This window comes from Bradyrhizobium sp. USDA 376, assembly GCF_054063675.1.
Genome location: NZ_JBSSGN010000001.1, coordinates 1,688,167 through 1,800,685, shown reverse-complemented (window position 1 = coordinate 1,800,685; position 112,519 = coordinate 1,688,167). Strand labels below are relative to the sequence as shown.

Below are 112,519 nucleotides of genomic sequence, written 5' to 3'. Positions count from 1 at the left end.
GATGACGACGTCGCGCACCAGCGGCGCGCAGGCCGCGGTGAGGCGGGCGCGCAGGGGGCCGACGCTGACCCAGGTGCCGCTGGCGAGCTTGAAGTCCTCGCTGACGCGGCCGTCGAAATCGAAGCCGGCGTTGAAATCATCGGGATCGGCGGGCTTGAGCGCGTCGCCCATCTTGTAAAATCCTTCCTCGTCGAAGGATTTTGCGGTGATGTCGGGTTGGCGCCAGTAGCCGGGCATCACGTTCGGCCCCTTGGCGCGGACCTCCAGCTTGCCGTTGTTCGGCACCAGTTTTGCGTCATTGCCCGAGACGGGCAGGCCGACATGGCCGGAGCGGCTGGTGCGCGGATTGACCGACATGAAGAACGGCGCGGTCTCGGTGGCACCGAGGCCGGTCAGCATCGGCACGCGATAGCCCTTCTCCTTCACCGCGAGCTCGTCGAGGCTGTCCCAGACGAACGGCGACAGCGCCGCGCCCGAGAAGAACATCGCGTGCAGCCGGTCGAAGAACTTTGCGCGCAGGCCCTGGTCGTCGCGCAAATAGGGCAGCAGCGATTCATAGCCCTTCGGCACGTTGAAATAGACCGTCGGCGAAATCTCCTGGAGATTGCGCACAGTCTCCTCGATGCCTCCCGGCACCGGCTTGCCGGCGTCCAGATACATCGAGCCGCCATTGTAGAGCGTCAGCCCGATATTGTGGTTGCCGCCAAACGTGTGATTCCAGGGCAGCCAGTCGATGATGACGGGCGGCTCGTCCTTGAGGAAGGCGAGCGTCTCGCGCAGCATCACCTGGTTGGCGCAGATCATGCGCTGGGTGTTGATGACGGCCTTGGGGTTGCCGGTCGAGCCCGACGTCAGCAGGAATTTTGCGATCGTGTCGGGGCCGATCTTGCCGTGGACCTCGTCGAGATCGCCGCGGATCGGCGTTGCCATGAGATCGGCAAGCAGGGTGACGTCGCGGCCCGGCACGCTGCCCCAGGACGCGGCGATCTCGGTGCCGAGCGAGACATTGGTGGCGAGCGCGTCGGCGAACTTGTCGGCGTCCTCGGCGAAGACGAGGCCCGGCGTCAGCAGCTTCATCAGGTAGGACAGCTTGCCGTAATCCTTCGACACCAGCGAATAGGCCGGCGACACCGGGCAGAACGGAACGCCGGCGTAGAACGCGCCGAAGGCCAAGAGCGCGTGGTCGATCGAATTGCCGGAGAGGATCACGACCGGCCGCTCCGCGGACAACCCGCGCGCGATCAGGCTCGATGCAATGTGCCGGCTCGCGGTGAGCAGCTCGGCATAGGTGATCTTGCGCCAGCCGCGGCCGCCTTCGCGCTCGGCCATGAAGACGCGATCCGGCGTCGTCGTCGCCCAGTGATGCAGGCGGTCGGTGAAGCGGACGGGATAGTCGCCGAGCGGCTGCTTCGGCCGCAGGTAAATCGTGCCGTCGTCGCGGCGTTCGATGTTGACGACGGGATCGCCGAACGAAATGGGCCGCAGCAGAGAATTGCTCGCGCCGCGCTCCATGTTGGAAGAGGACGGCTGCGCGCTCATGACTTTACGCTCATGACTTGGGCTTCACCTTGGCGGTCTTGTGCTCGAGGAATTCGCGGATCCTGCGCTTGGCCTCCTTGTCGCTCTGCGCGACGGTGGCCATCAGCGATTCCATCAGAAGGCCGGTCTGCGGATTGGCTTCCGCGATCATCGGCAGCGCCTGGAGCACGGCGAAATTCGTCAGCGGCGCGTTGGAGGCGATCTTGGTCGCAAGCTCCAGCGCCTTGCCGAGCCCGTTGCCGGCCTCCGTCAGATATTGCGCGAAGCCATAGGAGGCGCCTTCGGTCGCGCTGTAGACGCGCCCCGTCAGCATCATGTCCATCATCCGGGCAACGCCGATCAGCCGCGGCAGCCGCACCGAACCACCGCCGCCGACGAAGATGCCGCGCTGCCCTTCCGGCAGCGCGAAATAGGTCGAGGGCTCGGCGACGCGGATATGCGCCGCGCAGGCAAGCTCCAGCCCGCCGCCGATCACCGCGCCCCTGAGCGCCGCGATCACGGGCACGCGGCTGTACTGGATGCGGTCGAACACCCGGTGCCACATTTGGGAGTGCAGCAGACCGCCGGTTGCGTCGTGCTCGGTCAGCTCGGAGAGGTCGAGGCCACTGGAGAAATGGTCGCCGATGCCGTGGATGACGACCGCGCCGATGTCCTCGGGCAGGGACGCGAAACACTCGCCGATTTCCAGGATGATGCCGTCATTGAGCGCATTGCGCTTGGCCGGCCGGTTCAGACCCACGGTCAGAACCCGGTCCGCCCTCTCGATCCGGAGCAGCCCGGAGGCACCCGCAGCAGCGGTCTCGGCGTTTCCCTGTGTCATTTGCGTCCTTATCAGAATAGTTATGTTGTATAACGAATTTCGGGGGAGTCAAGGAGGCAGTGTCCTCGCCGTCGCGCGGAAACGCCATCGGGCGCCGAACCGCGCAATGTGCGAAGGCGCCTCAGGCGGCGTCGGTGATCAGCTTCTTGGCGGCTTGCGCAAGCAGGCCCGATCGCGTGTAGCCGTGGGCCTCGGCGTATTTGTCGATTTGCTCGAGCACATCGCCGGGCAAGGTGACATTGACGCGGACGATCTTGGGCTGCTCGTCCTTCACCGATACCAGAATGGCGACGCCCGAGCGGTTCTCGGGATCCGACATGATCTCCTCGAGCGACGATGGCTCGGGAATGGCTTCTCCGTCTTCAGCCATGCCTTCGAGATGAAGCGCCAGCGCTTCTTCGGCCATGTCGCGCGCTTCGTCGAGCGTGGTCCCTGCGGTCACGACACCCGGCAGATCGGGAAACGACACGCCGAAATCGCTGTCGGCATCCTTATGGATCAGACCGATGTAATGACGCATAGCGCTCACCTCAGCTTCAGGCCGGACTGCCGCTCGATGCTCTTCAACGTGCCGAGCGGGATGTCCCGCTTCGGATGGGGGACGGTGACGCGGCCTGGTTTCGTCGGGTGCTTGAGTTGGACGTGGCTGCCTTTTTGAGCCACTGGACCCAGCCATCCCTTTGAAGGGCCGAGATGACGTCCCGGCTATTCACGGTGTGTATTTATACACATTGATCCTCATCCGTCAATGAACGGGTCACATCACCTGATGCACGTCGATCACCACACGATCCGCATGCCGCGCCGCGGAGCCGACGAAAATGTGCTCCATCAGCCAGCGATACGTCTCGTGCCCGGTCTCGAATTTCGGCACGGTGCGGAAATAGATCAGTTTTGGATCGACCGGCTCGCCGCGCTTGAGCTTTTGTAACAGCTCGACGGGACCGAAGCGCATGCCCTTGTTCTCGACATAGACGACGGCGCCGTCGTCGGTTTCGAAGGCGTACTTGGCTTCGAGATCGATGAGCTCGTTGGGACGGATGGTCTGGAAGTCGGCGCCGAATGGCAGCACTTTTCCGGTGATCGCGCCTGTCACCTCGCCGCCGATGATCGGGATGATCCGGCGCACGCCGATGCCCGTGTCACCGGCGGTGATGACATCGCCGATGCGTGCGGTGATGGTGAAGACGTATTTTGTTTCGAGGGTGGGGGTCATCGCTTCACCTCGTCAATGCGCCATCATCCGCGTCGGCAGCCACGTTGCCAGCAGCGGGAACGCGATCAAAATCACCAGCCGCACGAGGTCCGTCGCCACGAACGGGATCACGCCCTTGAAGATGGTGGAGAACGAGACGTCCTTCACCACGCTCTTGATGACGAAGACGTTCATGCCGACCGGCGGATGGATCAGGCCGAGCTCGACCGTCATCACGATGATGACGCCGAACCAGATCGGGTCGAAGCCGAGATGCGTGATGACGGGGAAGATGATCGGCACGGTGAGGATGATCATCGCCATGGCGTCCATCAGGCAGCCGAGCACGAGATACATCACCATGATCAGCGCCAGCACGCCGTAGGGCCCGAGGCCGAGGCCGGTCAAAAACTCCGTCACCTTCTGCGGCGTCTGCGTCACCGTGAGGAAATAGCCGAAGATCAGCGCGCCGATCAGCACGGTGAACACCGCGGCCGCGGTGCGCGTTGCCTGGAGCAGCGAGGCCAGGATCTTCTCGCGGTCAAGCCGGCGAGTGACGATGCCGATGATGAAGGCGCCCGCGGCGCCGACGCCGCCGGCTTCCGTCGGCGTGAAGCGCGGCAGGTAGGGCAGGCCGTAGAGGCCGCCGATCACGAACACGAACAGCAGCACCGGCGCCCAGATGTCCTTCAGGCCGGCAAAGCGCTCGCGCCAAGGCAGCACCTTGCCTCTGGGCAGGAAGTCCGGGCGGAAATAGCCGATCAGGAAGATCGTGATCATGTACATGGTCATCGCCAGCAGGCCCGGGATGATGCCGGCGATGAAGAGTTTTCCGATGTCCTGCTCGGTGATGATGCCGTAGACCGCGAGCACGGTGGAGGGCGGCAGCATCGCGCCCAGCGTGCCGCCGGCAGCGATCACGCCGGTGGCGAACGACTGCGGATAGCCGAAGCGGCGCATCTCCGGGTAGGCGACGGCGGAGAAGGTCGCCGCGGTCGCGACAGAGGAGCCGCAGATCGCGGCAAAGCCGCCGCAGGCGCCGACGGTGGCGATGCCGAGCCCGCCGCGCAAATGCCCGACGAAGCCGTTGGCGGCGCGGAACAGCTCGCGGCTCATGCCGGAATTGGATACGAACGAGCCCATCAGCAGGAACATCGGGATGACGCCGAAGGTGTAGTCGGTGACCGTCCGCATCGAGGTCTGGCCGACCAGTTTCAGCGCCGCCGTCCCGTTGACGAGATAGGCGAAGCCGGAGACCCCGACGAGGCCCATGGCCATGCCGACGGGCACGCGCAGCAGCATCAGGACAAACAGGGAAACGAAGCCGATAACGGCGACGGCATCGGTGCTCATGATTACTCCGTCGCCTTGATTTTGGGGTCGTGCATCTCTTCGGGGTGGAAGATCAGCCGGTAGGTGCGGATCGCGATCAGCAGCACGGCCGAGACGTCGCCGATCCAGGCGACCGCGAAGAACGGCCAGGTCGGCATGTGCATGTCGAAGGTCTGGACGTTGTCATTGTAGGTGCCGCGCACCTTGTCGAACAGCGTCCAGGTCTGCACCGTGACGACGAACAGCAGCACCAGTGTCGCGAACACGTCGATCCAGCGCTGATAGCGCGGCCCGACATTGCCCCAGACGAGGTCGACCGTGATGTGGGTCCCGCGATAGGACGTCGCCGCGATGCCCCAGAAGATGAGGATGCCGAGCAGCATGCGGCCGATGTCGAAGCTGTCGGGGATCGAATAGTTCAGCGTGTTGCGTAAGAGCACCGACAGGAAGATGTCGAGCGCGACGATGCCGACGAAGCCGGCCGCGATCCATTCGATCGTGTCGATGACGCGGTCCATCCAGGCGCGCTTCATGGGAGTTTCCTGTCGTGTGCTGTCATTATCTGCTCTCGACTTCGGCGGCGGCTCTTGCCTCTCCCCGCGTGCGGGGAGAGGCCGCATCGCATCGGAGATGCGATGCGGGTGAGGGGGACTCTCCGCGAGTCCAACTGTCACCTTCGCTGCGGAAACAGCCCCTCACCCCAACCCTCTCCCCGTAAGTACGGGGAGAGGGGGAGGAAAGACCGATCGCGTCGCGGCCTCACTCCGCCAGCGCGTTGTACTTCTTCAGCGACGCCTTCAGCTCGCTAAGCGCCGCGTCCGGATCGGCACCGGCCTTCTTGGCGCCGTCACCCCAGGTCTTGACCAGCGGCTCGGCGGCCTTCTTCCAGGCGGCGATCTGCTCGGGCGTGAGCTTGTAGACATCGTGGCCGGATTCCGCCTTGATCTTGTCGATGCCGGCGTCCTCGAACTTGCCCCAGTGCTCGCCGACCGCGCCGGCCATCTCGACCGTGCAGTTCTTGTCGATCGCGGCCTTCTGCTTGTCGGACATCGCGTTGTATTTGTCCTTGTTGATCACGAACACGAAGGTCGTGGTGTAAAGCGGCGCCTCCATGTCGTACTTCGTCACCTTGTCGATGCCGAACAGCACCAGGGAGCCCCAGGGGAAGGTGACGCCGTCGGCGACGCCGCGTTCGATGATGTCGCGCACTTCGGGCGCGGAGGACTGCACGTTGGTGCCGCCGAGCGACGTCACGAAGTTCGCCATGGTGGCGTGGGCGGGGCGGATCTTCAGGCCCTTCACGTCCTCCGGCGTCACGATCTTCTTGGTCTTGGAGTGGAAGGAGGAGGGCGAGTGGACGAAGGCGAGGCAGTATTTGACGTCCTTCATCTCCTTCTCGGCATATTTGCGGTACCAGGCATCGAGCCCCATCGAGCCGCCCTTGGCGTCCGAGATCAGGAACGGCAATTCGCCGGCGCCGATGATCGGGAAGCGGCCGGGCTGGTAGCCGGGGTTGACATAGGTGACGTCGGCGATGCCGTCGCGCGCCATGTCGTAATGATCGAAGGCCTTGCCGAGCTGCTGGGCCGGAAACACCTTGCCCGTGATAGTGCCGCCGGAATCCCTGTTCACCGCGGCCACCCAGTCTTCCAGCGATTTCTGCAGCGGGTGCGATGCTGGCACCCAGTGCGAGACCTTCAAATCGAAGGTCTTGTCCTGCGCCAGCGCAGGGCTCACGCTTGCTGCCAGCAGCAAAGCCAGACAGGCTTTTCTCATCACGCGTCTCTCCCTCTTTTCAAGGCCGGGCTTCGTTGGCCCGGGCTCATTATTTAACATGTTATATAATTGATCGGCACGTTCAAGCCGGAACTGGCGCGACATCTACGTCAGCCATGTTGCATGGATTTGTCGCGGTCAGCGCGACCCGCTCTCTCCTTCTGCCCAACAATTATATGATATAATTATCGTCTGCGGATCGGCGCGACAAGCGCGTCCGCGCCGCACCCTGCAGAATCGGGAGGAGCAAGTATTGCGGACAAAAGTCGCAATCATCGGGGCCGGGCCGGCTGGATTGTTGCTTGGGCAACTGCTGCATCGATACGGCATCGACAATTACATCCTGGAGCGGCAGAGCCCGGACTACGTGCTCGGCCGCATCCGCGCCGGCCTCCTGGAAGAGGGAACCGTCGCGCTGCTGGACCAGGTCGGCGCCGGCACGCGGGCGCATGCGGAGGGCCTGATACATGAAGGCATCGAGCTCGCTTTTTCCGGCAGCCGGCACCGCATCGACATGAAGGCTGCGACCGGCAAGACGGTCATGATCTACGGCCAGACCGAGGTCACGCTCGACCTGATGAATGCGCGCAAGGCCGCAGGCCTCGTCTCGGTTTACGAGGCCAGGGACGTGCAGCCGCATGATTTCGACGGCAGTCACCCGCGCGTAACCTATGTGAAGGACGGCGTCACCCATACGCTCGATTGCGATTTCATCGCCGGCTGCGACGGCTTCCACGGCGTCAGCCGCGCCAGCGTGCCGGCCTCGGCGATCGAGGAGTTCGAGCGGCTCTATCCGTTCGGCTGGCTCGGTATCCTCTCCGAGACGCCGCCGGTCAGCCACGAGCTGATCTACTCCAACCACGCGAGAGGCTTTGCGCTCTGCACCATGCGCTCGACGAAGCGCAGCCGGTACTACGTGCAGTGCTCGCTCGACGACCATGTCGACCAGTGGCCGGACGATCGCTTCTGGGACGAATTGAAACGGCGGCTCGACCAGGAGGCAGCCGACAGCCTCGTCACGGGACCATCGATCGAGAAGAGCATCGCCCCGTTGCGCAGCTTCGTCGCCGAGCCGATGCGGTTCGGCAGGATGTTCCTGTGCGGCGACGCCGCCCACATCGTGCCGCCGACCGGCGCCAAGGGGCTGAATCTCGCCGCCAGCGATGCGCATTATCTGTCGAGCGCGCTGCGCGAATTCTACGACGAGAAGTCCAGCGCCGGCATCGATGCTTACTCCACCAAGGCGCTGGCCCGGGTCTGGAAAGCGGTGCGCTTCTCCTGGTGGATGACCTCGATGCTGCACAAATTCCCCGACACCGGCACCATCGGCGCCCGCATCCAGCTCGCCGAGCTCGACTACGTGACGCACTCGCAAGCCGCGATGACGTCGTTGTCGGAGAATTATGTGGGGCTGCCGTTTTAGAGCCGCACCGTCGGTGCCGTAGGGTGGGCAAAGGCGCAAAGCGCCGTGCCCACCACTCCGGTCTGAATCGTGGAGAGACGCGTCGCGTCTTTGCCCACCCTACGGCACCTCCGTTTTGACAAAGACTGTCATGCCCCGCGAAGGCGGGGCATCCAGTACTCCGAGACAGTGCGGCTAGAACCGAGCCGCTGCGGCGTACTGGATCGCCCGCCTTCGCGGGCGATGACAGTTGTGATGAAGCGGCGCCGCCTCCCGTTTCAAACACCCGCGCAAATGTCGTTTAAAACTTTGTAGGCGGTGAAACCGTCATCCACATCGCGTTCAATGGCGGCAGCCACACACACGCGAGACAGCCATGACCTCCTCCGACATCCCCGTCGGCTTCGAGCCGCTCTTTCGCAAGAGCCCTCTCACCGAGCCCTGGGAGCCACTCTATGCGAAGAAGACCGACAAGGCCGTCATCATCGGCCTGCGGCTGGCGAAGCCACATACCAACGGCCGTGGCCTGATCCATGGCGGCCTCATCACCGCGCTCGCGGACAATGCCATGGGCTATAGCTGCGCGCAGGCGACGGGCTGGACCACGTCGTTCGTGACGGTCTCGCTCTCGGTCGATTTCGCCAGCTCTGCGGAGATCGGCCAGTGGTGTTCGATCGAGAGCGACGTGATCAAGACCGGCAAGACGATCTGTTTCGCGCAAGCCCTGATCAAGGCCGACGACGCCGTGATCGCGCGCGCCAGCGGGACGTTCCGGGTGGTGCCGAAGAAGGGGTGATGTTGTCGTTCCGGGGCGGTGCGAAGCACCGAACCCGGAACCTCGAGATTCCGGGTTCTCGCTCTGCGAGCCCCGGAATGACGATAGTCATCCAAACCTCCACTCCGCAGTCTCCACCACGAGATCGATGAACGCGCGCACCTTGGCCGAGAGCAGGCGCGAGGTGGGGTAGACGATGTGGATCGGCAGCGCCGGCTGCTCGTATTTCGCCAACACGATTTTCAGGCGCCCGCGCTTCAGCCCCTCGGCGGCCTGATAGGCCAGCACCCGCGTCACGCCGCCGCCGGCTTCGGCGTATTGCAGGGCGGCGTCGGCGCTGTTGCTGGTGAAGCGCGGGGTCGGCGTCACCTCGATGTTGTGGCCGTCCTGCACGAAGTGCCAGCTTGCGGTCGGGCCGAACTGGATGGTCTGGTGCGCGGGCAGCGCCTCCGGCGTCTTCGGCTCACCATGGCGCTTCAGATAGCCGGGCGCGGCCACCACGATCCGCCGCATCTCGCCGACCTGGCGCGCCACCAGCGAGGAATCGGCGAGATGGCCGATCCGCACCGCAGCATCGACGGCGTCTTCGACGAGATTGACGAGATGGTCCGATAGCCTGAGCTCGGCGGCGACCTCGGGATAGCGCTTGAGATAGGCGGTCATGACCGGCCCGACATGCAGCCGACCGAAGCCGAGCGGTGCCGACACCACCAGCCGTCCGCTCGGCCGGTTGCGCTCCTCCCGCGCCGAGCCGTCGGCCTCCTCGACATCGGCGAGGATGCGCCGCGCGCGCTCGAGGTAGCGCGTGCCGACGTCGGTCAATCTCACCTGTCGCGTGGTCCGCTGCAATAGCCGCGCGCCGAGATGCTCCTCCAGCGCCGCGATCAGCCGCGTCACCGCCGAGGGCGACAGGCGCAGTTTCCGCGCCGCCGGCGCAAAGCCGCGCAGATCGGCGACGGTGACGAAGACGTGCATGGCGTCGAGGCGGTCCATGGATATTATTGCATAAATCGCAATGATGAAGTGTCAAGCCGGTCGATTGTTTTAGGCGCCGAAGGGGCCATCTTAGATCGCGAAAGACGCAAGAATGCGCCGGAATTTCAGGAGATGTTCCGATGACTGCAGTCCAAACCTATGCCAGCGACGTGGCCTTCTCGCCCGCGGTGAAGGCGATCCAGGCCCGCAAGGGCTCGCGCGATGCCTATGCGCGCAGCGAGCAGCGCGGCTGGCGCACCGAGGTCGACGAGAACCTCGAAGCCTTCCTGGCTGACGCCAACAGTTTTTACTTCGCCACCGCCTCGGCGGACGGCCAGCCCTACATCCAGCACCGCGGCGGGCCCAAGGGCTTTCTGAAGGTGCTGGACAAGCAGACGCTCGCCTTCGCCGACTACGCCGGCAACCAGCAGTTCATCACCCAGGGCAATCTCTCGGAGAACCCCAAGGCCTATATCTTCGTGATGGACTACGCCCATCGCCGCCGGGTCAAGATCTGGGGCGAGGCCCGCGTCGTCGAGGACGACGGGGCGCTGACCACGTCGCTGATGCCGAAGGGCTACCGCGCGCGGCCGGAGCAGGTGATCCTGTTCAAGATCGCGGCGTGGGACACCAACTGCCCGCAGCACATCCCGCAGAAGTTCGACGCCCCGGATGTCGCGGCAGCGCTGGCGGCGAGGGATCAGCGGATCGCGGAGCTGGAAGCGGAGGTGGCAGCGTTGAGGGGGGAGAAGGTGGCTGGCTGACTTTGAAGTCGCGAGCCTGGTGCACCCTCTCTATCGTGGGAGAGGGTGGCGTGCCGCAAGGCGGCGAGACGGGTGCGCGTCGGCAGGGCGATCAATGTCATCAGCGCTTCGCGGTCATGGCAGAAGGCCTCAACCACTCGCTCTCCTGAATTCGACCAGGCTGAACGGGCCAATGCCGGTGGTCCCCGTGAAAGTGAAGCCTGCCGGGATGACCAGCCTGCGATACTCATCTTCGGTGCGCTCGCGGCCCCCGGGGCCGCGCAGCATGTTGAGGTCGCTCAAGACGCAGGAACGGTCCTCGGGATTCATCGTGGCAAGCTCCGGCATGATTCTCTCGATGACGATCAGCGTCCCGCCGGGCGGCAGCGCGTCCCGGCAGTTGCGCAGAATGACGGCACAGCGGTCGTCATTCCAGTTGTGAATGATGCTCTTCATCAGGATGGTGTCGGCGCCGCCCGGGACCTTCTCGAAGAAGGTGCCGGCGACGAACCGGCAGCGGCCGGCGATGCCGAGCCGATCGAAATGCGCGCGCGCATCCGCCTCGCAGCGCGCGAGATCGAAGGCGACGCCCTTAAGATGAGGGATGCGTTGGAGCACGCCGCCGATCAATTCTCCGGTGCCGCCGCCGACATCCATTACGACGCGCGAGGCCGCGAAATCATGGGCTGCAACGAGCTTTGGAACGATGGTCCGCGTGAGGTTGACCATCGCAGCGTTGAACCGGCGCGTCCATTCCGTCGCCAGGCCTGTCACGGCATACCGGTCGTCACCGTCACCGCGCAGCTGCGTTGCGGTTCTTCCGGTGCGAATCGATTCGACAAGTCCGCCCCAGGATTGCGCGAGCATCTCGCCCTCGAAGAGAACCCAGTCCTTGAAGGATGGCTCTGCCGCCGCGTGAAGTTGACGGCCGAGATCGGTCATGGCGAACCGGTCCCCACCAAGCTGCTTGCAGAGACCAAGCGTTGCCAGGCCAACGAGCAGTCTGCGCAGCGCACTTTCGTCGGCGGACACGAGTCGGGCGAGTTCGGCCACCGGTTTCTCGTCATCACCGATAGCCTCGGCGAGATCGAGCTTCGCGGCCGCATAGATCACTGCGGTAATGCGATGCGATTGCACGAGATCATGCACGGATGCTGGCCAGCTCATGTGTTTCCCTCTTCTCTGTGCCGAATTCAATCGGTGGGAACGAACCCCGTTTCCTGCACGATCGCCTTCCACCGGTCAGATTCGGATGCGATCAATTGGGCGAAATCTCCCATGGCAATCGCGTGGGGATCGACGGCCAGCTTTTCCATGCCGGCCCTGACCTCGTTGGTGGACAGCGCCGCCTGGATCGCGGCATTGAGCTTGGCGACGATCGAGGGCGGCGTCTTCGCTGGAACGAAGAAGCCCAGCCATGTGAGATCCTCGAGCGCCGGGTATCCGGCTTCCCTCACCGTCGGCACTGCCGGAACAAACTGGCTGCGGCGCGGCCCGGTCGTCGCCAGCGCACGGAGATCGCCGGATTGAACCAGCCCAAGCGAGCTGCCGATCGGCATCAGGGCGGCCGCGATCACGCCCTTGGCCAAATCGTGAATCGCTTCAACACCGTGATAGGGCACGTGAAGAAATTCGAAGCCGGCGCTGCGGCCCAGCATCATGCCGAGAAAATGCAGCGTGGTTCCGACGCCCGGCGTGCCATAGGTGGCGAGCTGCGGATTGGCCCGACACCAGACGATAAAGTCGGCAACCGTCCTGACCTCAGCGGGCACCTTCGGCCCCACGGTCAGAAAGGCAGGGGCCGAGGCTACCGTCGACACCGGCGTGAAATCGCGCGGCTGGTATCTCAGCGTCTTGTAGATGTGCGGTAACAACATCATGAAGCCGAGCGGCGCGAACAACATGACTGATCCGTCGGCGTCGGCGCTCTTCACCGCCTCTACCGCGATGCGGCCTGCTGCGCCGGGCCGGCTCTCGACCACGATGGTCGACGCATAGTCGCCCATCTTCTCAGCCAGGAGCCGGGCCAGCGCGTCGAGTAGCCCCGGCGTGGTGGTTGTCAGGATATGCACGGTTCTTGCGAGCGGCTGCGCGAGCGCCCGCGGCGCGCCATATGCGGCGGAGATTGCGATACCGGCCGACGCGGTCAATATGTCGCGGCGCGTGATCATCACCTGTCTCCTTGAGCGGATCCGCACTTCCGCGCGGTTCTACCTTCGGTTTTATCATGGCGGGGACGGACAGGCTTGGTCGCCGGCTTACTTTTTCCTTAGCGGCAGCTTATCCTCGGGTCGGCGGATTTCAACGATCGACCGCGCGTGCGGGGAAGTGACTTGCGCTATTTCTTCGACGATTATTCACTCGATACCGAACGACGCGAGCTATGCCGCGGGGCGGGGGTCGTTTCCATCGCGCCGCAGGTGTTCGACCTGATCGCCTATCTGATCTGCAATCGTGAGCGCGTCGTCACCAAGGACAATCTCGTTGACGTCATCTGGCAGGGCCGGGCCGTCTCGGACGTCGCCCTGACCACGTGCCTCAACGCGGCGCGGAAGGCGATCGGCGATTCCGGAGACGAGCAGCGCCTCATCAAGACGTTCCCGCGCAAGGGTGTTCGTTTCATCGCGGCGGTGCGCGAAGCGCCGATGACGGTCACCGTCACCGGCTCGTCCGGCCCCGCTTCAGGCAAGCCGTCGCTTGTCGTTCTGCCCTTTGCCAATCTGAGCCCCGACCCCGCGCAGGACTATTTCGTCGACGGCGTGACTGAGAGCCTGACCACCGATCTGTCGCGGCTGGCGGGTGTCTTCGTGATCGGCCGCAACACCGCCTTCGCTTACAGGGGACGGCATGTCGATCTGAAGCAGATCGGGCGCGAACTCGGCGTTCGTTACGTGCTCGAGGGCTCGGTGCAGCGGGTCGGAACGAGGATGCGCATCAACGCCCAGCTCATCGATGCCGAAACCGGCAACCATTTATGGGCAGAACGTTTCGACAAGCAGGTTGCCGACCTCTTCGACATGCAGGACGAGATTGGCGCCCGTCTCGCCAATCAACTCGGAACGGAGCTCGTCACGGCGGAGGCACGGCGCGCCGCGCGGGCGCCGCATCCGGATTCGATGGACCTATATTTCCAGGGCATGGGTTATCTCAATCGCGGAACGGACCCGGCAAGCCTGTCGCAGGCACGGCCGTTCTTCGAGCAGGCCCTCCGCCTGGATGCTGCAAACATCGAGGCCATGGTGGGCATGGCCGATGTCGATACCATGCGAGCGACGTCCATGCTGATAGACCGCAGAGCGCCTCTGCGGCTGGTCGAGGCATCCCTGGCCGGAATCATTGCCCGCACGCCCAGTCATGCGAGGGCCCATTGCCTGATGGGTGTCGTCCAGATATTCACAAAGCGGGCCGTCGAGGGCATTGCCGAATGTGAGCGAGCGCTGGCGCTGGATCGGAACCTCGCCACCGCCCATGCCTGGATCGGACTTGGCAAGTGCAACCTCGGCCGCGCCGAGGAGACTGAAGCCCACATTGCGGAAGCGTTCCGGCTCTCTCCGCGTGACCAAAAGGCCTCTTCCTGGTTGAATACGGCAGGCGTCGCGCAATCATATCTCGGTGCCGACGAAGCCGCCGTTCAGTGGTTCAGGCGATCGATCGAGACCAATCGGAATATCGCGCCGTTCGTCCATTTCTTTCTCGCTGCGGCGCTGGCCCATCTCGGGCGTATCGAGGCTGCACGGACATCCGTGCGGGCGGGGCTCGCCCTCCACCCGAATTTCAGCGTAGCTCAATTCCACCAGAGTTCGCCGACGGATCATCCAACGTGCCTGGTGCAGCGGGAGCGGATCGCCGACGGCTTGCGCAAGGCAGGACTTCCTCGCGAATAAAGGACGAGCCTCGCTTACCCTTCCCTGGAGGGGAGGGTACGAGAAAATCAGATCGCGCTCGCGCCTTCGTGCTGGAAGCCGAGATAGCTCGCTGCGACGCGCTCGTTCGCGGCGATGTCGCTGGCCTTGCCGCTGAGCACGAACTCGCCGAGCTCCATCACATAGGCCTGGTCCGCGATCTTCAGTGCGGCCTGTGCGTTCTGCTCGACCAGCAGCACGGAGACGCCGGCAGCGCGGAGCTCGGTGACGATGCGGAAGATGTCGGCGACGATGATCGGGGCGAGGCCGAGGCTCGGCTCGTCCAGCATCAGCAGCTTCGGCTCGCCCATCAGCGCGCGGCCCATCGCGAGCATCTGCTGCTCGCCGCCGGACAGCGTGCCGGCGAGCTGCTTGCGGCGCTCCTTCAGCCGCGGAAACAGCGTATAGACCCGCTCGATCGAGGACTTCGCCCGGCTCCGCTCGATGCGGAAGGCGCCGAGCTCGAGATTGTCCTCGACATTCATGGTCACGAACAATTCGCGGTGTTCTGGCACGAGGCCGAGCCCCATCGCGACGCGGTCCTCGATGTCGAGCCGGGCGAGATCCTGCCCGGCAAAGGCGACGCGGCCCTTCAGCGGCAGGATGCCCATGATGGCCGACAACAGCGTGGTCTTGCCGGCGCCGTTGGCGCCGACGATGGTGACGATCTGGTTGGCGCCGACCTCGAGCGAGACCGAGCGCACGGCCTCGACCTTGCCGTAGGCGACATGGGCGTCGGTGACGGACAACAGCGCGCTCATGCCGCCACTCCGAGATAGGCCTTGATCACTTCGGGATTGGTCTTGATCGTGGCAGGCGTGCCTTCCGCGATCTTGGTGCCGAAATCGAGCACCACGATGCGGTCGGCGAGGTTCATCACGAAGCCCATGTCGTGCTCGACCAAGAGGACGCTCATTCCGCCGTCGCGCAGCTCGCGGAGCAGCGTTGCGAGGCGCTGCTTCTCCATGTGGCGCAGGCCCGCGGCTGGCTCGTCGAGCAGCAGCAGCATCGGATCGACGCACAGCGCGCGGGCGATCTCGACGATGCGCTGCTGGCCGAGCGAGAGCGAGCCTGCGAGCTGGTGCATCTGCTCGGCGAGGCCGACGCGCTCGATCTGCCGTGCGGCTTCCGCCAGCAGCTTCGCCTCGTCGGCGCGGTCGAGCCGCAGCATCGAGGCGATCGGGCCGGAATGGCCGCGCAGATGCGCGCCGATCGCGACATTCTCCAGCACGGTCATGTCGGGGACCAGCTTGACGTGCTGGAAGGTCCTGCTGATGCCGAGCTTGACGATCTCCTGCGGCGGCGCCTTGTCGACCTTCTTGCCGAGCACCGAGATCGAGCCTGATGTGGCCGACAGCACGCCGGTGATCAGGTTGAAGGTGGTGCTCTTGCCGGCGCCGTTCGGCCCGATCAGCGCGACGATCTCCTTGGCCTGAACTTCGAAGGAGACGTTGTTGACCGCGACCACGCCGCCGAACTGTTTTCGCGCCTTTTCGACCTGGAGCAGGACGCCGGCCTCGGCGGGCGCGCGGCTGCGCTGCTCCAGCTTCAGCGAGGTGTCCGGCTTCCTGCCACTCGTGCGCTCGGGCAGGAACGACATCAGCCAGGGCCAGAGGCCGCCGGGGGCAAGCTGCAGCAGCGCCACCAGCATGATGCCGAACACGATGGTCTCGACCTGGCCGGAGCCGGGCAGGATCAGCGGCAGATAGCTTTGCAGCACCTCTTTCAGCACCACGACGATCGCCGCGCCCAGCACGCCGCCCCAGACGTAACCGGCGCCACCGACCACCGCGATGAAGAGATATTCGATGCCGGCCTGCGCGCCGAACGGAGTCGGGTTCACCGCGCGCTGGAGATGCGCGTAGAGCCACCCCGAAAGGCCGGCGAGCACCGCGGCATGGATGAACACCAAGAGCTTGGCCCGCGGCGTGTGCACGCCGAACGCCTCGGCGGCGACATGGCCACGCCGCAGCGCGCGGATGGCGCGGCCGGTGCGGGAGTCCAGGAGGTTCATCGTCAGCAGTGCCGAGAGGATCACGGCAACCCAGATCGCGTAATAGATCGAGCCGGGCGAGAGCATCTTGAACGTGCCGATCGACAGCGGCGGGATCGCCGAGATGCCGTCGTTGCGGCCCAGAAACTCCAGCTTGCTGAAGAGGTAGAACAGCCCCAGCCCCCAGGCGAGCGTGCCGAGCGGCAGATAGTGGCCGGAGAGGCGGACGGTGATCAGCCCGAGCAGCACCGCCAGCGATCCGCTGACCACCAGCGACAGCGGCAGCGTCAGCCAGGGCGACAGGCCGTAGGCCGTCGACAGCACGGCGGTCGTGTAGGCGCCGAAGCCGACGAAGGCCGCCTGCCCGAACGAGGTGAGGCCGCCGACGCCGGTCAGCAGCACGAGGCCCATCGCGACCAGGGCCGCGAGGCCGATATTGTCGAGCAGCACGATCCAGAACGGCGGCATGCCCGGAACGAACGGGATCGCCGCCATGACGAGCGCGAAGACGAGGATGGGAAGCCGGCTCTGCATGCGCGTCAGTCCTTCTCTTCCTCGACCGCGGGCGCGGCGAGCGAGCGCAGCAGCAGCACGGGGATCAGCAGCATGAAGACGATCACTTCCTTGTAGTTGGAGGCATAGAAGGACGAGAACGCCTCGACGATGCCGACGACCAGCGCCGCGACGGCGGTGAGGGGGTAGCTGACGAGCCCGCCGATGATCGCGGCAACAAAACCCTTCAGCCCGATCAGGAAGCCCGAGTCGTAGTAGAGCGTCGTGATCGGCACGATCATGATGCCCGACAGTGCGCCGATGACCGAGGCCAGCAGGAAGGCGATCTGCCCGGACAGCGTGGTGCGGATGCCGGCCAGCCGCGCGCCCAGCCGGTTCACGGCGGTCGCGCGCAGCGCCTTGCCGTACAGCGTCAGGCCGAAGAACAGCCAGAGCCCGACGATGAAGGCGATGGTGATGGCGTAGACGGTGATGCTCTGGCCGGTGAAGCGCAGCGCACCGGCGGTGAAGGCGCCGGACAGCACGGCAGGTCCGCGCTGGCCCTCGGCGCCGAAGAACAACAGGCCGAGGCCCTGCAGCGCGAGGTGCACGCCGACGGAGGCGATCAGCAGCACCAGCACGGAGGTGTGCGCCAGCGGCTGGAAGGCGATCCGGTAGAGATACAGGCCGATCATCGCCACGATCACCAGCGACAGCGCGATGCAGACCGCCACCGGCGGCTTCTGCGCGGCGAAGTAAATCGTCAGCGCCAGCACGATGGAAGGCAGCACGATGTTGGTGATGAAGCTGCGGACGACCAGCCGCCCATGCAGCGCCTTGCGGGCAACGAACAGGTCGAAGGCGAAGGCGCCGATGCCGAGCGCGAGCGCGAGCTTGGCCGTCCCCGGCATCTGGCCGGCGGCCAGCGAGGCGTAGGTCAGCGCGCCATAGGTGACGAATTCGCCCTGGGGAATGAGGATGACGCGGGTGACGGCGAACACCAGCACCAGTGCCAGGCCGAGCAGCGCGTAAATTGCGCCATTGGTGATGCCGTCCTGCACCAGGAACAGCATGATAGTGGTGTTCAAGACCGGACGCTCCCCCTCAAGATCGAGGACCGGCCCCCGCAATTGCGGTGGATGGTCCCCACACAGCCATTGAAATACGCTGACGATATTTGATATGGTCCATAACAATTATCAAATATAACTTCAAGGGTGGGGACGACCCGTCCTGAATTTAGCGGGATTACGAGCACGAGGCGATGACCGTTTCCAAAACCGCTGAAAAGTCTTCCGAAAAGCCCGCCGACGCGGCCAAGGGCCGTAAGGATACGGGCGAGCCGCAGGCGGAAGCCCTCCAGCTCGGCGAGCTTTCCGAGCAGCTCGGCTATGTCCTGAAGCGGGCACAGCTCAAGGTGTTCGAGAACTTTTTGCGCTGCATGGCCTCGCTGCAGCTGACGCCGGCGCAGTTCTCGGTGCTGCTGCTGGTCGAGAAGAACCCGGGCCGTAACCAGACCGAGATCGCCTCCACGCTGGGCATCCTCAGGCCGAACTTCGTGGCCATGCTCGACAATCTCGAGAGCCGCGACCTTTGCGCGCGGATCCGCTCCACCAACGACCGCCGTTCGCACATCCTGGTGCTGACCGACAAGGGCAAGGCGGTGCTGGCGCGGGCGAAAAAGCTCGTCGCCACCAAGCACGAAGCGCGGCTGAACGATCTGCTCGGCCAGGCCAACCGCGAAGCCCTGCTCGGGATGCTCGCGAAGATCGCGAACGAGTTTTGACTCTTACCCTCCCCTGGAGGGGGAGGGTCGACCGCGCGCAGCGCGGGCGGGGTGGGGTGATCTCTCCACTCGGGCAGTGTTGGACGTGGAGAGACCGTCACCCCACCCCGTCTCGCATCGCGCCTCGCTCGATTGCGAGCCGACCCTCCCCCTCCAGGGGAGGGTAAGAAGGCTCAATCCACCAGGATCACCCTGATATCGTTGACGTTGGTCAGCGTCGGGCCGGGCTGCAGCAGATCCCCCGTCGCCTCGAAGAACGTCGTCGCGTCGTTGTTGTCGAGATAGGCCTGCGGCCGCAGCCCTTGCGCCTTCATTTTCGCGAAGGTCGCAGCGTCGATCAGCGCGCCGGCGGGGTCGGTCGGGTGGCCGGCGCCGCCGTCGGCGCCGTCGGTGTCGCCGGCGAGCGCTGAAATGTTCGGCGTGTCCTTCAACAGCTCGGCCAGCGCCAGCGCGTATTCCTGGTTGGGACCACCGCGGCCATTGCCGCGCACGGTCACCGTGAGCTCGCCGCCGGAGAGGATTGCGACGCGCTTGCCTTGCGCGCGCGCTTGCAGCGCCAGCTTCACATGATCGGCGGCGACCTCGCGCGCCTCGCCCTCGAGATCGGCGCCGAGATCGATGGTCTCGTAGCCGGCCTCGCGCGCGAGCTTCACCGCGGCGTCCAGCGATTGCTTGGGCCGCGCGATCAATTCGAACGACGCGCGCGCGAAGGCGGCATCGCCGGGCTTGCAGCTTTCGTTATTGGGATCGTCGAGCGCGCGGCGCACGGCATCGTCGATGTCGAGCCTGTACTTCGCCACGGTCGCGCGCGCGTCCGCCAGCGTGGTCGGATCGGGCACGGTGGGGCCGGAGGCGATGGCGGAGGGATCGTCATGCGGCACGTCGGAGATCGCGAGCGTGACGATCTCGGCGGCGTTTCTGCCGGCGCGCGCGAGCCGCCCGCCCTTGATGCGCGAGAGGTGTTTCCTGACGACGTTCATCTCGCCGATCGGCGCGCCCGAGCGCAGCAGCGCCTTGTTGACCGCCTGCTTCTGCGCGAAGCTGATGCCGTCCACCGGCGCGATCCAGTTCGCGGAGCCGCCGCCGGTGAGCAGCACCAGCAGCAGGTCGTCGGGGCCAGCCTCGCCTGCGAGCGTGAGCGTGTCGGCCGCGCCCTTCAGGCCAGCCTCGTCGGGCACGGGATGACCGGCCTCGACCACGCGGATGCGGCGCGTCGGCAGGCCATAGCCGTGGCGCGTGGTGGCGATGCCGACCAGCCGCTCCGGCGCGAGTTTTAACGTATCGAGATAGTACCGCTCAGCGGCCGCCGCCATCGCGCCGGCCCCCTTGCCGGCGGCAAGGCAGATCACGCGTCCCTTGGCTCCCCTGGGCGCGGGGCGCAAGTGCGGCGCCAGAATCGTATTCGGATGGGCGGCGGCAACGGCGGCGTCGTAGAGCGCGCGGAGCAGGGGACGTCGGTCGGTCATGACGATGGCCTCAAGCAGACTCTTGGCGGCGGCGGAGCCGCCGGTCACATGCCTAGCGCATCGGGCGCGAAAGCGTAAGCAGGCTTTACCATCATTCGATTGTGCAATCGCGTGATCATAATCGGCGCGCAAGCAAAAGCCCCCTGCGGTCGTCTCGCAGGGGGGCTGATACGTCGTTGTTTATGTCGGCCTAACCGCTGACATCGCCGTTGATGACGTCCCCGAACCGCTCCCAGCTCTCACCCTTGAAGCGCATCAGCTGAAGTTGCGAGATCGGAGCGAAGTCGCTCGCACTGGTATTGACCTTGACTCCCGGCAACAGGCCGATGAGCTCGACCTCCTTCAGATTGGCCGCCTGTTTCATGACGTTCTGGCGCGTCAGGTCGTCACCGCAAGCCTTCAAGACGCGCACAAGCCCTTGCGATACGATGTAGGCGTACATCACGTTGAAGTCGGCGCGATTGGCCTCCGGATAGTATTTGTCGAGGAACCCGTTCCAGGCCTTGACCGCCGCATCGTCTTTCCATTGCGGATCAGTCGGGTCCTTGAGGTAGATGGACGAGATGATGTCTTGCGCGTTCTCGAAGCCGGCAGGCTTGATCACGCTTCCGATCTGGGCCGAGACGTTGTTGAGGAAGTGCAGCGGCTTCCAGCCGATCTCGGCATTCTTCTTGATCGCCTGCGCCGCGAATTTCGGCGTGCTGATGTTGAAGAACACGTCGGCGCCGGTCGCCTTGAGCTTGACGATGTGGGAGTCGATGGTCGGCTCCGAGACCTCATAGCTTTCCTCGACGAGGATCATCGAGGCGGCCTTGCTGCCGAGCCCGTCCTTGAAGCCTTTCAGATAGTCTTTGCCGTAATCGTCGTTCTGATAGAGCACGGCGATCTTGGCGTTGGGATGGTTCTTCAGGATGTATTTCGCGTAGATGATGGATTCGCTCTGGTAGTTGGGCTGCCAGCCCATGGTCCAGGGAAACTCCTTCGGATCATTCCACTTGGTGGCGCCGGTGGCGACGAACAGTTGCGGCACCTTCTTCGAATTCATGTACTTGTGGATCGCCGAATTCGGCGGCGTGCCGAGCGAGTTGAAGATCAGCAGCACCTCGTCGCTCTCGACCAGCTTGCGCGCCTGCTCCACCGTCTTCGGCGGCGAGTAGCCGTCGTCATAGGAGATGAAGTTGATCTTGCGGCCGTTGATGCCGCCTTCCGCATTGATCATGCGGAAATAGGCTTCCTCCGTCTTGCCGATCACGCCGTAGGCGGAAGCCGGTCCGCTGTAGGGCATGATGTTGCCGATCTTGATCTCGGTGTCGGTCGCGCCGGTATCGTACTTCTTCTGGGCCGATGCAGTGGAGGTCGAGGCCGCAATGAGCGCAAGCGCCAATGACGCGGCTGCAAGTTTGCCGGTGACAGCAGGCATTCCAATCTCCCTGATTTTCTTGATGAGTGTGCGTCATTTTCTTTTTGGGCTTCTTGGCGACGCGGCGGCGATTGAATACGATTTGCGTTGCGGCATCAAGGAAAAGCCCCTGCGAGGAGGTCGCAGGGGCTGCTTCTTTAGTAGCCACGGTCGGCCATGCCGGCCTTTCAGCCGCTGACGTCGCCACTGAGGACGTCACCGAACAGCTCCCAGCTTTCGCCCTTGAAGCGCATGAGCTGCACCTGGGACAGTGGAGCAAAGTCGGTGGGGCTGGTATTGGCCTTGATGCCCGGCAGCAGGCCGGCGGGTTCGAAGTTCTTGATGCTGGCTGCCTGCTTCATGACATTGGCGCGCGTCAGATCGTCGCCACATGCCTTCAAGACGTGCTCGAGGCCCTGGGCCACGATGTAGCCGTACATCACCGCCGAATCCGTTCGGTTGGCTTCGGGATAGTACTTGTCGAGGAACGCATTCCAGGCCTTCATCGCCGGATCGTCCTTCCATTGCGGATCGGTCGGATCCTTGTAGTAGTTCGAGGAGATGATGCCTTGCGAGGCCTCGAAGCCAGCCGGCTTCATGACGCTGCCGATGGAGACCGAGACGTTGTTGAGGAAGTGCATTGGCTTCCAGCCGATCTCGTGCATCTTCTTGATCGACTGAGCAGCAAATTTCGGCGTGGTGACGTTGAAGAATACGTCGGCATCCGTCGACTTCAGCTTGACGATGCTGGAGTCGATGGTTGGTTGCGCCACCTCGTAGCTTTCCTCGACGACGATCATCGACTCTGCCTTGGCGCCCAGGCCGTCCTTCAGGCCTTTGACATAATCTTTGCCGTAGTCGTCATTCTGATAGAGGATGGCTATCTTGGCGTTCGGCTTCTCCTTCAGAATGTACTTTGCGTAGATGCGGGCTTCGGTCTGGTAGTTCGGCTGCCAGCCCATAGTCCACGGGAAATTCTTGGGATCATCCCATTTGGTGGCGCCGGTGGCGACGAACAGTTGCGGCACCTTCTTCGAGTTCATGTATTTCTGGATCGCCGTGTTGGGCGGCGTGCCGAGCGATTGGAAGATCAGCAGCACCTCGTCGCTCTCGACCAGCTTGCGCGCCTGCTCCACCGTCTTCGGCGGGGAATAGGCGTCGTCATAGCTGATGAAGTTGATCTTGCGGCCGTTGATGCCGCCCTCGGCGTTGATCTTGCGGAAATAGGCCTCCTCGGTCTTGCCGATCACGCCGTAGGCGGAGGCTGGTCCGCTGTAGGGCATGATGTTGCCGATCTTGATTTCGGTGTCGGATGCGCCGGTGTCGAATTTCTTCTGCGCCATGGCTGCTGTGGAGAGCGTGGCAGCCAGCGCGAGGGTGGCCGTGAAGGTCCCCAATCGCACATGCATTGCAGGCATCTTGATCTCCCTGAATCCGGTTGAATGTGTCGTTTGTTGTTGATTGGGAGCGCCCGTTTCCCGTAGCTCCGGGCATATTGAATACCCATCTCGCTTCGCCAGCAAGAAAAACGCCCCCTGCGTGACTGTCGCAGGGGGCGCGATTTGATCGAAGCGAGGGGGAATATTCCGGCAAATGAGATGCTGCGCGGCGTTAACAAATTGAATTTGAGTTGCGTTGACGTGCGGTCAATTATTTTTGGTTGTGCGACTTGCGAGGCTCTCTAATGACCGAGCTCGCTGGAAATGACGTCGCCGAACAGCTCCCATTTCCTGCCCTTGAAGCGCATCATCTGGAGCTGCTCGATCGGGGCGAAATTGTCGGGTGCGGTGTTGATCTTGATGCCGGGCAGCAGCGTGTCGGGCGCGAAATCCGTGATGCTGGCGGCCTGTTTCATGACGTTCTCGCGGGTGAGATCGTCGCCGCACATCTGCAGCACCTTCACCATGGTCTGGGCTGCGGCATAGCCGAACACCACGCCGGCATCGAGCTTGTTGGCCTTGGGCTCGTACTGCACGAGGAAATTGTAGAACTTCTTCATGCCGTCGTCGGCATTCCATTGCGGGTCCGAGCCGTCCTTGGCGTAGGTGGCCGACAGGATGCCTTGCGAGACCTCGATGCCCGCTGGCTCCAGCACGCCGCCGACCGAGGCCGACACGTTGGAGATGATGTGCATCGGATGCCAGTTGATCTCCGCCGCCTTCTTGATCGCCTGCGCCGCAAACTTCGGGGTGGTGATGCTGATGAAGACGTCGGCGCCCGAGGCCTTCAGTTTCACGACGTGCTCGTCGATCGCGGGCTCCGAGGTGTCGTAGCTGTCTTCCATCACGATCATCGAGGCCTTGGGCCCGAGGCCCTCCTTCAGTCCCTTCAGATAGTCCTTGCCGAAATCGTCGTTCTGATAGAGCACGCCGATCTTGGCGTCCGGCTTCTCCTTCATGATGTATTTGGCGTAGATCCGCGCCTCGCTCGCGTAGCTCGGCTGCCAGCCCATGGTCCAGGGATATTGCTTCGGGTCGTTCCACTTCGAGGCGCCGCTCGCCACGAACAATTGCGGCACCTTCTTCTCGTTCATGTATTTGCGGATCGCGCCATTGGTGGAGGTGCCGAGCGAGCCGAAGATCAGGAGCACCCCGTCGCTCTCGACCAGCTTGCGCGCCTGCTCCACCGTCTTCGGCGGCGAATAGCCGTCGTCGTAGGAGATGAACTTGATCTTGCGGCCGTTGATGCCGCCCTCGGCATTGATCTTGTTGAAATAGGCTTCCTCGGTCCTGCCGATCGCGGCATAGGCGGAGGCCGGCCCGCTATAGGGCATGATGTTGCCTATTCTGATCTCGGTATCGGAAGCGCCGCTGTCGTATTTCTTTTGCGCCAGCACCGGGCCTGTCATCGCGGTGCACAATGCGAGGGCGGCCGAGGCGGCCACAACCTGAAAACGAACGGCAGTCATTGTTCTCCTACCCCGGGACTGGATCGGCTGCATTGAACAAGATTGACGCCCGGCGTCAACAAAAAGCCCCCGCGATCGCTCGCGGGGGCCTGTTGATGCCAGGACTATGACGTCAGCGTGTCACTCGGAGGCGACGTCGCCGCTGATGATGTCGCCGAACAGTTCCCACCTCTCGCCCTTGAAGCGCTGCATCTGGAGCTGTGCGATCGGGGCGAAGTCGGTGGCGCTGGTGTTGAGCTTGACGCCGGGCAGCATGGTGTCCGGTGCAAAGTCCTTCAGGCCCGCGGCCTGCTTCATGAGGTTGGCGCGGGTGAGATCGTCACCGCACATTTCCAGCACCTTGGCCAGCGTCGAGGCCGCGCCATAGCCGTAGACCATGCTGGTGTCGGACTTGTCCGCGCCCGGCATGTACTTGTCGACGAACTCGTTCCACTTCTTCATGCCGGGGTCGTTGGCCCATTGCGGATCGGTGGAGTCCTTGGCATAGGCCGCCGACAGCACGCCCTGCGCGTTCTCGAAGCCGGCAGGCTTCATCACGCTGCCGACCGAGATCGACACGTTGGTGAGGATCTGGAGCGGCTTCCAGGTGAGCTCGGCGGTCTTCTTGATGGTCTGGGCCGCGAATTTCGGCGTCGCGTAGATCAGCAGCACGTCGGGATTGGCGGCCTTGATCTTGACGATGTGGCCGTCGATCGACGGCTCCGACACCTCATAGCTCTCTTCCATGATGATCATGGAGGCGGCCTTGGCGCCGAGGCCGTCCTTGGTGCCCTTGAGGTAGTCTTTGCCGAAATCGTCGTTCTGGTAGAGGATCGCAACTTTCGCGTCCGGCTTCTCCTTCATCAGCCATTTCGCGTAGATCTGCGCTTCGCTCTGGTAGGAGGGCTGCCAGCCCATGGTCCAGGGGAAGTTCTTCGGGTCGTTCCACTTGGTGGCGCCGGTGGCGACGAACAGCTGCGGGATCTTCTTGGCGTTCAGGTATTTCTGGATCGCCGTGTTCGAGGGCGTGCCGAGCGGGTTGAACACGGTGAGCACCTCGTCGCTCTCGACCAGCTTGCGGACCTGCTCGACCGCCTTCGGCGGCGAATAGCCGTCGTCATAGGTGACGAAGTTGACCTTGCGGCCGTTGATGCCGCCCTTGTCGTTGATCATCTTGAAATAGGCTTCTTCGGTCTTGCCGATGATGCCATAGGCCGACGCCGGACCGCTGTACGGCATGATGTTGCCGATCTTGATCTCGGTATCGGAAGCGCCGGTATCATATTTCTTTTGGGCAAATGCCGCGCCGGAGTTGAAAGTGATGGCCGCCGTTGCCGTGACCAGCGCGGCGGCTCGCAGTGTTCTTCCAAAAGACAATTCGGGTCTCCTTTGTACGATGAATGGATTTCAGTTCTTTCTGAGCTTGCCGGCGAGTTGGTGGCCCAGGATCGCGACCTGCCTTGCGCCATGCGGCACGAGATAGATGACGAGGAACAGCAGCACGCCGAACACCGCACCGGAGAGGCCCTTGGAGATGCCTTCCGCGATGTTCGGCACGAAGATGATGAAGGCCGCGCCGACGATCGAGCCGGGCAGCCAGCCGACGCCGCCGACCACCATGCCGAGGAACAGCGAGATCGCGAGCGTGATGGTGTAGCTGTCGGGCGCGACGAACTGCACCGCGATGGCGCCGAGCGAGCCGGCGATGCCGGTGATGGCGGCAGAGACGCCGAAGGCCAGCGTCTTGTACAGCGCGACGTTGACGCCCATGGCGGATGCCGCGATTTCGTTGTCGCGGATCGCCATGAAGGCGCGGCCCGAACGGGAGCGCAACAGGTTCACCGCGAAGATGTAGATCGCGATCGTGACGACGAGCGTGAAGTAGTACAGCCACATGTCCTGCGACATCGACAGGCCGAACGGCGCGTCCGGCTTGGTGACGACGAGGCCCTGCACGCCGCCGGTCCAGTGCTCGAGGAAGTTCAGCTTGAGCAGCTGCGGCATGGCGGTCGCGAGCGCGAAGGTCGCGAGCGCCAGATAGACGCCCGAGAGCCGCAGCGCCGGCTGCCCGAACAGGAAGCCGAAGCCGAAGCAGATCACGCCGGCAACCGGCAGGGTCAGCGCGTAGTTGACGTTGAAGTGCTCCATCAGCACCGCGGTCGTGTAGGCGCCGACCGCGTAGAACGCGCTCTGGCCGAGCGAGAACTGGCCCGAGCCGCCGGTCAGGATGTTCAGCGCCAGCACCGCGAGCCCGTAGATCAGGAGCATCGTCATCTGGAAGATGATGAAGTTCTTGACGAAGACGGGTGCGATGAGCAGCGCAGCCAGGACCACCAGCGAGGTGCCGGTGCCCAGCGTCATGGCCCGCTTCGGAACCGCCTCGACCGCCTCGTGGCCTTCTGCGACGACTTCTTCTGCAGCGCTCATGATCAAACTCGCTTGACGATGTGCCGGCCGAACAGGCCAGCGGGTTTGACGACCAGGACGGAGATGATCAGCGCGAGCGCGATCGGGAGTTTCAGCTCGTTGCCGACGCCGGGGATGTAGGTGCCGGCGAGGTTCTCGAAGATGCCGACCAGGAAGCCGCCGACCACGGCGCCAAACGGGCTGCTCAGTCCGCCGAGCACCGCGGCGGCAAAGCCGTAGATCAGCACGCCGCCCATCATGTTGGGCTCGAGGAACACGACCGGCGCGATCAGCATGCCGGCGATCGAGCCGATTGCGGTCGCCATGCCCCAGCCGAGCGCAATCATCCAGCTCGTGTTGATGCCGACGAGACGGGCCGATTCAGGCACCGACGCGGCGGCGCGCATCGCAAGGCCGATGCGGGTGTACTGGAAGAAAAAGTACAGGCCGAGCAGCAGCAGCACGGTGACGCCGATCATGCCGGCCTGGTGGGTCGAGATCAGCTGGCTGCCCAGGAACGGTGCGGAGCCGAACGGGGTCGGATACTGCTTGATGGTGAAGTCCCAGATCAGGCCGGCCGAGGAGTTGATGATCGCGAACAGCGCGATGAAGCCGGCGACGTTGGTCAGCACCGGCGCCTTCGTAAGCGGCTTGAACAGGATGCGCTCGATCGCGATGCCGGCGATGAAGGAGAAGATCAGCGTGATCACGAAGGCGGCCCAATAGGGTACGCCCCATTGCATCAGCTGCCAGGAGATGAAGGTCGAGAACATCGCCATCTCGCCTTGCGCGAAGTTGAGATGGTCGATCGCCTGGTAGATCATGACCACGGCGAGCGCCATGCAGGCATAGATCGCGCCCGTGGCGATGCCGGCCAGGACCTGGTTGGTGAACAGCTCCATTGTCCCGGCTCCCTCAGTAACCCAGATAGGATTTGCGGATTTCTTCGTTGTTCGCGATATCCTTGGCATTACCCGACATCACGATGCGGCCGGTCTCGATCACATAGGCCTGGTCGGCGAGTTCGAGCGCGAGCTGGGCGTTCTGCTCGACCACCAGGATCGACACCTTGTCCTCGCGGTTGATCTTGCCGAGGATGCCGAACAGGTCGCGTACCACCAACGGCGCGAGGCCGAAGGAGGGCTCGTCCAGCAGCATCAGGCGCGGCCGCAGCATCAGGGCGCGGGCGACCGCGAGCATCTGCTGCTCGCCGCCGGACAGCGTGCCGGCCTGCTGGGTGTGCCGCTGTTTCAGCACCGGGAAATGCGCATACATGCGCTCGATGTCGGAGACGATGCCGGCACTGTCCTTGCGGGTGATGGCGCCGAGCTGGAGGTTTTCCTCCACCGTCATGGTGGTGAAGGTGCCGCGGCCCTGCGGCACATGGGCGATGCCGAACCGCACGATGTTCTCGGTCGAGCGGTTGTTGAGCGGCTTGCCGTCGAACTCGATCGCGCCGGTGGAGCGCACCATGTTGCAGATCGCGCGCAGCGTGGTGGTCTTGCCGGCGCCGTTGGCACCCAGCAGCGTCGTCAGCGAGCCCTCGTTGAGCGAGAAGGACAGGCCGTGGAGCGCCTGGACCTGGCCGTAATAGGCGCGCAGGTCCTTGACGTTGAGCAGTGTCGTCATTGGTCCTTGCTCCCGAGATAGGCCTTGATGACGTCGGGATCCGCCTGCACCTGGGCGGGCGTGCCTTCCGCGAGCTTCTTGCCGAAATTCAGCGCGACGACGTGATCGGCGATCGACATCACGAGCCCCATGTGATGCTCGACCAGCAGCACCGTCATGTGGCGCTCGTCACGGATTTTCCGGATGAGGTCGCCGAGCACATGGACTTCCTCGTGGTTGAGGCCGCCGGCGGGCTCGTCGAGCAGCAGGATCTTCGGATCGGCAGCGAGCGCGCGCGCCAGCTCGACGCGCTTCTGCGTGCCGAAGGGCAGGCCTGATACCACGGTGTGGGCGACGTCCTCGAGATCGAGATAGGCCAGGATCTCATGGACCTTTTTGTTGACGCTGGTCTCGCTGCGCCGGACCCACGCCAGTCTCAGCGAGTCGCTGACGATGTCGCTGGAGGTCTTCGAATGCGCGCCGACGCGGACATTGTCCATCACCGACAAATTCGGAAACAACGCCACGTTCTGGAAGGTGCGACCGATGCCGATCTCGGCGATCCGGTGCGGCGGCCGCGACAGGATGCTCACGCCTTCCATCAGGATGTCGCCGGACGACGGCTGGTAGAGCCGCGAGAGGCAGTTGAAGAGCGTGGTCTTGCCGGCGCCGTTGGGGCCGATCAATCCGAGGATCTGGCCCTTGTGCATGTTAAAGGACACGCCGTTGAGCGCGATGATGCCGCCGAACACGACGCTGACGTCGCGAACCGCGAGCAGGGGCGATGTACCCTGCGCGAGCTGTGCCTGCGTCATCTCGTCTCGCCCACGATGTTCAGTGGGCGAAGGGGCGATGCGATCCGCTCCCTGTGATGACAAAGGCTATCTGAATCCCTCGGCCACACGCGCAACTTTTCCTCCTGATTTCAGCTTTTTGCTGACTTCTTTTTTGGATTGCGGCATCAGACCCCCGAGTGCCGCTTCGATGTTCCTTACCATCGCAAGCAGACGCGGTCCAATGTCGTTGATCAAACGCTCTTCCGTGAAGCGGAATGCGGGCGCACCGCAATTGAATGCGTAAGGTCCGGTTCCGTCGTTGAGCTTGAGCGCGACGCCGGCGGCGCCGATGTCGTCGTGCCAATCGCCGACGGAAATCGCAAAGCCGTATTTCGCGACGGTCTCGCCGGAGCGTTCGAGGCCATCGCGCATCTTGGGCCAGCGGCTGCCGTAATGTTCGCGCAGGATGCGCGACACCTCGGCGCGATTGTCTTCGTCGAGCGCCCAGAAATAGGCGCGGCCCATCGCGCTGGTTGCAATCGGCACGCGCGAGCCGACGTCAAGTTGAACGCCGACCGTCTCGCTGCCGCGGCTCTGCCCGAAATAGATCATGCTGTGACGGTCGCGGCCGCCGACCGCGACGGCGCCGCCGGTGGCGCGCATCACCTCCTCGCGAAACGGCTCGGACAAATGCCGAACACCGAGATTGGCGAGCGCGGCGTAGCCGAGCGACATCGCGGCGGGTGCGAGCTGGTACTTCTCGAAGCGGGGAACCGGCGTCAGATAGCCGAGCTTTGTCAGCGTATAGGTCAGCCGCGATACGGTCGGCTTCGGCAGATTGGTCCGGGCCGCGATCTCCTGATTGCCGAGCAGGCCGTCATTGGGTTGGAATGCGCGCAATACGTCCAGTCCGCGGGAAAGCGCGACGACGAAATTCCGATCGGTCGCAGTCTTCTTTCCTGTACGCTTCATCCCTGATCTGCTTCTTGCGCGGAGTCGTTGACAACGTCCGTGCTTCAAAATAACCCTGCCGTCAAGATGCGGAATTAAATTCCGCACCGCGAAATCGAACAAAAGTAAATCCCCACCAAGGAGGGAAACCGTGAGCGAAGTGGTCAAGCTTGAGCGTCATGACGAAGTCGGGATCGTCACGGTCAATAGCCCTCCGGTCAATGCGCTGAGTGCCGCGGTCCGCGGAGGCATCCTGGAATGCATCAAGGAAGCGGTCGCTGATCCCGCCATCAAGGGCATCGTGCTGACCTGCGCCGGCCGCACCTTCATTGCCGGTGCCGACATCACCGAATTCGGCAAGCCGCCGAAGCCGCCCGCCCTCAACGACGTCCTCGCCGAGATCGAGAATTCGCCCAAGCCGGTCGTTGCCGCGATCCACGGCACCGCGCTCGGCGGCGGTCTCGAGGTCGCGCTGGCCTGCCATTTCCGCGTCGCGGTCAAGGAAGCCAAGCTCGGCCTGCCCGAGGTCAAGCTGGGCCTCTTGCCCGGCGCCGGCGGAACCCAGCGCCTGCCGCGCGCGGTCGGACCTGAGCTCGCGGTCAAGATGATCGTCGGCGGCGACCCGATCGGGGCTGCGGAAGCGCTCAAGAACGGCCTGATCGAGGAGATCATCGAGGGGCCGGCGTCGGGCGGCGAGGCCTTCGTCCGCAAGCTCATCGCCGAGAAGCGTCCGCTGCGCCGCCTGCGCGACGACGATTCCAAGATCGCGGCCGCCAAGGCCGACCGCTCGATCTTCACCAATGCGGTCGCCGCCATGACCAAGAAGTCGCGCGGCCTGGAAGCGCCGTTCGCGGCGGCCGACGCCGTCGGCTACGCCATCGACCTGCCGTTCGACGAAGGTCTGAAGAAGGAGCGCGAGGGCTTCCTCAAGCTCGTCGCCAGCGACCAGTCCAAGGCGCAGCGCTATGCCTTCTTCGCCGAGCGCGAAGCGGCCAAGATCGCGGGCGTCCCTGATGGCACCAAGTCGCGGCCCGTCAACCGTGTCGCCATTCTCGGCGCCGGCACCATGGGCGGCGGCATCGCGATGTCCTTTGCCAATGCCGGCGTGCCCGTCACGCTGATCGAGACCGGCGAGGAGCAGCTCAAGCGCGGCATGGGCATCATGCAGAAGAACTGGGAAGCGACCGCCGCGCGCGGCGGCATCCCGGCCGATGCGCCCGCCAAGCGCATGGCGCTGATCAACGGCGTCGTAGGCATCGAGAATGTCGGCGATGCCGACCTCGTCATCGAGGCCGTGTTCGAGACCATGGCGGTGAAGAAGGAGGTGTTCGGCAAGCTCGACCAATACGTCAAGCCGGGCGCGGTGCTCGCCTCCAACACCTCGTATCTCAACATCGACGAGATCGCGAAATCGACCAAGCGTCCGCAGGACGTGCTCGGCATGCACTTCTTCTCGCCGGCCAACGTCATGAAGCTGTGCGAGATCGTGCGCGCCGACAAGACCGCGCCGGACGCTCTCGTGACGGCTGTCACGATCGCGCGCAAAATTGCAAAAGTGCCGGCCGTGGTCGGCGTCTGCGACGGCTTTGTCGGCAATCGCATGCTGGCCCAGCGCGGCAAGCAGTCGGAGAAGCTGCTGTTCGAAGGCGCGCTGCCGCAGCAGGTCGACGCCGTGGTTACAAAATTCGGCATGCCGATGGGGCCGTTCGCGATGGGCGACCTCGCCGGCCTCGACATCGGCTGGCGCTCGCGGAAGGACCGCGGCATCAAGTCGGAGATTGCGGATGCGCTGTGCGAAGCTGGCCGCTTCGGCCAGAAGACCGGCAAGGGCTATTACAAGTACGAAGCCGGCTCCCGCGCGCCGCTGCCCGACCCCGAGGTCGAGAAGCTGATCGACGAGACGCTGCTGCGTCTCGGCCGCAAGAAGCGCGTCGTCAGCGACGAGGAGATCCTCGAGCGCATGATGTACCCGATGATCAACGAGGGCGCGAAGATCCTCGAAGAGGGCATCGCGGCGCGTCCCTCCGACATCGACGTGGTCTGGCTCTACGGCTATGGCTGGCCGATCTATCGCGGCGGCCCGATGTTCTGGGCCGACAGCGTCGGCCTCAAGCACATCGCCGATCGCCTGTCGTTCTACGCCAAGGAGACCAACGATCCGAGCCTCGAGCCGGCGCCGCTGCTGAAGAAGCTCGCGGCCGAGGGCAAGACGTTCGCCTCGCTGGCCGCGGCGTCGAAAGCGGCGTGATGGAGCTTCGCGCTCCAACTCTCAGTCATTCCGGGGCGCCCGCAGGGCGAACCCGGAATCTCGAGATTCCGGGTTCGGCTCTTCGAGCCGCCCCGGAATGACGGTTTGTGCGGTTTAAGGAATCCATGACCCATCCCGGCGAACAGTTTTATCCCGAGGGCGTGCGGTGGGACGACACCATCGGCCAGGGTTCGCTCCCCGACCTGCTGTCGAAAGCCGCCGCCGATTACGGCCCGCGCACCGCGCTGGAATTCCGCGACCGTCCGATCACCTATACCGAGCTCGCCGCGATGGCCGAGCGTGCGGCGGCGGCGTTCCTGCGCGAAGGCATCGGCAAGAACAGCTCCGTCGCGCTGTTCCTCGGCAACACGCCGGACCATCCCGTCAACTTCTTCGGCGCGCTGAAGGCAGGCGCCCGCGTCGCGCATCTGTCGCCGCTCGACGGCGAGATCGCGCTGACGCACAAGGTCTCCGACTCCGGCTCGCGTCTGCTGGTGACTTCGAATCTCGCCGCACTGCTGCCGACCGCGCTGAAATTCCTCGAGAAGGGCCTGATCGACCGCCTCGTCGTCTGTGAGGACGACAATTGGGGCAGGGTCGGCACGCCGCAGGCGGCGATCCCCAGCGATCCCCGCATCGTCACCTTCAAGGCCTTCGTCGAAGGCGCCACCGCGCCGGCGCAATGGCCGTCCGTGACGGCCGATGACGTCGCGCTGCTGCAATATACCGGCGGCACCACCGGCCTGCCCAAGGGCGCGATGCTGACCCACGGCAACCTCACCTCGGCGGTGTCGATCTACGACGTCTGGGGCAAGCCGGCCCGCGCCGCGCGCGGCGACGTGGTCGAGCGCGTGATCTGCGTGCTGCCGCTGTTCCACATCTACGCGCTCACCGTCGTGCTGCTGTCCTCGCTCAGCCGCGGCAACCTGATCTCGCTGCATCAGCGCTTCGACGTCGAAGCCGTGATGCGCGACATCGAAGTGAAACGCGCGACCTATTTCCCGGGCGTGCCGACGATGTGGATCGCGATCGCTGCGCTCCCCGATCTCGACAAGCGCGACTTCTCCTCGCTGGCGACGATCGGCTCCGGCGGCGCGCCGCTGCCGGTGGAGATCGCGAACTTCTTCGAGCGCAAGGTCGGCAAGAAGCTCAGGAGCGGCTGGGGCATGACCGAGACCTGCTCGCCCGGCACCGGCCATCCGCCCACGGGGCCGGACAAGCCGGGCTCGATCGGCCTGATGCTGCCGGGCGTCGAGCTCGACGTCGTCGCGCTCGACGATCCCAAGCGCGTGCTGCCATCAGGCGAAGTCGGCGAGATCCGCATCAAGGGCCCGAACGTCACCAGGGGCTACTGGAACAAGCCGGAGGGATCCGCGGATGCCTTCGTCGACGGCTGCTTCCTCACCGGCGATATCGGCTATGTCGACACCGACGGCTACTTCTTCCTGGTCGACCGCAAGAAGGACATGATCATCTCCGGCGGCTTCAACGTCTATCCGCAGATGATCGAGCAGGCGATCTACACCCTACCAGGCGTGCACGAGGTGATCGTGCTCGGCATCCCCGACCAGTATCGGGGCGAGGCCGCAAAAGCCTTCATCAAGCTCAAGCCGGACGCAAAGCCGTTCACGCTCGACGAGCTGCGCACGCAACTCGCCGGCAAGCTCGGCAAGCACGAGCTGCCGGCCGAGGTCGAGTTTGTCGCCGACCTGCCGCGCACGACGGTCGGAAAATTGTCGCGCCACGAATTGCGCCAGCAGCAGAAACCGTCACAATCCACTTCGCAAGCATCAGGAGGTCGCTCTTGACCGACGCCGTCATCGTTTCCACCGCCCGCACCCCGATCGGCAAGGCCTATCGCGGCATGCTCAACGCCACCGAGGGCGCCACGCTGCTCGGCCACGCCATCGGCGAAGCCGTCGCACGCGCCAAGGTTGACCCGAAGGAAATCGAAGACGTCGTGATGGGCGCAGCGCTGCAGCAGGGCGCGACCGGTGGCAACATCGCCCGCAAGGCGCTGCTCCGCGCCGGTCTGCCCGTCACCGTCGCCGGCACCACCATCGACCGGCAGTGCGCCTCGGGCCTGCAGGCGATCGCGCTTGCCGCGCGCTCGGTGATCTTCGACGGCGTCGAGATCGCGGTCGGCGGCGGCGGCGAGTCGATCTCGCTGGTGCAGAACGACAAGATGAACGGCTTCCACGCCCAGGATCCGGCACTGCTCAAGATCAAGGGCGAGGTCTACATGCCCATGATCGACACGGCGGAAGTCGTCGCCAAGCGCTACGGCATCTCGCGCGAGAAGCAGGACGAATATTCGCTGGAGAGCCAGCGCCGCACCGCCGCTGCCCAGCAGGGCGGCAAGTTCAAGGACGAGCTCGCCCCGATCACGACGCAGATGGCGGTCACCGACAAGGCGACCGGCGCCGTGTCGATGAAAGAGGTCACGCTCTCGCAGGACGAGGGCCCGCGCCCCGAGACCACTGCTGAAGGCCTCGCCGGCCTCAAGCCCGTGCGCGGAGGGTTTCACCGTCACCGCCGGCAACGCCAGCCAGCTCTCCGACGGCGCCAGCGCCTCTGTGATCATGAGCGACAAGGAAGCATCCAAGCGCGGCCTTGCGCCGCTCGGCATCTTCCGCGGCTTCGTCTCGGCCGGCTGCGAGCCGGACGAGATGGGCATCGGCCCGGTCTTCGCCGTGCCGCGCCTCTTGAAGCGCCACGGCCTCACCGTCGACGACATTGGCCTCTGGGAGCTGAACGAAGCCTTCGCGGTGCAGGTGCTCTATTGCCGCGACAAGCTCGGCATCGACCCCGAGAAGATCAACGTCAACGGCGGCGCGATTGCGGTCGGCCATCCCTACGGCATGTCGGGCGCGCGCCTCACCGGCCACGCTTTGATCGAAGGCCGCCGCCGCAAGGCGAAATACGCGGTCGTCACCATGTGCGTCGGCGGCGGCATGGGCGCGGCGGGATTGTTCGAGGTGTTGCAGTAACTCACCGTCGTCCTGGCGAAAGCCAGGACCCATACTCCGCGGCTGGGGTAAGGGGCACAGACGGCAATTGCCTTCGCAAAACGAAGGCCGGTGGTAATGGGTCCTGGCTTTCGCCAGGACGACGAGGAAACAGGAGGATCCGATGGATCTCGCATTCACGAAAGAAGAGCAGGCGTTTCGCGAGGAAGTGCGGTCGTTCTTCCGCGACAACGTGCCGCCGGATACGCGGCGCAAGCTGGTCGAGGGCCGCCACCTCTCGAAGGACGAGATGGTGACGTGGTGGCGCATCCTCAACAAGAAGGGCTGGGGCGTCAGCCACTGGCCGACGCAGTATGGCGGAACCGGCTGGACCTCGGTGCAGCACTACATCTTCAACGAGGAGCTGCAGTCCTACCCGGCGCCGCAGCCGCTCGCCTTCGGCGTCAGCATGGTCGGCCCCGTCATCTACACCTTCGGCAACGAAGAGCAGAAGAAGAAGTACCTGCCGCGCATCGCCAATGTCGACGACTGGTGGTGCCAGGGTTTTTCGGAGCCCGGCTCGGGATCTGACCTTGCCTCGCTGAAGACGAAAGCCGAGCGCAAGGGCGACAAGTGGATCATCAACGGCCAGAAGACCTGGACCACGCTAGCCCAGCACGCCGACATGATCTTCTGCCTCTGCCGCACCGACAACAATGCCAAGAAGCAGATGGGCATCTCCTTCATCGTGTTCTCGATGAAGTCGAAGGGCGTGACGGTGCGTCCGATCCAGACCATCGACGGCGGCGTCGAGGTCAACGAGGTCTTCTTCGACGACGTCGAGGTGCCCTACGAGAACCTGATCGGCGAGGAGAACAAGGGCTGGGATTACGCAAAGTTCCTGCTCGGCAATGAGCGCACCGGCATCGCCCGGGTCGGCGTCTCCAAGGAGCGGCTCCGCCGCATCCGCGATCTCGCCGGCAAGGTCGAATCCGGCGGCAAGCCGATCATCCAGGACGCCGCCTTCCGCGAGAAGCTGGCGGCGTGCGAGATCGAGCTGAAGGCGCTCGAGCTGACCCAGCTGCGCGTCGTCGCCGACGAGGGCAAGCACGGCAAGGGCAAGCCCAATCCGGCCTCGTCCGTGCTGAAGATCAAGGGCTCCGAGATCCAGCAGACCACCACCGAGCTCTTGATGGAAGTGATCGGCCCGTTCGCCGCGCCGTTCGACGTGCACGGCGACGACGGCTCGAACGAAGCCATGGACTGGACCGCCCAGATCGCGCCGAGCTACTTCAACAACCGCAAGGTCTCGATCTACGGCGGCTCCAACGAGATCCAGCGCAACATCATCGCCAAGGCGGTGCTGGGGCTCTAGACGTCATTCCGGGGCGCGCGCCAGCGCGAACCCGGAATCTCGCGCCACAACCTCTGGATTCCGGGTCCCCGCGCTATCGCGCGTGTCCCGGAATGACGAAGCAAAAATTCCGGGTACGAGGAACCAAAGAACATGGATTTTGACCTGAACGAGGAGCAGCGGCTTCTCAAGGAAAGCATCGACGGCCTGCTGACCGATTCCTATGATTTCGAGCAGCGCAAGAAGTACATGAAGGAGAAGGGCGGCTGGAGCAAAGCGGTCTGGCTCAAGCTCGCCGAGCAGGGCCTGCTCGGCCTGCCCTTCAGCGAAGCTGATGGTGGCTTCGGCGGCGGCGGCGTCGAGACCATGATCGTGATGGAGGCCCTCGGCAAGGCGCTGGTGCTGGAGCCGTATCTCGCCACGGTCGTGATCGGCGGCGGCTTCCTGCGCCATGCCGGCACCGATGCGCAGAAGGCCGCGCACGTGCCCGGGATCATCGACGGCAGCAAGACGCTCGCCTTTGCCCAGCTCGAGAAGAACTCGCGCTATGATCTCTTCGACGTCTCGACGACAGCGAAGAAGAAGGGTGACGGCTGGATCATCGATGGCGAAAAATTCGTCGTGCTCAACGGCGAGAACGCGGACACGCTTCTCGTCACCGCGCGCACCAAGGGCGACCGCCGCGACAAGACCGGCATCGGCGTCTTCCTGGTCCCCGCGAATGCCAAGGGCGTCACGAAGAAGTCCTACCCGACCCAGGACGGCCTGCACGCCGCCGACATCACCCTCACCGGCGTCGAGGTTGGCGCCGATGCCGTGATCGGCAACCCCGAGGACTCGCTCGCGCTGATCGAGCGCGTGGTCGACGAGGCCCGCGTCGCGCTCTGCGCCGAAGCGGTCGGCCTGATGGACGAGTCGCTCAAGACCACGGTCGAGTACATCAAGACCCGAAAACAGTTCGGCGTCGCGATCGGCTCGTTCCAGTCGCTCCAGCACCGCGCCTCCGACATGTTCGTCGCGGCCGAGCAGGCGCGCTCGATGTCGATGTTCGCCACCATGGCGAACGATTTCGAGAACGCCAAGGAGCGCTCCAACGCGATCGCCGCGGCCAAGGTGCAGATCGGCAAGTCGCTGAAATTCGTCGGCCAGCAGTCGATCCAGCTCCACGGCGGCATCGGCATGACCATGGAGGCGAAGATCGGCCACTACTTCAAGCGCCTGACCATGATCGAGAACAGCTTCGGCGACACCGACTATCACCAGCGCCGCGTCGCCGACGCCGGCGGATTGGTCTAGCCGCACGGCAACTGTCATCCCCGCGAAAGCGGGAAGACACAAAGCAAAAGCCCCGGAGACACCCTCCGGGGCTTTCGTCGTTTAGTCTTGCCCGTTCCACCACACCCACTGCTGTCATGCCCCGGCTTGACCGGGGCATCCAGTACGCCGCGGCGGATGTGGCGAGAGCGTGCTCTCCAACGTCGGCCTCTGGGATACTGGATCGCCCGGTCGAGCCGGGCGATGACAGCTTCAGTGTGGTTCGACCTATCGACTCACTACCTCACGTGCGCGTGCGCATCCGCATCATGAAGCTGTCGTAGCTGAGCTCGGCGACCTGCATCCAGGCCAGCGATTCATTCCGGAAGGCCGACAGGCTCGTATACATCTTCTTGAAGTGCGGGTTGGTCTTGCTGAGATCGGCGTAGATCTCGTTCGCGGCATTGTAGCAGGCCTCGAGCACCTCCTGCGGGAACGGCTTGAGGATCGCGCCGGCCACCAGCAGGCGCTTCAGCGCCGACGGGTTGACGTAGTCGTATTTGCCGGTGACCCATGTGAAGGTGTCGCGCGAGGCCATCTCGATCGCGGCCTGGTAGTGCTTGGGCAGCGCGTTCCACTTGTCGAGATTCATGACGTTGTGGCCCTGGCCGGTGCCTTCCCACCAACCCGGATAGTAGTAGTACTTCGCGACCTTCACGAAGCCGAGCTTCTCGTCGTCATAGGGCCGACCCATTCGGCCGCGTCGATCGTGCCCTTCTCCAGCGCCGGATAGATGTCGCCGCCCGCGATCTGCTGCGGCACGCCGCCGACCTTGGCGATGATCGTGCCGGCGAAGCCGCCGATGCGGAATTTCAATCCCTTGAAATCCTCCATCGACTTGACTTCCTTCCGGAACCAGCCGCCCATCTGGGCGCCGGTCGAGCCGGTCGGCATGCCGATCGCGTTGTATTCCTTCAGGAGGTCGTTGAGCATGTCCTGTCCGCCGCCGAACAGCAGCCAGGAAATATGGGCGCGCGTGTTCAGGCCGAACGGCAGCGACGTGCCGAAGGTGAAGGCGGGGTTCTTGCCCCAGTAGTAGTAGAGTGCGGTGTTGCCCATCTCGACGGTGCCGTTCGACACGGCATCCAGCACCTGCAGGCCCGGGACGATCTCACCGGCCGCGAACGGCTGGATCTGGAATTTGTTGTCGGTGACCTCGGCGACGCGCTTGCAGAAATATTCGCAGCCGCCATAGAGCGTATCGAGCGCCTTGGGCCAGCTCGCGGCGAGCCGCCATCTCGTCTCCGGCGAGCCTTGCGCGATCGCCGGTGCGGCAATCGCTGTGCTTGCCGCCAGCCCGGCACCTGTCACTTTCAGGAATTCACGACGTTTCATGCGTACCCTCCGTTGCGCCGATTTCCTCGACCAAGGGAACGATCTTGGTGTCGTCTTGGCTTCGCCGGTAACCGACGTGGTGTTGTGACGATTGTTTTTGGCGTTTCCGAAGGCCCTTCAGGGCTCTTTGTGGATCCCGCACGTCGCGGTTCCGGCATCAGGATGGCCGTTCGCCTTGCGATAATCAAGCGCCGTCGGGACCGCTCGCAGTTGCGAAGGGGAGTAGTCGCGACCTCTCGCCGAACTCCGCAGCCATAGGGTGGGCAAAGGCGCCATAGCGCCGTGCCCACCATCTTCTTCTCTCGGGCAAATTGGTGGGCACGCTTCCGCCTTCGCTCTGCGAGCTACGGCGGACAAGTCGCTTTGCCCACCCTGTACCCTTTTGGGGTTCGCATCCAGTCGAAGGTGTAGACTGGAACACGGGCCGATCCGCCGGGAGCAGCCTTGCCCACCTGTGTCTTGAACACCGACGTAGGAGCCGCGCCCCGGCAGAGCGGCCGCGGTCGAGATCCAGTAGGAGGTTCGCGCCGAGAGCGCCAGTACAGGGATCGATCAGGATCGCGGTGGCCCGCTTTTTGAGAGCAAGGAGGTCCCAACAATGCTCGAAGATGTACGCTGGTTCGTCGGGATCGATTGGGCAACGCAGAGCCATAGCGTTTGCCTGCTGGATACCGAAGGAAGACAGGTTGCTCACTGCGAGTTCGCCCATGAGGGTGCGGGCCTGACGGAGTTGCGCGACTGGCTGCTGCAGAAGACCAACGCCGCACCGGGGCAGATCGCCGTGGCGATCGAGATGCCGCACGGCCCGGTGGTGGAGGTGTTGCTCGAACACGGGTTTGCGGTGTTCGCGATCAATCCCAAGCAGCTTGACCGCTTCCGTGATCGCTTCACGGTGGCTGGTGCCAAGGATGACCGCCGCGATGCCCATGTGCTCGGAGCTTCGCTCCGCACGGATCGCGCGGCGTTCCGTCGGCTTGTGGTCGACGATCCCACGATGATCGAGCTGCGCGAGTGGTCGCGCTTGGCCGACGAACTGCAGCAGGAGCGCACACGTCTTGCCAACCGGCTGCGCAAGCAGTTGTGGCGATATTATCCGCAGGCCACCAAGCTGACCGACGATGTCGCTGACGAATGGTTCCTGGCGCTTTGGCAGATGGTGCCGACGCCGGCCCGTGCGGCCAAGGCCAGCGAGAAGGCAATTGCACGCGTTCTGAAAGCCCATCGCATCCGCCGCCTTGATGCGGCGGGGGTGCTTGAAACTTTACGCGAGGCCCCGCTGTTCGTGGCACCCGGCACCACCGAGGCCGCCTGCGCACACATCCGCAGCTTGGCGGCACGACTGCACCTGGTCAATCAGCAGATCAAGGAGGCGCATCAGAACCTGGACCGTCTGTGCGTCGCAATCGAAGGCGAGGAGAAGGCCTCGGGGCAGAGCTCGGAGCAGTGCGACGTGACGATCCTTCGCTCCTGGCCAGGAATCGGCAGGATCCATCTCGCCACACTGCTCGCCGAGGCCGCAGAGCCTCTGCGCAGGCGAGATTATCATGCTCTGCGCGCCTTGGCAGGGGCCGCGCCGGTGACGCGGCAAAGCGGCAAGCAACGCTTCGTGATCCGTCGCCTCGCCTGCAACAGGCGGCTACAGAGCGCCGTCCATCACTGGTCGCGGGTCGCCATCCAACACGATGAGGCCAGCAGGCGACGCTATGATGCCTTGCGACAGCGAGGACATGGCCACGCGCGTGCTCTGCGCACTGTAGGGGATCGCTTGCTCTTTGCCTTGTGCACGACGCTCAAGCGACACACCCCATACGAGGCGGACTATAGCGCAAGGACCTCCACTAAAGCCTGAGCCTCATTCCTTTGTTCGGCCGGTGTGACCATTCCTTCGTCCCGACCTGCCGATCGCCACAGCGCCGCGCGCAGACGCTGTCCAGGAGGCCGTCGGCACCGGCAACGCCGGCGCGAAGCGTCCTGGACGGCGGCGAGCACGGCGCTATGCTCGCCCATCAAGGACGTCTACCTCTTGACCACGGGTAGGAGGTCCTACGAGAGCTATGCAAAAACCCCGGAGATGTTGCCATCTCCGGGGCTTCTCATTCTTTAGTCGCGTGCGCCGCTCAGCGCCTCACGACTTCGTCCGCATCCGCATCATGAAGCTGTCGAAGCTCAGCTCGGCGACCTGGAACCAGGGCAGGGCCTCGCCGCGATAGGCGGTCAGGCTCGCATACATCTTGCCGAAATGCGGATTGGACTTGGAGAGATCGGCGTAGATCTCGTTGGCGGCACCGTAGCAGGCCTCGAGCACCTCCTGCGGGAAGGCCTTCAGGACCGCGCCCGACACCAGGAGCCGCTTCAGTGCCGGCGCGTTCAATGCGTCGTACTTGCCGGTGATCCAGGTAAACGTGTCGCGCGAGGCGGAATCGATCGCGGCCTGATAGTGCTTCGGCAGCGCATTCCACTTGTCGAGATTCATGATGTTGTGGCCCTGGCTCGTGCCCTCCCACCAGCCGGGGTAATAGTAGTATTTGGCAACCTTGACGAAGCCGAGCTTCTCGTCGTCGTAAGGGCCGACCCACTCGGCGGCGTCGATCGTGCCTTTTTCCAGCGCCGGATAGATGTCGCCGCCGGCGATCTGCTGCGGCACCGCGCCGAGCTTGGACATGATGGTGCCGGCAAAGCCGCCGATGCGCATTTTGAGGCCCTTGATGTCGTCGAGCGACTTGATCTCCTTCCGGAACCAGCCGCCCATCTGCGCGCCGGTGGAGCCGGTCGGAATGCCGTAGCAATTGTGCTCCTTCAGCAGGTCGTTCACGAGCTCCTGCCCGCCGCCCCACAGCAGCCAGGAGATCTGCTGGCGCGTGTTTAGCCCGAATGGCAGCGCGGTGGCGAAGGTGAAGGCGGGATTCTTGCCCCAGTAATAATAGAGCGCGGTGTTGCCCATCTCGACGGTGCCGTTCGAGACTGCATCCAGCACCTGCAGGCCCGGGACGATTTCGCCCGCCGCGAACGGCTGGATCTGGAATTTGTTGTCGGTGATCTCGGCGACTTTCTTGCTGAAATACTCGCAGCCGCCATAGAGCGTATCGAGCGACTTCGGCCAGCTCGTGGCGTAACGCCACCTGACCTCGGGCGAACCTTGCGCGATAGCCGGCGCAGCAACAGCGCTCGCGGCCAGGCCCAATCCGCCTGCCGTCAGGAATTTACGACGTTCCATGCACTTCCTCCGTTATGCCGATGCTTCGACGTCAGGGAGCGATTTTGGGTCGTCTTGTCTTGGTCGAGATCGACGTTGTTTTGTTGAGACTTGTGAGGCGTTTCCGAAGGCCCTGGCGGGCTCTTGTTATTGGAATTCCGATCATTGCGGTTCCGTCAGCAAGGATGACCTGTCAGCCAGCGACAATCAAGCCTCACGCCGCGCTCGGGGGCTGCGAATGCGGGACAAACGAAAGTCGGGGATTGGCGAACTGCTGCATGATTGGGCAGCAGCAGGAAGCTCCGAGGCCGATGCGCTTGCTCCCCGTCTGCGGGCAGGGGAATCGCATATGGCATTCTGGACGGCCTGAGCGCGCGCCTCGTCCTTCGAGACGACCGCTTCCAGCGGTCTCCTCAGGATGAGGCTCATCAGCATCGGTGCCCGCTGAAACGACGGCCGCGCACTCCCGTCCTCATCCTGAGGAGCCCGCCCAAAGCGGGCGTCTCGAAGGATGGCCGCAGGGACGCCGCTTCCATATGCCAAGGCTTCGGCGGACACGCGCGTGAGAGACGATGAGCCCGCAGCGCGCGCTACCCCACCTTCGCGAACGCCGCCTCCATCGCCTTCCTTGTCCTGATCGTCTCGTTGTCCGCATCGAACTCGACGTCGCTCCAGCGCACGATCTCGCCATGGGCGACGTCGTGCTTCAGCTTGAGGCGGTGCGCGAGGCCGATCGGCAGGGCGCTCGTTTTCAGGCTCGCGGCTGCCGGCACCAGCTTGCCCCATACGGTGTAGCCGCCTTCGCCGTCCAGCATCTCGCCGGCGCGCAAGTTGCGCTTGGCCACGGCGGCGACGTCGCCGCGGAAGCCGAAAGCCTGGCCGGTTGCCTCGCCCCGCAGCGCGGCCGACAGGATCGAGATGTTCAGCTCCAGCCCGATCAGATGATAGGGCTTGTACATCGCGGCGAAGCGCCCGCTGGCGTCGGTCTTCAGGCCGTATTGCTTGAAGCAGTCGGCGGCGTAGTCGTTCGGCGCCTCCAGCACGACATAGACGCCCCAGCGCAGGTCGCGAAACACCGGCCTTCCGTCGCGCTCCAGCGAGGACACGACTTCCACGACGCCGGACCGCTCCAGCACGCCGCCGCGCGAGCGCGGCCGCATGATGTGCGGCAGATCGTCGACGCCGCAGGGCGGAAACAGCAATCCCTCCGCGGGCACGTCGAGGCTGCAGGCGTTGGCGATGGCGGCCATCTCGATCGCTGATTTGGTGCCGTCGAGGAAGGAGTTGAACATCTGCGGGTTCATGCCGGCCGACTGCGCTTCGCCCGCGGTCAGGCCGTAATGCTGCCAGACGCCGTCGGGCGTCACGTCGTGATAGGCCGGCAGGTATTTTGTGCCCTTGCCGGCGGCGACGACGCGAAAGCCGGTGGCGCGGGCCCAGTCGACCATCTCTGCGGTCAGTGCCGGCTGGTCGCCATAGGCGAGCGAATAGACAACGCCCGCTTTCCGCGCTTCCTCGGCGAGCAGCGGGCCCGCCAGCACGTCGGCCTCGACATTGACCATCACGATATGCTTGCCCGCCGCGATCGCGGCGCGCGCATGGCGGATGCCGACGGAGGGATTGCCGGTCGCCTCCACCACCACGTCCATTGCGCCGCCGGCAATCGCGCGAGCGCCGTCATCGGTGAAGACGGTGGCGGCGATCCGCTCGGCGCTCCAGCCCACGGTGCGGCACGCCTCGCGCGCGCGCTCGCGGTCGATGTCGACGATGATCGGCGCCTCGAGTCCCGGCGTGTGCGGCACCTGCGCCAGAAACATCGAGCCGAATTTGCCCGCGCCGATCAGTGCGACGCGAACGGGTTTGCCGGCGGACGCGCGGGCCTGGAGGAGGCGGAAGAGGTTCATGTTGCTACCCGATCAAGTGTCGTGTCCCGGACGCGGTGCAGCGCCATCAGCGCGTTTACGCGCGTCTTCGACGCGCTATGGCGCTGCTCCGCAGAGCCGGGACCCAGAGAAAAACGATCCGCTTGGCATGGGCCCCGGCTCTGCAGCGCACCGCTGAAGAAGCGCTGCGCTGCGTCCGGGGCAGAGACCTGTTTACTCCGCCGCCTGCCTTGGCGCACGGGCAAGCCGCACCAGCGCATCATCATCCACCGTCTTGATCGGCGCAAAGTCGCGGTGCGCGATGTACTCCGGCCGCGTCGGTGTGCGGATGTAGTTCGAGACCGCGTTCAGCGTCAGGTACACGATCTTGCGCGGATAGGGCGTGATGTTGCCGCTCGAGCCATGCACGAGATTGCCGTGGAACATCAGCATGCCGCCGGGCTTGCCCGTGGGCGCGACGATGCCGCCCTGCTTGACGAGGCGCGTCACCGTGTCCTCGTCCAGCGTCCACAGGGGATAGGACGTGGTGGCGAGGTCATGCGAGGCTTCGAGATCGCCGGCGTTCTGGCTGCGCGGCACCAGCATCAGGGGGCCGTTGATCGGCATCACCTCGTCGAGGAAGATCGCGATGTTCATCGCGCGCGGCTCCGGCATGCCGTCGTCGCGCTTCCAGGTGCCGTAATCCTGGTGCCACTGCCAGACGTCGCCGGTGAAGGCCGATTTCGCGTTGATCTTGAACTGGTGCATGTAGACGGGCTCGCCGAACAGCTGCTCGACCGGCTCGATCATGCGCGGATGCGCGCCGAGGATGCCGAACGCCTCGTTGTAGAGATGCGCGGCAAAGGCCGTGCGCGGCGCGCCGCTCTTCTCGCGCCAGACCTCGGGCCGGTCGGCGTCATAAATGCCGACCGCCTCGCGCGCGAGCAGGTCGACCTCCTCCGGGCTGAACAGTTCGGGCAGAAACAGCCAGCCCTCGCGGTGGAAGAACTCCAATTGCTCCTGGGACAGTCTCATGGGTCGTCCTCCTTGGTTTTGTTTTTGTCATTCCGGGGCACGCGAAGCGTGAACCCGGAATCTCGAGATTCCGGGTCTGGTCCTTCGGACCATCCCGGAATGACGGCGTAGATCGCTACGCCGCCGCCTCTTCGCCGGCCCTCAATCTCTCCTCAGTCATCCGCCCCGCCGTCTGCGCATGCGCGAGTGCAGCGCGTTCGGCCGCCTTCGCATCGCCGCTGAAAATGTGTCCGGCAATATCGGCATGCTCCGCCCAGGCGCTGCCGCGATAGTCGAGCTCCGACAGCACGACCGCCATCGAGCGGCGCATATGCGGCCATTGCGGCGCGATGGTCGCCTCGATCACGGGATTGCCGGCGAGCTGATAGATCGCGCGGTGAAATTCGACGTCGAGCGCAATGAGCTCGCCGAGCGACGTGTTGCGGTCGATGCCGCGCCCGGCGGCGAACGCCGTCTCCAGCCTTGTGCGTCCCGCCGCATCGCTCGCTGCGCGCGCGGCGGCGAGCCGGGCGGCCAGCGCGTCGATGGCACCGCGCACCTCATAGAGCTGGCGAATGCGAGCAGGATCGAGCTGGGTGACTTCAAAACCGCGCCGGCCACTCTCGGCGACGAGGCCCTGACGATGCAACAGATGCAGCGCGTGCGACACCGGCTGGCGCGAGACGCCGAGCTTGTCTGCGAGCTCGTTCTGGCGGATGCGCTGGCCGGGCTGCAGCGTGCGGTCGGAGATCGCCTCCAGGATCCGTTCATAGACCTGGTCGATCAGATTCGGGAGCGGGTCGAGAGGGATCACGCCGGCAGCTCCAAAATGGAATACGGAATTCTGTATTCGAATATAGAGCCGGAGGGGCCCTGGCGTCAAGGCAGGTCGCGAACCCCCACAGGCCGTCCCTTGGGTCTCGCTAAGTCATTGATATCGCTGGGTCCGTCTACTGTGCATGGGGTTGTTTTCGAACAAGTATCGGACGCAGCGCAGCGCTCCTTCAGCGATGCGCTGCAGAGCCGGGGCCCAACAAGCCGCTGTATTGTGCTGTGTCGCCATCTGGGTCCCGGCTCAGCGCCGCAACGCCAGAGCGTTGCAGCGCGTCCGGGACACGAGAGACGTGTTTCGCGCAGCAATGCGCCTATTTCTTCTTACCCTGCTCGATCAGCATCCGGCTCATCAGGTAGAGCCGCGGCACGATCGAGTTGGTGTCGATGAACTCGTCGCGGGCGTGATAGCCGAAGCCGGCGAGGCCAAAGCTCTCGACCACCACGGCCTTGCCGCTGCGGTTGGCATAGCCGGCGTCGGTGGCGCCACCGGTCATCTCGGTGATGTCGAGCTTGCGGTCGATCTCGGCATAGATCGCCTGTCCCACCGCGGCCAGCGCGCGGCCGCGGTCGCTGGCGACGAAGGGCGGGCGTCCAGCGACGATCTTCACGGTCGTCTCGGTGTCCGGCACGAGGCGATTCTTGGTCTTCTCGTCCAGCGCCGCCTGGAGCCTGGCGATGCCATCGGGAATGGTGAGGCGGATGTCGGCGCCGGCCTCGGCATCTTCCGGAATCTGATTGCGCACCGTGCCGGCCTTCGCCGTCGTCCAATTGAGCTGGGTGCCCGGGATCGACTTGGCGACGTCCTGCGTCTGGAGCAGTTGATGCGAGAGCTCGATCAGCGCGTTGCGGCCGAGATCGGGCGCGGCGCCGGCATGTGAGGCGCGGCCCTTCACCTTCATGACGCCCGTCGCGGTGCCGCTGGCACCCAATAGAAGGGAGTCGTTCTTCGCCGGTGGCGAGGCCGCTGTCGGCTCGCAGGACAGCACGACGTCGTGCTGATCGGCGAGTTCGGCGATGATCTCGCCGGATCCGATCGAGCCGACCTCCTCGTCCGGATTGAACGAGACGGTGAGCGTGGCGTAGTCGTTCCAGCCGGCGTCCTTGAGGATCTTGAGCGCGTGCAGCACCACGGCGATGCCGCCCTTGTCGTCGGCGATGCCGGGGCCATAGATGCGGTTGCCGTCGACACGGTATGGCTCGCTTGCGAGGACGCCGCGCTGATAGACCGTGTCCATATGCGCGATCAACATCAGCTTCCGGGTGCCCGAGCCCTTGAACGTTGCGATCACCATGTCGGCGCCGGCGCCCGCCGTGGTCTTGCGCCGCTCGGTGGCGGCGCCGAGCGCCTTCAGGCGGGCTTCGGTGAAGTCGGCCATCTTCTTCAGGCCCTCGACGTCGCTGCTGCCGCTCTCGATCATCACCATGTCGCGCAAGGTCTCGATCAGCGGCGCCTTCTCCTGCTCGGCCGCGGCCTTCAGCTTCTCGTCAGTGGCCGCGAGCGCGGACGTGGCACCGGCGGCAAGGCCGAGCAGCGACAAAGCGAGCAGGGGCGTGAAGCGGATGATCATGACTTGCGTCCTTTTGCATCTTGCGCGCGGGCACCGCGCGATCGAGCGGAAAGCCTAGCACCCGCAACCGCACGATGCCACGCCGGCCTAGCGCTCCAGCACCTCCACATCCATCGCGGCGATCTCGTCTGCGTCGGCCACCGCCTCGATCACCGCGATCCGGTCGCCGCTGAAGCCCACGCGCAGTGCGATGCGCAGATGACCGCCGAGGATGACGGCCACACCCATCTCGCCATCGACCAGCGCCGTGCGTGCGGCCTGGGCGCGGCCCTTGTAGAGCTGCGCGACGGCGTCCGCGCCGCGGATCTCCGGCAGCGTGCCGAGCCGTACCGCGGCCTGGTCGGCGCGAAACACCACGTCGGGATCGAGCACGGCGAGCAGGCCCTCGAAATCGCCTTCCCGCGATGCCTTGAGGAATGCATCGACGATCTTGCGTTGATGCGACAGATCCGTCTCCGGCACCGGCGCGCCCTGCACGCGCCGCCGCGCGCGGCTCGCCAGTTGCCGCGAGGCATCGACCGAGCGGCCGACGATCGGCGCGATCTCCTCGAACGGCACGGCGAACATGTCGTGCAGCACGAAGGCCAGCCGCTCGGCCGGCTGCAATGTCTCCAGCACCACCAGCAGCGCCGCGCCGACGGAATCGGCCATCTCCGCCTCGTGCTGCCGCGACTCGTCGACCGGCTCCGGCACGTGCGGGCCCATCGGATCTTCCCGGCGCGATTTCCGCGCGCGCAGCATGTCGAGGCAGATGCGTGCGACCACGGTGGTCAGCCAGCCGCGCAAATTCGCAACATCCGACGTGTCGTAGCGGCTGATCCGCAGCCAGGCCTCCTGCACGGCATCGTCGACCTCGGCGCGGGATCCCAGCATCCGGTAGGCGACCGCGCGCAAATGGTCCCTGCTGGCCTCGAACTGGCGCGCCAGAAATTTTTCTTCTGTCATCGGTCACATTCCCTCATCGCGATCCGTCATGCCCATGACGAAGCCGATCCGGCCGATGTGACCGGAACCTTCGAAATTTGTGAGATGGAGACGAAAATGATGCACGCCCGCATGAATCACCCTGTCATGGTCCTCCCCGAGGCCATGAATGTCCTGCAGTCCCTCGGTAACCTCACCAAGCAGGGTCTGCCGGAAAAGCTCCTGGAACTGGTGCACCTGCGCGCCAGCCAGATCAATGGCTGCAGCGTCTGTGTCGACATGCATCCCAAGATCGCCCGCAAGCTGGGCGAGACCGACGAGCGCCTGTTCGCCGTGTCGGCCTGGCGCGATGCGCCCTATTTCACCGAAGCCGAGCGCGCCGCGCTGGCACTGACCGAAGCCGTCACGCGCATCGCCGATCGCGAGGATCCGGTGCCGGATGCGATCTGGAACGAGGCCGCCAAGCATTTCGACGAGCGCGAGCTGGCAACGCTGATCCTCTCGATCGCGACCATCAATGTCTGGAACCGGCTGAATGCGACGATCAAGATGCCGGTCGGTGTTTGGAAGGTGTGAGTTTCCTCGCCTCTCCCCACGTGCGGGGAGAGGCCAGAATTTGCATCGCAAATTCCGGGTGAGGGGGAGTCTCCGCGAAACTCACTCTCACCGACTTCGCGGAGGCTCCCCCTCACCCCACCCTCTCCCCGCAAGCGGGGCGAGGGAGATCACCGGCGCTGCCCGCCTCACATGCGCTCACTCCGCCAGAAACCCGCTCACCACCTCGCCGAACTCCAGCGGTGCCTGCTCGAACATCCAGTGGCCGGCATTGGCGATCACCGCCGTCTTGGCGCCTGCGATATGCGCAGCCAGCACGCGCCACATCACCGACAGGCTTCCCGTGGTTGCGCCCCCGCCGATCAGCAGCGTCGGCGTCGTGATCGCTTGCGCGTCGGCGAACGTGTAGGGCCGGCGCTGCTCGTTGATCTGGCCGAGGAAGGTCAGCGCGTTGTCGCGCAGTTGCTGCTTCGCTGCCGCCGGCACCCGCCGCCAGGAGCCGTCGCCTTCGATGCCTTCGTAGAAATTCTGCAACGCGCCCTCGAGGTCGCCGGCGCGGATCATCTCGACCGAGCGCGCCGTGCGCGCGGCGAGCGGCGGATGCGCGGGCGTGCCTTCGGGCAGCGGCAGGCTGGCGTCGAGATCGCCGCCGGGCTCGGCCAGCACCAGCTTGCGCAGCAGATCAGGCCGCGCCTGCGCTACGCGAAACGCGATGTGGCCGCCGCGCGAATGTCCCATCAGGTCGACCGGGCCGGGCTTCACCTGCTCGATGAAAGCGATCACGTCGGCGACATGCTGGGCCATCTTGTAGTCGTCGCTGACGGCGTCCCAATGCTCGGGAAAGAAATGCCGCAGGCTGACCGAGATCACCCGATGGCTCTTCGACAGCGGGCCGAGCACCGAATACCAGGTGCGGAAGTCGCCGAGCGTGCCGTGCACGCAGACCAGCGGCAGGCCCTCTCCGACTTCGAGATAGGCCATGTCGTAACCGTTGACGCGAAAGCTCTGCATGGTCAGCTCGCCAGAAAATCCAGGACCACTTCGGAGTATTTCTGCGGCGCCTGCTCGAACATCGGATGTGTCGCGTTCGGGATGATCGCTGTCTTGGAGTAGGGCACATGCGCGGCGAGCGCATGCAGCACTTTCGGCAAGAGGCCCTTGGTCCGCGCGCCCAGGATGAAGAGCGTCGGCATCTTGATGGACTCTGCATCCGTCTTCGAGAACGGCGGACGGTTGTCGCGGACCTGGCCGATCAGTGTGTAGGCGTTATCGCGCAGATTCTGCTTCACCATCGCCGGCAGCCGCGGCCAGGTACCGGCGCCTTCCAGCGTGTCGACGAACACGGCGAGACCGCCGTCGACATCGCCCGCCGCGATCTTCTCGGCCGAGGCCGTGAAGCGCGCCAGCAGCGGCGAGGGGCCGCCGACGTAATCGGGATCGAGGCTCGCATCGAGCTCGCCGCCGGGCTCGGCCAGTACAAGCCGCCGGAGCAGATCCGGCCGTCGCTGCGCGACGCGAAAGCAGATGTGCCCGCCGCGGGAATGGCCCATCAGGTCGACCGGGCCGAGGTCGAGCTTCTCGATGAAGGCGATGACGTCGTCGACGTGCTGGGCGATCGAATAGGTGTCGCCCACACCGTCCCAGCGGTCCGGAAAGAAGTGCCTCAGGCTGACAGCGATCACCCGGTGTCGCTGCGTCAGTGGCCCCAGCACGCAGCCCCAGATGCGGAAGTCCGAGAGCGAGCCGTGCACGCAGACCAGCGGCGGGCGGCCCTTGTCTTCGCCCACGTCGAGATAGGGCATGTCGTAACCGTTGACGTGGAGGCTTTGCATTCGGGGCTCGCGGGAAGGGGCTGGAACTCCTGTGCAAGATTCCCGGAAACCGGGTGGATCGCAACTATTTCCAAGCCTAGATTTAGGCCGAGATCACATTGGGGGCATGCGACAAGGAACGCAAGCTCAGGAACCAAGCCATGACCGACCAGCATTTTGCCCTGTTCGACACCAGGATCGGCCTCTGCGCCATCGTCTGGGGCCCGCGCGGCATCACCGGCACGCAATTGCCGATGGGCGGCGAGCAGAAGATCCGCACCCGCATCAGCCAGCGCCATGCCGACGCCACCGAAGCCGAGCCGACGGCCGAGGTGCAGCGGGCGATCGATCGCATCGTCAAGCTGCTTGTTGGCGAGCCTGACGATCTCACCGACATTCCGCTCGACCTCGACGGCGTGCCCGAGTTCAACCGCGGCGTCTACGAGATCGCCCGTAGCATTCCGCCGGGCAAGACCATCACCTATGGCGACATCGCAAAACAGCTCGGCGGCGTCCAGCTGTCGCGCGACGTCGGCCAGGCGCTCGGCCGCAACCCATGCCCGATCGTCGTGCCCTGCCACCGCGTGCTGGCGGCCGGCAACAAGCCCGGCGGCTTCTCGGCGAATGGCGGCGTGGTGACGAAGCTGAAGATGCTGGAGATCGAAGGCGCGCTGGTGAACCACACGCCGAGCTTGTTCGATTGAGGCGGCGGGCGCCGACATCGTAGGGTGGGCAAAGCGAAGCGTGCCCACCAAACCGATCGTAACATGGACAGGTGGTGGGCACGGCGCTTTGCGCCTTTGCCCACCCTACGAGATCCCACCTAGTTCTTCGCCGCCGTCTTCGGCCAATACTTGTCGCGCAGATGCCGCTTTACCAGCTTGCCCGTCGGCGTGCGCGGCAGCTCGGCTTCGAAATCGATCGAGCGCGGGCATTTGATCGCGGAGAGACGCGTCTTGCAGAACGCGATCAGCTCGGCCTCGAGCGCCTTGCCGGCGCGCGTCATGTCGTGCGGCTGCACCACTGCCTTGACCTCCTCGCCCATCTCCTCGTTCGGTACGCCGAACACCGCGACGTCGGCGACCTCGGGATGCGTGATCAGCACGTCCTCGGTCTCCTGCGGATAGATGTTCACCCCGCCCGAGATGATCATGTAGGACTTGCGGTCGGTGAGGAAGAGGAAGCCGTCCTCGTCGAGATAGCCGACGTCGCCGAGCGTCGACCAGCCCTTGGCGTTGTAGGCCTTCTTCGTCTTCTCGGGATCGTTGTGATAGGTGAAGGCGGGCGCATCGGCGAAATAGACCGTGCCGATCTCGCCTGTCGGCTGCTCCTCGTCGTTCTCGTCCAGGATCTTGATCTTGCCGACCACGGCGCGGCCGACGCTGCCGCGATGCTCCAGCCATTGTTGCGAGTTGCAGACGGTGACGCCGTTGCCTTCCGAGCCGGCGTAATACTCGATCAGGATCGGGCCCCACCACTCGATCATCTTCGCTTTCACGTCGATCGGGCAGGGCGCCGCGGCGTGGATGGCGCCCTTCAGCGTCGAGACGTTGTATCGGTTGCGGACCTCGTCCGGCAATTTCAGCATGCGCACGAACATGGTCGGCACCAGCTGCGACTGGGTGACCTTGTACTTTTCAACCAGCTTCAAGAATTCCTCGGCGTCAAAGTGCTCCATGATGATGGAGGTGCCGCCGAGCACGATCGCCATCATGTTGAAGCGCAGGGGCGCCGCGTGATAGAGCGGCGCCGGCGACAGATAGGTGCTTTCGGCGTTCATTCCGCACATGTCGGCGCAGAGCACGCGCAGGAATGCGTTCGGCACGTCGACCCTGTTGCCCTCGAACGCCTTCTTGATGCCCTTGGGACGGCCGGTGGTGCCGGACGAATACAGCATGTCGTAGCCGGCGACCTCGTCCGCGATCGGTGTGGTCGGCTGTGCCGCAGCTTCCTTGTCGTAGGAACGGAAGCCGGGCAGCGGCTCGTCCATCATGTAGAAGACCGGCTCGCCGGGTGCGCCCTTGATCAGGGCCTTGATCTGGTCGGCGCATTTCGGCGTGGTGATCACGACCTTGGCGCCGCAATCGGCGATGATGTAGTCAATCTCGTCCTGCTTCAGATAGCGGCTGATCGCGGTGTAATAGAGCCCGCTGCGCTGTGCTGCCCAGCAGAGCTCCATGAAAGCGAGGCGGTTCTCCATCAAGAGCGCGATGTGATCGCCGGCCTTCAGCCCGAGCGAGCGGAAGAGATGCGCGCCCTGGTTCGAGAGCTCGTCGAGCTCGCGATAGGTGATCGCCTTGCCGGTGCCTGCCATCTGGTAGGCGATCTTGTCGGGCGTGGCGCGGGCATGGATGGAGGGGTGGGTCATCGCGAAGGTCTCACAACAAAAAAGGCGTCATCCCGGCGAAAGCCGGGATCCATAACCACCAATCCAGATTGTTGAAGCGCGATGTCGCCCCAGCTCGCCCTAACCACAAACATTTGTGGTTATGGGTCCCGGCTTTCGCCGGGACGACATCGTAAGTGTTGCGACGACTCGGCTTACAGCCTCTCCACGATCGTCACATTCGCCATGCCGCCGCCTTCGCACATGGTCTGCAGGCCGTAGCGCTTGCCGCGCTGGTGCAGGGCGTGGACCAGCGTCGTCATCAGCTTGGTGCCGGAGCCGCCGAGCGGGTGGCCGAGCGCGATCGCGCCGCCGTTGACGTTGAGGCTGTCAGGGTCGGCGCCGGTGGTCTTCAGCCACGCGGTCGGCACCGAGGCGAAGGCCTCGTTGACCTCGAACAGGTCGATGTCGCCGATCTTCATGCCGGCCTTCTCCAGCGCACGCTTGGTGGCGTGCAGGGGCGCATCGAGCATGATGACGGGATCGCCGCCCATCATGGTCATGTGGTGGATGCGCGCCAGCGGCTTGAAGCCGAGCTGCTTCAGGCCCTTCTCGTTCACCACCATGACGCCGGAGGCGCCGTCGCAGATCTGGCTGGCGCTGGCCGCCGTGAGCTTACCGTTTTCGGCGATCAGCTTGACGCCCTTGATGCCTTCGATCGTGGCGTCGAAGCGAATGCCTTCGTCGATGTGGTGGGTGTCCTTGCTGCCGTCGGCGCGGGTGATCTCGAGCGGCACGATCTCCTTCTTGAAGTGACCGGCTTGCGTCGCTGCGATCGCGCGCTGATGGCTGCCGAAGGAGTATTCGTCGAGCTCGTCCTTGGAGAGGCCGTACCGCTCCGCCATCATCTCAGCGCCGGTGAACTGGCTGAACACGATGTTCGGATACTTCGCCTCGATGCCCGGGCTCTTGTAATTGCCAAAGCCGTTCTTGGCCGGAAGCTGCGATGACAGGCCCATCGGCACCCGCGTCATGGATTCCACGCCGGCGGCGATCACGACGTCCATCGCGCCGGACATCACCGCCTGCGCCGCAAAGTGCAGCGCCTGCTGCGAGGAGCCGCACTGGCGGTCGATCGAGGTGCCCGGCACGCTCTCCGGCAGCTTCGAGGCCATGATCGCGTTGCGCGCGACGTTGTTGGACTGCTCGCCGACCTGCATGACGCAGCCCATGATCACGTCCTCGACCTGGGCCGGGTCGACCTTGCTGCGATCGACCAGCTCGTCCAGCACCTTTGCGGCGAGATCGGCCGGATGCCAGCCGGCGAGGCGGCCCCCCTTGCGCCCGCCGGCGGTACGCGCAGCGGCGACGATGTAAGCCTCGGCCATGTCGGTTTCTCCCTGAATTTCTTCTGGATGGTTGGTTGTCGGGGGCGGATTAAACGGGCGCGAGATCATTTAGTCAATCGATCAATTAACTCTTGTGATGAGGCGCTGCTTGCGCTTATCTGCGCCCCGCTTCCAGCGGCCAAACAGGGATCTCCGTGGCTACCAGCGTACCGAACAAGCTCCCCGGCGGAAAAAATTCCACGGCAGAGAAATTGCTCGTGGCCGCCAGCGAGCTGATGATCGAACGCTCCTCGATCGAGATCTCGCTCTCCGACATCGCGCAGAAGTCCGGCGCCAACGCCGCGCTGGTCAAATATCACTTCGGCAACAAGGATGGCCTGCTGCTCGCGCTGCTCGAGCGCAATGCCGCGACCGAGCTATCCAATCTCGAATATCTTCTGGCGCAGCCGATCACGGCAACGGCGAAGCTGAAGCTGCATATCGGCGGCATCATTCGTGCCTACTACCGGTTCCCCTACATGAACCGGCTGATCCATTATCTCCTGCACGAAACCAGTGCGGGGTCGGCCGACGAAGTCTCGAAGTTCTTCGTCGCACCGCTGCTCGATTTTCACCGCCGTCTGCTCGCCGAAGGCGAGAGCAGCGGCGAATTCCGCAAGACCGATCCGGTGCTGTTCTACACCAGCCTGATCGGCGCCTGCGACCACCTGTTCTTCGGCCGGCACGCGATGTCCCGCGCGACCGGTGTCGGCCCGGTCACCGACGAAGTCTGCCGGCAATACATCAAGCACATGGAAACGCTGATCTGCGGCGGCATCCTCACGCAAGCCGGGGAAGCTGCCGCTGCCGGATAGTCCGGCTGAACTCTTCAAGTCTAGAGAAGAAACGTCCAAGGAAAAGGTAGAGGAAAGGTACCAACGATGCAGCTGAAAGACGTAGCCGTTCTCATCACCGGCGGTGGTTCGGGCCTTGGCGCCGCGACCGCCCGCGCCATGGCCGCCAAGGGCGCCAAGATCGGCGTGATCGACCAGAGCAAGGAGAACGCCGAGACGGTCGCCGCTGAGGTGAAGGGCGTCGCGCTGCATGCCGACGTCACCAGCGAGGAGCAGATCAAGGCTGCGATCGCGAAAGCAGAAGCCTCGCACGGCGTCGCCCGTGTGCTGATGAACTGTGCCGGCATCGGCGGTTCGCAGCGCATCGTCGGCCGCGACGGCGTCTATCCGCTCGAAAAGTTCGCGCGCATCATCAACGTCAACCTGATCGGCACGTTCAACTGCCTGCGGCTGTTCGCAGAACGCCTCGTCACCATCGAGCCGGTCGGCGAGGAGCGCGGCGTCATCATCAACACCGCCTCGGTTGCCGCCTATGAAGGCCAGATCGGCCAGATCGCCTATTCGGCCTCGAAGGGCGGCGTCGTCGGCCTCACGCTGCCTGCCGCGCGCGACCTGGCCAGCCAGAAGATCCGCGTCAACACCATCGCGCCCGGCCTGTTCTTCACGCCGCTCTTGATGGGCCTCAATGAAGAAGCGCGTAAGAGCCTCGGCGCCCAGGTGCCGCATCCCTCTCGTCTTGGTGATGCCAACGAATACGGCATGCTCGCGGTGCACATCGTCGAGAACCCGATGCTGAACGGCGAGACCATCCGTCTCGACGGCGCCATCCGCATGGCGCCGCGGTAACTCCGCCGTCGTCCTGGCGAAAGCCAGGACCCATTACCACCGGCGTGAGTGGCAGCACGAGCTGGGCCAACGCCGGTGATCTAACAACTCAGGCCTGTGGTTATGGGTCCTGGATCAGCGCTCGCTATTGGACAACGCTGCGCGTTGCCAAGCGCTCGCTTGTCCAGGACGACGATGGGGAGATTGCGCATGTCCCAACCGCTGCTGATCGAACATCACGACGGCGTCGACCGGGTGACGCTCAATCGTCCTGACAGCCTCAACGCGCTCGATCCTCCGCTGATCGACGCGCTCAACGCCTACTTCCAGGGCCTGCAGCGCAACCGCGACACGCGCGTGGTGGTGCTGAAGGGCGCCGGCAAAAACTTTTGCGCGGGCCTTGATCTGAAGGCGGCGATGGCGCGCCGCGCGGGGCAGCAGGAGCCGCCCGGGGTCACGGAGTCGCTGGACTCGCAGCGTCGCATTGCCGATATCGTGATGCTGATGCGGCACTGCCCGCAGCCGATCCTGGCGCTGGTGCAGGGCGCGGCGGCCGGCGGCGGCTTTGCGCTGGCGCTGGCGTCCGACATCCGCATTGCCGCGACGTCGGCGCGCATGAACTGCGCCTTCATCAAGCTCGGTCTCGGCGGCTGCGACATCGGCACCAGCTATTTTCTGCCGCGCCTCGTCGGTGTCTCCGTCGCGTCCGAGCTGATCCTCACCGGGCGCTTCATCGGTGCCGAGCGCGCGCTCGCGGTCGGCCTCGTCTCGGAGGTCGTGGACGGGGACAAGCTTGACGAAGCGGCCGAACCTTATGTCGACGCGATGATGACGGCCTCGCCGGTGGGCCTGCGCCTGTCGAAAGAATGTCTCAACATGAGCGTCGACGCCGGATCGCTGGAGGCGGCGATCGCGATGGAAGACCGCAACCAGGTCCTGTGCAGCCGCTCCGAGGAATTTTCGGAAGGCATCAGGGCCTTCCTTGAGAAGCGAAAGCCTGTCTATATCAGGCGCTGAACCACGAAGATCCGCAAAGGACAGTAATTCCGGGAGACGCAAAATGAGTGGAAGCGCGGCGGCGGTGATGACGAAGCCCGCCTTTCGCAAGGTCGAGTGGCTCGCGCGCGACATCGACGTCGAGCGGCGCGCCGACGGCACGGTGGTGCTGAAGTCGCGCATTCCGCTGCAGGCCTACGAGCCGCATATCCCGGCGTCGCTGGCGAAATGGGCGAAGGAAGCGCCGGAGCGCATCTGGCTCGCGCAGCGCGGCGGCCCCAATCGTGAATGGCGCAAAGTTTCCTATGGCGAAGCCAAGCGCACGGTCGATGCGCTGACGCAAGGCTTGCTCAATCTCAAGTTGGAGGGACGTCCGGTCACGATCCTCTCCGGTAACTCGATCGAGCATGCGCTGATGACGCAGGCGGCGATGCAGGCGCGCGTTCCGGCGGCGCCGGTGTCGCCGGCCTACTCGCTGATGAGCCACGATCACGTCAAGCTGAAATACCTTTTTGACCTGATCAAGCCGGCCGTGGTGATGGTGCAGGACGGCCCGACCTTCGAGAAGGCGCTGAGAGCGCTCGACCTCACCGGTGTCACCGTGGTTCACGTCGTGCGGCCCTGCGACGGCATCAAGAGCGTCAGCTTCGCCGAGCTCGCGGCAACGCCCGTGACCAGGGACGTCGAGGAATCGATCGCAAAAATCACGCCGCAGACCGTCGGCAAGCTGCTGTTCACGTCGGGCTCGACCGGCATGCCCAAGGCCGTCATCAACACGCAGGAGATGATGTGCGCCAATGCGGCGATGATGATGCAGGTGCGGCCGCGCACACCTGATGGTCCAATCTCGACCATGCTGGACTGGATGCCATGGAACCACACGATGGGCGGCAACGCGGCGTTCCATCCCGTCCTGGTCGACGGCGGCACGCTCTATATCGATGACGGCCGGCCGATGCCGGGCCAGTTCGAGGAGACGCTGCGCAATCTGCGCGAGATCTCGCCGACCTATTACGCCAACGTTCCTGCCGGCTATGCCGCGCTTGCGGCGGCGATGGAGAAGGACGACGCGCTCTGTCGCTCCTTCTTCAAGAACCTTTCGATCATGGCCTATGGCGGTGCGCGGCTGCCTGATGATCTCTACGACCGCATGCAGGCGCTGGCGGTGAAGACCACCGGCGAGCGCATCGTGTTCTACACCGGCTGGGGCTCGACCGAGACCGCGCCGACCTCGACCGGTACCTATTGGGACACCGAGCGCGTCGGCCTGATCGGCCTGCCGTTTCCCGGCGTCGAATTGAAGATGGTGCCATGCGGCTCGAAATACGAGCTGCGGCTGCGCGGCGTCAACGTCACGCCCGGCTATTTCGGTCAGCCCGAGCTGACGAAGAAGATGTTCGACGAGGAGGGCTTCTACTGCATCGGCGATGCCGGCATCTTCGTCGACGATGCCGATCCGGTGAAGGGCATCATCTTTGCGGGCCGCGTCGTCGAGGACTTCAAGCTCACGACAGGCACCTTCGTCCATGTCGGCTCGCTCCGCACCGACACGATCGCGGCGGCGACGCCCGTCGTGCATGATGCGCTGGTCGCGGGACAGGATCGCGCCTTCATCGGCCTGCTGGCCTGGCCGAACCTGCATGCCTGCCGTCAGCTCGTCGGCAATCCCGATCTGAGCTTTGCGGATGCGGTGAAGCACCCTGACGTGCTCGCCTGCTTCCGGCGCGGGCTGGAAGCTCACAACCGGGAATGCGAAGGCGCCAGCAGCCGCATCATCGCGCGCGCCATGCTGATGGTCGAGCCACCCTCGATCGACGGCAACGAGCTCACCGACAAGGGCTACATCAACCAGCGCGCCGGCCTCGAACGCCGCGCGGCGCTGGCGGAGCGGCTCTATGCGGACAGGCCGGATGAGGATGTGATCGTGCTGCGATGAAGACGTTTGAATTCGTCATTCCGGGGCGCGCGTAGCGCGAACCCGGAATCTCGAGATGAGTGAGTGACCTCTAGATTCCGGGTTCGCGACCGCGTCGCGCCCCGGAATGACAGCAAGAAAAAGGTAAGCCGCCATGAACTTTGATTTCTCCGACGACCAAAAACAGCTCCGCGACCAGGCGCGCAAATTCCTCGCTGAAAAGTGCTCGCCGAAGGCGGTGCGCGTCGTGCTCGACGGCAAGGCGCCCTACGACAAGGAGCTGTGGAAGGGGCTTGCCGAGATGGGCTTTCTTGGCGTTGCGATTCCCGAGGAATTCGGCGGCGCCGGTGCCGGCCATCTCGAGCTCTGTGTGATCGCAGAGGAGATGGGCCGGGCCAATGCGCCGGTGCCGTTTTCCTCGACGGTGTATCTTGCCGCCGAAGCGTTGCTGATCGCCGGCAGCGACGCGCAGAAGAAGAAATGGTTGCCTGCGATCGCTTCGGGTGAGGCGATCGGAACGCTGGCACTGTTCGAGGGCAAGGGCAATCCGGCGCCGAAGAACGTCAAGCTCACGGCCGCGAACGGAGTGCTCAACGGTGTCAAGAAGCCGGTCGCCGACGGCGCGATCGCCGACTTCGCCGTGGTCGCCGCGCGCACGGGATCGAGCGGGCGCGAGAACGACATCTCGCTGTTCCTGGTCGATCTCAAGGCCGGCGGCGTCGGGGTCAAAAGCCTCACCAATCTCGATCCGACCCGCGGGCAGGCCGAGATTTCGTTCAAGGACTGCAAGGCCGAGCCGCTCGGGGCTGCCGGTGAAGGCTGGAGCATTTTGACTGAGGTGCTCGACCGCGCCGCGGTCCTGTGCGCCTTCGAGCAGGTCGGCGGCTCCGACCGCGCGCTGGAGATGGGCCGCGACTACGCGCTCGACCGCATCGCCTTCGGCCGTCAGATCGGCTCGTTCCAGGCGGTCAAGCACATGCTGGCCGACATGTATGTCTCGGCGACGCTGGCGCGCTCCAACAGCTATTACGGCGCCTGGGCGCTCTCGACCAATGCGGCCGAATTGCCGGAAGCGGCAGCTGCTGCGCGCATCAGCGCGACGCAGGCCTTCCAGCACTGCGCCAAGAACAACATCCAGGTTCATGGCGGCATGGGTTTCACCTGGGAGTTCGATTGCCACATGTACTACCGCCGCGCCAACGCCATGGCGCTCGGGCTCGGCAGCCTGTCCTACTGGGAGGATCAGCTGATCGACCGCATGCGGAAGAAGAACGCGGCGTGACGACAGGTGCGTAGGGTGGGTTAGCCCTGCGGATGCGCGAAGCGCAGTCCGCTCGGCGTAACCCACCTCTTCTGTCGACGAGGAAACCAAAGAGGTGGGTTACGCCTTCGGCTAACCCACCCTACGAAATACGAGAGAAACTGCCATGAACTTCGACGACACCCCGCAGGAAGCCGAGTTCCGCGCCACCGCACGCGCCTGGATCGGTGCCAACGCGCCCAAGCAATACGAAGAAGAGCTGCGCAAATCCTCGCTTGGCCGCACCGTGCTCAAGAACGCGAACATTCTTGAGGTCGCAAAAGCCTGGCAGAAGAAGAAGGCCGATGCCGGCTGGGCCTGCCTGCACTGGCCGAAGGAATATGGCGGTCGGGGCTCGTCGCCGATCGAGCGCGTGATCTGGCAGCAGGAAGAGGGGCCGTTCGGCCAGCTGTCCCGCATGTTCATCATCGGCCACGGCATGTGCGGGCCGACCATGATGGCGTTCGCGCGCGAGGAGCATAAGCGCACCTATTTGCCGCCGCTCGCCTCCGGCGAAAAGATCTGGTGCCAGCTGTTCTCCGAGCCGGCCGGCGGCTCGGATGTCGCGGGTCTGCGCACCCGCGCCGAGAAGGACGGCGACGACTGGATCATCAACGGCCAGAAGATCTGGACCTCGGGCGCACATTATTCCGACTACGGCATCCTCCTGACCCGCACCGATCCGACCGTGCCCAAGCACAAGGGCCTCACCATGTTCTTCCTGGACATGAAGAGCCCCGGCGTCGAGGTGCGGCCGATCAAGCAGGCGAGCGGCGCCTCCGACTTCAACGAGGTTTATTTCACCAACGTTCGCATTCCCGACCATCAGCGCCTCGGCGAGGTCGGCGACGGCTGGAACGTCTCGCTGACCACGCTGATGAACGAGCGCAGCGCGATCGGCGCGGCCGTCTCGACCGGTTTTCCGGAGCTGTTCGAGTACTGCTCCAGCCTGATGCTCGACGACGGCCCGGCGATCGAGGATCGTGCCGTGCGCTCGAAGCTGGCGAACTGGGCGGTGAAGGCAAGCGGGCTGAAATACACCAGCATGCGCGCGATCTCGGCGCTGTCGAAGGGCGAGCGGCCGGGGCCGGAAAACTCCATCGGCAAGCTGGTCGCGGGCTCGATGATCCAGGATGTCGCGACCTATGCGCTGGACTTGCAGGGTGCGAGCGGCGTCGTCAGCGGTGAGGATGCCGAACTCGCCGGCCGTTTCCAGGCCATGCTGCTGCGTGCGCCGGGCACGCGCGTCGAAGGCGGCACCGACGAGATCATGCGCAACATCATCGCCGAGCGGGTGCTGGGCCTCCCCGGTGATATCCGGGTCGACAAGGACGTGCCGTTCAACAAGATCCCGACGAAGGGAAGAAATTAGCCGTCATTCCGGGGCGGCTCGAAGAGCCGAACCCGGAATCTCGATATCTATAGGTAACCTCTGGATTCCGGGTTCGCGCGTTGCGCGCCCCGGAATGACAATAAAAGGGAAGCGCCATGAATTTCGACGACACCCCGCAGGAAGCCGCATTCCGCGAGACCGCGCGCAAATGGGTCGAGGCCAATGCGCCGAAGGAGCTCGAGGCCGAGCTGTCGAAATCCTCGCTCGGCCGCATTCGCCTTGCCAAGCACGACATCGTCGATGTCGGCAAGGCCTGGCAGAAGAAGAAGTTCGAGGGCAACTGGGCCTGCCTGCACTGGCCGAAGGAATATGGCGGCCGCGGCGCCACGCCGATCGAGCGTGTGATCTGGCAGCAGGAGGAGGGCGTCTACGGCAAGCTGACGCAGCCGTTCCAGATCGGCGAGGGCATGTGCGGCCCGACCGTGATGGCCTTCGGCAGTGAGGTCGCCAAGCGCCGCTATCTGCCGAAGCTCGCCTCGGGCGAGGAGATCTGGTGCCAACTGTTCTCCGAACCGTCGGCCGGCTCCGACGTCGCCGGCCTGCGCACCCGCGCGGAGAAGAAGGGCGACAATTGGGTCGTCAACGGCCAGAAGATCTGGACCTCGGGCGCGCATTATTCCGACTACGGCCTCTTGATCGCGCGCACCGATCCCAACGTGCCCAAGCACAAGGGCCTCACCATGTTTTTCCTGGACATGAAGAGTCCGGGTGTCGAGGTGCGGCCGATCAAGCAGGCCAATGGCATGCAGGAGTTCAACGAGGTCTATTTCACCGACGTCGTGATTCCCGACAGCCAGCGGCTTGGTGCCGTCGGCGAAGGCTGGAGCGTGTCGCTGACCACGCTGATGAACGAGCGCATGTCGATCGGTGCGCGGCTTGCGACAGGCGTGCCTGAAATGTTCGAGTTCTGCTCCAATTTGATGCTGGAGGACGGGCTCGCGATCGACGATCCCGCCGTGCGCCCGAAGCTGGCGAGCTGGGCGGCGAAGTCGAGCGGGCTGAAATATACCAGCTACCGCACGATCTCGGCGCTGTCGAAGGGCGAGCGGCCGGGTCCGGAGAACTCGATCGGCAAGCTGGTGTCGGGCATGATGCTGCAGGACATCGCGACCTACGCCATGGACCTGCAGGGCGCGGCCGGTGTTCTCACCGGCAGCGACGAGGAGACGGCGCAGGGCCAGTTCCAGCAGATGCTGCTGTCCTCGCCCTCGATGCGCATCGCCGGCGGCACCGACGAGATCCTGCGCAACATCATCGCCGAGCGCGTGCTGGGCCTGCCGGGTGATATTCGTGTCGACAAGGATGTGCCGTATAACAAGATCCCGACCAAGGGGCGGTGATATGGCATTGTAGGGTGGGTTAGCCCGGCGGATTGCGCGAAGCGCGAACCGCTGGGCGTAACCCACCACTTCTGCCGACGCGGAAACAAAAGAGGTGGGTTACGCTAGCGGACTGTGCTGCGCACAGCCGCGAGCTAACCCACCCTACGAAGAATGCGAGCTGATCCATGGACGCACAAGTGAAACAAAATGACCGCATCGGCGTGCTCGAAGAGCTCCTCAACGAGCGCTACTCGGTTCGCGCCTTCCTTCCAAAGGAAGTCGACCGCGCCACCATCGAGCACGTGCTGACCACCGCGCAGCGCACCGCGTCCTGGTGCAACAGCCAGCCCTGGCAGGTCATCATCGCCAGCGGCGAGGCCAAGGAGCGTTTTCGCAAGGCGATCTATGCGGAGGCCTCAAAAGGCCTCGGCGACGATTACGATTTCACTCCGCCGCGCGAATATGTCGGTGTCTATCTCGAGCGCCGCCGCGAGAGCGGCTTTCAGCTCTACAACACGCTCGGCATCGTTCGCGGCGACAAGGCCGCCTACGCCAAACAGGCGCTGGAGAACTACAATTTCTTCGGCGCGTCGCATATCGCTGTCATCCACACCAACGAGCCGCTCGGCATCTACGGTGCGATCGATTGCGGTGCCTATGTCTCGAATTTCATGCTGGCGGCGCAGGCGCTTGGGCTCGGCACGATTCCGCAGGCGGCCCTGGCGCGCCATTCCGGCCTGATCCGCCGCCATTTCAATCTGCCGGACGACCGCCGCGTCGTCTGCGGCATCTCGTTCGGCTATGCCGACCACGCCCACACGGTCAACAGCTACCGCACCTCGCGCGCGAGCGTGCCTGATACGGTGACGTTCGTGGAGGAATGATGACATGCTTGAAGGCGGCCGCGCGAACGGCCGCCTTCACACGTCTGCTGTGGACCCGTTGACTCGCTATCCGCCGCTGCCGCCGATCACGGCGCGCACGGTCTCGTCCGGTCCGAAGTCTTCGGCGCCGTCGACATAGAGCAGTGCGGCGAGCTTTGAGCGCGCGCGATTGACGCGGCTCTTGATCGTGCCGACCGCGCAGCCGCAGATCGAGGCCGCGTCCTCATAGGAGAAGCCAGAGGCGCCGACCAGGATCAAGGCCTCGCGCTGGTCCTGCGGAAGCTTCTCGAGCGCGCCGCGAAACTCCTCGAACTCGAGATGCGCGTTCTGCGAAGGCTGCGTCTTCAGCGTCTTCGCATAATTGCCCTCGGCATCCTCGACCTCGCGCCGCCGCTTGCGATAGTCGGAGCGAAACAGGTTGCGCAGGATCGTGAACAGCCAGGCCGGCAGGTTGGAGCCGGGCTGGAAGGAGTCGATGTTGGCGAGCGCGCGCAACAGCGTTTCCTGAACCAGATCGTCGGCGCGGTCGGCGTTGCCGCTGAGCGAGATCGCGAACGCGCGCAGACTTGGCACGGCCGCAAGGATGTCGTTACGCAGGGATTCCGTGAGAGGCATTAATCCCTCCCATTGTTGTTGTCGTTGGAGCCCCCATCCGTTTCCACTTGGTGTGCACCTCCCGGCGCATCAAGTTTCTTGATCAGTTCCGCGAACCGGTCCGGAACCCCTTGCCGCACGACGTCGTCGTACATGGCGCGCAGTTGATGGCCTATCCGGGATTGGATCTCCGGAGTGAGGCCTCCCTTGCCGGGGGTCGTGCTTTTGCTGGCTTGAGACTTGAGATCTTTCATGACCTGTTCCACGTTTCCCCGAGTTAAGTTACTGTAAAATCGAGAAGTTTTCTCAACCGGGAGCCGTTCCCTGAATAGGCACAATTCCAGGTTCGACAAAAAGTTCCCCCTCTCGCGGAACTTTTCTTGTCCTGAGGCGTAGTCTGCCCTGCAGGGGAACCCGGGCCTCCCCGCATTGTTCCTGTTCTCTGAGGTCGGCCCGAAGATGAATGGAGTGGGGATGTCCCGTTCACAGCTTGTTGCTGAACACTTGCCGTTGCTGCGCCGGTATGCTCGTGCCCTGACGGGCAGCCAGGCCTCCGGCGACGCCTATGTCGCAGCCATGTTGGAAGCCATGCTGGGAGATCCGTCGGTGCTCGACGAGAGCCACGGGCCGCGTGCGGGCCTGTTCCGGCTGTTCACCCAGATCTGGAATTCGGTGTCCGTCAACGACGATGCCGAGGTAACCACCCTGCCGATGCCGCCCGAGCGCCGGCTGTCGAACATCACGCCGCTGCCGCGGCAGGCCTTCCTGCTGCTGTCGCTGGAGGGATTTTCGGAAGAGGAAGTCGCCTTCATCCTCAGCACCGACGTTGCCGAGACGCGGCGTCTGGCGGACGCCGCAGGGCGCGAGATGGCGGCCGAGATCGCCACCGACGTGCTGATCATCGAGGACGAGACTTTCATCGCCATGGACCTCGAGAGCCTGGTGAAGAATCTCGGCCACAATGTCGTCGGCGTCGCGCGCACCCATGCCGACGCGGTGGCGCTCGCCAAGAACAAGCGGCCCGGCCTGATCCTTGCCGACATCCAGCTCGCCGACGGCTCGTCGGGGCTCGATGCCGTCAACGAATTGCTGCGCACCTTCGAGGTGCCGGTGGTGTTCATCACCGCCTATCCGGAGCGCTTCCTCACCGGCGAACGCCCGGAGCCGGCGTTCCTGATCTCAAAACCGTTCCAGCCGGCGATGGTGTCGGCGGTCGCGAGCCAGGCGCTGTTCTTCCAGCGCAACTCGCGCAACCGCGCGCCGAAGGTGCCGGCGGCGTAAGGAAGCTTGCATCGGACAAGAAAACGGCGCGTCGCAAGACGCGCCGTTTTTGTTGTGTGCCGAGTATGAGCGACAGCTTGGAGGTGGAAGTCCTCTATCCAGCCTGATGGCGGCGAAGGATTAGCGAAGCGCAAGGGCGTCATCGTGAGGTGGGGTCTGAAGAAAGCGTGGAGCAAAGCCGCGGCCCGATGGACAAACACCGGATAACGAGGCCTACCCGGCCGGACGAGCGAGCAATTGATCGCGAAGTCCAAGGTCATCAAAGGTCGGGGTGGTAAATTCGGCGGGCGTGCGGTGAAGGCGGTCGGTCTTACCTCGGGAGGTCTGCGCTGTGTCTCGGCAACGAGACTGAGACCGTCGCAAGACGGCCTGACCGCAGCGCAGAAGTCAGCCGAGGGCGTAGTAGGCGGCAGCGCGCCGCTGAAGGCCTGAACGGTGGAAGTGGTCAGTAGAGCGGCGATCTCGTGCGAGCCATGCGGCAGAAGAATCAGGTCGAGCTGAACTTGAGCCCCGGAGCGGAGGGTGAAGCCCGAAGCGCCGGCGCCCGAGAGCCTGAAGCGCGTGCGGCGGAAGTCTGTCTCGAACGCCCGGCGGTCGCAGGACCGTCGATGGAAGACGTTGTCGAGAGTGAGAATCTGAAGGCAGCGTTGGCGCAAGTAAAGCGCAACAAGGGCGCGGCGGGCGTCGACGGGATGACCGTCGGCGAGCTGTCAGCCCACCTGAAGGAGCACTGGCCTGCGATCCGAGCCCAGTTGCTTGACGGCACCTACAAGCCACAGCCGGTGCGGCGGGTGGAGATACCGAAGGCGTCGGGCGGCCTGCGGCCGCTCGGCATTCCGACGGTGCTCGACCGCTTGATCCAGCAGGCGGTGATGCAGGTGCTGCAGGCGGATTGGGATAGGACGTTCGCCGAGACGAGCTTCGGCTTTCGGCCGGGGCGCTCGGCACATCGGGCGGTGGAACGGGCGCAGGCGTACATTGCGGCCGGCCACAGCATCGTGGTGGACATCGACCTGGAGAAGTTCTTTGACCGGGTCAACCACGACATCCTGATGGGACTGGTTGCCAAGCGGGTTGCTGACAAGCGCATCCTGAAGCTCATCCGCGCCTTCCTGAATGCGGGTGTGTTGGAAGGAGGGCTGGTCAGTCCGACGGAAGAGGGCACGCCGCAGGGCGGTCCGCTCTCGCCGCTGTTGTCGAACCTGATGCTGGATGTGCTGGACAAGGAACTGGAGAAGCGCGGCCACCGCTTCGTGCGTTACGCCGACGACTGCAACATCTACGTGCGCAGTCAGCGGGCGGGCGAACGGGTGCTGGCTGGCGTCGAGAGGTTCCTCGAAAAGCGCCTCAAGCTCAAGATCAACAAAGCGAAGAGCGCGGTTGCCAAACCGAGTGTTCGCAAGTTCCTGGGCTTCAGCTTCACCGGCGGGCAAGAACCGCGGCGGCGCATCGCGCCGCAGGCACTCGCCCGCTTCAAGGCGAAGGTTCGGGAGCTCACGCGACGCACGCGTGGTCGATGCCTCGTGCAGATCGCCAAAGAACTGTCGACCTACCTGATTGGGTGGCACGGCTACTTCGGCTTCTGTCAAACCCCGTCGGTGTTGCGCGTGCTTGACCAGTGGATCAGGCGACGGTTGCGCGCCGTTGCCTGGAAGCAATGGAAGTATGGACCCGCTCGCTTTGCCGAGTTGCGACGCCGCGGCGTCGGCCGGGATCTGGCGGCGCAAACCGCCGGCAGCCCACGTGGCCCTTGGCGGCTCGCGAACAGCCCCGCGCTCACCATTGCTCTGCCAAACGGCTTCTTTGCCTCACTCGGCTTGGCTTCCGTCGCGGCACGGCGACCCGCATAATCCGCTGAACCGCCGGATACGGACCCGTATGTCCGGTGGTGTGGGAGGGGCGGAGCCGCGAGGCTTCCCCCTATCCCGATTGCCTACCCTTTTCAGCAGCCCCGGCAGATGCTGCGCATCTTGGCATCGACCTTGGCTTGTTCTGCGGCCGACTCTGCCGGCGGCAGGCTGCCCGACCACAGGAGCGTCGTTTTCGCCCTGAAGACGATGGGCGCCGTGAGGTGAAGACTGTCCTCCTCAATCTCGGCGGGCGGCTCGGGAAATGGCGCTGCCGCTCCCACCATAGCCAAGGCCGCCGCGTCGAGTTCGCTGGAGCCCGTGCTTTCGACCAGCGCGCTCGAAATCAAATTGCCCGTCCGATCGAGAACAAGCAGGACTTTCGCCGTACCGCCTTCGGCAGGCGAATTGCGCGGATAGATCCTCTTGCTGACCAACCGATTGGAAACTTGCCTCTTCCAGGCGTTGATAGAGCTCTCTTGGGTGTCTGGCGCCTCAGTCTGCGCATATGCGGGGAAAGCCGCGAGCAATCCGAGAAACGCGGCCAGCAAGGGGAATTTCATCTGCATCGCTGCGGATACTAATCGCGGTCCGGTTGATTGCAAGGCTCGCTGCTCGTATCGCGTTTCTCTCGCTGTGGGCAATTCGAACGGCTGCCAAGCATCGGGCGCTTGACGGCAACCCGATTGCCCCGTTGATACGTCGGGCCGATGACATTCATCGCAGCCTCAAGCCGCCGGGAGAGACGTACCATGGACCAGCAACTCCTCGATCGCCTCGCCATCCGTGACCTCGTCGAGAACTGGGCGGTCTGGCGCGACGCCGGTGATTGGGAGCGCTTTGCCACGGTCTGGCACGAGGAGGGCTGGATGTCCGCCACCTGGTTTCAGGGGCCGGCGCGGGATTTCATGCGCGTCAGCCAGGAGGGGTTCGCCAAGGGCGTGCGCATCCTGCATTTCCTCGGCGGCACCAGCATCGATCTGTCCGGCGAGCGCGCCATCGCCCAGACCAAGATGACGATCTCGCAACGCGCGCTCGTGCACGACGTGCTCTGCGACGTCGTCTGCACCGGCCGCTTCTACGATTTCCTGGAGAAGCGGCAGGGGAAATGGGGCATCGTCCGCCGCCAGCCGATCTATGAGAAGGACCGCATCGACCCGGTCGATCCCGCCGCGACGCTCCGCCTCGACCAGCAGGCGCTCGCCGCACTTCCCGAAGGCTATCGCCACCTCGCCTACATGCAGGAGCTGATCGGCTACAAGGTCAAGCGCGACATGCCGGGCCTCACCGGTGCTGAAGTCGAGAAGCTCTATGGCGAGGGGCGCGACTGGCTGGCGGGGAAAGCGAAGTAAGCCCCAGACAAAAGTAAGGCGCGACTGGCATCACCACAGTCGCGCCCTACGTCGCCGGCTTATGGGGCAGGGGGGAATAGCCGGCTGCAGAGACGACTCCCGACTGCCGGAGTCGTTCCAGGGCTCCTGAAATATTTTTCGTGGCGCGACTTTTTTCGCACACGGTTAAGTGATCGTGACTGTCGAGAACCCCCAGTCCTCCGCTCGCGTTGTTCCCTCGATCGCCATGGGGCGAGGGATTGACAGCCATGTCACAGATTCAAAAGGTATTTTTGGGCGCCGCCGCGATTGCCGCAACGCTTGGCGCCGTGCAACTGGCCTCCGGCCACGATCTGGCCGACCGCTGGCAGGCGGTCGCCGACAAGTCTGACAAGCCGGGCCACAACGTCAACCGGGCCGGCAAGACCGACCGGCTGGCCGAGATCAAGCAGGCAGCAGGTCCCACCCGCACCGTGTCGATGCGGCTGAACGACCTCGCCGATACTTCGGTGCTGCTGCGGGTCCCCGCGGTGATCGAGACCGGCAACGCCAAGCCGCCGGTGCTGCTCCAGAACCAGAAGAAGCAGCAGGGGCGCAGCAACAAGCCGACGATCGCCTGCGAGCCGATGGTCAGCTCCCTGACCGAGGTTGCCAAGCTGCTCCAGCCCGGCCGTTGCGTGACCTGATCGCCATCGTCCAAGGGCAGGATCGCCTCCGGCGCAGGCAGGGGCTAACCGCTTCACGTCCTCTTGATCCGCCCTCTCATCGCGTTATATCCGGGCTTTCTCTTTGATTTGACCGGGTAAACGCATGACGACGTCAGACACGGCTGTGCATACGCAGCCCTTCCAGGCCGAGGTTTCCGAGCTTCTGCACCTCATGGTGCATTCCGTCTATTCGGAAACCGAAATCTTCCTGCGCGAGCTCGTCTCCAACGCCTCGGATGCCTGCGACAAGCTGCGCTACGAGGCGATCGCCAGCCCGGACCTGCTGGGCGAGGGCGATGCGCTCAAGATCCGTATCATCCCGAACAAGACAGCCGGGACGCTCACGATCGCCGACAATGGCATCGGCATGGAGCGGCAGGAGTTGATCGACCATCTCGGCACCATCGCCCGCTCCGGCACCAAGGCGTTCGTGTCCAAGCTGAAGGAAGCCAAGGACGGCCTCGGCCTGATCGGCCAGTTCGGCGTCGGCTTCTATTCCGCCTTCATGGTCGCTGACAGGATCGTCGTCATCAGCCGCCGCGCCGGCGAGAGCGACGTCTGGACCTGGACGTCCTCCGGCGGCTCCGGCTTCGAGATCGCGCATGCCGGCGATGAGGATTTGGCGCGCGTGACCCGCGGGACCGAGATCGTCCTGCACCTCAAGGACGATGCCAAGAAATATCTCGAGACCTACGAGATCGAGCGCATCGTCAGTGCCTATTCCGACAACATCCTGTTCCCCATCGAGCTCGTGCCGGAAGAGGGCGAGCCGCGCCAGATCAACTCGGCAAGCGCGCTATGGCAGCGCTCGAAATCCGAGCTGACGCCGGAAGACTACAAGAAGGCCTATCAGCAGATCGCCTCGGCCTTCGACGATCCCGCGATGACCCTGCACTACCGCGCCGAGGGCCGCTACTCCTACGCCGTGCTGCTGTTCGCGCCGTCAACGAAACCGTTCGACCTGTTCGAGCCGAACCGCAAGGGCCGGGTCAAGCTCTACGTCCGTCGCGTCTTCATCACCGACGACGCCGATCTGCTGCCGGGCTATCTGCGGTTCATCCGCGGCGTCGTCGACAGCGAGGATCTTCCGCTCAACATCTCGCGCGAGATGCTCCAGAACAATCCGCAGCTGGCGCAGATCCGGAAGGCCGTGGCAACCCGTGTCGTGTCCGAGCTCGAAAGCCTCGCCGACAAGGATGCCGAGAACTTTGCCAGGATCTGGGACGCCTTCGGTGCGGTCCTGAAGGAAGGCATCTACGAGGATTTCGAGCGGCGCGAGAAGCTGCTGGCGCTGTCGCGCTTCACCACCACCACGGGCGAGAAGCGGTCGCTGAAAGAGGTCGTCGCCGATTTCAAGCCGAACCAGACCGAAATCTACTATCTCGTCGGCGACAGCATCGAGCGGCTGAAGTCCAACCCGCGGCTGGAAGCTGCGACCGCGCGCGGCATCGAGGTGCTGCTGCTGTCCGATCCGGTCGATGCCTTCTGGACCTCGATGCCGACGGAGTTCGAGGGCAAGCCGCTGAAGTCGCTGAGCCAGGGCGATCTCAATCTCGACCTGATCCCGCGCCTCGACGACAAGGACGAGGCGAAGAAGGACGAGCCCGTCGCCGATGAAGCGACCACCATCGCCGTAATCAAGGCTGCGCTCGGCGAGCGCGTCAGCGACGTCAAGGCCTCGACGCGTCTCACCAGCTCGGCCTCCTGCCTCGTCGCGGACAGCCAGGGCCCGAGCCGCGAGCTCGAGCGCATCCTGTCACAGCAGAACCGCGGCATGCGCACCAAGCCGGTGCTCGAGATCAATCTGCGCCATCCGATGGTGGGGGCGATCACCAGGGCCCAGGCCGGCTCCGGGGACGTCGACGATCTCAGCCTGCTCCTGCTCGAGCAGGCGCAGATCCTGGATGGCGAGTTGCCGGAAGACCCCGCGGCGTTTGCGGCGAGGTTGAACCGGCTGGTGCTTCAGGGGCTGGGCTAGCTTCGCACGGCTTCGTCGGTCGTCATGCCCGGGTCAAGCACGGCCATGACGACCGCGTTGCGACAAGCCCGCCTCACCTTGCCGTCATATGTCCCTGGGAACAGTCGCCTCCGCGGCGGTGTTATGCCATAGGAGGGCGTCGGCATCAGAGCTGCCGACGCCACCGATTCGAGGATGTCTCCATGCGTTTGCCGATCCTGACCCTCACCGCGATTGTCACGTTGTTTGCTGTGGCGGATGCGCGCGCCCAGACCTATGATCCGCGCTATCCGGTGTGCATGCACGTCTACATGCCGGGCGGCTTCGGCGGTGGCGGCGGCGACTATTACGACTGCTCCTTCACCTCGCTGCCGCAGTGCCGCGCCACGGCTTCGGGCCGCTCCGCGACATGCGACCTCAATCCCTATTACGCCTTCGACGAACCGCCGCCGCCTCCGCGCAAGCGACACAAGAAGGTGTATTGAGCAATCCGGAGCGCAGGAGGATTCTTCATGCGTTTCTCGTTCAGCCACGTCGTGATCCTCAGTGCGCTGCTCGCAGCCGCGCCAACGCATGCGCAGACCTTCGATCCACGCTATCCCGTCTGCATGCACGTCTATTCCGGCGCGAATGGCGGCGGCGGAGAGTGGTACGACTGCTCCTTCACGTCTCTGCCGCAGTGCCGCGCCACCGCTTCAGGCCGCGCCGCGACCTGCGATCTCAATCCCTACTATCCGGTCAACGCACCGTCGCTGCGTCTGCGCCACGGGAGAAGCGGCTAGCGCTCCCTTTTCCGGATCATGCTTTAGGTGCCGTGAGACACCTTGTTGGTCGCGGTGGCGATCGCGTCGGCCAATTGCCAGGTCATCTTTTCCGTGGTCCAGTCGCTGACATGCAGCCTGCTATCATCGCCCGGGTCCACCAGGCGGTCGAACGAGATCTTCGCGACCTCGTGCCAGCCCTTCATCAGCGCGAAGCGGCCGAAGACGTTGACGCGCTTCTCGTGCGCGATCTGACCGATCGCCTCGACCATGGCTTCCGCCTTCTTGCGCTTGGCCGGTGTCAGCACTGCCGGCACATATTGAAGGTCCATCAGGATCACGTCGATCCGCCGGGCGCCGAGCAGTTGGTCAACACCTTCACGGATCGCCTTCGTGGTGTCCGCGAACGAGGGGCCATCGGCTTGCCACACCGAATTGGTGCCGATCTGCCAGATGACGAGATCGGGATTCAGGTCGAAGACGTCGTGGTCGAACCGCTTCAGCTCCAAAGGCGCGTCTTCGCCGCCGACGCCCCGGTTGAGCACTTCGATCGCGACATTTGGAAATTTGATCCGAAGATCCGCCAGCAACCGCTGCGGATAGGGGGCGATACCTCCCTCGCCCGCCGTGGTCGACGAGCCGATCGCGACCACCCTGGCCTGCCCACCTTTCACGCGGCCGGCGAAATTCGTCAGTGGCTGCTCGAACGGCGCGGCCTGGACAGGAAACTCTGAGGGATCGAGAGCCACGGGTCGCCTCCCATATAAACCAAGACAACGCAGGGTAGAAAAGAATAGCCGGTTTACCCGGCACCGCCTAGTCGCGGCGAGGCGGATCGCTATTCCTTCCCCGCTTGCGGGGAGAGGGGACATGTGCGGCGCCCCCGAATGACTGGATTTGCTATCGCAAGAATCGCCGCACGCCGTTCCCGCCGGCTTGGTAAAGGATGACTGGAGTTAATCGCGCACTAACCGGCTTTTACCTTGTCTCTTAACACCTGGGCAGGGCGCGCCAGCTAAGCTGCCGAAACCAGCAGACATGTTCCGAAAGAATGAACGGCATGACCACCGGCGTCATCGAGCAACCGAAAGCCGCGCGTGCGCCGTCGGCATCAAAGATCTGGCTGAAGGCCATCGAACTCACGGCGCGGATCGAGACGCTGCCGGGCCGGTTGTTCGCCGACGTCGTCGATGATTGGGCGCGGCGCCAGCCAGACCGCATCGCGCTGGTCACGGATGATGCAACGCTCGACTATGAAGGTTTGTCGAAGCGCATCAATTGCTATGCGCGCTGGGCGCACTCGGTCGGCGTGGCCAAGGGCGATACCGTTGCGCTCATCATGCCGAACGGCATCGACTATGTCGCCGCGTGGCTCGGCATCAGCCGGATCGGCGGTGTGGTCGCGCTGATCAACACCAAGCTCGTCGGACAGTCGCTGGCGCATTGCCTCGATGTCGCAAGGCCCCTGCACATCATCGTCGCGCACGATCTGGCGGAGACGCTGGAGAGCGCCAAGCCGCATCTGAAAGCAGAGACGAAGATCTGGACCCACGGCGATGCCCGCAGCGAGCGCGCCATCGATGTCGCGCTTGCCGCGCTCGACGACGGTCCGCTCCTGGCGGAGGAGCATGGCGACGTCACCATCGACGACCGCGCGCTGCTGATCTACACCTCTGGCACCACCGGCCTGCCCAAGGCGGCCAGCATCAGCCATCGCCGCATCCTCAATTGGGGCTTCTGGTTCGCCGGCCTCACCGGCGCGACGCCGCAGGACCGGCTCTACGACTGCCTGCCGCTGTTCCACTCGGTCGGCGGCATCGTCGCGCCCTGCAGCATGCTTGCTGCCGGCGGCTCGGTGGTGATCGCCGAAAAATTCTCGGCGTCGCAGTTCTGGCCCGACATCGTGCGGCACGACTGCACGCTGTTCCAGTACATCGGCGAGCTCTGCCGTTACCTGCTCAAGGCGCCGCCGTCGGAATACGAGAACCGGCACCGGCTGCGGCTGGTCTGCGGCAACGGCCTGCGCGGCGACATCTGGGAAGACTTTCAGGCGCGTTTCGCCATTCCCCGTATTCTCGAATTCTATGCGGCCACCGAAGGCAATTTCTCGCTGTTCAACGTCGAGGGGCAGGTGGGCGCGATCGGACGCATCCCGCCGCTGCTGGCGCATCGCTTTCCGGCAAGTCTCGTCAAGCTCGATCCTGACAGTGGCGCGCCGATGCGCAATGAAGACGGCCTTTGCCTTGCCTGCGCGCGCGGCGAGGCTGGCGAAGCGATCGGCCGCATCGGCACCGCGGACCAGGGCGGCGGCCGCTTCGAGGGCTACACCGATGCGGGGGAGACCGAGAAGAAGATCCTGCGCGACGTCTTCGCCAAGGGCGATGCCTGGTTCCGCACCGGCGATCTGATGCGGCTCGACGACAAGGGCTTTTTCCATTTCGTCGACCGCATCGGCGACACTTTCCGCTGGAAGGGCGAGAACGTCGCGACTTCCGAGGTGAACGATGCCGTGCGCGATTTCACCGGCGTGGTCGACGCCACCACCTATGGCGTCAGCATCCCCGGTACCGACGGCCGCGCCGGCATGAGCGCGATCGTCGTGAACGAGGGCTTTGACATCGCCGCGCTGCCTGCTCATCTCAGCCAGCGCCTGCCGGCTTACGCCCGCCCGGTCTTCATCCGCCTCTCGCGCGAGCTCGATGCCACCGAGACCTTCAAGCAGAGGAAGGGTGAGCTTTCGCGCGAGGGCTTTGACCCGGGCGCGATCTCCGATCCGTTGTTCATGCTCGAACCGAAGTCGGGTGCTTATGTCGCACTGGACGGGGAGGCGTATACGGTAATCTCGGAGGGCACGATCCGGCTGTAGCGCAACCAAAATCAGGAGATAGGTCCAATTTTATCTGAATTGTCCAAGAAGCCATTTACTTCTGTCCGGTAAACAGACGGCCATGGGGAGGCGGTCATCAAGAGCCGCCGCAACACGGACGAGCGACAACAAAAGAGAGCCAGCCATGTCGGTAAGGTCTAAGGTCATTGAAGCGATCCAGCAGATCGCCAAGGAACAGCACGTCATGCTTCCCGCACTCTCGGACGATCTGTCCCTGCACGAGACGGGTTTTGACTCGCTCGCCTTCGCCATTCTGGTCGCGCGTCTGGAAGACGAGACCGGCGTCGATCCCTTCACCATTTCCGAGGACGCCGCGTTCCCCGCCACGGTGGGCGATTTCGTGCGGGCCTACGAAAATGTCCCCGCGTGAGATCTTTGCGCTTCGCGACCATCTCGGCGCGGAGCTGAAGGGCCGCACGATCTCCGATGCGCATGATGTCGTGTCGCTGACCGACATCCTGCCGCACACGGTCCTGGGCGGGCGGCTGCACGAATTGTCCGACCGCGCCGTGCTGCTCAAGCTGTCGGACCAGCTCCGGTCGGGCCTTGCCATGATCGAGCTCGACGGCATCGCCCGTCGCATGCTGCTCTGCCCGCCGGACCTCAACCCGGCACATCTCGACGCCTTGATCGCCGATGCCGGGATCGATGCGGTCGTCACCGATGAGCCCGATCGCTGGGCGGAGACCGGCGTGCCGCTGGTCGTCACCGCACAATTGCCGCTTCAGGCCACCGCGCCGGCCAAGACCGAGCGCGCCACCGAATGGCTGATGCTCACCTCGGGCACCTCAGGCGTGCCGAAAATCGCCGGCCACACCCTGGAAGCGCTGACCGGCGCCATCGTCGCCGAAGGCCCCGCGCGCGGTCCGGCGCCGGTGTGGGCGACGTTCTACGACATCCGCCGTTATGGCGGCCTGCAGATCTTCCTCCGCGCCGTTCTCTCCGGCGGCTCGATGGTGCTGTCGGATCCGCATGAGGCGCTCGCCGATCAGGTCGCGCGGCTGAACGCGCGCGGCGTCTCGCATATCTCCGGCACGCCCTCGCATTGGCGCAAGCTCCTGATGAGCGGTTCGGCCGCGCAATTCGCGCCGCGCTACGTCCGTCTCTCCGGCGAGATCGCCGACCAGGCCGTGCTCGACGGCCTGAAGGCGGCGTTCCCGAATGCCTCCGTCGGCCATGCTTATGCCTCGACCGAGGCCGGCGTTGGCTTCGCCGTCAACGACGGGCTGGAGGGTTTCCCCGCCGACTATCTCGGCAACCGCAATGGCGTCGAGATGAAGGTCGTGGACGGCTCGCTGCGCATCCGCTCGACGCGCACGGCGCATGCCTATATCGGCCGCAATGCCGCAGCGCTGACCGATGCTGACGGGTTCGTCGACAGCGGCGACATTGTCGAGCTGCGTGGCGACCGCTATTATTTTGTCGGCCGCCGCGGCGGCATTATCAATATCGGCGGACTGAAGGTCCATCCTGAAGAGATCGAAGCAGTGATCAACCGTCATCCGGATGTGCGAATGTCGCGAGCGAAATCGCGCAAGAGCCCGATTACCGGCGGCATCGTCGTCGCCGACGTGATCCTCGCCGACGGCACCGATCCGGCGCGCGCGAAGGAGATCCGCGACCAGATCCTGGAGCAGTGCCGCGCCCAGCTCGCGTCCCACAAGGTGCCGGCGGTGATCCGCTTCGTCGAAGCGCTCGACGTCACCCCGGCCGGAAAACTGGCGCGCACCGATGCATAATGTCCTCGTTACCGGCGGCAGCCGCGGTATCGGGCTTGCGATTGCAACGCGCCTCGCCGGCGCCGGTTACAACGTGATTGCGGCCGCGCGGCGCGAGAGCGACGAGCTCAAGGCGGCCATCGCCGCCTCCGAGGGGCGCCTGCATTTCCGCGCCTGTGACCTCGCCGTGATCGACGCGATCCCCGCTTTCGCAAAGCTTGTGCGCGACGAGTTCGGCCCGATCTACGGCCTCGTCAACAATGCCGGCCTCGGCACCGAAGGCCTGCTCGCCACCATGCACAATTCCGAGATCGAGGCGCTGGTGCAGCTCAACGTGCTGTCGCCGATCATCCTGACCAAATATGTGGCGCGGCAGATGATGGCTGATGGCGCCGGCCGCATCATCAACATTTCCTCGATCATCGCGACGACCGGCTATAATGGCCTCTCCGTCTATGGTGCGACCAAGGCGGCCGCGACCGGCTTCACCCGGTCGCTCGCGCGCGAGGTCGGCAAGCTCGGCATCACCGTGAATGCGATCGCGCCTGGTTTCATCGACACCGAGCTTACGCACAATCTCTCCGACGAAGGCCGCAAGCGCATCGCGGGGCGCAGCGCACTGCGCCGATTGCCGGAGGCGGATGACGTCGCGCGCATGGTGGAATATCTCCTGGGTGAGGGCGGCCGCAACGTCACCGGCACCGTGTTCACGATCGATGCGGGAAACACGGCGTAACCGGAACTCGGCCGCCACAATTGCGTTGATCCGGCGCAATGACATCAAGCCGGATATGGTCGTAAGATGCCTCGCAATCGATTGGGTTACGTCAATCGATCTGCCCTAATCGAGAGGGAGCAGTCGATGGCCATTTCAAACATGACCGCTTCAAGTCAGGCTCTGACAGAGCCATCGCGCGCGAAGCCGGATGACGTCCGCTGTCCGCCGATGTCGCATCAGAATTCCGGCGCTCACGGCCACGAGATGTACCCGCAGCAATTCGTGCGTCTGGTCGGTTGCCACGACGTTCCCGCCTCCACGCTGCGCAAGCGCCAGGACGAGAAGCTGCACTAAACGCTTCAGGTCCGATGCTGCTTTGGCAGATCAATCCGCTCGTGTGAGAATTCCGGCGGCCCTTCGGTGAGGCGGCGGATGCGGCGTTCGCGTTCGTCCTCCGGCAATGCGGGATCGAGCAGCGCCTCGATCTCGTGCACCGCCAGCTCCTCGATCCGGGTGGCGTCCGACGCGACCGAGTGTGCTGATGCCGGGGCGGCGGGCGCGATCTTCAGGCCGAGCTCGACCAGCTTGCAGATGGCATCCGAGCGTGACAGTTGATGGGCTTCGGCCCAGGCATCGACGGCGGCGGTGAGCATCTCCGGCATTTTCACTGCACTGATCGCATCGAGCCCCGTGCGCCGGCGTACCGGAGAGGCGGAGTCCTTGCTGCCGAAATCAGACACCGCGATCATCCCCCACGCGACCGTTACGGATGAATCAACCGTAAACGTCATTTGCGGCCGGCTGTTTGATGCCGATCAATGACGAACTGCGGCATTGCGGCGCGGAGCGATCTTGTTGTCCGGCACCATTTCGGCCAATGATCGGGAAGCGAACCCGGATCGATCCTGCCACGTATCTCGTTCGGACGCGCGTCCCAACCATTCGGCATCACCCGATGACATCAGGCGAATCCTTTTACGGCGGCATTTCCGTGTTCCGCGGCTTCACCAGCCTGATGGATCCCACGCTCTATGCACCGCTGCCGGACGATTGGAGCATCGGCGTCGCCGACATCGTCGATTCCACCAAGGCGATCGCGGCGCAGCGCTACAAGGCGGTCAACATGGCCGGTGCGGCCGTGATCGCGGCGGTGACCAATGCGCTGGAGGGGCGGGAATTCCCCTTCGTGTTCGGCGGTGACGGCGCGAGCTTTGCGGTCGCGCCTTCCGATCTCGGTGCTGCGCGCGATGCACTGGCCGCGACCGCTACCTGGGTGCGGGAGGATCTCGATCTGAAGATGCGCATCGCGCTGGTGCCGGTGAGCGCCATTCGGGCGCAGGGTCTCGATGTGCGCGTCGCGCGTTTCGGTCCGTCGCCGAACCTGTCCTACGCGATGTTCTCCGGCGGTGGGCTCGCCTGGGCCGATGCCGCGATGAAGCGCGGCGAGTTCGCGGTCACGGAAGCGCCCACCGGCACGCAGCCGGACCTCTCGGGCCTGTCGTGCCGCTTCGAGGTGATGCCGGCTGCGCGCGGCCTGATCCTGTCGGTGCTGGTGATGCCGGCGCGCGGCGTTGATCCGCAGGCCTTCCGCAAGGTGATCGAGGACATCATCCATCTCATTGAGCGCAGCCCGGAGGGCGGTCGCCCGGTGCCGCCGCAGGGGCCGCCGCTGAAATGGCCGCCGCAGGGGCTTGACTTCGAAGCCCGCACCAAGCGCGGCGGTCCGCTGCTCGCGCGCAGAGCCGGCGTGCTGGCCTATACGCTGTTCGCCTATCTGATCATGCGCTTCGACATCAAGATCGGCGGTTTCGTGCCCAGCCTCTACAAACGCCAGGTCGTCGAGAACTCGGACTTCCGCAAATATGACGACGGCCTGCGCATGATTCTCGACTGCACGCCGCAGAGCGCGCGTTGAGTGATCGTCTCGCGGCCGCCGCGCGCGACCGCGTCGTGCGCTACGGCCTCTATCAGCAGGATGCCGCGATGATGACCTGCTTCACGCCGTCGGCGCTGCGCAGCGATCACGTGCACTTCATCGACGGCGCGCGGGGCGGCTACGCCTCGGCCGCGACGGCGCTGAAGGCGATGACGGCGGCGGCGAGCTAGCGCCCCGCGCGCGTCCAGGTCTCGCCGCCGCAGAGCGCGCCGACGCAGCCTTCGACCCGTAGTGAATCCGCGCCAGTGACTGAGACGCTGCTCGCATAGGTGCTGCCGTCATCGGCATTGTAGATCTGGCCGGACCATTTGTTCGGACCTGCGGGCTGCATGCCGCTGAACAGCGGCAGGCCGATCATGGGACGCTTCGCGAGCGCGGGATTGGGGTTCTTGCTGTCGGTCGCGGGCTGGCCGGTCGCGGTGTCCATGGGCTCGCGTAGCCAGACGATGTGGCCGCAGATGCCGCCGCTGCACTTGCTGATCCTGACGCGGGCATCACCGGCCTGGGTAAGCCAGGTCCCGTCGGCGCTTTGCGCATGCGCGGCCGTCGCGCCGAGCAGTGCAGTCAGGATGACGGAGAGGATGGCGAATCTGCTGAACATGGAGAGGCCCTGAAAAATGGAGGCGCCTCCATAGCAGCCCGGCAGGATAGTGCAACGCCGGATTGAATCACATTCCTGCGCGCGATTTGCCTGCGCTCATTTGCCCCAGCGCACGAACGCGACCGAAGCCGCGGTCAGGAGCCCGAACACGACCATGGCGCCGCCGACCAGCGCGAACAACGTCCAGGCCGGTGCCTGCGCGATCATGAGCCCGATCCCGCCGATCGCGACGATCAACAGCCGCGCGGTGGAGGCGAGCACGGGACCGCCGACGCGCGCGGCGCCTTGCGAGGAGAAATACAGCGACACGCCCATGCCGAAGAACACGAAGGCCGGACCTGCCCAGTGGAAATAGCTATGCGCCGCCGCAGTGACGCCGGGATCGCGCGTGAAGAGCGACACCCACAGCGCGGGATCGAGCGCGACGATGAGGCCGATCGTGCCGACCGTAAGCCCCGAGGCCGCCGCTGCCGTCCACGCTACGCGCCGCGCGCGCGCGACATGTCCGGCGCCCATCGCCATGCCGACCATCGGCACCGAGGCGATGCCGAACGCGAAGGTGATCGGGATCAGCAAAAATTCCAGCCGCGAGCCGATGCCGTAGCCGGCCAGCATCTCGGTGCCGAAGGTCGCGAGGATTTTCGTGAAAATCAGGATGGTGAGCACGGTCTGGAGCGGCGACAGGCAGGCGACCGCGCCTACTTTAAGAATGTCCAGGAACATCGCACGCTCGAAATGGAACGCGCGGAGATCGAGCTGCAGCCGGCTGCGGCCGGACAGGAGATACCAGAGGAAGAAGATCGCGGCGCAGCTGAAGGCAATCAACTGGCCGGCGGCAACGCCTGGCATGCCGAATTGCGGTGCGCCGAACAGGCCGAGCCCCAGCGTGCCGCCGAGCGCGATCTGGAGCACGCTCGCCCCGATCAGTGTCATCGACGGCAGGCGCATGTCGCCGGTGCCGCGGATCACGGAGGCCAGCGTGTTCACGAGCCAGATCGCGACCGCGCCGGAGAACAGCACCTGTGAATAGCCGCTGGCTTCCTCCAGCACGCGCTCGCGGCCGCCGAGCAGCGTGAAGAACGAGCGGCCGAACACCAGCATCATCACCGTGAAGAACAGTCCGCCGCAGAGGCCGATGATGGCGGCATGCAGCGCAAGCGTCGCGGCGCGGTCGTGATTTCCGGCGCCGAGCGCGCGGCTGATCGCCGACGACACGCCGCCGCCCATCGCGCCCGCGCTCATCATCTGCGTCAGCATCGCGAACGGAAACACCAGCGCGATCGCCGCGAGCGGGATGGTGCCGAGCCGGCCGATATAGGAGGTCTCGGCAATCGCAACCAGCGTGCTGCCGACCATCGCGATCATGTTGGGGATGGCGAGCCGCAGCAGCGTCGGCAGGATCGGCGCGGTCAGCAGGCTCGCGATGGGGGAGGCGGCCGGGGCTCGGGGCGGCACGGCGTCTAGCGGGGCGTCGATCGTCATGTGCCACGGTGCGGAATATTGAATGATGATCGACATATTATAGGGCGCGCGAGGCCCGCGCCAGTCCCCATCTCACGCAGGGCTCACCAGGGCAGGCCGCATAGGTCGATGGTGCCCAGCGTCGGGGCCCGGACGATCTCGAAGACGTAGGGGGCCATGTAGTCGAAGCGAATTCGCCCCTCCGGCTGCTCGCAATAGACGTCACCCTTGAACGGTTGCCATTTGCGGGCCTCGTAAAACGCGAAATTGTGCGGCTCGCAGAACAGGAGCCCGAAGCGGACCGCCTCGTTGGCGCGCATGGTATGCACCGCCGCGTCGATCGCGATGGTCGCGTAGCCGCGGCCACGCCGGTCCTCGCGCGTGCAGACGCCGCCGATGCCGCCGACGTGAACCTTCTGTCCATTCCAGGTCACGGTGCGGAAGTAGACGCCGACATGGCAGACGAGGCCGTCCTCGGGCGTCTCGAGCAGCACGCGCAGATCGGCATTGGCCCATTTGACGTGGCTCCAGGCTGGCTTCTCCGCGGCGTCTTGGCCCCAGACCGCGCTGAGCAGCGGCTCGGCAATCGGCCACGAGGCGTCGCCGTTCAAAATGTCGATCTCGATGCTCATGGCGTTGTCCTTCACAGCTCCGCTTCGTGGCGCGTTTGTTCTGTCTTAAGCGCTTCAAAGGCAATGATATTTTATGGCGAAGCGCAGGCTTGATCGACGGCGGCCCGTTGCGACGAATTTGTGCATTCGAGGAAGGTCACCCATCACACCTTTTCGCAAATTCTGAGGTATTTAATGGCCGCGGAACCTTCTATAAGGGGTGACCGTTAGAACGTTCCCCACCAGTTGCGGACAAGAAGCCATGACCTTTACGCTCCCCCCACTCCCTTACGCCTATGACGCCCTCGGCCAGTACATGTCGAAGGAAACGCTGGAATATCACCACGACAAGCATCATCAGGCCTACGTCACCAACGGCAACAACGCGCTCAAGGGGACCGAATGGGAAGGCAAGTCCCTTGAAGAGATCGTCAAGGGCTCGTTCGGCAAGAACCCCGCGGTGTTCAACAATGCCGGCCAGCACTACAACCACATCCACTTCTGGAGCTGGATGAAGCCCAACGGCGGCGGCACCAAGCTCCCCGGCAAGCTCGAGAAGAAGATCAACGAGGACCTCGGCGGCTTCGAGAAGTTCAAGACCGACTTCCAGGCGGCCGGCGTCGGCCAGTTCGGCTCCGGCTGGGCCTGGCTCCAGGTCAAGAACGGCAAGCTCGAGATCTCCAAGACCCCGAACGGCGAGAATCCGCTGGTGCACGGCGCCACCCCGATCCTCGGCGTCGACGTCTGGGAGCACTCCTACTATATCGACTATCGCAACCGCCGTCCCGACTATCTCAAGGCGTTCGTCGAGAACCTCGTGAACTGGGAATACGTCGAGTCCCTGTTCGAGAAGGCGTAAGCTTTACTCCGTCATCCCGGGGCGATGCGCAGCATCGAACCCGGGATCTCGAGATTCCGGGTTCGCACTTCGTGCGCCCCGGAATGACAGAAAAGGCGGTCGCATCAGCGGCCGCCTTTTTGCTGTGCGGAATTGCCCTGCGCGGTGCGCGTATCGGCCTGTGATCGTACCGTTTGCATCGCACGGACGTCGCCCTTAATCAGGATGGGCATCACCCTCGAGCCGCTCCACACCCGTTGTCAGAACCTTCCCCGAAAGCCCCGGCGCCTGCCGAGGACGCGGAGTCCGAGCCGCGGCCGGGGCGCGTGCGCAAGCCGATCGGTTGGTCGACCATCATCATCGCGGCCCTGGTGGCGGTGAGCGCGGCACTGGTCTGGCGGCGTGACGGCACCGACGGCGTTCTCGACATCCTCACCCATGACCTGTCGCTGTTCGGCGGCATCCTGCCGCGCGTGCTGGCCGGCTGCCTGCTCGGCGCCTTCATCTCCGAGATCCTGCCGCACGAAAAAGTCTCGCGCTCGCTCGGCCCGAAATCCGGCCTGATGGGCCTTCTGATCGGCACCGCCTTCGGCGCAATTCTGCCCGGCGGTCCCTTCACCGCCTATCCGGTGGCGAGCGCGCTGCTCGCGGTCGGCGCCGATTTCGGCGCCACCATCGCCATGGTCGTGAGCTGGACGCTGATCGGCTATGGCCGGGCGGTCGCCTGGGAAATCCCGATCATGGGCACCGATTTCACGCTGTGGCGGATCGTGATCTCGTTGCCGCTGCCGGTGCTCGCAGGCGCGCTCGGCCGCTTCGTCTATGTCCGGCTCTATCCGAAGTCGCTCGCGAAGGATGACGAGAATTGAGCGCAGCGCTCCTGATCGACATCCTGCTGTGGGGTTCGGTGCTTGGCGTCGGCCTGATCGCCTTCCGCCGCGGTCCGCCGGTGTTCAAGGCGTCCTTGCGCGAAGGCTCGATGGACTTCATCAACATCGTGCCGCGGATTGCGCTCGGGGTGATCGGCTCCGGCTACATCGCCGCGATCATCCCGCAGGAGGTGATCACCGGCTGGCTCGGCCCGGACAGCGGCTGGCTTGGAGTCGCGACCGCCGTGGTCGCCGGCGCGGCCACGCCCGGCGGCCCCGTGATCGGCTTCTCCATTGGCACGGTGGCGCTGAAGTCCGGCGGCGGGGTACCGCAGGTGGTCGCCTATGTCGTCGCCTGGGCGTTGTTCGCCTTCCAGCGGGTGATTTTGTGGGAAATCCCGTTCATGCCGGCCCGTTTCGTCTGGTTCCGCTGCGCCGTCTCGGTGCCGTTCCCGTTCGTGGCGGCCGCCATCGCCATGGTGATCGGGAAACCCTGAGCCGGGACGTGGACGTTTGGGGCGTCATTCCGGGGCGGCTCGAAGAGCCGAACCCGGAATCTCGAGATCCCGGGTTCTATGCTCCGCATAGCCCCGGGATGACGCCTCGAACCGTGGACAGGGGTAATGTTATAATATAACGTCCCGGCATGGTTCCCGCCGCGTCCCACGCCCATCATCACGACCATGCTCATGGCCATTCCCACGGTCATTCTCACGACCATGCGCACGGGCACGACCACACCCATGCCCATGTCCACGATGCGGCCTCGCCGCATCCGGCCCAGGCGGCGCCCTGGTCGATCCTGCGCATGACCATGGCGGGCCGGCTCGCGGCTGCGCTCGCCGTCTGCGCCGTGCTCTGGGGCGTGGTCTTCCTGGCCATGAGGTGACAATGGCGGCCCTGCATTTCCACAACGTCACGCTCGGCTATGACCGGCATCCGGCCGTGCATCATCTCAGCGGCGAGGTCGCCGCCGGTGCGCTGGTCGCCGTGATCGGCCCCAATGGCGCCGGCAAGTCGACGCTGCTGCGCGGCATCGTCGGCATCCTGAGGCCGCTCGACGGCAGTATCCATCTCGGCGGGCTCGATGCCCGCGACATCGCCTATCTGCCGCAGAGCGCGGAGATCGACCGCAGTTTCCCGATCTCGGTGTTCGACTTCGTCGGCACCGGGCTGTGGCGTGGCACGGGCCTGTTCGGCGGCATCGGCAAGGCGGCGCGGGAAAAGATCCTGCGTGCGATCGCGTCCGTCGGTCTCAACGGCTTCGAGAACCGCCCGATCGGCACGCTCTCCGGCGGCCAGATGCAGCGCGTGCTGTTCGCGCGGGTGCTGCTCCAGGACGCCAGCCTGATCGTGCTCGACGAGCCTTTCAACGCCATCGACAGCAAGACCACCGCCGACCTGCTCGCGCTGGTCAAGCACTGGCACGGCGAGGGCCGCACCGTGCTCGCCGCGTTGCACGACATGGAGATGGTGCGCAACCACTTCACCGAGACGCTGGTGCTGGCGCGCGGTCCCGTGGCCTGGGGACCGACGGCGGAGGTGCTGACGCCTGAGAATCTGATGGTCGCGATGCGGATGTGCGAGGCCTTCGACGACACCGCCGCAGCCTGCGCGGCCGATGATATCAGCTCGCGGGCGGCGTGATCGCAGATGGTCTATGACGCGCTGATCGGTCCGTTCACCGAATTCGAGTTCATGCGGCGGGCGCTGGCCGCCGTGATCGCGCTATCGCTCGCGGGCGCGCCGATCGGCGTGTTTCTGATGCTGCGACGGATGAGCCTCGTCGGCGACGCCATGGCGCATGCGATCCTGCCCGGCGCCGCCGTTGGCTTCCTGCTCTCCGGCCTCAACCTGTTCGCGATGACGGCCGGGGGCCTGATCGCCGGCTTTGCCGTCGCGATCCTCGCCGGCGTCGTCGCGCGCTCGACCGGGCTGAAGGAGGACGCGTCGCTGGCGACCTTCTATCTCGCCTCGCTGGCGCTTGGCGTCACCATCGTCTCGATCAAGGGCACCAATATCGACCTCTTGCACGTGCTGTTCGGCAACATCCTCGCGATGGACGACCAGACGCTGCTGGTGGTCGCCTTCAACGCCACGGTGACGCTGCTGGTGCTCGCGGTGATCTACCGCCCGCTGGTGATCGAGAGCGTCGATCCCTTGTTCCTCCGCACCGTGAGCCGGGCCGGGGGCCCTGCGCATCTCGCCTTCCTGGCGCTGGTCGTCATCAACCTCGTCAACGGCTTTCAGGCGCTCGGCACGCTGCTTGCGGTGGGGCTGATGATCCTGCCCGCCGGCATCGCGCGGTTCTGGTCGCGCGATCTGACTGCGATGATCTGCATCGCCGTGGTGGCCGCTGCTGTCTCCGGCTATGCAGGCCTTGTGCTGTCGTTCCAGACGCGCGTGCCGTCAGGCCCGGCGATCATCCTGGTGGCGACCGTGCTCTACATCGTCTCGGTGCTGTTCGGCCGCGTCGGCGGCATCGTCCGGCAACTGTTTCCCGGCCGGCATCTGGAGGCGTGACGGCGATGCGCTTCCTTCTGCTCCTTGCCTTGCTGATGATCGCCTCGCCGCTGCACGCCGCGGAGCGGCTCAATGTCGTTGCGAGCTTCTCGATCCTCGGCGACTTCGTTCGCAATGTCGGCGGCGACCGCATCAACCTGACGACGCTGGTCGGGGCCGACAGCGACGTCCACGTCTATACGCCGGCCCCAAGCGATGCGAAGCGGGTCGCAGAGGCGAAGCTCGTCATCGTCAACGGGCTCGGGCTGGAGGGCTGGCTGCCGCGCCTCGTGCAGTCCGCAGGTAGCAAGGCGCAGGTGGTCGCTGCGAGCGCCGGCATCGCGCCCCTCAAACTCGGCTCGGCCGCTGATCCCCACGCCTGGCAGTCCGTTCCCAACGCCAGGGTCTACGTGACCGACATCGCCAATGCGCTGGCCGCTGCCAACCCAGATGATGCAGACTTCTTCCGTGCCCAGGCCAAAGCCTATCTGGAAAAGCTCGAAACGCTCGATCGCGAGGTCCGCGACACCGTTGGCAAAATCCCGCCGGAGCGGCGCAAGGTCATCTCCACCCATGACGCCTTCGGCTATTTCGCCGCCGAATATGGCATCCAGTTCATCGCCCCCCTGGGCGTCTCCACGGAAACCGAGCCCAGCGCGCGGGACATTGCGGCCATTATCGGCCAGATCAGGGCCCAGAAAATCCCGGCCGTGTTCCTGGAAAATATCAGCGATGACCGCCTGATCCGGCGGATCGCCGCCGAGACCGGCGCAAAGGTCGGCGGGACCCTGATTTCGGACGGTTTGACCGGCGAAAAGGGGCCTGCACCCACTTACATTGACATGGTCAGGCACAATATAAAGGCCCTGACCAGCGCGCTTGACCACTAGGGCAGGGGCCACCCTGCCTCGCGTCGCGCGAAAAAAGCCCGAAGTCCGGAGTTGTTATGTCTGAAGCGACCTCCCAGAAAATTCCCGTGACCGTGCTTACCGGCTATCTCGGCGCCGGCAAGACCACGCTTTTGAACCGCATCCTGTCGGAGAACCACGGCAAGAAATACGCCGTCATCGTCAACGAATTCGGCGAGATCGGCATCGACAACGACCTCATCATCGGCGCCGATGAGGAAGTGTTCGAGATGAACAATGGCTGCATCTGCTGCACCGTGCGCGGCGACCTCGTCCGCATCATGGACGGGTTGATGAAGCGCAAGGGCAAGTTCGACGCCATCATCGTCGAGACCACCGGCCTTGCCGATCCCGCGCCGGTCGCCCAGACCTTCTTCGTCGACGAGGACGTGCAGAAGAATGCCCGGCTCGATGCGGTCGTCACGGTCGCCGACGCCAAATGGTTGTCCGACCGGCTGAAGGACGCGCCCGAGGCGAAGAACCAGATCGCCTTTGCCGACGTCATCGTGCTGAACAAGACCGATCTCGTCACCAAGCCCGAGCTTGCCGAGGTCGAGGCCCGCATCCGCGGCATCAATCCCTATGCGAAGCTGCACCGCACCGAGCGCTGCTCGGTCGCGCTGGCCGACGTGCTCGATCGCGGCGCGTTCGACCTCGACCGCATCCTCGACATCGAGCCGGATTTCCTGGAGGCCGACGATCATGACCACGACCATGATCATCACCACCATCACGGCCACGACCATCACCATCATGATCACGGCCACGGCCTGAAGCACTATCACGACGAGGACATGCAGTCGCTCTCGCTCAAGACCGACAGGCCGCTCGACCCGAACATGTTCATGCCCTGGTTGCAGAACCTGGTGCAGGTCGAGGGCGGCAAGATCCTGCGCTCCAAGGGCATCCTCGCCTTCCATGACGATGACGACCGCTACGTCTTCCAGGGCGTGCACATGATGCTGGAGGGCAACCACCAGCGGAAATGGAAGGATGGCGAGCCGCGCGAGAGCCGCCTCGTCTTCATCGGCCGCGAATTGCCTGAAGAGGCGATCCGCAAGGGTTTTGAGAGCTGCATCGTCTCGTGATGAAAGAGTTCACGCCGCCCCCCGACTCCGCCTCGATCGTCTCCGTCACCGATCGCGTCAAACCGGTCGCGCTCGGCATGGCCGTGACCTCCGTGCATTTTCTTGGGCCTCGCGCCGCTTTCGTCGGCGGCGAGGAGAACGTCAAGTTCGTCGATAGCGAGGGCGAGATCACGACGGTCGCCGTGCATGGCGGAGGCATTCTCTCGACCGCCTCCGACGGCAAGCGCATCGTCATGGGCGGCGATGACGGCAAGGTGGTCTCGCTCGATGCCAAGGGCGAGGTGACGCTGCTCGCCACCGACCCCAAGCGGCGCTGGATCGACGCGGTGGCGCTGAACGCCGATGGCGCCTTCGCCTGGTCGGCCGGCAAGACGGCGACGGTGAAGAGCGGCAAGAACGAGGAGAAGTCGCTCGACGTGCCCTCGACCGTCGGCGGCCTTGCGTTTGCGCCGAAGGGATTGCGGCTCGCGATCGCCCACTACAACGGCGCCACGCTGTGGTTTCCGAACATGGAGGGCTCGGCCGAATTCCTGCCCTGGGCCGGCTCGCATCACGCAGTCACCTTCAGCCCCGACAACAAATTCCTGGTCACCGCGATGCATGAGCCGGCGCTGCATGGCTGGCGGCTCGCCGATAACAGGCACATGCGCATGACCGGCTATCCCGGCCGCGTCCGCTCGATGTCCTGGAGCGCGGGCGGCAAGGGCCTCGCGACCTCGGGTGCCGACACCGTCATCATCTGGCCGTTCGGCAGCAAGGACGGCCCGATGGGCAAGGAGCCGGCGATGCTCGCGCCGCTGCAGGCGCGCGTGTCTGTGGTCGCCTGCCATCCGAAGAACGACATTCTCGCCGCCGGCTACAGCGACGGCACCGTGCTGATGGTGCGGATGGAGGACGGCGCGGAGATCCTCGTTCGCCGCAACGGCACGCCGCCGGTCGCCGCGCTCGCCTGGAACGCCAAGGGCACGCTGCTGGCGTTCGCTGACGAAAATGGGGATGGCGGCCTGCTGGAGCTTTGATCTGTCATGGTTCCCGCCGTATAGGGGACCATGCGCTTTCTGACGACCTTTCAACTTGCCGACTTTGGCGACACGCTGGTCAGCCTGACCACGGCCTTCGTGCTGGGCACGCTGATCGGCGCCGAGCGGCAATATCGCCAGCGTACTGCGGGCCTGCGCACCAATGTGCTGGTCGCGGTGGGGGCGGCCGCCTTCGTCGACCTCGCCATGCATCTGGACGGCGCCGACGGCGCGGTCCGCGTGATCGCCTATGTTGTCTCCGGCATCGGCTTCCTGGGCGCCGGCGTCATCATGAAGCAGGGCATGGACGTCCGCGGCCTCAACACCGCGGCGACGCTGTGGGCCTCGGCCGCGGTCGGCTCCTGCGCCGGCGCCGACATGGTCGCGCAGGCCGCCGCGCTCACCGTCTTCGTCATCGCCGGCAACACCATGCTGCGCCCGCTGGTCAACGCCATCAACCGCATCCCGCTGAACGAGAAGGCGCTCGAGGCGACTTACTACTTCAAGCTGGCCGTTGCGACCGACGCATTGCCCGACATGCGCGACCGCCTGGTCGACAAGCTCGAGGCCGCGAAATATCCGGTCGCCGACATCGAGGTCGCCGAGATCGGCGAGGAAAATCTGGAGATCGTCGCCAAGCTGGTGGCGACCGCAGTCGATCCGAACGAGCTGAACGCGGTGGCGACCGATCTGCAGCATCTGCCGGGCGTGCGCCACGCCACCTGGGAAGTCAGCACGACCGAGTGAGCGCGGCGTTTTGGCGCGTGATGAGGCGGTTCCCGCCTTCGCGGTCCCGGAACCCGGCCGCCCCAGCTTCGTTGATTCCGCGGATAAAGGCGGTGATCGATATGCCCGGCCCAAATGACAAGCGCAGATTGAAGCTCGACCTGACAATTGCCGGTTTGCTGTTCGCAGCAGGCGTCGTGGTGTCGGTGATGTCGCTGGCGCAAATTCGCGCCGAAAGCCGGCTGGAGCTGGCGCAGGCGACGCAGCCGCTCCAGGGCACACCGTCTGACGAGCAAGGCAAGACGCCCGCGGAAGCCAAGCCGGGCGGCGACCGGCCGACCACGCCGGCCCCTGAGCCCGCGCGCCCTGAGCCGCAGACGCAAGGCGCGGCGACCAAGCCGGCGCTGCCGCCGGCACCGGCGGAGAAGATCGCGCCGCCGATTGAGAAGAAGTAGCTCGCGGTCGCGCTCCCCAGCCACGCGCTCGGTGTCATCCCCCGCGAAGGCGGGGGATCCAGTATTCCAGAGACAGTGAGTGGCTACGGAGAAGCCGCGGCGTACTGGATGCCCCGCCTGCCGCCTTCGCTAAAGCTTCGGCGCCCCTGGACCTTAACCCCGGCGGAGCCTTGGCGTAGCCGGGTCGCGGGGCATGACAATGGTGGGCGAGGCGGGAGGCATCGCGCCCCTCACCGCACCAGGATATTCCGGAACTGCCAGGGATCGCTGGTGTCGATATCTTCCGGGAACAGTCCGGGGCGATCCGTCAGCGGCGTCCAGTCGGTGTAGAAACCCTTGACCGGGCCGAGATAGGGCAGCTGGATTTCCAGCAGGCGATCGAAATCCATCTCGTCGGCTTCGACGATGCCTTGGTTCGGGTTTTCCAGCGCCCACACCATGCCGCCGAGCACGGCGGAGGTCACTTGCAGGGCAGTGGCGTTCTGATAGGGCGCGAGCTCGCGGGTCTCTTCGATCGAGAGCTGCGAGCCGTACCAGTATGCGTTGTTGTCGTGGCCGAACAGCAGCACGCCGAGCTCGTCGATGCCGTCGACGATCTCGTCTTCTTCGAGGATGTGGTGCTTTTCCTGCATCTTTCCGGCGCGGCCGAACAGTTCGTGCAGCGACAGCACGGCGTCGTCGGCCGGATGATAGGCATAGTGACAGGTCGGCCGATAGATTGCCTTGCCCGATGCGTCACGCACCGTGAAGTAATCGGAGATCGAGATCGACTCGTTGTGGGTGACGAGGAAGCCGTACTGCGCGCCACGGGTCGGACACCAGGTGCGCACGCGCGTGTTGGCGCCGGGCTGCATCAGATAGATGGCGGCGCCGCAGCCGGCTTCGTGGGTATGCGCATTCTCGGGCATCCATTTCTCATGGGTGCCCCAGCCGAGCTCCGACGGCTGCATGCCCTCGGACAGGAAACCTTCCACCGACCAGGTGTTGACGAAGACGTCAGGCTCTTTCGGCTTCTTCGCGCGCTGGGTGTCGCGTTCGGCGATGTGGATGCCCTTGATCCCGGCCTGCCGCATCAGGTCCGCCCATTCGGCCCTGGTCTTCGGCCGGGGGGCATTGAGCTTCAGGTCGGCGGCGACATTGAGCAGCGCCTGCTTGACGAAGAAGGAGACCATGCCGGGATTGGCGCCGCAGCAGGAGACGGCCGTGGTCGAGCCCGCGGGGCGGGCCCGCTTGGCGGCCAGCGTCACTTCGCGCAGCGCATAGTTGGAGCGCGCTTCCGGGCCCTTCGTCGCGTCGAAATAGAAGCCGAGCCAGGGCTCGTTGACGGTGTCGATGTAGAGCGCGCCGAGCTCGTTGCAGAGCTCCATGATGTCGGTCGAGCCGGTATCGACCGAGAGATTGACACAAAAGCCCTGGCCGCCGCCTTCGGTGAGCAGCGGGGTCAACAATTCGCGGTAATTGTCCCTGGTCACGGCCTTCTGGATGAAGCGCACATTCTGCTTCTCGCAATGCGCCTTGCGGCCCTCGTCCTTGGGATCGATCACGGTGACGCGCGACTTGTCGTAATCGAGATGCCGCTCGATCATCGGCAGCGTGCCTTTGCCGATGGAGCCGAAGCCGACCATGACGATGGGACCGGTGATCTTCGCGTAGATCTGCGAGGGAGGGCTCATGGGATGGTTTCTCCGGAACGTGCTGGCAGACAATGGTGAGGGGTGGATCAGGCGCTGCGGCGCTTGGCGGTGACTTCGATCTCGACCTTCATCTCGGGCTTGGCGAGAGCGGTGACGACCAGCAACGTCGCAGCCGGCCTGATGTCACCGAGGACCTCGCCGCAGACGGCGAAGTGGGCATCGATGTAGCTGGCGTCGGTGACGTAATAGGTCGCACGGACGATATCGGCCATCTCGAAACCGCCCTCCTTCAGGGCAGCTGCGATGGTCTTGAAGCAGTTGCGTGACTGGCTCGTGACATCGGCCGGCATCGTCATCGTGGTGTAATCATAGCCGGTGGTTCCCGCGACGAAGGCGAACTCGCCGTCGATCACGGCGCGGCTGTAGCCGACGGTCTTCTCGAGGGGAGAGCCGGTGGAAATCAGGCGACGGGACATCGGTCTGGCCTCGACTGAAGGGGTGTTTCGCCGGGTTAAAGGGCGTTTCCGGCGCCTGCGCAACCCCAAAGGAACGGGCTAGGTGTGGAGCCTCAAGAGGTTGTCCTCGGTCAAACCGAGCCTGCTGATCGGCGTTTGAGATTTTATACCACCGTGGGGCCGGTGCCAGTTGTATTGGTGCAGCCAGAACGGCAGCTCTTGGGCGCGCCGATCTGATGTTGGATAGGCTTTGGCATAAGCCCATTCGCGAAGCGCGGTTTGGATGAAGCGCTCGGCCTTGCCGTTTGTTCTGGGTGTATAGGGCTTGGTGCGAATATGCTTGATGCCGAGGTCCCGGCAAGCGTCGCGGAAGGCGAAGGACTGGTAGCAACTGCCATTGTCGGTCATGACGCGCGTGACGGTGACGCCGAGGCTTTTGTAATAAGCCACAGCCGCCTTGAGAAAAGGAACAGCACTGTCCGCGGTCTCGTCGGGCTTGATCTCGGAGAACGCGACGCGGGAATGGTCGTCAATGCAGACGTGGACGAAATCCCAACCAGCGCCACGGCTCTTGTTCGGACCACTCGGATCGCCGGTGATGCGGTGGCCCACACGCTCGAAACGCCCGAGCTTTTTGATGTCGATGTGGAGCATCTCGCCGGGCGTCTCGCGCTCATAGCGGCGCTCCGGTTCGGCCGGCTCCAGGTCGCGTATCCGGTTTAATCCCAAACGGCGCAGGATGCGGCTGACGGTGGCCGGTGACACCTCGACCTCGGCAGCGATCTGTTTGCCGGTGTGGCGCTGCCGGCGCAACGCCTCCACAGCGGTGCACGTGGCGACCGGGGTTTGGCTTGGCGATGAAAGGGGCCTGGAGGAGCGATCACGCAATCCCTCCACACCTTCCGCGCGGAACCGCTTGACCCATTTGGCGACCGTCTTCGGCGTCGTATTGAACAGGTCGGCCGCGCCAGCTTGGCTCAGCCCGCCTTGCACCACGCTTCGGACCATCGCCTCTCGACCTTTGGGCGTCAAAGGCGCATTCTTGTGCACGTTCATCTGGTCTCTCCTTGGAACACTGAAGCTTCGCAACCTCAGCTTCCTCGGTTCAGACCAGATGGACAACCTCCTGAGAGACCACAGCTAGGCGCGGCCGGGCGTTGCCGCTCGACGCGGCTTCGGTCTTCGCTATGAGAGCGATCCGTTAGGCCGCGTGCGCCTGGAGGGCGCGAACCGACCTCCGTTTGAGCAAGGCCGCGCCGGTCGGGACGATCATCCCGTCGGCGCCGTCGAGCGCGCCGGCCTCGAATTCGATCGCCAACAGGCGGTCGCGCTCGAACGGGCCGGGCAGCGCGAGCTCGGCCGTCTTCTCGGCCGAGAAGCCGAAGCGGGCGTAATAGGGGGCATCGCCGAGCAGGATCACGGCGGCATGCCCGCGCGCCCGGGCGGCGGCCAGCGCTTGATGCATCAGCGCGGCGCCGATCCCGAGCTCGCGGCAGGCAGGGTCGACCGCCAGCGGTCCGAGGACCAGAGCGGGCCTGCCTCCGGCGCTGACGTGCCACAGCCGCACGGTTCCCACGAGTGTCCCCTCGCGCACAGCCGACAGCGCAAGGCCGGCGGCAGGTGCACGTCCGTCGCGCAGGCGCTGGCAGGTGCGGTCATGGCGGTTCTCGCCAAAGCAGGCATCCAGCAGCGCTTCACGGGCGGCGACGTCGGCAGCACGTTCCGCACGGATCGCGAACGGAGCGGCTTTCGAAGTGAGGGCGACTTGTGGCTTCCGAAAAGCAGTCATGGCGCGTCAGTCCCCGCTTGAACCGGCGTGCGATCAGCACGCCGGCTCAAGACGTCGTCAGAAATCGTAGATGTCAGGGAGGAGCCGGCGGACCGGCTCCCGGGTTCGTCAGGCCTCTGAAAAGGAGAGGCGGCTTAGATGTGGTACGTCTTCAGCGGCGGGATGCCGTTGAACGCCACCGACGAGTAGGTCGACGTATAGGCCCCGGTGCCTTCGATCAGCACCTTGTCGCCGATCTCGAGCGTGACGGGGAGCGGATACGGGTTCTTCTCGTACAGCACGTCGGCGCTGTCGCAGGTCGGACCCGCGAGCACGCACGGCGTCATGTCCGCGCCGTCGTGACGGGTGCGGATGGCGTAACGGATCGACTCGTCCATCGTCTCGGCGAGACCGCCGAACTTGCCGATGTCCAGGTAGACCCAGCGCACCTCGTCCTCGTCGCTCTTCTTCGAGATGAGCACGACCTCGGATTCGATGATGCCGGCGTTACCCACCATGCCGCGGCCCGGCTCGATGATGGTCTCCGGAATCTGGTTGCCGAAGTGCTTGCGCAGCGCGCGGAAGATCGAGCGGCCATAGGTCACGACCGGCGGCACGTCCTTCAGGTACTTGGTCGGGAAGCCACCGCCCATGTTGACCATGGAGAGGTTGATGCCGCGCTCGGCGCAGTCGCGGAACACCTGCGAGGCCATCGCCAGCGCACGGTCCCACGCCTTCACCTTTCGCTGCTGCGAGCCGACATGGAAGGAGATGCCGCACGGCTCGAGGCCCAGGCGCTTGGCGACGTCGAGCACATCGACGGCCATCTCCGGGTCGCAGCCGAACTTGCGCGACAGCGGCCACTCGGCGCCGGCGCAGTCATAGAGGATGCGGCAGAACACCTTCGCGCCGGGGGCGGCGCGGGCGACCTTCTCGACCTCGGGGACGCAGTCGACCGCGAACAGCCGGATGCCGAGCGCGAAGGCGCGCGCGATGTCGCGCTCCTTCTTGATCGTGTTGCCGAAGGAGATGCGGTCGGGCGTCGCACCCGCGGCCAGCGCCATCTCGATCTCGGCGACCGTCGCGGTGTCGAAGCAGGAGCCCATGGACGCCAGCAGGGCCAGCACTTCCGGCGCCGGGTTCGCCTTGACGGCGTAGAACACGCGGCTGTCGGGCAGCGCCTTGGCGAAGCTCTGGTAATTGTCGCGCACGACCTCGAGGTCGACGACGAGGCACGGCTCGGTGTCGAGGCCTTCGTTGCGGCGGTTGCGCAGGAATTCCTGGATACGTTCGGTCATGGCACTCTCCAACGGTCCCAGCGACGGGAGCCGTATCAACGTGACGTCTGATGAGAGTGCTTCGACCACATCGCGCGATGGAGGCGCGTTGAGGCCAAAAGACTCAAACCAGACTGTGCTGCCGTGGATTGGTTGGGAGAGATTCCCGCCCGCTCACCTGGCAATGAAGGACAAGCCTTTTCAGTAGCCCGCGCCGGCGTTGGAATGCCGGTAGAGACCAAAAAAGCCCGATCCGTCGTTGCTTTAAGTCGCGTCCCCCGTTGAGAGCGGGGTGCGCCGGTTCGCCTCCGGCTGCCAGTCACGGTTGCAAAGAGCGAAGTCACCTTCGACATGGCATCTCTTTGAGAGAGATGCTGGACGCTCCGGGTTTGCTTCGGTCGCTCGACTTCTCAGTCCTCGACTTCCGCACTTCCGAAGAGCCCCTCGGCTTCTTCACCCCTTGGCGGCTGTCCGGCCTCTTGTCCGGATACCTACCGACTGACACACGACCACAGGCACGTGCGAAATTGGGCAAGACCGCACATAAGCGTTTTGACTCTGGTTCGCAAGAATTTTTTTAGGCTGCGGACAGAATTGCCTAACGTCTGCTTGCGCGCTGTTGCGCGAGCGACGCTGAAGATGAACGAGCGTTAAGTTTTCGCTGCGCTGCGCGTGTTGCTCACGCGCGTGAAGCGTCAGCCGCGCTTCGTGAAGGGCTCGACGCGTTGAGCGGCACGGATGAAGGCGGTCATCACGAGTACGCCGAGCGCGAATAGCACGGCCTGCAGGATGTGGGCGCCTTGATCGCCGAGACCAAACAGGATCGCGAGCGCCCAGCCGCCGGCAAAGGCCGCGCCGAACACCTCCGCGCCGATCAGGATCGCGGCGCTGATGACGGTGATGACGCTGGGCCAGACGATCTGGCGGGACGAGGAAGAAGGCGCGTTCATGGGGCTCAGGGGTCCTGACTTCGAGGGCCGCAATCTCCCCGAAAAGGCGGCCGGGAGCAAGGCCAAATGGCCCAAAAAAGCCCCATCGCGTGCTATAGCTGGCCGCAGCAATCGAGCCACAAAAACCGGGACTTGCGATGTCAGAACCCCGCCAAACCACGGACTCCGGGACCAATCCGCTGCTGAAGGCCTGGGTGACGCCGTTTGCGACCCCGCCCTTCGACGAGTTCAAGCCGGAGCACTTCCTGCCGGCCTTCGAGCAGGCCTTCGCCGATCATTCCGCCGAGATCGCGGCGATCACCAACGATCCCGCGGCGCCCGACTTCGCCAACACCATCACGGCGCTGGAGCGCTCCGGCAAGCTGCTGAGCAAGGTCGCGGCGGTGTTCTACGACCTCGTCTCGGCGCATTCCAACCCGGCTATCCTGGAGATCGACAAGGAGGTCTCCCTGCGGATGGCGCGGCACTGGAATCCGATCATGATGAACGCCGTGCTGTTTGGTCGCATCGCCCAGCTGCACGAGAACCGCACCTCGCTCGGTCTTTCGCCCGAGCAGCTCCGCCTGCTGGAGCGCACCTACACCCGCTTCCACCGCGCCGGCGCCGGCCTCTCCGAAGAGGCCAAGGTGCGGATGGCCGAGATCAACGAGCGGCTGGCCCAGCTCGGCACCGGCTTCAGCCATCATCTGCTCGGCGACGAGCAGGACTGGTTCATGGAGCTCGGGGAGGCCGATCGCCAGGGCCTGCCGGAGAGCTTTGTTGCCGCCGCCAGGGCTGCGGCGGAAGAGCGCGGCATGGCCGGCAAGGCCATCGTCACGCTGTCGCGCTCCTCGGTCGAGACGTTCCTGAAGAGCTCGGCCCGGCGCGACCTGCGCGAGAAGGTCTACAAGGCCTTCATCGCGCGCGGCGACAACGGCAATGCCAACGACAACAACACGACCATCGTCGAGGTCCTGAAGCTGCGTGAGGAGAGCGCCAACCTCCTGGGCTATCCGACCTACGCCGCCTACCGGCTCGAGGATTCCATGGCCAAGACGCCGGATGCGGTGCGGAGCCTTTTGGAGCGGGTCTGGAAGCCGGCCCGCGCCCGGGCGCTCGCCGACCGCGACGAGATGCAGGCGCTGATCACGGAAGAGGGCGGCAATTTCAAGCTCGCCCCCTGGGACTGGCGCTTCTACGCCGAGAAGCTGCGCCTGCAGCGGGCCAATTTCGACGATTCCGCGATCAAGCCGTATCTCGGTCTCGATCACATGATCGCCGCCGCCTTCGACTGCGCCACGCGCCTGTTCGGCGTCACCTTCGAGGAGCGCAAGGACGTCCCGGTCTGGCACCCGGACGTCCGGGTCTGGGAGATGAAGGGGCCGGACGGCAAGCACAAGGCGCTGTTCTACGGCGACTACTTCGCCCGGCCGTCGAAGCGCTCCGGCGCCTGGATGACCTCGCTGCGCGACCAGCAGAAGCTCGACGGCGACGTCGCGCCGCTGGTTCTCAACATCTGCAATTTCGCCAAGGGCGCCGACGGCGAGCCCTCGCTGCTGTCGCCCGACGATGCCCGCACCCTGTTCCACGAGTTCGGCCACGGCCTGCACGGCATGCTCTCCAACGTGACCTATCCCTCGCTGTCGGGCACCTCGGTGTTCACCGACTTCGTCGAGCTGCCGTCCCAGCTCTACGAGCACTGGCAGGAGCGGCCCGAGGTGCTCCAGAAGTTCGCCCGTCACTACCAGACCGGTGAGCCGCTGCCCGACGACCTGCTCCAGCGCTTCCTGGCCGCGCGAAAATTCAACCAGGGCTTTGCCACGGTCGAGTTCGTCTCCTCGGCGCTGGTCGATCTCGAATTCCACACCCAGCCGGCCGCAGCCGCGCAGGATGTCCGCGCCTTCGAGAAAAAGGAGCTGGAGAAGATCGGCATGCCCGAGGAGATTGCGCTGCGTCACCGTCCCACGCAGTTCGGTCACATCTTCACCGGCGACCACTATGCCGCCGGCTATTACAGCTACATGTGGTCCGAGGTGATGGACGCCGACGCCTTCGGCGCGTTCGAGGAGGCCGGCGATATCTTCGATCCTGCCGTGGCCAAGCGCCTGCATGACGACATCTATTCGAGCGGCGGATCGGTCGATCCGGAGGCCGCCTACGAGGCCTTCCGCGGCCGCCCGCCGGAGCCCGACGCGCTGCTCCGCCGCCGCGGCCTGCTCGACGACGCCAAGGCGGCCTGATGAGCATGCGCCGCCTGTTCGGATGGCTGCTCGCCGCCGGCCTCACGCTCGTGGCCGGTGCGGCGAGCGCGCATCCCCATGTCTGGATCACCGCGACCAGCGAGTTGCTCTACGCTGCGGACGGCAGCATCACCGGCGTCCGCCACGCCTGGACGTTTGACGACATGTTCTCGGCCTATGCGGTGCAGGGGCTCGAGAGCAAGACCAAGGGTGCCTATACCCGCGAGGAGCTCGGGCCGCTGGCGCAGACCAATGTCGAGTCGCTGAAGGAATACGCCTATTTCACCTTCGCAAAAGCCGACGGCAAGAAGGAGCGTTTCCAGGAGCCGGTCGACTATTTCCTCGACTACAAGGACACGGTCCTGACCCTGCACTTCACGCTGCCGCTGAAGAACCCGGTCAAGCCCAGGCAGCTGGTGCTCGAAGTGTTCGACCGCTCCTTCTTCATCGACTTCCAGATGGCCAAGGACAATCCGGTCAAGCTGGTCGGTGCGCCCGCAGGCTGCCAGATGAAGCTCGACCGTCCCAGCGACGGCTCGGCCACCGCTCAGAAGCTCAACGAGCAGACCTTCCTGAACGGCGAGAACAGCAATTTCGGCATGATGTTCGCCAACAAGATCACGGTGGATTGCCCTTGAAGCAGCATCTCTCCCCGCTCACGCGCGGGCTGACCGCCTGCGTGGCCGTTCTGCTGGTCGTAATCGTGGCCGATGCCGCGCTTCACGATCTGCTCGCGCAAAACCCCTTTGGCGCACCGCGTCCCGCGCAGGCGGCCGAACCCGAGGCCAGCGGCCTCATCGGCTGGCTGCTGGCAAAGCAGTCGGAATTCTATCGGCAGATGTCGTCGACCATCCGCGCCGCGAAGTCCGACGGCTCGGCGGTGTGGACGCTGCTGTTCATCTCGTTCGCCTATGGCATCTTCCACGCCGCCGGTCCCGGCCACGGCAAGGCGGTCATCGCCTCTTATCTCGTCGCCAACCGCGAGACCGCGCGACGCGGCATCGCGCTGTCCTTTGCCTCGGCGCTGATGCAGTCGCTGGTGGCGATCCTGATCGTCGGCATCTCGGCCTGGATCCTGAATGCGACCGCCAAGACCATGTGCAAGGCGGAAGGGGTGATCGAGATCGCGAGCTATGCCCTGATCGCGCTGTTCGGCCTGCGCCTCGTCTGGGTCAAGGGCCGCACCTTCCTCCGCGCGCTGCAGGCGGCCCAGCCGGTGCCGGCGATGGCGGGCGTGCCGCATGATCATCATGATCACGGCCATCACCATCATCGCGACGCGCATGATCATCATGAGCACGATCATCATCACCACGATCATGCTCATGCCCATGCGCACGACCATGACCACCACGGGCATGATCACGTCCATGACGAGCATTGCGGCCATTCCCATGGGCCCACCCCGAGCGAGCTCGCCGGTCCCGGCGGCTGGCGGCGCGGGTTCGCCGCGATCCTCACCGTCGGCATCCGCCCCTGCTCGGGCGCGATCCTGGTGCTGGTGTTCGCGCTCGCCCAGGGTCTGTTCTGGGCCGGCATTGCCGCGACCTTCCTGATGGGGCTCGGCACCGCGATCACGGTCGCGGCCATCGCGGTCGTCGCCGTCTCCGCCAAGGACGTCGCGCAGCGCCTCAGCGCCGGCCGCGACGGCGGCGGTGCGCTGTTCATGCGCGGCATCGAATTCGGCGCCGCCGCCCTCGTGCTGCTGTTCGGCGTGGGCCTCTTGTTCGGCTACATCGCGGCCGAACGGACGACGTGTTTCTGAGCTAAGCTCTCCGTGCCCCGGACGCAGCGCAGCGCCCTTGCGGTGCGCTGCTGAGCCGGGGCCCATCTCGCCGTATGGTCGCGTGTGGCCTTCTGGGTCCCGGCTCTGCGGAGCAGCGCCATAAGCGCGTTCACGCGCGTCTTCGACGCGCTATGGCGCTGCACCGCGTCCGGGACACGAGAGCGACCGCTTTGCGAACTTCATCTCGTCCGCTATTCAGTCGGTCAAGCCAACAAGAATGTCCGGTCGGGGGATTCCATGTCGCGCGAAAACTTCTGGTTCTTTCACCCGTTCCGGGTGCGCTATTCCGAGATCGACGGCCAGGGCGTCGTCTTCAACGCGCATTACCTGACCTATTTCGACACCACCATCACCGAATATTTCCGCGCACTGGGCTACGACCAGTATGCGGACGCAAAGGCGAGCGGCATCGATTTTCATGTCGTGAAGTCGCTGATCGAATACAAGGCGCCTGTTAGGTTCGACTGGGAGCTCGACGTCGGCGCGCGCGTGGCGCGGATCGGCAATTCGAGCCTCGTCTTCGAGCTTGCCATTTTCCGGAAAGGTGACGCGGATGCGCTGGTGACCGGCGAGATCGTGTGGGTCTACACCAATCAGGAGACCCATCGGCCGGTGCCGATCCCGGCATGGATCCGCGACCTGATCGCCACGCGGGAGCGCCATCTGTCGGCGTGAAGCCGTCTCACACCGGCAAAAACCGCTTCAGCATCGGCATGAAAAAAATGCCGAGATTGATCGCAAAGCCGATGGTCCAGAGGATCGAGCGCAGCGTCGGGCGGTTGCCGAGATAGGTCAGCACATAGGCGATCCGCACGATCAGGAACAGCGCGGCGAGCTCGTCGATCAGCCGCTGCGGCGAGTCCCTGAATTCGGCGAGCAGCACCGCGAAGGCGAAGAACGGGAAGGTCTCGATGCCGTTCTGGTGGGCGCCAAGGGCACGCTGCGCGATGGCGTCCTCATAGAAGGCGGGATCGCGCGGCCGTGAATTGTCGAAGCGGCGAAACCTGATCCATTTGATCGAGGCGATCGTGGACAGGTAGAGCAGCAGCGCCCCGAATACGCACCATTCCGCGAGCGTCATCGTCCCTCCCCCCGCTTGGGTGCGACCCTAGCGAAACCGCCCTCATCTTGACAAGTTCGGACCAACGCGCGACCCAACCAGCCATGAACAGCGTCGCCCCCCTCGAGACTGCGAAGCCGGCCACCCGATCCGCCCTGCCGCGCGTCGGCGTGCTCCTGATCAATCTCGGCACGCCCGATACGGCCGACGCTCCCGGCGTCCGGGTCTACCTGAAAGAGTTCCTCTCGGACGCCCGCGTCATCGAGGACCAGGGTCTGATCTGGAAGCTGGTGCTGAACGGCATCATCCTGCGCAGCCGTCCGCGCACCAAGGCGCTCGACTACCGCAAGATCTGGAACACCGAGAAGAACGAGTCCCCGCTGAAGACCATTACGCGCTCGCAAAGCGACAAGCTCGCGGCCGCGCTGTCGGACCGCGATCACGTCGTCGTCAACTGGGCGATGCGCTACGGCAATCCCTCGATCAGCTCGGGCATCGACGCGCTGGTCGCGAAGGGCTGCGAGCGCATTCTCGCCGTACCGCTCTATCCGCAATATTCGGCCTCAACCTCGGCGACGGTCTGCGACGAAGTGTTTCGGGTGCTCGCGCAGCTTCGCAACCAGCCGACGCTGCGGGTGACGCCGCCTTACTACGAGGATGAAGCCTATATCGAGGCGCTCGCGACCTCGATCGAGACGCATCTGGCAACGCTCCCGTTCCAGCCCGAGCTGATCGTCGCCTCCTTCCACGGCATGCCGAAATCCTATGTCGACAAGGGCGATCCCTATCAACAGCATTGCATCGCCACCACCGAGGCACTGCGCCGCCGGCTCGGCATGGACGCAACAAAACTGCTGCTGACCTTCCAATCGCGCTTCGGCAATGACGAGTGGCTCCAGCCCTATACCGACAAGACCATGGAGCGGCTCGGCAAGGAAGGCGTGCGCCGCATCGCGGTGGTGACGCCGGGCTTCTCCGCCGACTGCCTCGAGACGCTGGAGGAGATCGCGCAGGAGAACGCCGAGATCTTCAAGCACAATGGCGGCGAGCAATTTTCCGCGATTCCCTGTCTCAACGACAGCGTATCAGGTATGGACGTGATCCGCACCCTGGTGCTGCGCGAGCTTCAGGGCTGGATCTGATGGTATCTCCCATGAACCGCCGCGAGCTACTGGCGCTTCTTGGGATGATCGTGGCGCTGCCGTCATCAGTGCAGGCCCAGCAGCCGGATGCCGCGCGGCGGCTCGGCGTGCTCTCGGTCACCGCCGCCGACGATGCGATCGGGCAGACGCGTAGTACGATTCTGGTCGAGGCGCTTGCGGCCCACGGCTGGAAAGAGCGTGACAATCTCAGGATCTATTGGCGCAGTGGCGCGGGCGACCGGACGCGGATCGCGCGGCTCGCCGACGAGCTGATCGCGCTAAAGCCCGACATCCTGCTCGCAGTCGGTACGCCCTCGGTCGAAGAGCTGCGCCAGCGCACAACAACGATCCCGATCGTGTTCGCCGTGGTCACCGACCCCGTCAGCCAGGGCTTTGTCCAGAATCTCGCGCATCCCGGCGGCAATATCACCGGCTTCACCGATTACGACGGTCCACTGGCCGGCAAATGGCTGGAGATGCTGACGCAGGTCACGCCGAAAGTGTCCCGCGTCTTCGTCGTCTACAATCCCGCCACCGCGCCGTTCGCGCCCCTGATGCTGCGCACGATCGAGGACGCCGCACGGACGCTTCACGTCACGGTCGAGCCCGCGCCGGTCCATGACACCGCCTCGATCGCGGCGCTGGCGTCGCGGCAGGACGGCGGCCTGCTGATCCTGCCGGATTTCTTCACCATGGCCAACCGCGCGCATCTGCTTGGGGCGATCGGCCAGGCGCGCGTGCCGGCGGTGTTCTGGAGCCGTACCTTCGTCGAGGAGGGCGGGCTGATGTCCTACAGCACCGACAGCGCCGAGCAGCTCCGGCGCGCCGCGGGCTACATCGACCGCATCCTCAAGGGCGCGCAGGCGGCCGACCTGCCGGTCCAGAACCCCACCAAGTTCGAGCTGGTGATCAACCTCAAGGCGGCGAGAGCGCTCGGCGTCACGCTTTCGCCGGGCCTGCTCGCAATTGCGAATGACGTGATTGAATGAACCCGTTCGTGACAGACGCCTCGCCCGAATTCGTTAACTTCCGCTCGTAGGTCTGCGCCTGCACGCTTTCAAGAGCCCGCCGCAAATACATATCGTGATCGTTCTCTCCTTCGACGTCTTGTGTGGAATTGCGCCGATACCGACGTGAATTGCGACCGCTGAACCGGTAGGGTCGTGATCCCGACCAATGACAGCGCCGGAAAGGGCCTTTTCCCGGCTTCTTTTCCGCCTTGGAGGAGCTATGAGCGGTTTCGATATTTTCGCGATTGTTCTGGTCTTGCTCGTCATCGTCACGCTGCTTGCCGGCGTGAAGACGGTGCCGCAGGGCTATGACTGGACCATCGAGCGGTTCGGCAAATACACCCAGACGCTGAGCCCCGGGCTCAACCTGATCGTGCCCTATTTCGATCGCGTCGGACGCAAGATCAACATGATGGAGCAGGTGATCGACATCCCCGAGCAGGAGGTCATCACCAAGGACAACGCCACGGTGACGGTCGACGGCGTCGCCTTCTTCCAGGTGTTCGATGCCGCCAAGGCGAGCTACGAGGTCGCCAACCTCAACCAGGCGATCACGGTCCTGACCATGACCAACATCCGCTCGGTGATGGGCTCGATGGATCTCGATCAGGTGCTGTCGCACCGTGACGAGATCAACGAGCGCCTGCTCCGCGTCGTCGACGCCGCGGTCTCGCCCTGGGGCGTCAAGGTCAACCGCATCGAGATCAAGGACATCGTGCCGCCGGCCGACCTCGTCGAGGCGATGGGCCGGCAGATGAAGGCCGAGCGCGTCAAGCGCGCCGACATTCTCGCCGCCGAAGGCCAGCGCCAGTCCGAAATCCTGCGCGCCGAGGGCGCCAAGCAGGGCCAGATCCTCCAGGCCGAAGGCCGCCGCGAGGCCGCCTTCCGCGACGCCGAGGCGCGCGAGCGTCTGGCCGAGGCCGAAGCCAAGGCGACGCAGGCGGTGTCGGAAGCCATTTCCAAGGGCGACATCGCCGCGTTGAACTATTTCATCGCCGACAAATATATCAAGGCATTCGGCCAGTTCGCCGACGCGCCGAACCAGAAGATCATCATGCTGCCGATGGAGGCGACGAGCATGCTCGGCTCGCTCGCCGGCATCGGCGAGATCGCCAAGGCGACGTTCGGCGAAAGCGCGGCGTCCGCGGCAGCAGCCGCGCGCCGGCCCGGCTCGGTGCCGCCGACCGGCGGCACGCCGCCGGTGGTGCCGCCGCGGCAGGGATAGTCACCGGCGCATGCCTTGCGACAAGGGCATGCGCCAATATTCAGAGGTCGTGTCATGACCGACATGTTCGTATCGCTCGGCACCTGGAACTGGCTGATCTTCGGCTTCATCCTGATGGCGCTGGAGACGCTCGCACCGGGCGTCTTCCTGTTCTGGCTCGGGCTCGCGGCACTGCTGGTGGGCCTGATCTCGTTCGCCGTCCATCTGTCCTGGCAGATCCAGCTCGTGATGTTTGCGGTCTTCGCGGTAGCCGCCGTGCCCGTCTGGCGCCGCCTCGCGCGGCCGAAGCCCGACGAAAGCGCAAGCCCGTTCCTCAACAAGCGCACCGAAGCGCTGCTCGGGCGCGAGTTCACGCTGGAGAGGCCGATCATCGACGGCAGCGGCACCGTGCGCATCGGCGACACGGTGTGGCGCGTGGCGGGCCCGGATACGCCAGCGGGGACGCGGGTCAAGGTGGTGCAGGTCGACGGCGCGAATTTGACGGTCGCGGCGGCGTAGTCTCTTACCCTCCCCTGGAGGGTAGGGCTATCGCATATGAGGAGAGCGTGGCGGGAAGCTCGCCTGCGGCCATCCTTCGAGACGCCCGCCTCCGGCGGGCCCTCAGGATGAGGACAGAGTACGTGGCGGCAATTCGGCAGCCAAAGCTGCCGGTCAGCCTCATCCTGAGGAGACCGCGGAGCGGTCGTCTCGAAGGACGAGGCGCTTGCTCAGGCCCCACCAGCTCATATGCGATGGCCCTGCCCTGGAGGGGGAGGGTCGATCGCGCGCAGCGCGAGCGGGGTGGGGTGATCTCTCCGCTCGGGCAGCGCATCGGTGGAGAGACTGTCACCCCACCCCGCTACGCATTGTGCTTCGCTTCATGCGCAGCGACCCTCCCCCTCCAGGGCCCCTCCAGGGGAGGGTAAGAGAAAACCCTACCGCTTCCACCTCTCCGCAAACCGGTGCAGCGGCATGAACGTCTCGCACAGCTCTCGCCCCAGCGCCGTCAGCCCGTAGCCTCCGCCGTCGCCCAGCTCCACGAAGCCCGCTTCGCGCAGCTCCGTCAGCCGCGTTTGCAGCACGGTGGGCGAAGCCTCGTCGCAGGCAGTGCGTAGTGCGCGGGAGGTGAGGGAGTCTTCGCGTAACTCCCATAATATCCGCAAGGCCCAGCGCCGGCCGAGCAGGTCGAGCAGCACCATGATCGGCCGGCCTGTGCGCGAGCCGCGGACGCTGCGTGTCTTTGAGACAGCCTGTTTCGCCATCGTCGCCTCTTGAATCATGCTACAGATAATGTAGCGTATTGCTACGATAAATGTAGCAAAGGAGTCGGCCCGTGTCCGAAGCCATACCGCGCATTGCCCCGCTCACGCCGCCTTATCCCCCGGAGATCCAGGCACAGTTCGACCGCATCATGCGCGGCGCGCCGCCGCTGGCGCTGTTCCGGGTGATGGCGGGCCACGCCCGCGCCTGGGACAAGTTCCGCGCCGGCGGACTGCTCGATCCCGGGCCGCTGTCGCTCCGCGATCGCGAGATCGTCATCGATCGCACCTGCGCGCTCAACCGATGCGAATATGAATGGGGCGTGCATGTCGCGATTTTTGCCGGGCCGGCAAAGCTCAGCGAGGACGAGGTGCGTGCCACGGTGCAGGGCGATGCGACGTCGGCCTGCTGGTCACCGGCCGAGCAGGCACTGATCGCGGCCGTCGACGCGCTGCATCACCGCGCGACGTTGAGCGACGAGGAATTCGCCGCGCTCGCAGCGCACTACGACGAGGCGCAGATTCTGGAGATCATGCTCTTGTGCGGCTTCTATCGCACGGCGTCGTATCTGGCGAACGGGCTGCGGCTGCCGCTGGAGGAGAACGCCGCGCGGTTTCCGGCGTAGCCTTCAATCCTCATCCTGAGGAGCGCGTCTTCGCGCGTCTCGAAGGATGAAGGCCCGGCTGGTGGCCTCGCCCTTCGAGACGAGCGCGAAGGGGCGCGCTCCTCAGGGTGAGGGTCTTCTGGATTGCTTCGCTGCGCTCGCAATGACGAGTGGAGAGTCCTACGCCACACCCGCGCGCAGCAGATCGTGCAGGTGTACGATGCCTACCACCTTGTTCGCCTCGGTCACCAGCAGCGTCGTGATCTTGCGGGTGTTCAGCACCTCGATCATCTCGCTCGCCAGCATCGAAGGCGGCACGGACTTCGGCTGCTTCGTCATGATCTCGTCGACCGTCGCCGTCAGAAGGTCGGGCCGCATGTGGCGGCGCAAATCGCCGTCGGTGATGATGCCGACAGCCTCATCCGCGTCGTTGACGATGCAGACGCAGCCGAGGCCCTTGGCCGACATCTCGACCACGGCGTCCGACATCTTGGTGCCTTCAGGCTTGAGCGGGATCTCGGCACCGGTGCGCATGTAGTCGCGGACGAATTTCAGCATCGCGCCGAGCTTGCCGCCGGGATGGAAATGCGCGAACTCCAGCGCGGTGAAGCCGCGGCCTTCCAGCAGCGCGATCGCGATGGCATCGCCGATCGCCACCTGCATCATGGTCGAGGTGGTCGGTGCCAGATTGTGCGGGCAGGCCTCGCGGGCCTTGGGCAGTTCGATCACGATGTCGGCGGCCTGGCCGAGCGAGGACGAAGCGTTCGAGGTCACCGCGATCATCGGGATCGCGAACCGCGCCGAATAGTTCACGAGGGTCTTCATCTCCGGCTGCTCGCCGGACCAGGACAGCGCCATGATGACGTCGTCGGCGGTGATCATGCCGAGGTCGCCATGTGCGGCTTCCGCCGTGTGGACGAAGAAGGCCGGCGTGCCGGTCGAGGCCAGCGTCGCCGCGATCTTGCGCGCCATGTGCCCGGACTTGCCGAGCCCGGTGACGATGACGCGGCCCTTGGCGTTGCGGATCAGGTCGACCGCCCTCGCGAAGGTCGCGCCCAGCGGGCCGCGCAGGGCAGCGGCGAGGGCGTTGATGCCGCCGCTCTCCGTCTCCAGCGTGCGGAGCGCGGATTCGACGCTATCGGGGATGGAGCCGGATGATTGGGTCATCAGCGGTTTCGAACTCGGCATGCTCAGGTCCAGGGAGGAAGGGGCGTTCGCCCGTTGGCGCCTGCTTAGCACGCCGCGGCTCTTGAGGCGACGAGAGCCCTTATGCCCTCAACCGGTCATTAACCATAATTGTTTTAACTCCATTAACGATGGGTTCCCGCCAGCCGGTCGGAGGCCGTCTTGAAAGTGTTTGATTTCGTTGGAGTTATTCCATCGTGGGGTCGTCTCCAGGCATGGGCCGGAGCAAACGCGCGCATTTCCTGCGCGCCGCTTTGCCGTGCCTCGCGCTGACGGCCTTCGATAGCGCCCCGGCGCCGGCCCAGAGCCTCACGCCCGACCTGTTCAATCCCAACCGCGGCGGCTTCGCCTCGCCCGATACGCTGCCGACGCGCCGCACGGCGGCCGTGCCGCAGGCACCGTCGGATGCGCTGCCGGCGCTGCCCGATCCCAATGCCGATCCGCGCAAGAGCCAGCAGGCGCCGGCAACCTCCCGTGTCGGCCAGGTGCCGACCTACGGCCTGCCGGCTGCCAATGGCGCCAGCGGCTCCGGCTACGACTCGCTGAACCGCAAGCGGCAGCAGCCAAAACTCTATCCCGGCCAGGCCAAGCCGAAGCGCCCGCTCGGCCCTGGCTCGCCGCCGCCACCGGCAACGCCGGTCAGGACGCTGGGCCCGCCGCGCATCGCGCCGCCGCCGTCCGAGGCCGCGCACAAGACGCCCGTGCCGCCGGCCATGGCCGGCAACGTGCCCGGCCAGCCGCTGCGTCGCCGCCTCAAGCTGGACGAGGATCCGTTCGGCGCGGTCGGCGATTACGCCGGCAGTTTTCTGATCAAGGGCGGGCTCGAGCTCTCGACCGGCTACGACACCAATCCGGCGCGCCTGAACAAGCCGGTCGGCTCGCCGGTCTATGTCGTCGCGCCTGATCTCCTTGTCGCGTCCGACTGGGAGCGCCACGCGCTGGTCGCGGATTTGCGCGGCTCGTTCTCGGGCTACACCAACAACATGCCGGCGACGATCAACGGCTTTGCCTCGCCATCGCCGGTCGAGATCGATCGCCCCGACTTCACCGGCCATGTTGACGGGCGCGTCGACGTCAGCCGGGATCTCAAGCTGACCTCGCAGCTGCGCCTGCGGCTCGCCACCGACAATCCCGGCAGCCCCAACGTGCAGGCCGGCCTGCAGAAATATCCGGTCTATGCCACCTACGGCACGACGATCGGCTTCGACCAGACCTTCAACCGCTTCCAGGTCGCCGCCGGCGCCACCGTGGATCGCACCGCCTACACCGATTCAAAGCTCACCGACGGCTCGACCTTCAGCAATGACGACCGCAACTTCAACCAGTATGGCGGCGTCGGGCGCTTCTCCTACGATCTGAAGCCGGGGCTGAAGCCGTTCGTCGAGATCCAGGGCGACACCCGCGTCCACGACCAGGCCGCCGACCGCAACGGCTATTTCCGCGATTCGAACGGCGGCTATGCCAAGGTCGGCTCGTCCTTCGAGTTCTCGCGCATCCTCACCGGCGAGATCTCGGTCGGCTATTCGGCGCGCAACTATGTCGATCCGCGCCTCAGCCAGCTCTCCGGCTTCCTCACCGCGGGCTCGCTGATCTGGAATGCGAGCGGCCTCACCACGGTGAAATTCTTCACCGACACGCAGATCAACGAGACCACGGTCCCCGGCTCATCCGGCGTGCTCGTGCACACCTATGCCGCCGAAGTCGATCACGACTTCCGCCGCTGGCTCACCGCAATAGGCAAGTTCACCTACGGCACGTACGATTACCAGAACCAGAACCGCAACGACAAAACCTACTCGCTCGAAGGCAATCTGATCTACAAGCTCAACCGCAACGTCTGGATCAAGGGCACGCTGCGCCACGACATCCTGGATTCGAACCAGGCGGGATCGAGCTCGCAGGGCACGGTGGTGATGGTCGGGGTGAGGCTGCAGAATTAAACCGCCGCCTGATCGTACGCGCCGGTGTAGCCAAACCACGGGTGTCGTCCTGGCGAAAGCCAGGACCCATTACCCCAGGGAGTAGTTTGGCGAAGGCTCGCAGTTCGTTACTACGACCGACTGCCATCGATAGATTCCGCGGTATGGGTCCTGGCTTTCGCCAGGACGACAGCGGAGATTACCGCGGCAGATCCGTCTTCCCCATCAGGAACGTGTCGATCGACCGGGCGCACAGCCGCCCTTCACGGATCGCCCACACCACCAGCGATTGCCCACGGCGCATGTCGCCGGCGGTGAACACGTTCGGGCGCGAGGTCTGGTAGTCGAGCGTGTTGGCCTTGACGTTGCCGCGCGGGTCGAGCTCGACCGAGAGCAGCTTCAAGAGACCCTCGTGCACGGGGTGCACAAAACCCATCGCGAGCAGGACGAGCTCGGCATCGAGCTCGAACTCGCTGCCGGCGATCGGCTTGAACTTGTCGTCGACGCGCACGCAGTGCAGCTTTTTCACTTGGCCGTTCTCGCCGGTGAACTTTTGGGTCAGCACGGCGTATTCGCGAATCGCACCTTCGGCCTGGCTGGAGGAGGTGCGCATCTTCAGCGGCCAGTTCGGCCAGGTCACGCCCTTGTTCTCGCGCTCGGGCGGGGCGGGCATGATCTCGAGCTGGGTCACCGAGAGCGCGCCCTGGCGCAGCGAGGTGCCGATGCAGTCCGAACCGGTGTCGCCGCCGCCGATGACGACGACATGCTTGCCATTGGCGAGGATCTCGGAGATGCCGTTCAGCGGCTCGCTGGAGACGCGGCGGTTCTGCTGCGGCAGGAAGTCCATGGCGTAGTGGATGCCGGCGAGATCGCGGCCGGGGATCGGCAGGTCGCGCGGGGCTTCCGCGCCGCCGGTCAGCGCTACTGCGTCATACTCGTTGAGCATCTCGCGCGGATCGACATTGCCCTCTGCGCCGACATGGCTGTTGTAGTGGAAGGTGACGCCTTCGCCTTCCATCTGCTTGACGCGGCGGTCGATGACGCCCTTCTCCATCTTGAAGTCGGGAATGCCGTAACGCAGCAGGCCGCCGGCCTTGGCGTACTTCTCGAACAGATGCACGTCGTGGCCGGCGCGCGCGAGCTGCTGGGCGCAGGCCATGCCGGCCGGACCCGAACCGATCACGGCGACCTTCTTGCCGGTCTTCTCCGCGGCCACTTCCGGCTTCAGCCAGCCATTGTCCCAGGCGCGGTCGACGATCGCGCATTCGATGGTCTTGATGGTGACCGGGTTGTCGTCGATGTTGAGCGTGCAGGACGCCTCGCACGGCGCCGGGCAAATGCGACCGGTGAATTCAGGGAAATTGTTGGTCGAGTGCAGGTTGCGCGAGGCCTCTTCCCAATTGCCCTGATAGACGAGGTCGTTCCAGTCGGGGATCTGGTTGTTGACCGGGCAGCCGGGCGTGCCCGGCGCGACCGAGCCGGTGCCGTGGCAATAGGGAATGCCGCAATTCATGCAGCGCGCGGCCTGGTCGCGCACTTCCTTCTCGCTCAAGGGAACGACGAACTCGTTGTAATGCTTCACGCGCTCGGCGACCGGGGTGTACTTGCGGTCGTGCCGTTCGATTTCCAGAAAACCCGTGATCTTGCCCATTAAACCCGAAGTCCCTGACGCTTAATTCGTTTGTTCTCTCACTCCTCATCCTGAGGAGCGGCGCACTGTTCGCGCCGCGTCTCGAAGGATGGAGGCCCGGATGGTGGTCTCATGGTTCGAGACGCAGCTATCGCGCCTCGTCACCATGAGGGCTTTAGTCCTTACGCCCCGATCGCGATTTTCGGCTCGGCGTCCGCGTTGGCGGCCATTTCGCGCAGCGCGCGCCGGTACTCGACCGGCATCACCTTGCGGAA

105 protein-coding genes and 4 pseudogenes (2 of these 109 running past the window's edge) are annotated in these 112,519 nt (G+C 64.7%); 55 read left to right on the top strand and 54 right to left on the bottom strand.

What is annotated here, in order from left to right:
• From ACVJ19_RS08350 to ACVJ19_RS08315, 8 genes and pseudogenes are all read right to left on the bottom strand, one after another.
• Positions 1-1,539 carry the 5' portion of a feruloyl-CoA synthase gene (locus ACVJ19_RS08350; RefSeq protein WP_453949385.1) on the bottom strand. Its footprint begins 345 nt before the window's first position, so only the first 1,539 of its 1,884 coding nucleotides appear in the window; the start codon lies at positions 1,537-1,539; its stop codon lies beyond the left edge, outside the window.
• Positions 1,540-1,549: 10 nt separating this feature from the next.
• Entirely contained in the window at positions 1,550-2,359 is an 810-nt protein-coding gene (locus tag ACVJ19_RS08345; RefSeq protein WP_212342212.1) for a crotonase/enoyl-CoA hydratase family protein, read from the bottom strand.
• Between the two features lie 121 nt (positions 2,360-2,480).
• On the bottom strand, positions 2,481-2,879 hold the full coding sequence (locus tag ACVJ19_RS08340; protein WP_130365687.1) for a type II toxin-antitoxin system HicB family antitoxin: 399 nt from the start codon (positions 2,877-2,879) through the stop codon (positions 2,481-2,483).
• A 5-nt stretch (positions 2,880-2,884) separates the two neighbouring features.
• Positions 2,885-3,072 (bottom strand): annotated as a pseudogene (locus ACVJ19_RS08335) (type II toxin-antitoxin system HicA family toxin).
• A 44-nt stretch (positions 3,073-3,116) separates the two neighbouring features.
• Positions 3,117-3,575: a DUF3237 domain-containing protein gene (locus ACVJ19_RS08330; RefSeq protein WP_453949386.1), complete on the bottom strand. Its 459-nt coding sequence runs from the start codon at positions 3,573-3,575 to the stop codon at positions 3,117-3,119.
• 12 nt (positions 3,576-3,587) lie between these two features.
• The gene (locus tag ACVJ19_RS08325; protein ID WP_453949387.1) at positions 3,588-4,907 is read right to left on the bottom strand and encodes a TRAP transporter large permease; all 1,320 of its coding nucleotides are present in this window, start codon (positions 4,905-4,907) and stop codon (positions 3,588-3,590) included.
• A gap of 2 nt (positions 4,908-4,909) precedes the next feature.
• Positions 4,910-5,419, bottom strand: a complete 510-nt coding sequence (locus ACVJ19_RS08320; RefSeq protein WP_453949388.1) for a TRAP transporter small permease — start codon at positions 5,417-5,419, stop codon at positions 4,910-4,912.
• Positions 5,420-5,645: 226 nt separating this feature from the next.
• Positions 5,646-6,662: a TRAP transporter substrate-binding protein gene (locus ACVJ19_RS08315; protein WP_453949389.1), complete on the bottom strand. Its 1,017-nt coding sequence runs from the start codon at positions 6,660-6,662 to the stop codon at positions 5,646-5,648.
• Between the two features lie 253 nt (positions 6,663-6,915).
• Here ACVJ19_RS08315 and pobA point away from each other — a divergent pair, with 253 nt between their 5' ends.
• Positions 6,916-8,085, top strand: a complete 1,170-nt coding sequence (gene pobA, locus ACVJ19_RS08310) for a 4-hydroxybenzoate 3-monooxygenase (protein WP_453949390.1) — start codon at positions 6,916-6,918, stop codon at positions 8,083-8,085.
• A 355-nt stretch (positions 8,086-8,440) separates the two neighbouring features.
• Complete coding sequence (locus ACVJ19_RS08305) at positions 8,441-8,860, top strand: PaaI family thioesterase (protein ID WP_453949391.1); 420 nt, start codon at positions 8,441-8,443, stop codon at positions 8,858-8,860.
• 87 nt (positions 8,861-8,947) lie between these two features.
• Here the strand turns inward: ACVJ19_RS08305 and ACVJ19_RS08300 are convergent, their stop codons facing one another.
• Positions 8,948-9,832, bottom strand: a complete 885-nt coding sequence (locus tag ACVJ19_RS08300; protein WP_453949392.1) for a LysR family transcriptional regulator — start codon at positions 9,830-9,832, stop codon at positions 8,948-8,950.
• A gap of 122 nt (positions 9,833-9,954) precedes the next feature.
• Between ACVJ19_RS08300 and ACVJ19_RS08295 the strand changes: the two genes are divergently transcribed.
• A complete protein-coding gene (locus ACVJ19_RS08295; protein WP_453949394.1) occupies positions 9,955-10,578 on the top strand; it encodes a pyridoxamine 5'-phosphate oxidase family protein in 624 nt (207 codons plus the stop codon).
• 129 nt (positions 10,579-10,707) lie between these two features.
• Here ACVJ19_RS08295 and ACVJ19_RS08290 read toward each other — a convergent pair whose 3' ends face one another.
• Positions 10,708-11,796: a methyltransferase gene (locus ACVJ19_RS08290; RefSeq protein ID WP_453949395.1), complete on the bottom strand. Its 1,089-nt coding sequence runs from the start codon at positions 11,794-11,796 to the stop codon at positions 10,708-10,710.
• Positions 11,751-12,728 carry a Bug family tripartite tricarboxylate transporter substrate binding protein gene (locus ACVJ19_RS08285; RefSeq protein ID WP_453949396.1) on the bottom strand — a complete coding sequence of 326 codons (978 nt, stop codon included), beginning with the start codon at positions 12,726-12,728 and terminating at the stop codon, positions 11,751-11,753. The genes ACVJ19_RS08290 and ACVJ19_RS08285 overlap by 46 nt, the downstream gene beginning before the upstream one ends.
• A 147-nt stretch (positions 12,729-12,875) precedes the next feature.
• Between ACVJ19_RS08285 and ACVJ19_RS08280 the strand changes: the two genes are divergently transcribed.
• Entirely contained in the window at positions 12,876-14,441 is a 1,566-nt protein-coding gene (locus ACVJ19_RS08280) for a winged helix-turn-helix domain-containing protein (RefSeq protein WP_453949397.1), read from the top strand.
• Positions 14,442-14,488: 47 nt separating this feature from the next.
• Here the strand turns inward: ACVJ19_RS08280 and ACVJ19_RS08275 are convergent, their stop codons facing one another.
• Genes ACVJ19_RS08275 through ACVJ19_RS08265 form a run of 3 tightly spaced genes read right to left on the bottom strand, consistent with a single transcriptional unit; the run spans position 14,489 to position 18,032 of the window.
• Positions 14,489-15,220: an ABC transporter ATP-binding protein gene (locus ACVJ19_RS08275; RefSeq protein WP_453949399.1), complete on the bottom strand. Its 732-nt coding sequence runs from the start codon at positions 15,218-15,220 to the stop codon at positions 14,489-14,491.
• Positions 15,217-16,986 (bottom strand): branched-chain amino acid ABC transporter ATP-binding protein/permease, encoded by a 1,770-nt coding sequence (locus ACVJ19_RS08270; protein WP_453949401.1) that lies wholly within the window; start codon positions 16,984-16,986, stop codon positions 15,217-15,219. Before ACVJ19_RS08270 ends, ACVJ19_RS08275 begins: the two co-directional genes overlap by 4 nt.
• Positions 16,987-16,991: 5 nt before the next feature.
• Positions 16,992-18,032 (bottom strand): branched-chain amino acid ABC transporter permease, encoded by a 1,041-nt coding sequence (locus ACVJ19_RS08265; protein ID WP_283023434.1) that lies wholly within the window; start codon positions 18,030-18,032, stop codon positions 16,992-16,994.
• 176 nt (positions 18,033-18,208) lie between these two features.
• Here ACVJ19_RS08265 and ACVJ19_RS08260 point away from each other — a divergent pair, with 176 nt between their 5' ends.
• A complete protein-coding gene (locus ACVJ19_RS08260; protein WP_453949403.1) occupies positions 18,209-18,730 on the top strand; it encodes a MarR family winged helix-turn-helix transcriptional regulator in 522 nt (173 codons plus the stop codon).
• Positions 18,731-18,903: 173 nt separating this feature from the next.
• On the opposite strand, the gene ACVJ19_RS08255 is transcribed toward ACVJ19_RS08260, so the two are convergent.
• From ACVJ19_RS08255 to ACVJ19_RS08210, 10 genes are all read right to left on the bottom strand, one after another.
• The gene (locus ACVJ19_RS08255) at positions 18,904-20,196 is read right to left on the bottom strand and encodes a glycerate kinase type-2 family protein (protein ID WP_453949405.1); all 1,293 of its coding nucleotides are present in this window, start codon (positions 20,194-20,196) and stop codon (positions 18,904-18,906) included.
• Positions 20,197-20,386: 190 nt separating this feature from the next.
• A complete protein-coding gene (locus ACVJ19_RS08250) occupies positions 20,387-21,616 on the bottom strand; it encodes an ABC transporter substrate-binding protein (RefSeq protein WP_453949406.1) in 1,230 nt (409 codons plus the stop codon).
• Between the two features lie 167 nt (positions 21,617-21,783).
• Positions 21,784-23,004 carry an ABC transporter substrate-binding protein gene (locus ACVJ19_RS08245; RefSeq protein ID WP_453955124.1) on the bottom strand — a complete coding sequence of 407 codons (1,221 nt, stop codon included), beginning with the start codon at positions 23,002-23,004 and terminating at the stop codon, positions 21,784-21,786.
• Between the two features lie 272 nt (positions 23,005-23,276).
• Complete coding sequence (locus ACVJ19_RS08240; RefSeq protein ID WP_453949408.1) at positions 23,277-24,503, bottom strand: ABC transporter substrate-binding protein; 1,227 nt, start codon at positions 24,501-24,503, stop codon at positions 23,277-23,279.
• A 120-nt stretch (positions 24,504-24,623) separates the two neighbouring features.
• Positions 24,624-25,859 carry an ABC transporter substrate-binding protein gene (locus tag ACVJ19_RS08235; RefSeq protein WP_453949409.1) on the bottom strand — a complete coding sequence of 412 codons (1,236 nt, stop codon included), beginning with the start codon at positions 25,857-25,859 and terminating at the stop codon, positions 24,624-24,626.
• A 30-nt stretch (positions 25,860-25,889) separates the two neighbouring features.
• Positions 25,890-26,909: a branched-chain amino acid ABC transporter permease gene (locus ACVJ19_RS08230; RefSeq protein ID WP_453949410.1), complete on the bottom strand. Its 1,020-nt coding sequence runs from the start codon at positions 26,907-26,909 to the stop codon at positions 25,890-25,892.
• 2 nt (positions 26,910-26,911) lie between these two features.
• The gene (locus tag ACVJ19_RS08225) at positions 26,912-27,790 is read right to left on the bottom strand and encodes a branched-chain amino acid ABC transporter permease (RefSeq protein ID WP_453949412.1); all 879 of its coding nucleotides are present in this window, start codon (positions 27,788-27,790) and stop codon (positions 26,912-26,914) included.
• Positions 27,791-27,803: 13 nt separating this feature from the next.
• A complete protein-coding gene (locus tag ACVJ19_RS08220) occupies positions 27,804-28,517 on the bottom strand; it encodes an ABC transporter ATP-binding protein (protein ID WP_074116610.1) in 714 nt (237 codons plus the stop codon).
• Positions 28,514-29,311, bottom strand: coding sequence for an ABC transporter ATP-binding protein (locus tag ACVJ19_RS08215; RefSeq protein WP_453949414.1), 798 nt, complete (start codon positions 29,309-29,311; stop codon positions 28,514-28,516). The genes ACVJ19_RS08220 and ACVJ19_RS08215 overlap by 4 nt, the downstream gene beginning before the upstream one ends.
• A gap of 66 nt (positions 29,312-29,377) precedes the next feature.
• On the bottom strand, positions 29,378-30,244 hold the full coding sequence (locus tag ACVJ19_RS08210) for an IclR family transcriptional regulator (protein ID WP_453949415.1): 867 nt from the start codon (positions 30,242-30,244) through the stop codon (positions 29,378-29,380).
• 130 nt (positions 30,245-30,374) lie between these two features.
• Between ACVJ19_RS08210 and ACVJ19_RS08205 the strand changes: the two genes are divergently transcribed.
• The 5 genes and pseudogenes from ACVJ19_RS08205 (at position 30,375) to pimD (ending at position 38,069) form a co-directional block, all read left to right on the top strand.
• Positions 30,375-32,471 carry a 3-hydroxyacyl-CoA dehydrogenase NAD-binding domain-containing protein gene (locus ACVJ19_RS08205; protein WP_453949417.1) on the top strand — a complete coding sequence of 699 codons (2,097 nt, stop codon included), beginning with the start codon at positions 30,375-30,377 and terminating at the stop codon, positions 32,469-32,471.
• Positions 32,472-32,596: 125 nt separating this feature from the next.
• Positions 32,597-34,279 (top strand): dicarboxylate--CoA ligase PimA, encoded by a 1,683-nt coding sequence (gene pimA, locus ACVJ19_RS08200; RefSeq protein ID WP_453949418.1) that lies wholly within the window; start codon positions 32,597-32,599, stop codon positions 34,277-34,279.
• Positions 34,276-35,461: pseudogene (locus ACVJ19_RS08195) on the top strand (acetyl-CoA C-acyltransferase). The gene pimA and the pseudogene ACVJ19_RS08195 overlap by 4 nt, the downstream one beginning before the upstream one ends.
• Positions 35,462-35,603: 142 nt before the next feature.
• Entirely contained in the window at positions 35,604-36,794 is a 1,191-nt protein-coding gene (pimC, locus tag ACVJ19_RS08190; protein ID WP_453949419.1) for a pimeloyl-CoA dehydrogenase large subunit, read from the top strand.
• A 132-nt stretch (positions 36,795-36,926) separates the two neighbouring features.
• The gene (gene pimD, locus ACVJ19_RS08185) at positions 36,927-38,069 is read left to right on the top strand and encodes a pimeloyl-CoA dehydrogenase small subunit (RefSeq protein WP_453949421.1); all 1,143 of its coding nucleotides are present in this window, start codon (positions 36,927-36,929) and stop codon (positions 38,067-38,069) included.
• Between the two features lie 262 nt (positions 38,070-38,331).
• On the opposite strand, the pseudogene ACVJ19_RS08180 reads toward pimD, so the two are convergent.
• Positions 38,332-39,422, bottom strand: a pseudogene (locus tag ACVJ19_RS08180) (TRAP transporter substrate-binding protein).
• Between the two features lie 598 nt (positions 39,423-40,020).
• On the opposite strand from ACVJ19_RS08180, the gene ACVJ19_RS08175 reads away from it, so the two are divergent.
• Positions 40,021-41,271, top strand: a complete 1,251-nt coding sequence (locus ACVJ19_RS08175; RefSeq protein WP_453948482.1) for an IS110 family RNA-guided transposase — start codon at positions 40,021-40,023, stop codon at positions 41,269-41,271.
• A 276-nt stretch (positions 41,272-41,547) separates the two neighbouring features.
• Here ACVJ19_RS08175 and ACVJ19_RS08170 read toward each other — a convergent pair whose 3' ends face one another.
• The 6 genes from ACVJ19_RS08170 to ACVJ19_RS08145 all read right to left on the bottom strand — a co-directional run bounded on the left by ACVJ19_RS08170 (position 41,548) and on the right by ACVJ19_RS08145 (position 48,838).
• Positions 41,548-42,636: a TRAP transporter substrate-binding protein gene (locus ACVJ19_RS08170; RefSeq protein WP_453949423.1), complete on the bottom strand. Its 1,089-nt coding sequence runs from the start codon at positions 42,634-42,636 to the stop codon at positions 41,548-41,550.
• Between the two features lie 569 nt (positions 42,637-43,205).
• Complete coding sequence (locus ACVJ19_RS08165) at positions 43,206-44,519, bottom strand: NAD(P)H-dependent oxidoreductase (RefSeq protein WP_453949425.1); 1,314 nt, start codon at positions 44,517-44,519, stop codon at positions 43,206-43,208.
• 192 nt (positions 44,520-44,711) lie between these two features.
• Complete coding sequence (locus ACVJ19_RS08160; RefSeq protein WP_453949426.1) at positions 44,712-45,512, bottom strand: phytanoyl-CoA dioxygenase family protein; 801 nt, start codon at positions 45,510-45,512, stop codon at positions 44,712-44,714.
• Positions 45,513-45,627: 115 nt separating this feature from the next.
• Positions 45,628-46,305 carry a GntR family transcriptional regulator gene (locus ACVJ19_RS08155; RefSeq protein WP_453949427.1) on the bottom strand — a complete coding sequence of 226 codons (678 nt, stop codon included), beginning with the start codon at positions 46,303-46,305 and terminating at the stop codon, positions 45,628-45,630.
• Between the two features lie 331 nt (positions 46,306-46,636).
• A complete protein-coding gene (locus tag ACVJ19_RS08150) occupies positions 46,637-47,893 on the bottom strand; it encodes a M20/M25/M40 family metallo-hydrolase (protein WP_453949428.1) in 1,257 nt (418 codons plus the stop codon).
• Positions 47,894-47,980: 87 nt separating this feature from the next.
• Positions 47,981-48,838, bottom strand: a complete 858-nt coding sequence (locus tag ACVJ19_RS08145; RefSeq protein WP_453949430.1) for a sigma-70 family RNA polymerase sigma factor — start codon at positions 48,836-48,838, stop codon at positions 47,981-47,983.
• A 99-nt stretch (positions 48,839-48,937) separates the two neighbouring features.
• Here ACVJ19_RS08145 and ACVJ19_RS08140 point away from each other — a divergent pair, with 99 nt between their 5' ends.
• Positions 48,938-49,393 (top strand): carboxymuconolactone decarboxylase family protein, encoded by a 456-nt coding sequence (locus ACVJ19_RS08140; RefSeq protein WP_453955125.1) that lies wholly within the window; start codon positions 48,938-48,940, stop codon positions 49,391-49,393.
• 177 nt (positions 49,394-49,570) lie between these two features.
• On the opposite strand, the gene ACVJ19_RS08135 is transcribed toward ACVJ19_RS08140, so the two are convergent.
• Both ACVJ19_RS08135 and ACVJ19_RS08130 read right to left on the bottom strand, forming a co-directional pair.
• Positions 49,571-50,383, bottom strand: coding sequence for an alpha/beta fold hydrolase (locus ACVJ19_RS08135; protein WP_453949431.1), 813 nt, complete (start codon positions 50,381-50,383; stop codon positions 49,571-49,573).
• Between the two features lie 2 nt (positions 50,384-50,385).
• A complete protein-coding gene (locus tag ACVJ19_RS08130; RefSeq protein WP_453949433.1) occupies positions 50,386-51,204 on the bottom strand; it encodes an alpha/beta fold hydrolase in 819 nt (272 codons plus the stop codon).
• A gap of 140 nt (positions 51,205-51,344) precedes the next feature.
• Between ACVJ19_RS08130 and ACVJ19_RS08125 the strand changes: the two genes are divergently transcribed.
• Positions 51,345-51,887: a methylated-DNA--[protein]-cysteine S-methyltransferase gene (locus tag ACVJ19_RS08125; RefSeq protein ID WP_453949435.1), complete on the top strand. Its 543-nt coding sequence runs from the start codon at positions 51,345-51,347 to the stop codon at positions 51,885-51,887.
• Between the two features lie 119 nt (positions 51,888-52,006).
• On the opposite strand, the gene ACVJ19_RS08120 is transcribed toward ACVJ19_RS08125, so the two are convergent.
• Positions 52,007-53,551: an acyl-CoA synthetase gene (locus ACVJ19_RS08120; RefSeq protein ID WP_453949436.1), complete on the bottom strand. Its 1,545-nt coding sequence runs from the start codon at positions 53,549-53,551 to the stop codon at positions 52,007-52,009.
• A gap of 173 nt (positions 53,552-53,724) precedes the next feature.
• Entirely contained in the window at positions 53,725-54,897 is a 1,173-nt protein-coding gene (locus tag ACVJ19_RS08115; protein ID WP_453949438.1) for an acetyl-CoA C-acetyltransferase, read from the bottom strand.
• Between the two features lie 212 nt (positions 54,898-55,109).
• Between ACVJ19_RS08115 and ACVJ19_RS08110 the strand changes: the two genes are divergently transcribed.
• From ACVJ19_RS08110 to ACVJ19_RS08075, 8 genes are all read left to right on the top strand, one after another.
• Positions 55,110-55,712 (top strand): TetR family transcriptional regulator, encoded by a 603-nt coding sequence (locus ACVJ19_RS08110; protein WP_035667712.1) that lies wholly within the window; start codon positions 55,110-55,112, stop codon positions 55,710-55,712.
• A 66-nt stretch (positions 55,713-55,778) separates the two neighbouring features.
• The gene (locus tag ACVJ19_RS08105) at positions 55,779-56,537 is read left to right on the top strand and encodes an SDR family NAD(P)-dependent oxidoreductase (protein ID WP_453949440.1); all 759 of its coding nucleotides are present in this window, start codon (positions 55,779-55,781) and stop codon (positions 56,535-56,537) included.
• A gap of 189 nt (positions 56,538-56,726) precedes the next feature.
• A complete protein-coding gene (locus tag ACVJ19_RS08100) occupies positions 56,727-57,533 on the top strand; it encodes an enoyl-CoA hydratase/isomerase family protein (protein WP_453949442.1) in 807 nt (268 codons plus the stop codon).
• A gap of 43 nt (positions 57,534-57,576) precedes the next feature.
• A complete protein-coding gene (locus tag ACVJ19_RS08095; protein WP_453949443.1) occupies positions 57,577-59,448 on the top strand; it encodes an AMP-binding protein in 1,872 nt (623 codons plus the stop codon).
• A 133-nt stretch (positions 59,449-59,581) separates the two neighbouring features.
• The gene (locus ACVJ19_RS08090) at positions 59,582-60,709 is read left to right on the top strand and encodes an acyl-CoA dehydrogenase family protein (protein WP_453949444.1); all 1,128 of its coding nucleotides are present in this window, start codon (positions 59,582-59,584) and stop codon (positions 60,707-60,709) included.
• A 145-nt stretch (positions 60,710-60,854) separates the two neighbouring features.
• A complete protein-coding gene (locus ACVJ19_RS08085; RefSeq protein WP_453949445.1) occupies positions 60,855-62,099 on the top strand; it encodes an acyl-CoA dehydrogenase in 1,245 nt (414 codons plus the stop codon).
• 116 nt (positions 62,100-62,215) lie between these two features.
• Positions 62,216-63,460, top strand: coding sequence for an acyl-CoA dehydrogenase (locus ACVJ19_RS08080; protein ID WP_453949446.1), 1,245 nt, complete (start codon positions 62,216-62,218; stop codon positions 63,458-63,460).
• Positions 63,461-63,627: 167 nt separating this feature from the next.
• Positions 63,628-64,326, top strand: a complete 699-nt coding sequence (locus ACVJ19_RS08075; RefSeq protein WP_453949448.1) for a nitroreductase — start codon at positions 63,628-63,630, stop codon at positions 64,324-64,326.
• A 66-nt stretch (positions 64,327-64,392) separates the two neighbouring features.
• On the opposite strand, the gene ACVJ19_RS08070 is transcribed toward ACVJ19_RS08075, so the two are convergent.
• Positions 64,393-64,941: a sigma-70 family RNA polymerase sigma factor gene (locus ACVJ19_RS08070; RefSeq protein ID WP_018646832.1), complete on the bottom strand. Its 549-nt coding sequence runs from the start codon at positions 64,939-64,941 to the stop codon at positions 64,393-64,395.
• Positions 64,941-65,174, bottom strand: a complete 234-nt coding sequence (locus ACVJ19_RS08065) for a NepR family anti-sigma factor (protein ID WP_220014241.1) — start codon at positions 65,172-65,174, stop codon at positions 64,941-64,943. The genes ACVJ19_RS08070 and ACVJ19_RS08065 overlap by 1 nt, the downstream gene beginning before the upstream one ends.
• A gap of 220 nt (positions 65,175-65,394) precedes the next feature.
• Between ACVJ19_RS08065 and ACVJ19_RS08060 the strand changes: the two genes are divergently transcribed.
• Together ACVJ19_RS08060 and ltrA are read left to right on the top strand one after the other, a co-directional pair.
• Complete coding sequence (locus tag ACVJ19_RS08060) at positions 65,395-66,201, top strand: response regulator (protein ID WP_026312585.1); 807 nt, start codon at positions 65,395-65,397, stop codon at positions 66,199-66,201.
• Positions 66,202-66,674: 473 nt separating this feature from the next.
• Positions 66,675-68,051 (top strand): group II intron reverse transcriptase/maturase, encoded by a 1,377-nt coding sequence (ltrA, locus tag ACVJ19_RS08055; protein ID WP_028144467.1) that lies wholly within the window; start codon positions 66,675-66,677, stop codon positions 68,049-68,051.
• Between the two features lie 92 nt (positions 68,052-68,143).
• Here the strand turns inward: ltrA and ACVJ19_RS08050 are convergent, their stop codons facing one another.
• A complete protein-coding gene (locus ACVJ19_RS08050) occupies positions 68,144-68,617 on the bottom strand; it encodes a TonB family protein (protein WP_456739368.1) in 474 nt (157 codons plus the stop codon).
• A 183-nt stretch (positions 68,618-68,800) separates the two neighbouring features.
• Here ACVJ19_RS08050 and ACVJ19_RS08045 point away from each other — a divergent pair, with 183 nt between their 5' ends.
• From ACVJ19_RS08045 to ACVJ19_RS08025, 5 genes are all read left to right on the top strand, one after another.
• Positions 68,801-69,400 (top strand): nuclear transport factor 2 family protein, encoded by a 600-nt coding sequence (locus ACVJ19_RS08045; RefSeq protein WP_453949450.1) that lies wholly within the window; start codon positions 68,801-68,803, stop codon positions 69,398-69,400.
• A 248-nt stretch (positions 69,401-69,648) separates the two neighbouring features.
• On the top strand, positions 69,649-70,065 hold the full coding sequence (locus ACVJ19_RS08040) for a hypothetical protein (RefSeq protein WP_453949451.1): 417 nt from the start codon (positions 69,649-69,651) through the stop codon (positions 70,063-70,065).
• 124 nt (positions 70,066-70,189) lie between these two features.
• Positions 70,190-72,064, top strand: coding sequence for a molecular chaperone HtpG (gene htpG / locus ACVJ19_RS08035; protein WP_453949452.1), 1,875 nt, complete (start codon positions 70,190-70,192; stop codon positions 72,062-72,064).
• Positions 72,065-72,246: 182 nt separating this feature from the next.
• Positions 72,247-72,528, top strand: a complete 282-nt coding sequence (locus ACVJ19_RS08030; RefSeq protein ID WP_453949453.1) for a DUF3551 domain-containing protein — start codon at positions 72,247-72,249, stop codon at positions 72,526-72,528.
• Positions 72,529-72,555: 27 nt separating this feature from the next.
• Positions 72,556-72,825, top strand: a complete 270-nt coding sequence (locus ACVJ19_RS08025; protein WP_453949454.1) for a DUF3551 domain-containing protein — start codon at positions 72,556-72,558, stop codon at positions 72,823-72,825.
• A 23-nt stretch (positions 72,826-72,848) separates the two neighbouring features.
• Here ACVJ19_RS08025 and ACVJ19_RS08020 read toward each other — a convergent pair whose 3' ends face one another.
• Complete coding sequence (locus tag ACVJ19_RS08020) at positions 72,849-73,553, bottom strand: SGNH/GDSL hydrolase family protein (RefSeq protein WP_453949455.1); 705 nt, start codon at positions 73,551-73,553, stop codon at positions 72,849-72,851.
• A 302-nt stretch (positions 73,554-73,855) separates the two neighbouring features.
• Between ACVJ19_RS08020 and ACVJ19_RS08015 the strand changes: the two genes are divergently transcribed.
• The 5 genes from ACVJ19_RS08015 to ACVJ19_RS07995 all read left to right on the top strand — a co-directional run bounded on the left by ACVJ19_RS08015 (position 73,856) and on the right by ACVJ19_RS07995 (position 78,481).
• Positions 73,856-75,670: a long-chain-acyl-CoA synthetase gene (locus ACVJ19_RS08015; protein WP_453949456.1), complete on the top strand. Its 1,815-nt coding sequence runs from the start codon at positions 73,856-73,858 to the stop codon at positions 75,668-75,670.
• 145 nt (positions 75,671-75,815) lie between these two features.
• Positions 75,816-76,061, top strand: coding sequence for an acyl carrier protein (locus tag ACVJ19_RS08010; RefSeq protein ID WP_453949457.1), 246 nt, complete (start codon positions 75,816-75,818; stop codon positions 76,059-76,061).
• The gene (locus tag ACVJ19_RS08005) at positions 76,048-77,430 is read left to right on the top strand and encodes a class I adenylate-forming enzyme family protein (RefSeq protein ID WP_453949458.1); all 1,383 of its coding nucleotides are present in this window, start codon (positions 76,048-76,050) and stop codon (positions 77,428-77,430) included. Before ACVJ19_RS08010 ends, ACVJ19_RS08005 begins: the two co-directional genes overlap by 14 nt.
• On the top strand, positions 77,423-78,145 hold the full coding sequence (locus tag ACVJ19_RS08000) for an SDR family NAD(P)-dependent oxidoreductase (RefSeq protein ID WP_453949459.1): 723 nt from the start codon (positions 77,423-77,425) through the stop codon (positions 78,143-78,145). The genes ACVJ19_RS08005 and ACVJ19_RS08000 overlap by 8 nt, the downstream gene beginning before the upstream one ends.
• Before the next feature lie 126 nt (positions 78,146-78,271).
• Positions 78,272-78,481: a hypothetical protein gene (locus ACVJ19_RS07995; protein WP_453949460.1), complete on the top strand. Its 210-nt coding sequence runs from the start codon at positions 78,272-78,274 to the stop codon at positions 78,479-78,481.
• Positions 78,482-78,486: 5 nt separating this feature from the next.
• Here the strand turns inward: ACVJ19_RS07995 and ACVJ19_RS07990 are convergent, their stop codons facing one another.
• Positions 78,487-78,876 (bottom strand): hypothetical protein, encoded by a 390-nt coding sequence (locus tag ACVJ19_RS07990; RefSeq protein ID WP_453949461.1) that lies wholly within the window; start codon positions 78,874-78,876, stop codon positions 78,487-78,489.
• A 206-nt stretch (positions 78,877-79,082) separates the two neighbouring features.
• On the opposite strand from ACVJ19_RS07990, the pseudogene ACVJ19_RS07985 reads away from it, so the two are divergent.
• A pseudogene (locus ACVJ19_RS07985) lies at positions 79,083-80,233 on the top strand (DUF3095 domain-containing protein).
• Here the strand turns inward: ACVJ19_RS07985 and ACVJ19_RS07980 are convergent.
• From ACVJ19_RS07980 to ACVJ19_RS07970, 3 genes are all read right to left on the bottom strand, one after another.
• Positions 80,230-80,664 carry a DUF2147 domain-containing protein gene (locus ACVJ19_RS07980; RefSeq protein ID WP_453949462.1) on the bottom strand — a complete coding sequence of 145 codons (435 nt, stop codon included), beginning with the start codon at positions 80,662-80,664 and terminating at the stop codon, positions 80,230-80,232. The pseudogene ACVJ19_RS07985 and the gene ACVJ19_RS07980 overlap by 4 nt on opposite strands.
• Before the next feature lie 96 nt (positions 80,665-80,760).
• On the bottom strand, positions 80,761-82,146 hold the full coding sequence (locus tag ACVJ19_RS07975; protein WP_453955126.1) for an MATE family efflux transporter: 1,386 nt from the start codon (positions 82,144-82,146) through the stop codon (positions 80,761-80,763).
• An 83-nt stretch (positions 82,147-82,229) separates the two neighbouring features.
• Positions 82,230-82,757 (bottom strand): GNAT family N-acetyltransferase, encoded by a 528-nt coding sequence (locus ACVJ19_RS07970; protein ID WP_453949463.1) that lies wholly within the window; start codon positions 82,755-82,757, stop codon positions 82,230-82,232.
• Positions 82,758-82,998: 241 nt separating this feature from the next.
• On the opposite strand from ACVJ19_RS07970, the gene ACVJ19_RS07965 reads away from it, so the two are divergent.
• The 11 genes from ACVJ19_RS07965 (at position 82,999) to ACVJ19_RS07915 (ending at position 91,141) form a co-directional block, all read left to right on the top strand.
• Entirely contained in the window at positions 82,999-83,595 is a 597-nt protein-coding gene (locus tag ACVJ19_RS07965; protein ID WP_183242504.1) for a superoxide dismutase, read from the top strand.
• Between the two features lie 236 nt (positions 83,596-83,831).
• A complete protein-coding gene (locus ACVJ19_RS07960; protein ID WP_453949464.1) occupies positions 83,832-84,443 on the top strand; it encodes a permease in 612 nt (203 codons plus the stop codon).
• Positions 84,440-84,940 carry a hypothetical protein gene (locus ACVJ19_RS07955; RefSeq protein WP_212342110.1) on the top strand — a complete coding sequence of 167 codons (501 nt, stop codon included), beginning with the start codon at positions 84,440-84,442 and terminating at the stop codon, positions 84,938-84,940. Before ACVJ19_RS07960 ends, ACVJ19_RS07955 begins: the two co-directional genes overlap by 4 nt.
• 149 nt (positions 84,941-85,089) lie before the next feature.
• Positions 85,090-85,332: a hypothetical protein gene (locus ACVJ19_RS07950; RefSeq protein ID WP_453949465.1), complete on the top strand. Its 243-nt coding sequence runs from the start codon at positions 85,090-85,092 to the stop codon at positions 85,330-85,332.
• Between the two features lie 2 nt (positions 85,333-85,334).
• Entirely contained in the window at positions 85,335-86,090 is a 756-nt protein-coding gene (locus ACVJ19_RS07945; protein ID WP_453949466.1) for a metal ABC transporter ATP-binding protein, read from the top strand.
• Positions 86,091-86,096: 6 nt separating this feature from the next.
• The gene (locus ACVJ19_RS07940; protein WP_453949467.1) at positions 86,097-86,966 is read left to right on the top strand and encodes a metal ABC transporter permease; all 870 of its coding nucleotides are present in this window, start codon (positions 86,097-86,099) and stop codon (positions 86,964-86,966) included.
• A gap of 5 nt (positions 86,967-86,971) precedes the next feature.
• Complete coding sequence (locus ACVJ19_RS07935) at positions 86,972-87,835, top strand: metal ABC transporter substrate-binding protein (RefSeq protein ID WP_453949468.1); 864 nt, start codon at positions 86,972-86,974, stop codon at positions 87,833-87,835.
• A gap of 56 nt (positions 87,836-87,891) precedes the next feature.
• Positions 87,892-88,941 carry a CobW family GTP-binding protein gene (locus ACVJ19_RS07930; protein WP_453949469.1) on the top strand — a complete coding sequence of 350 codons (1,050 nt, stop codon included), beginning with the start codon at positions 87,892-87,894 and terminating at the stop codon, positions 88,939-88,941.
• The gene (locus tag ACVJ19_RS07925) at positions 88,941-89,960 is read left to right on the top strand and encodes a WD40 repeat domain-containing protein (protein WP_453949470.1); all 1,020 of its coding nucleotides are present in this window, start codon (positions 88,941-88,943) and stop codon (positions 89,958-89,960) included. Before ACVJ19_RS07930 ends, ACVJ19_RS07925 begins: the two co-directional genes overlap by 1 nt.
• Before the next feature lie 30 nt (positions 89,961-89,990).
• A complete protein-coding gene (locus tag ACVJ19_RS07920; RefSeq protein ID WP_453949471.1) occupies positions 89,991-90,707 on the top strand; it encodes an MgtC/SapB family protein in 717 nt (238 codons plus the stop codon).
• Between the two features lie 101 nt (positions 90,708-90,808).
• Positions 90,809-91,141 (top strand): hypothetical protein, encoded by a 333-nt coding sequence (locus tag ACVJ19_RS07915; protein WP_453949472.1) that lies wholly within the window; start codon positions 90,809-90,811, stop codon positions 91,139-91,141.
• A gap of 230 nt (positions 91,142-91,371) precedes the next feature.
• Here the strand turns inward: ACVJ19_RS07915 and ACVJ19_RS07910 are convergent, their stop codons facing one another.
• From ACVJ19_RS07910 to ACVJ19_RS07885, 6 genes are all read right to left on the bottom strand, one after another.
• Positions 91,372-92,814, bottom strand: a complete 1,443-nt coding sequence (locus tag ACVJ19_RS07910) for a homospermidine synthase (protein ID WP_453949473.1) — start codon at positions 92,812-92,814, stop codon at positions 91,372-91,374.
• A gap of 47 nt (positions 92,815-92,861) precedes the next feature.
• Positions 92,862-93,251 (bottom strand): RidA family protein, encoded by a 390-nt coding sequence (locus ACVJ19_RS07905; protein WP_453949474.1) that lies wholly within the window; start codon positions 93,249-93,251, stop codon positions 92,862-92,864.
• Positions 93,252-93,329: 78 nt separating this feature from the next.
• Positions 93,330-94,286: an IS481 family transposase gene (locus ACVJ19_RS07900; protein ID WP_453948050.1), complete on the bottom strand. Its 957-nt coding sequence runs from the start codon at positions 94,284-94,286 to the stop codon at positions 93,330-93,332.
• A 145-nt stretch (positions 94,287-94,431) separates the two neighbouring features.
• Positions 94,432-95,019 (bottom strand): GNAT family N-acetyltransferase, encoded by a 588-nt coding sequence (locus tag ACVJ19_RS07895; RefSeq protein ID WP_453949475.1) that lies wholly within the window; start codon positions 95,017-95,019, stop codon positions 94,432-94,434.
• 134 nt (positions 95,020-95,153) lie between these two features.
• The gene (locus ACVJ19_RS07890) at positions 95,154-96,296 is read right to left on the bottom strand and encodes a type III PLP-dependent enzyme (RefSeq protein ID WP_453949476.1); all 1,143 of its coding nucleotides are present in this window, start codon (positions 96,294-96,296) and stop codon (positions 95,154-95,156) included.
• A 674-nt stretch (positions 96,297-96,970) separates the two neighbouring features.
• Positions 96,971-97,225: a hypothetical protein gene (locus tag ACVJ19_RS07885; protein ID WP_045004054.1), complete on the bottom strand. Its 255-nt coding sequence runs from the start codon at positions 97,223-97,225 to the stop codon at positions 96,971-96,973.
• A gap of 137 nt (positions 97,226-97,362) precedes the next feature.
• Between ACVJ19_RS07885 and ACVJ19_RS07880 the strand changes: the two genes are divergently transcribed.
• From ACVJ19_RS07880 to ACVJ19_RS07865, 4 genes are all read left to right on the top strand, one after another.
• Entirely contained in the window at positions 97,363-99,444 is a 2,082-nt protein-coding gene (locus tag ACVJ19_RS07880; RefSeq protein ID WP_453949477.1) for a M3 family metallopeptidase, read from the top strand.
• A complete protein-coding gene (locus ACVJ19_RS07875; protein ID WP_453949478.1) occupies positions 99,444-100,082 on the top strand; it encodes a DUF1007 family protein in 639 nt (212 codons plus the stop codon). Before ACVJ19_RS07880 ends, ACVJ19_RS07875 begins: the two co-directional genes overlap by 1 nt.
• Entirely contained in the window at positions 100,079-101,209 is a 1,131-nt protein-coding gene (locus tag ACVJ19_RS07870; RefSeq protein ID WP_453949479.1) for a nickel/cobalt transporter, read from the top strand. Before ACVJ19_RS07875 ends, ACVJ19_RS07870 begins: the two co-directional genes overlap by 4 nt.
• Positions 101,210-101,467: 258 nt before the next feature.
• The gene (locus ACVJ19_RS07865) at positions 101,468-101,905 is read left to right on the top strand and encodes an acyl-CoA thioesterase (protein ID WP_453949480.1); all 438 of its coding nucleotides are present in this window, start codon (positions 101,468-101,470) and stop codon (positions 101,903-101,905) included.
• Positions 101,906-101,912: 7 nt separating this feature from the next.
• On the opposite strand, the gene ACVJ19_RS07860 is transcribed toward ACVJ19_RS07865, so the two are convergent.
• The gene (locus tag ACVJ19_RS07860) at positions 101,913-102,311 is read right to left on the bottom strand and encodes an MAPEG family protein (protein ID WP_453949481.1); all 399 of its coding nucleotides are present in this window, start codon (positions 102,309-102,311) and stop codon (positions 101,913-101,915) included.
• An 83-nt stretch (positions 102,312-102,394) separates the two neighbouring features.
• On the opposite strand from ACVJ19_RS07860, the gene hemH reads away from it, so the two are divergent.
• From hemH to ACVJ19_RS07840, 4 genes are all read left to right on the top strand, one after another.
• Complete coding sequence (gene hemH / locus ACVJ19_RS07855; protein ID WP_453949482.1) at positions 102,395-103,432, top strand: ferrochelatase; 1,038 nt, start codon at positions 102,395-102,397, stop codon at positions 103,430-103,432.
• A gap of 11 nt (positions 103,433-103,443) precedes the next feature.
• A complete protein-coding gene (locus tag ACVJ19_RS07850; protein WP_453949483.1) occupies positions 103,444-104,421 on the top strand; it encodes an ABC transporter substrate-binding protein in 978 nt (325 codons plus the stop codon).
• 241 nt (positions 104,422-104,662) lie between these two features.
• Positions 104,663-105,667, top strand: a complete 1,005-nt coding sequence (locus ACVJ19_RS07845; RefSeq protein WP_453949485.1) for an SPFH domain-containing protein — start codon at positions 104,663-104,665, stop codon at positions 105,665-105,667.
• Between the two features lie 54 nt (positions 105,668-105,721).
• Positions 105,722-106,165: an NfeD family protein gene (locus ACVJ19_RS07840; protein ID WP_453949486.1), complete on the top strand. Its 444-nt coding sequence runs from the start codon at positions 105,722-105,724 to the stop codon at positions 106,163-106,165.
• 416 nt (positions 106,166-106,581) lie between these two features.
• Here ACVJ19_RS07840 and ACVJ19_RS07835 read toward each other — a convergent pair whose 3' ends face one another.
• Complete coding sequence (locus tag ACVJ19_RS07835; protein WP_453949487.1) at positions 106,582-106,908, bottom strand: winged helix-turn-helix transcriptional regulator; 327 nt, start codon at positions 106,906-106,908, stop codon at positions 106,582-106,584.
• Positions 106,909-106,979: 71 nt separating this feature from the next.
• Between ACVJ19_RS07835 and ACVJ19_RS07830 the strand changes: the two genes are divergently transcribed.
• Entirely contained in the window at positions 106,980-107,531 is a 552-nt protein-coding gene (locus ACVJ19_RS07830; RefSeq protein WP_453949489.1) for a carboxymuconolactone decarboxylase family protein, read from the top strand.
• A gap of 159 nt (positions 107,532-107,690) precedes the next feature.
• Here the strand turns inward: ACVJ19_RS07830 and ACVJ19_RS07825 are convergent, their stop codons facing one another.
• Positions 107,691-108,698: a KpsF/GutQ family sugar-phosphate isomerase gene (locus ACVJ19_RS07825; protein ID WP_453949490.1), complete on the bottom strand. Its 1,008-nt coding sequence runs from the start codon at positions 108,696-108,698 to the stop codon at positions 107,691-107,693.
• Positions 108,699-108,892: 194 nt separating this feature from the next.
• On the opposite strand from ACVJ19_RS07825, the gene ACVJ19_RS07820 reads away from it, so the two are divergent.
• Positions 108,893-110,635: an outer membrane beta-barrel protein gene (locus tag ACVJ19_RS07820; protein WP_453949491.1), complete on the top strand. Its 1,743-nt coding sequence runs from the start codon at positions 108,893-108,895 to the stop codon at positions 110,633-110,635.
• A gap of 178 nt (positions 110,636-110,813) precedes the next feature.
• Here the strand turns inward: ACVJ19_RS07820 and ACVJ19_RS07815 are convergent, their stop codons facing one another.
• Positions 110,814-112,265 (bottom strand): glutamate synthase subunit beta, encoded by a 1,452-nt coding sequence (locus ACVJ19_RS07815; protein ID WP_453949492.1) that lies wholly within the window; start codon positions 112,263-112,265, stop codon positions 110,814-110,816.
• A 161-nt stretch (positions 112,266-112,426) separates the two neighbouring features.
• Positions 112,427-112,519: the 3' portion of a glutamate synthase large subunit gene (gltB, locus tag ACVJ19_RS07810; protein WP_453949493.1), read on the bottom strand. 4,641 nt of this gene lie beyond the right edge of the window; 93 of the gene's 4,734 nt are visible here — the last part of the coding sequence; the start codon falls outside the window, past its right edge; its stop codon occupies positions 112,427-112,429.

Coding starts and splice junctions, on each gene's coding strand:
- ACVJ19_RS07815 (WP_453949492.1), bottom strand. CDS start 112,265: ATGGGCAAGATCACGGGTTTTCTGGAAATCGAACGGCACGACCGCAAG.
- ACVJ19_RS08080 (WP_453949446.1), top strand. CDS start 62,216: ATGAATTTCGACGACACCCCGCAGGAAGCCGCATTCCGCGAGACCGCG.
- ACVJ19_RS08165 (WP_453949425.1), bottom strand. CDS start 44,519: ATGAACCTCTTCCGCCTCCTCCAGGCCCGCGCGTCCGCCGGCAAACCC.
- ACVJ19_RS07865 (WP_453949480.1), top strand. CDS start 101,468: ATGTCGCGCGAAAACTTCTGGTTCTTTCACCCGTTCCGGGTGCGCTAT.
- ACVJ19_RS07900 (WP_453948050.1), bottom strand. CDS start 94,286: ATGAACGTGCACAAGAATGCGCCTTTGACGCCCAAAGGTCGAGAGGCG.
- ACVJ19_RS08345 (WP_212342212.1), bottom strand. CDS start 2,359: ATGACACAGGGAAACGCCGAGACCGCTGCTGCGGGTGCCTCCGGGCTG.
- ACVJ19_RS07885 (WP_045004054.1), bottom strand. CDS start 97,225: ATGAACGCGCCTTCTTCCTCGTCCCGCCAGATCGTCTGGCCCAGCGTC.
- ACVJ19_RS08330 (WP_453949386.1), bottom strand. CDS start 3,575: ATGACCCCCACCCTCGAAACAAAATACGTCTTCACCATCACCGCACGC.
- ACVJ19_RS07825 (WP_453949490.1), bottom strand. CDS start 108,698: ATGCCGAGTTCGAAACCGCTGATGACCCAATCATCCGGCTCCATCCCC.
- ACVJ19_RS08295 (WP_453949394.1), top strand. CDS start 9,955: ATGACTGCAGTCCAAACCTATGCCAGCGACGTGGCCTTCTCGCCCGCG.
- ACVJ19_RS08115 (WP_453949438.1), bottom strand. CDS start 54,897: ATGGCCGAGGCTTACATCGTCGCCGCTGCGCGTACCGCCGGCGGGCGC.
- ACVJ19_RS08300 (WP_453949392.1), bottom strand. CDS start 9,832: ATGGACCGCCTCGACGCCATGCACGTCTTCGTCACCGTCGCCGATCTG.
- ACVJ19_RS07860 (WP_453949481.1), bottom strand. CDS start 102,311: ATGACGCTCGCGGAATGGTGCGTATTCGGGGCGCTGCTGCTCTACCTG.
- ltrA (WP_028144467.1), top strand. CDS start 66,675: ATGCGGCAGAAGAATCAGGTCGAGCTGAACTTGAGCCCCGGAGCGGAG.
- ACVJ19_RS08085 (WP_453949445.1), top strand. CDS start 60,855: ATGAACTTCGACGACACCCCGCAGGAAGCCGAGTTCCGCGCCACCGCA.
- ACVJ19_RS07925 (WP_453949470.1), top strand. CDS start 88,941: ATGAAAGAGTTCACGCCGCCCCCCGACTCCGCCTCGATCGTCTCCGTC.
- ACVJ19_RS08255 (WP_453949405.1), bottom strand. CDS start 20,196: ATGACCGACCGACGTCCCCTGCTCCGCGCGCTCTACGACGCCGCCGTT.
- ACVJ19_RS08095 (WP_453949443.1), top strand. CDS start 57,577: ATGAGTGGAAGCGCGGCGGCGGTGATGACGAAGCCCGCCTTTCGCAAG.
- ACVJ19_RS08090 (WP_453949444.1), top strand. CDS start 59,582: ATGAACTTTGATTTCTCCGACGACCAAAAACAGCTCCGCGACCAGGCG.
- ACVJ19_RS08125 (WP_453949435.1), top strand. CDS start 51,345: ATGACCGACCAGCATTTTGCCCTGTTCGACACCAGGATCGGCCTCTGC.
- ACVJ19_RS08240 (WP_453949408.1), bottom strand. CDS start 24,503: ATGACTGCCGTTCGTTTTCAGGTTGTGGCCGCCTCGGCCGCCCTCGCA.
- ACVJ19_RS07845 (WP_453949485.1), top strand. CDS start 104,663: ATGAGCGGTTTCGATATTTTCGCGATTGTTCTGGTCTTGCTCGTCATC.
- ACVJ19_RS08140 (WP_453955125.1), top strand. CDS start 48,938: ATGCACGCCCGCATGAATCACCCTGTCATGGTCCTCCCCGAGGCCATG.
- ACVJ19_RS08105 (WP_453949440.1), top strand. CDS start 55,779: ATGCAGCTGAAAGACGTAGCCGTTCTCATCACCGGCGGTGGTTCGGGC.
- ACVJ19_RS07990 (WP_453949461.1), bottom strand. CDS start 78,876: ATGATCGCGGTGTCTGATTTCGGCAGCAAGGACTCCGCCTCTCCGGTA.
- ACVJ19_RS08075 (WP_453949448.1), top strand. CDS start 63,628: ATGGACGCACAAGTGAAACAAAATGACCGCATCGGCGTGCTCGAAGAG.
- hemH (WP_453949482.1), top strand. CDS start 102,395: ATGAACAGCGTCGCCCCCCTCGAGACTGCGAAGCCGGCCACCCGATCC.
- ACVJ19_RS08325 (WP_453949387.1), bottom strand. CDS start 4,907: ATGAGCACCGATGCCGTCGCCGTTATCGGCTTCGTTTCCCTGTTTGTC.
- ACVJ19_RS08340 (WP_130365687.1), bottom strand. CDS start 2,879: ATGCGTCATTACATCGGTCTGATCCATAAGGATGCCGACAGCGATTTC.
- ACVJ19_RS08260 (WP_453949403.1), top strand. CDS start 18,209: ATGACCGTTTCCAAAACCGCTGAAAAGTCTTCCGAAAAGCCCGCCGAC.
- ACVJ19_RS07995 (WP_453949460.1), top strand. CDS start 78,272: ATGGCCATTTCAAACATGACCGCTTCAAGTCAGGCTCTGACAGAGCCA.
- ACVJ19_RS08225 (WP_453949412.1), bottom strand. CDS start 27,790: ATGGAGCTGTTCACCAACCAGGTCCTGGCCGGCATCGCCACGGGCGCG.
- ACVJ19_RS08100 (WP_453949442.1), top strand. CDS start 56,727: ATGTCCCAACCGCTGCTGATCGAACATCACGACGGCGTCGACCGGGTG.
- ACVJ19_RS07915 (WP_453949472.1), top strand. CDS start 90,809: ATGCCCGGCCCAAATGACAAGCGCAGATTGAAGCTCGACCTGACAATT.
- ACVJ19_RS08250 (WP_453949406.1), bottom strand. CDS start 21,616: ATGCCTGCTGTCACCGGCAAACTTGCAGCCGCGTCATTGGCGCTTGCG.
- ACVJ19_RS07940 (WP_453949467.1), top strand. CDS start 86,097: ATGGTCTATGACGCGCTGATCGGTCCGTTCACCGAATTCGAGTTCATG.
- ACVJ19_RS08030 (WP_453949453.1), top strand. CDS start 72,247: ATGCGTTTGCCGATCCTGACCCTCACCGCGATTGTCACGTTGTTTGCT.
- ACVJ19_RS08220 (WP_074116610.1), bottom strand. CDS start 28,517: ATGACGACACTGCTCAACGTCAAGGACCTGCGCGCCTATTACGGCCAG.
- ACVJ19_RS08050 (WP_456739368.1), bottom strand. CDS start 68,617: ATGCAGATGAAATTCCCCTTGCTGGCCGCGTTTCTCGGATTGCTCGCG.
- ACVJ19_RS07880 (WP_453949477.1), top strand. CDS start 97,363: ATGTCAGAACCCCGCCAAACCACGGACTCCGGGACCAATCCGCTGCTG.
- ACVJ19_RS08120 (WP_453949436.1), bottom strand. CDS start 53,551: ATGACCCACCCCTCCATCCATGCCCGCGCCACGCCCGACAAGATCGCC.
- ACVJ19_RS08005 (WP_453949458.1), top strand. CDS start 76,048: ATGTCCCCGCGTGAGATCTTTGCGCTTCGCGACCATCTCGGCGCGGAG.
- ACVJ19_RS08065 (WP_220014241.1), bottom strand. CDS start 65,174: ATGAAAGATCTCAAGTCTCAAGCCAGCAAAAGCACGACCCCCGGCAAG.
- ACVJ19_RS08215 (WP_453949414.1), bottom strand. CDS start 29,311: ATGACGCAGGCACAGCTCGCGCAGGGTACATCGCCCCTGCTCGCGGTT.
- ACVJ19_RS08040 (WP_453949451.1), top strand. CDS start 69,649: ATGTCACAGATTCAAAAGGTATTTTTGGGCGCCGCCGCGATTGCCGCA.
- ACVJ19_RS07935 (WP_453949468.1), top strand. CDS start 86,972: ATGCGCTTCCTTCTGCTCCTTGCCTTGCTGATGATCGCCTCGCCGCTG.
- ACVJ19_RS08145 (WP_453949430.1), bottom strand. CDS start 48,838: ATGACAGAAGAAAAATTTCTGGCGCGCCAGTTCGAGGCCAGCAGGGAC.
- ACVJ19_RS07905 (WP_453949474.1), bottom strand. CDS start 93,251: ATGTCCCGTCGCCTGATTTCCACCGGCTCTCCCCTCGAGAAGACCGTC.
- ACVJ19_RS08270 (WP_453949401.1), bottom strand. CDS start 16,986: ATGCAGAGCCGGCTTCCCATCCTCGTCTTCGCGCTCGTCATGGCGGCG.
- ACVJ19_RS08150 (WP_453949428.1), bottom strand. CDS start 47,893: ATGATCATCCGCTTCACGCCCCTGCTCGCTTTGTCGCTGCTCGGCCTT.
- pimD (WP_453949421.1), top strand. CDS start 36,927: ATGGATTTTGACCTGAACGAGGAGCAGCGGCTTCTCAAGGAAAGCATC.
- ACVJ19_RS08045 (WP_453949450.1), top strand. CDS start 68,801: ATGGACCAGCAACTCCTCGATCGCCTCGCCATCCGTGACCTCGTCGAG.
- ACVJ19_RS08160 (WP_453949426.1), bottom strand. CDS start 45,512: ATGAGACTGTCCCAGGAGCAATTGGAGTTCTTCCACCGCGAGGGCTGG.
- ACVJ19_RS08070 (WP_018646832.1), bottom strand. CDS start 64,941: ATGCCTCTCACGGAATCCCTGCGTAACGACATCCTTGCGGCCGTGCCA.
- ACVJ19_RS07965 (WP_183242504.1), top strand. CDS start 82,999: ATGACCTTTACGCTCCCCCCACTCCCTTACGCCTATGACGCCCTCGGC.
- ACVJ19_RS08245 (WP_453955124.1), bottom strand. CDS start 23,004: ATGCATGTGCGATTGGGGACCTTCACGGCCACCCTCGCGCTGGCTGCC.
- ACVJ19_RS07930 (WP_453949469.1), top strand. CDS start 87,892: ATGTCTGAAGCGACCTCCCAGAAAATTCCCGTGACCGTGCTTACCGGC.
- ACVJ19_RS08010 (WP_453949457.1), top strand. CDS start 75,816: ATGTCGGTAAGGTCTAAGGTCATTGAAGCGATCCAGCAGATCGCCAAG.
- ACVJ19_RS07945 (WP_453949466.1), top strand. CDS start 85,335: ATGGCGGCCCTGCATTTCCACAACGTCACGCTCGGCTATGACCGGCAT.
- ACVJ19_RS08025 (WP_453949454.1), top strand. CDS start 72,556: ATGCGTTTCTCGTTCAGCCACGTCGTGATCCTCAGTGCGCTGCTCGCA.
- ACVJ19_RS07875 (WP_453949478.1), top strand. CDS start 99,444: ATGAGCATGCGCCGCCTGTTCGGATGGCTGCTCGCCGCCGGCCTCACG.
- ACVJ19_RS07850 (WP_453949483.1), top strand. CDS start 103,444: ATGAACCGCCGCGAGCTACTGGCGCTTCTTGGGATGATCGTGGCGCTG.
- ACVJ19_RS08285 (WP_453949396.1), bottom strand. CDS start 12,728: ATGATCACGCGCCGCGACATATTGACCGCGTCGGCCGGTATCGCAATC.
- ACVJ19_RS08230 (WP_453949410.1), bottom strand. CDS start 26,909: ATGAGCGCTGCAGAAGAAGTCGTCGCAGAAGGCCACGAGGCGGTCGAG.
- ACVJ19_RS07970 (WP_453949463.1), bottom strand. CDS start 82,757: ATGAGCATCGAGATCGACATTTTGAACGGCGACGCCTCGTGGCCGATT.
- ACVJ19_RS08130 (WP_453949433.1), bottom strand. CDS start 51,204: ATGCAAAGCCTCCACGTCAACGGTTACGACATGCCCTATCTCGACGTG.
- ACVJ19_RS07920 (WP_453949471.1), top strand. CDS start 89,991: ATGCGCTTTCTGACGACCTTTCAACTTGCCGACTTTGGCGACACGCTG.
- ACVJ19_RS08015 (WP_453949456.1), top strand. CDS start 73,856: ATGAACGGCATGACCACCGGCGTCATCGAGCAACCGAAAGCCGCGCGT.
- ACVJ19_RS07975 (WP_453955126.1), bottom strand. CDS start 82,146: ATGACGATCGACGCCCCGCTAGACGCCGTGCCGCCCCGAGCCCCGGCC.
- pimC (WP_453949419.1), top strand. CDS start 35,604: ATGGATCTCGCATTCACGAAAGAAGAGCAGGCGTTTCGCGAGGAAGTG.
- pimA (WP_453949418.1), top strand. CDS start 32,597: ATGACCCATCCCGGCGAACAGTTTTATCCCGAGGGCGTGCGGTGGGAC.
- ACVJ19_RS08170 (WP_453949423.1), bottom strand. CDS start 42,636: ATGGAACGTCGTAAATTCCTGACGGCAGGCGGATTGGGCCTGGCCGCG.
- ACVJ19_RS08060 (WP_026312585.1), top strand. CDS start 65,395: ATGTCCCGTTCACAGCTTGTTGCTGAACACTTGCCGTTGCTGCGCCGG.
- ACVJ19_RS08175 (WP_453948482.1), top strand. CDS start 40,021: ATGCTCGAAGATGTACGCTGGTTCGTCGGGATCGATTGGGCAACGCAG.
- ACVJ19_RS07890 (WP_453949476.1), bottom strand. CDS start 96,296: ATGACCGAACGTATCCAGGAATTCCTGCGCAACCGCCGCAACGAAGGC.
- ACVJ19_RS07980 (WP_453949462.1), bottom strand. CDS start 80,664: ATGTTCAGCAGATTCGCCATCCTCTCCGTCATCCTGACTGCACTGCTC.
- ACVJ19_RS08315 (WP_453949389.1), bottom strand. CDS start 6,662: ATGAGAAAAGCCTGTCTGGCTTTGCTGCTGGCAGCAAGCGTGAGCCCT.
- ACVJ19_RS07840 (WP_453949486.1), top strand. CDS start 105,722: ATGACCGACATGTTCGTATCGCTCGGCACCTGGAACTGGCTGATCTTC.
- ACVJ19_RS08320 (WP_453949388.1), bottom strand. CDS start 5,419: ATGAAGCGCGCCTGGATGGACCGCGTCATCGACACGATCGAATGGATC.
- ACVJ19_RS08305 (WP_453949391.1), top strand. CDS start 8,441: ATGACCTCCTCCGACATCCCCGTCGGCTTCGAGCCGCTCTTTCGCAAG.
- ACVJ19_RS07835 (WP_453949487.1), bottom strand. CDS start 106,908: ATGGCGAAACAGGCTGTCTCAAAGACACGCAGCGTCCGCGGCTCGCGC.
- ACVJ19_RS07950 (WP_453949465.1), top strand. CDS start 85,090: ATGGTTCCCGCCGCGTCCCACGCCCATCATCACGACCATGCTCATGGC.
- ACVJ19_RS07910 (WP_453949473.1), bottom strand. CDS start 92,814: ATGAGCCCTCCCTCGCAGATCTACGCGAAGATCACCGGTCCCATCGTC.
- ACVJ19_RS07895 (WP_453949475.1), bottom strand. CDS start 95,019: ATGACTGCTTTTCGGAAGCCACAAGTCGCCCTCACTTCGAAAGCCGCT.
- ACVJ19_RS08210 (WP_453949415.1), bottom strand. CDS start 30,244: ATGAAGCGTACAGGAAAGAAGACTGCGACCGATCGGAATTTCGTCGTC.
- htpG (WP_453949452.1), top strand. CDS start 70,190: ATGACGACGTCAGACACGGCTGTGCATACGCAGCCCTTCCAGGCCGAG.
- ACVJ19_RS08000 (WP_453949459.1), top strand. CDS start 77,423: ATGCATAATGTCCTCGTTACCGGCGGCAGCCGCGGTATCGGGCTTGCG.
- ACVJ19_RS08275 (WP_453949399.1), bottom strand. CDS start 15,220: ATGAGCGCGCTGTTGTCCGTCACCGACGCCCATGTCGCCTACGGCAAG.
- ACVJ19_RS08135 (WP_453949431.1), bottom strand. CDS start 50,383: ATGCAGAGCTTTCGCGTCAACGGTTACGACATGGCCTATCTCGAAGTC.